This window comes from Peribacillus sp. NPDC097225 (genome assembly GCF_044761955.1).
Lineage (GTDB): Bacteria > Bacillota > Bacilli > Bacillales > DSM-1321 > Peribacillus.
On sequence record NZ_JBIWDJ010000003.1, the window covers coordinates 1 to 115343 of the forward strand.

At 42.0% G+C, this 115343-nt stretch carries 106 protein-coding genes, 17 tRNA genes, 2 rRNA genes and 1 pseudogene (1 of these 126 running past the window's edge); 87 read left to right on the plus strand and 39 right to left on the minus strand.

Annotated elements, in window-relative coordinates:
- The 19 genes from ACIQXH_RS10000 to ACIQXH_RS10090 all read left to right on the plus strand — a co-directional run.
- Nucleotides 1-89 (plus strand): 23S ribosomal RNA (locus ACIQXH_RS10000); the annotation flags it as partial.
- A 123-nt stretch (nt 90-212) separates the two neighbouring features.
- A 5S ribosomal RNA gene (gene rrf, locus ACIQXH_RS10005) occupies nt 213-328 on the plus strand.
- Nucleotides 329-337: 9 nt separating this feature from the next.
- Nucleotides 338-412, plus strand: a tRNA-Asn gene (locus ACIQXH_RS10010).
- A gap of 4 nt (nt 413-416) precedes the next feature.
- Nucleotides 417-508, plus strand: a tRNA-Ser gene (locus ACIQXH_RS10015).
- A gap of 10 nt (nt 509-518) precedes the next feature.
- A tRNA-Glu gene (locus ACIQXH_RS10020) sits at nt 519-593 on the plus strand.
- 15 nt (nt 594-608) lie between these two features.
- Nucleotides 609-684, plus strand: a tRNA-Val gene (locus ACIQXH_RS10025).
- Between the two features lie 85 nt (nt 685-769).
- A tRNA-Met gene (locus ACIQXH_RS10030) sits at nt 770-843 on the plus strand.
- Between the two features lie 5 nt (nt 844-848).
- Nucleotides 849-924, plus strand: a tRNA-Asp gene (locus ACIQXH_RS10035).
- Nucleotides 925-937: 13 nt separating this feature from the next.
- A tRNA-Phe gene (locus ACIQXH_RS10040) sits at nt 938-1013 on the plus strand.
- Nucleotides 1014-1020: 7 nt separating this feature from the next.
- A tRNA-Thr gene (locus ACIQXH_RS10045) sits at nt 1021-1096 on the plus strand.
- A 12-nt stretch (nt 1097-1108) separates the two neighbouring features.
- A tRNA-Tyr gene (locus ACIQXH_RS10050) sits at nt 1109-1192 on the plus strand.
- 6 nt (nt 1193-1198) lie between these two features.
- Nucleotides 1199-1272 (plus strand) — tRNA-Trp (locus ACIQXH_RS10055).
- Between the two features lie 14 nt (nt 1273-1286).
- A tRNA-His gene (locus ACIQXH_RS10060) sits at nt 1287-1362 on the plus strand.
- A gap of 38 nt (nt 1363-1400) precedes the next feature.
- A tRNA-Gln gene (locus tag ACIQXH_RS10065) sits at nt 1401-1475 on the plus strand.
- Nucleotides 1476-1478: 3 nt separating this feature from the next.
- Nucleotides 1479-1553, plus strand: a tRNA-Gly gene (locus ACIQXH_RS10070).
- Between the two features lie 8 nt (nt 1554-1561).
- Nucleotides 1562-1635: transfer RNA gene (locus ACIQXH_RS10075), tRNA-Cys, on the plus strand.
- Nucleotides 1636-1644: 9 nt separating this feature from the next.
- Nucleotides 1645-1725: transfer RNA gene (locus tag ACIQXH_RS10080), tRNA-Leu, on the plus strand.
- Between the two features lie 422 nt (nt 1726-2147).
- A complete protein-coding gene (locus ACIQXH_RS10085; protein ID WP_403123289.1) occupies nt 2148-2972 on the plus strand; it encodes a methyl-accepting chemotaxis protein in 825 nt (274 codons plus the stop codon).
- A gap of 313 nt (nt 2973-3285) precedes the next feature.
- Nucleotides 3286-8241: a S8 family serine peptidase gene (locus ACIQXH_RS10090; protein WP_403123292.1), complete on the plus strand. Its 4956-nt coding sequence runs from the start codon at nt 3286-3288 to the stop codon at nt 8239-8241.
- 147 nt (nt 8242-8388) lie between these two features.
- On the opposite strand, the gene ACIQXH_RS10095 is transcribed toward ACIQXH_RS10090, so the two are convergent.
- Nucleotides 8389-8874 (minus strand): TauD/TfdA dioxygenase family protein, encoded by a 486-nt coding sequence (locus ACIQXH_RS10095; protein WP_403123295.1) that lies wholly within the window; start codon nt 8872-8874, stop codon nt 8389-8391.
- Nucleotides 8875-9486: 612 nt separating this feature from the next.
- On the minus strand, nt 9487-10707 hold the full coding sequence (locus ACIQXH_RS10100) for an ATP-binding protein (RefSeq protein ID WP_403123297.1): 1221 nt from the start codon (nt 10705-10707) through the stop codon (nt 9487-9489).
- A gap of 299 nt (nt 10708-11006) precedes the next feature.
- Here ACIQXH_RS10100 and ACIQXH_RS10105 point away from each other — a divergent pair, with 299 nt between their 5' ends.
- Both ACIQXH_RS10105 and ACIQXH_RS10110 read left to right on the plus strand, forming a co-directional pair.
- Nucleotides 11007-12146, plus strand: a complete 1140-nt coding sequence (locus tag ACIQXH_RS10105) for a zinc-dependent alcohol dehydrogenase (RefSeq protein ID WP_402867468.1) — start codon at nt 11007-11009, stop codon at nt 12144-12146.
- A 299-nt stretch (nt 12147-12445) separates the two neighbouring features.
- Nucleotides 12446-12904, plus strand: coding sequence for a hypothetical protein (locus ACIQXH_RS10110; RefSeq protein WP_402867469.1), 459 nt, complete (start codon nt 12446-12448; stop codon nt 12902-12904).
- A 34-nt stretch (nt 12905-12938) separates the two neighbouring features.
- Here ACIQXH_RS10110 and ACIQXH_RS10115 read toward each other — a convergent pair whose 3' ends face one another.
- A complete protein-coding gene (locus ACIQXH_RS10115; RefSeq protein WP_402955170.1) occupies nt 12939-13712 on the minus strand; it encodes an STAS domain-containing protein in 774 nt (257 codons plus the stop codon).
- A gap of 157 nt (nt 13713-13869) precedes the next feature.
- Nucleotides 13870-14763 carry a PdaC/SigV domain-containing protein gene (locus ACIQXH_RS10120; RefSeq protein ID WP_402867471.1) on the minus strand — a complete coding sequence of 298 codons (894 nt, stop codon included), beginning with the start codon at nt 14761-14763 and terminating at the stop codon, nt 13870-13872.
- Between the two features lie 112 nt (nt 14764-14875).
- Here ACIQXH_RS10120 and ACIQXH_RS10125 point away from each other — a divergent pair, with 112 nt between their 5' ends.
- On the plus strand, nt 14876-15424 hold the full coding sequence (locus tag ACIQXH_RS10125) for a histidine phosphatase family protein (protein ID WP_402867472.1): 549 nt from the start codon (nt 14876-14878) through the stop codon (nt 15422-15424).
- Between the two features lie 202 nt (nt 15425-15626).
- The gene (locus ACIQXH_RS10130) at nt 15627-16415 is read left to right on the plus strand and encodes an HAD family hydrolase (protein ID WP_402867473.1); all 789 of its coding nucleotides are present in this window, start codon (nt 15627-15629) and stop codon (nt 16413-16415) included.
- Between the two features lie 33 nt (nt 16416-16448).
- Here ACIQXH_RS10130 and ACIQXH_RS10135 read toward each other — a convergent pair.
- Nucleotides 16449-16957: pseudogene (locus ACIQXH_RS10135) on the minus strand (DUF3231 family protein).
- A 228-nt stretch (nt 16958-17185) separates the two neighbouring features.
- Between ACIQXH_RS10135 and ACIQXH_RS10140 the strand changes: the two are divergent.
- Entirely contained in the window at nt 17186-17791 is a 606-nt protein-coding gene (locus ACIQXH_RS10140; protein ID WP_403123785.1) for a spore coat protein, read from the plus strand.
- Between the two features lie 57 nt (nt 17792-17848).
- Here the strand turns inward: ACIQXH_RS10140 and ACIQXH_RS10145 are convergent, their stop codons facing one another.
- From ACIQXH_RS10145 to ACIQXH_RS10155, 3 genes are all read right to left on the minus strand, one after another.
- On the minus strand, nt 17849-18214 hold the full coding sequence (locus ACIQXH_RS10145; protein ID WP_403123300.1) for a carboxymuconolactone decarboxylase family protein: 366 nt from the start codon (nt 18212-18214) through the stop codon (nt 17849-17851).
- An 84-nt stretch (nt 18215-18298) separates the two neighbouring features.
- Nucleotides 18299-19075, minus strand: a complete 777-nt coding sequence (locus ACIQXH_RS10150; protein ID WP_402955185.1) for a cytochrome c oxidase assembly protein — start codon at nt 19073-19075, stop codon at nt 18299-18301.
- A 14-nt stretch (nt 19076-19089) separates the two neighbouring features.
- Nucleotides 19090-19605: a DUF2243 domain-containing protein gene (locus ACIQXH_RS10155; RefSeq protein WP_403123303.1), complete on the minus strand. Its 516-nt coding sequence runs from the start codon at nt 19603-19605 to the stop codon at nt 19090-19092.
- A 352-nt stretch (nt 19606-19957) separates the two neighbouring features.
- Between ACIQXH_RS10155 and ACIQXH_RS10160 the strand changes: the two genes are divergently transcribed.
- Both ACIQXH_RS10160 and ACIQXH_RS10165 read left to right on the plus strand, forming a co-directional pair.
- Complete coding sequence (locus ACIQXH_RS10160) at nt 19958-20797, plus strand: manganese catalase (RefSeq protein WP_402867477.1); 840 nt, start codon at nt 19958-19960, stop codon at nt 20795-20797.
- A gap of 177 nt (nt 20798-20974) precedes the next feature.
- A complete protein-coding gene (locus ACIQXH_RS10165) occupies nt 20975-21955 on the plus strand; it encodes an NAD(P)H-quinone oxidoreductase (protein ID WP_402990743.1) in 981 nt (326 codons plus the stop codon).
- Nucleotides 21956-22007: 52 nt separating this feature from the next.
- Here ACIQXH_RS10165 and ACIQXH_RS10170 read toward each other — a convergent pair whose 3' ends face one another.
- Entirely contained in the window at nt 22008-22673 is a 666-nt protein-coding gene (locus tag ACIQXH_RS10170; protein ID WP_403123306.1) for a TetR/AcrR family transcriptional regulator, read from the minus strand.
- Between the two features lie 224 nt (nt 22674-22897).
- Between ACIQXH_RS10170 and ACIQXH_RS10175 the strand changes: the two genes are divergently transcribed.
- Both ACIQXH_RS10175 and ACIQXH_RS10180 read left to right on the plus strand, forming a co-directional pair.
- The gene (locus ACIQXH_RS10175; RefSeq protein ID WP_403123787.1) at nt 22898-24367 is read left to right on the plus strand and encodes an aldehyde dehydrogenase family protein; all 1470 of its coding nucleotides are present in this window, start codon (nt 22898-22900) and stop codon (nt 24365-24367) included.
- 210 nt (nt 24368-24577) lie between these two features.
- On the plus strand, nt 24578-25342 hold the full coding sequence (locus ACIQXH_RS10180) for an arylamine N-acetyltransferase family protein (RefSeq protein ID WP_402867480.1): 765 nt from the start codon (nt 24578-24580) through the stop codon (nt 25340-25342).
- Between the two features lie 36 nt (nt 25343-25378).
- Here the strand turns inward: ACIQXH_RS10180 and ACIQXH_RS10185 are convergent, their stop codons facing one another.
- Nucleotides 25379-25861, minus strand: a complete 483-nt coding sequence (locus tag ACIQXH_RS10185) for a tetratricopeptide repeat protein (RefSeq protein WP_402867481.1) — start codon at nt 25859-25861, stop codon at nt 25379-25381.
- Nucleotides 25862-26054: 193 nt separating this feature from the next.
- Between ACIQXH_RS10185 and ACIQXH_RS10190 the strand changes: the two genes are divergently transcribed.
- The 6 genes from ACIQXH_RS10190 (at nt 26055) to ACIQXH_RS10215 (ending at nt 30619) form a co-directional block, all read left to right on the plus strand.
- Complete coding sequence (locus ACIQXH_RS10190) at nt 26055-26288, plus strand: hypothetical protein (protein ID WP_402867482.1); 234 nt, start codon at nt 26055-26057, stop codon at nt 26286-26288.
- Between the two features lie 373 nt (nt 26289-26661).
- Entirely contained in the window at nt 26662-27459 is a 798-nt protein-coding gene (locus ACIQXH_RS10195; protein ID WP_402867483.1) for a transporter substrate-binding domain-containing protein, read from the plus strand.
- Nucleotides 27460-27515: 56 nt separating this feature from the next.
- Entirely contained in the window at nt 27516-28160 is a 645-nt protein-coding gene (locus ACIQXH_RS10200; RefSeq protein ID WP_402867484.1) for an amino acid ABC transporter permease, read from the plus strand.
- Entirely contained in the window at nt 28157-28891 is a 735-nt protein-coding gene (locus tag ACIQXH_RS10205; protein WP_402867485.1) for an amino acid ABC transporter ATP-binding protein, read from the plus strand. The genes ACIQXH_RS10200 and ACIQXH_RS10205 overlap by 4 nt, the downstream gene beginning before the upstream one ends.
- A gap of 300 nt (nt 28892-29191) precedes the next feature.
- Complete coding sequence (locus ACIQXH_RS10210) at nt 29192-30079, plus strand: YitT family protein (protein WP_402867486.1); 888 nt, start codon at nt 29192-29194, stop codon at nt 30077-30079.
- A gap of 168 nt (nt 30080-30247) precedes the next feature.
- Nucleotides 30248-30619 carry a hypothetical protein gene (locus ACIQXH_RS10215; RefSeq protein WP_402867487.1) on the plus strand — a complete coding sequence of 124 codons (372 nt, stop codon included), beginning with the start codon at nt 30248-30250 and terminating at the stop codon, nt 30617-30619.
- Between the two features lie 141 nt (nt 30620-30760).
- Here ACIQXH_RS10215 and ACIQXH_RS10220 read toward each other — a convergent pair whose 3' ends face one another.
- Entirely contained in the window at nt 30761-31825 is a 1065-nt protein-coding gene (locus ACIQXH_RS10220) for an ATP-binding protein (protein ID WP_402867488.1), read from the minus strand.
- Between the two features lie 271 nt (nt 31826-32096).
- The gene (locus ACIQXH_RS10225; protein ID WP_403123310.1) at nt 32097-33557 is read right to left on the minus strand and encodes an aldehyde dehydrogenase family protein; all 1461 of its coding nucleotides are present in this window, start codon (nt 33555-33557) and stop codon (nt 32097-32099) included.
- 118 nt (nt 33558-33675) lie between these two features.
- Between ACIQXH_RS10225 and ACIQXH_RS10230 the strand changes: the two genes are divergently transcribed.
- The 4 genes from ACIQXH_RS10230 (at nt 33676) to ACIQXH_RS10245 (ending at nt 37097) form a co-directional block, all read left to right on the plus strand.
- Complete coding sequence (locus ACIQXH_RS10230) at nt 33676-34554, plus strand: LysR family transcriptional regulator (RefSeq protein ID WP_402867490.1); 879 nt, start codon at nt 33676-33678, stop codon at nt 34552-34554.
- A 231-nt stretch (nt 34555-34785) separates the two neighbouring features.
- Complete coding sequence (locus ACIQXH_RS10235; RefSeq protein WP_402867491.1) at nt 34786-34878, plus strand: putative holin-like toxin; 93 nt, start codon at nt 34786-34788, stop codon at nt 34876-34878.
- A 149-nt stretch (nt 34879-35027) separates the two neighbouring features.
- On the plus strand, nt 35028-35600 hold the full coding sequence (locus ACIQXH_RS10240; protein ID WP_402867492.1) for a TetR/AcrR family transcriptional regulator: 573 nt from the start codon (nt 35028-35030) through the stop codon (nt 35598-35600).
- A gap of 63 nt (nt 35601-35663) precedes the next feature.
- Nucleotides 35664-37097 (plus strand): DHA2 family efflux MFS transporter permease subunit, encoded by a 1434-nt coding sequence (locus tag ACIQXH_RS10245; RefSeq protein ID WP_403123313.1) that lies wholly within the window; start codon nt 35664-35666, stop codon nt 37095-37097.
- Nucleotides 37098-37162: 65 nt separating this feature from the next.
- Here ACIQXH_RS10245 and ACIQXH_RS10250 read toward each other — a convergent pair whose 3' ends face one another.
- Nucleotides 37163-38374, minus strand: a complete 1212-nt coding sequence (locus tag ACIQXH_RS10250; protein WP_403123315.1) for an MFS transporter — start codon at nt 38372-38374, stop codon at nt 37163-37165.
- 12 nt (nt 38375-38386) lie between these two features.
- A complete protein-coding gene (locus ACIQXH_RS10255) occupies nt 38387-38773 on the minus strand; it encodes a MarR family winged helix-turn-helix transcriptional regulator (RefSeq protein ID WP_402867495.1) in 387 nt (128 codons plus the stop codon).
- Nucleotides 38774-39069: 296 nt separating this feature from the next.
- On the opposite strand from ACIQXH_RS10255, the gene ACIQXH_RS10260 reads away from it, so the two are divergent.
- The 5 genes from ACIQXH_RS10260 to ACIQXH_RS10280 all read left to right on the plus strand — a co-directional run bounded on the left by ACIQXH_RS10260 (nt 39070) and on the right by ACIQXH_RS10280 (nt 43077).
- Nucleotides 39070-40098 (plus strand): NADP-dependent oxidoreductase, encoded by a 1029-nt coding sequence (locus tag ACIQXH_RS10260; protein ID WP_403123318.1) that lies wholly within the window; start codon nt 39070-39072, stop codon nt 40096-40098.
- Nucleotides 40099-40258: 160 nt separating this feature from the next.
- On the plus strand, nt 40259-40672 hold the full coding sequence (locus ACIQXH_RS10265; protein ID WP_403123321.1) for a YbjN domain-containing protein: 414 nt from the start codon (nt 40259-40261) through the stop codon (nt 40670-40672).
- A 177-nt stretch (nt 40673-40849) separates the two neighbouring features.
- Nucleotides 40850-40923, plus strand: a tRNA-Gly gene (locus tag ACIQXH_RS10270).
- Between the two features lie 170 nt (nt 40924-41093).
- Nucleotides 41094-41167, plus strand: a tRNA-Gly gene (locus ACIQXH_RS10275).
- Nucleotides 41168-41346: 179 nt separating this feature from the next.
- Nucleotides 41347-43077, plus strand: coding sequence for an ABC transporter ATP-binding protein (locus ACIQXH_RS10280; RefSeq protein ID WP_403123324.1), 1731 nt, complete (start codon nt 41347-41349; stop codon nt 43075-43077).
- An 87-nt stretch (nt 43078-43164) separates the two neighbouring features.
- Here ACIQXH_RS10280 and ACIQXH_RS10285 read toward each other — a convergent pair whose 3' ends face one another.
- The gene (locus ACIQXH_RS10285; protein ID WP_403123327.1) at nt 43165-43833 is read right to left on the minus strand and encodes a B3/B4 domain-containing protein; all 669 of its coding nucleotides are present in this window, start codon (nt 43831-43833) and stop codon (nt 43165-43167) included.
- Nucleotides 43834-43938: 105 nt separating this feature from the next.
- On the opposite strand from ACIQXH_RS10285, the gene queG reads away from it, so the two are divergent.
- From queG to ACIQXH_RS10320, 7 genes are all read left to right on the plus strand, one after another.
- Nucleotides 43939-45078 (plus strand): tRNA epoxyqueuosine(34) reductase QueG, encoded by a 1140-nt coding sequence (queG, locus tag ACIQXH_RS10290; RefSeq protein WP_402955236.1) that lies wholly within the window; start codon nt 43939-43941, stop codon nt 45076-45078.
- A 242-nt stretch (nt 45079-45320) separates the two neighbouring features.
- Complete coding sequence (locus ACIQXH_RS10295) at nt 45321-46178, plus strand: amidase domain-containing protein (protein ID WP_402867500.1); 858 nt, start codon at nt 45321-45323, stop codon at nt 46176-46178.
- A 64-nt stretch (nt 46179-46242) separates the two neighbouring features.
- The gene (gene trmL / locus ACIQXH_RS10300; protein ID WP_402867501.1) at nt 46243-46731 is read left to right on the plus strand and encodes a tRNA (uridine(34)/cytosine(34)/5-carboxymethylaminomethyluridine(34)-2'-O)-methyltransferase TrmL; all 489 of its coding nucleotides are present in this window, start codon (nt 46243-46245) and stop codon (nt 46729-46731) included.
- Nucleotides 46732-46800: 69 nt separating this feature from the next.
- Nucleotides 46801-47550, plus strand: coding sequence for an oxygen-insensitive NADPH nitroreductase (nfsA, locus tag ACIQXH_RS10305; RefSeq protein WP_403123330.1), 750 nt, complete (start codon nt 46801-46803; stop codon nt 47548-47550).
- A gap of 351 nt (nt 47551-47901) precedes the next feature.
- Nucleotides 47902-48645 (plus strand): hypothetical protein, encoded by a 744-nt coding sequence (locus ACIQXH_RS10310; RefSeq protein WP_402867503.1) that lies wholly within the window; start codon nt 47902-47904, stop codon nt 48643-48645.
- Between the two features lie 469 nt (nt 48646-49114).
- Nucleotides 49115-51010: a PrkA family serine protein kinase gene (locus ACIQXH_RS10315; RefSeq protein WP_402867504.1), complete on the plus strand. Its 1896-nt coding sequence runs from the start codon at nt 49115-49117 to the stop codon at nt 51008-51010.
- Nucleotides 51011-51281: 271 nt separating this feature from the next.
- Nucleotides 51282-51608: an SCP2 sterol-binding domain-containing protein gene (locus tag ACIQXH_RS10320; protein ID WP_402867505.1), complete on the plus strand. Its 327-nt coding sequence runs from the start codon at nt 51282-51284 to the stop codon at nt 51606-51608.
- 58 nt (nt 51609-51666) lie between these two features.
- Here ACIQXH_RS10320 and ACIQXH_RS10325 read toward each other — a convergent pair whose 3' ends face one another.
- Entirely contained in the window at nt 51667-51876 is a 210-nt protein-coding gene (locus tag ACIQXH_RS10325; protein ID WP_402867506.1) for a heavy-metal-associated domain-containing protein, read from the minus strand.
- A 118-nt stretch (nt 51877-51994) separates the two neighbouring features.
- On the opposite strand from ACIQXH_RS10325, the gene ACIQXH_RS10330 reads away from it, so the two are divergent.
- Nucleotides 51995-52174, plus strand: a complete 180-nt coding sequence (locus tag ACIQXH_RS10330) for a hypothetical protein (RefSeq protein ID WP_403123333.1) — start codon at nt 51995-51997, stop codon at nt 52172-52174.
- Between the two features lie 577 nt (nt 52175-52751).
- A complete protein-coding gene (yhbH, locus tag ACIQXH_RS10335) occupies nt 52752-53921 on the plus strand; it encodes a sporulation protein YhbH (protein WP_402867508.1) in 1170 nt (389 codons plus the stop codon).
- A gap of 46 nt (nt 53922-53967) precedes the next feature.
- Here yhbH and ACIQXH_RS10340 read toward each other — a convergent pair whose 3' ends face one another.
- Both ACIQXH_RS10340 and ACIQXH_RS10345 read right to left on the minus strand, forming a co-directional pair.
- Nucleotides 53968-55203 carry an ABC transporter permease gene (locus tag ACIQXH_RS10340; protein WP_402867509.1) on the minus strand — a complete coding sequence of 412 codons (1236 nt, stop codon included), beginning with the start codon at nt 55201-55203 and terminating at the stop codon, nt 53968-53970.
- A 32-nt stretch (nt 55204-55235) separates the two neighbouring features.
- Entirely contained in the window at nt 55236-55709 is a 474-nt protein-coding gene (locus tag ACIQXH_RS10345; protein WP_402867510.1) for a MarR family winged helix-turn-helix transcriptional regulator, read from the minus strand.
- Between the two features lie 329 nt (nt 55710-56038).
- On the opposite strand from ACIQXH_RS10345, the gene ACIQXH_RS10350 reads away from it, so the two are divergent.
- The 4 genes from ACIQXH_RS10350 (at nt 56039) to ACIQXH_RS10365 (ending at nt 61376) form a co-directional block, all read left to right on the plus strand.
- Nucleotides 56039-57745 carry a methyl-accepting chemotaxis protein gene (locus ACIQXH_RS10350; protein WP_403123789.1) on the plus strand — a complete coding sequence of 569 codons (1707 nt, stop codon included), beginning with the start codon at nt 56039-56041 and terminating at the stop codon, nt 57743-57745.
- A 256-nt stretch (nt 57746-58001) separates the two neighbouring features.
- Entirely contained in the window at nt 58002-59138 is a 1137-nt protein-coding gene (locus tag ACIQXH_RS10355; protein ID WP_403123336.1) for an HD domain-containing phosphohydrolase, read from the plus strand.
- Between the two features lie 67 nt (nt 59139-59205).
- Nucleotides 59206-59481 (plus strand): hypothetical protein, encoded by a 276-nt coding sequence (locus ACIQXH_RS10360; protein ID WP_403123338.1) that lies wholly within the window; start codon nt 59206-59208, stop codon nt 59479-59481.
- Nucleotides 59482-59495: 14 nt separating this feature from the next.
- Nucleotides 59496-61376, plus strand: a complete 1881-nt coding sequence (locus ACIQXH_RS10365; RefSeq protein WP_403123341.1) for an adenylate/guanylate cyclase domain-containing protein — start codon at nt 59496-59498, stop codon at nt 61374-61376.
- A 55-nt stretch (nt 61377-61431) separates the two neighbouring features.
- Here ACIQXH_RS10365 and ACIQXH_RS10370 read toward each other — a convergent pair whose 3' ends face one another.
- Together ACIQXH_RS10370 and ACIQXH_RS10375 are read right to left on the minus strand one after the other, a co-directional pair.
- Entirely contained in the window at nt 61432-61977 is a 546-nt protein-coding gene (locus ACIQXH_RS10370; protein ID WP_402867514.1) for an NADPH-dependent FMN reductase, read from the minus strand.
- A 128-nt stretch (nt 61978-62105) separates the two neighbouring features.
- Entirely contained in the window at nt 62106-63062 is a 957-nt protein-coding gene (locus tag ACIQXH_RS10375) for a bile acid:sodium symporter family protein (protein ID WP_403123342.1), read from the minus strand.
- A 167-nt stretch (nt 63063-63229) separates the two neighbouring features.
- Here ACIQXH_RS10375 and lepB point away from each other — a divergent pair, with 167 nt between their 5' ends.
- Both lepB and cobT read left to right on the plus strand, forming a co-directional pair.
- Nucleotides 63230-63745: a signal peptidase I gene (gene lepB / locus ACIQXH_RS10380; RefSeq protein WP_402867516.1), complete on the plus strand. Its 516-nt coding sequence runs from the start codon at nt 63230-63232 to the stop codon at nt 63743-63745.
- A 130-nt stretch (nt 63746-63875) separates the two neighbouring features.
- On the plus strand, nt 63876-64922 hold the full coding sequence (gene cobT, locus ACIQXH_RS10385) for a nicotinate-nucleotide--dimethylbenzimidazole phosphoribosyltransferase (protein WP_403123792.1): 1047 nt from the start codon (nt 63876-63878) through the stop codon (nt 64920-64922).
- Nucleotides 64923-64962: 40 nt separating this feature from the next.
- Here the strand turns inward: cobT and ACIQXH_RS10390 are convergent, their stop codons facing one another.
- From ACIQXH_RS10390 to ACIQXH_RS10405, 4 genes are all read right to left on the minus strand, one after another.
- Entirely contained in the window at nt 64963-65421 is a 459-nt protein-coding gene (locus ACIQXH_RS10390; protein WP_403123795.1) for an HXXEE domain-containing protein, read from the minus strand.
- A gap of 99 nt (nt 65422-65520) precedes the next feature.
- Nucleotides 65521-67419, minus strand: coding sequence for an N-acetylmuramoyl-L-alanine amidase family protein (locus ACIQXH_RS10395; RefSeq protein WP_403123345.1), 1899 nt, complete (start codon nt 67417-67419; stop codon nt 65521-65523).
- Between the two features lie 611 nt (nt 67420-68030).
- Entirely contained in the window at nt 68031-68630 is a 600-nt protein-coding gene (locus tag ACIQXH_RS10400; protein WP_402867519.1) for a DNA-3-methyladenine glycosylase, read from the minus strand.
- 108 nt (nt 68631-68738) lie between these two features.
- A complete protein-coding gene (locus ACIQXH_RS10405) occupies nt 68739-70307 on the minus strand; it encodes an MDR family MFS transporter (protein ID WP_403123348.1) in 1569 nt (522 codons plus the stop codon).
- Nucleotides 70308-70563: 256 nt separating this feature from the next.
- On the opposite strand from ACIQXH_RS10405, the gene proC reads away from it, so the two are divergent.
- Together proC and ACIQXH_RS10415 are read left to right on the plus strand one after the other, a co-directional pair.
- Nucleotides 70564-71370, plus strand: a complete 807-nt coding sequence (gene proC, locus ACIQXH_RS10410) for a pyrroline-5-carboxylate reductase (protein ID WP_403123351.1) — start codon at nt 70564-70566, stop codon at nt 71368-71370.
- 83 nt (nt 71371-71453) lie between these two features.
- A complete protein-coding gene (locus ACIQXH_RS10415; RefSeq protein WP_403123354.1) occupies nt 71454-72821 on the plus strand; it encodes an FAD-binding oxidoreductase in 1368 nt (455 codons plus the stop codon).
- A 106-nt stretch (nt 72822-72927) separates the two neighbouring features.
- Here the strand turns inward: ACIQXH_RS10415 and ald are convergent, their stop codons facing one another.
- The 6 genes from ald to ACIQXH_RS10445 form a co-directional block, all read right to left on the minus strand.
- Nucleotides 72928-74061, minus strand: a complete 1134-nt coding sequence (gene ald / locus ACIQXH_RS10420; protein ID WP_402867523.1) for an alanine dehydrogenase — start codon at nt 74059-74061, stop codon at nt 72928-72930.
- A 195-nt stretch (nt 74062-74256) separates the two neighbouring features.
- Nucleotides 74257-75081 carry an EcsC family protein gene (locus ACIQXH_RS10425; protein WP_403123357.1) on the minus strand — a complete coding sequence of 275 codons (825 nt, stop codon included), beginning with the start codon at nt 75079-75081 and terminating at the stop codon, nt 74257-74259.
- Nucleotides 75082-75130: 49 nt separating this feature from the next.
- Nucleotides 75131-76384 carry a PucR family transcriptional regulator gene (locus ACIQXH_RS10430; RefSeq protein WP_403123360.1) on the minus strand — a complete coding sequence of 418 codons (1254 nt, stop codon included), beginning with the start codon at nt 76382-76384 and terminating at the stop codon, nt 75131-75133.
- A 134-nt stretch (nt 76385-76518) separates the two neighbouring features.
- A complete protein-coding gene (locus ACIQXH_RS10435) occupies nt 76519-77517 on the minus strand; it encodes an inorganic phosphate transporter (protein ID WP_402867526.1) in 999 nt (332 codons plus the stop codon).
- A 15-nt stretch (nt 77518-77532) separates the two neighbouring features.
- Nucleotides 77533-78153: a DUF47 domain-containing protein gene (locus tag ACIQXH_RS10440; RefSeq protein ID WP_402868506.1), complete on the minus strand. Its 621-nt coding sequence runs from the start codon at nt 78151-78153 to the stop codon at nt 77533-77535.
- A gap of 243 nt (nt 78154-78396) precedes the next feature.
- Nucleotides 78397-79395 carry an inorganic phosphate transporter gene (locus ACIQXH_RS10445; protein WP_402867527.1) on the minus strand — a complete coding sequence of 333 codons (999 nt, stop codon included), beginning with the start codon at nt 79393-79395 and terminating at the stop codon, nt 78397-78399.
- Nucleotides 79396-79842: 447 nt separating this feature from the next.
- Here ACIQXH_RS10445 and ACIQXH_RS10450 point away from each other — a divergent pair, with 447 nt between their 5' ends.
- From ACIQXH_RS10450 to ACIQXH_RS10470, 5 genes are all read left to right on the plus strand, one after another.
- On the plus strand, nt 79843-80625 hold the full coding sequence (locus ACIQXH_RS10450) for an aldo/keto reductase (RefSeq protein ID WP_403123798.1): 783 nt from the start codon (nt 79843-79845) through the stop codon (nt 80623-80625).
- Between the two features lie 454 nt (nt 80626-81079).
- Nucleotides 81080-81334, plus strand: a complete 255-nt coding sequence (locus ACIQXH_RS10455) for a GlsB/YeaQ/YmgE family stress response membrane protein (protein WP_402867528.1) — start codon at nt 81080-81082, stop codon at nt 81332-81334.
- A gap of 253 nt (nt 81335-81587) precedes the next feature.
- Nucleotides 81588-82397: a MetQ/NlpA family ABC transporter substrate-binding protein gene (locus tag ACIQXH_RS10460; protein WP_403123364.1), complete on the plus strand. Its 810-nt coding sequence runs from the start codon at nt 81588-81590 to the stop codon at nt 82395-82397.
- 76 nt (nt 82398-82473) lie between these two features.
- Nucleotides 82474-83511 carry a methionine ABC transporter ATP-binding protein gene (locus ACIQXH_RS10465; protein WP_403123367.1) on the plus strand — a complete coding sequence of 346 codons (1038 nt, stop codon included), beginning with the start codon at nt 82474-82476 and terminating at the stop codon, nt 83509-83511.
- The gene (locus tag ACIQXH_RS10470; protein WP_402868510.1) at nt 83511-84173 is read left to right on the plus strand and encodes a methionine ABC transporter permease; all 663 of its coding nucleotides are present in this window, start codon (nt 83511-83513) and stop codon (nt 84171-84173) included. Before ACIQXH_RS10465 ends, ACIQXH_RS10470 begins: the two co-directional genes overlap by 1 nt.
- A 45-nt stretch (nt 84174-84218) precedes the next feature.
- Here the strand turns inward: ACIQXH_RS10470 and ACIQXH_RS10475 are convergent, their stop codons facing one another.
- Entirely contained in the window at nt 84219-85124 is a 906-nt protein-coding gene (locus tag ACIQXH_RS10475) for an RluA family pseudouridine synthase (protein ID WP_403123370.1), read from the minus strand.
- 227 nt (nt 85125-85351) lie between these two features.
- Between ACIQXH_RS10475 and ACIQXH_RS10480 the strand changes: the two genes are divergently transcribed.
- Nucleotides 85352-85774 carry a DUF5365 family protein gene (locus tag ACIQXH_RS10480; protein ID WP_402867532.1) on the plus strand — a complete coding sequence of 141 codons (423 nt, stop codon included), beginning with the start codon at nt 85352-85354 and terminating at the stop codon, nt 85772-85774.
- A gap of 57 nt (nt 85775-85831) precedes the next feature.
- Here the strand turns inward: ACIQXH_RS10480 and ACIQXH_RS10485 are convergent, their stop codons facing one another.
- Nucleotides 85832-86302 carry a thioredoxin family protein gene (locus tag ACIQXH_RS10485; protein ID WP_402867533.1) on the minus strand — a complete coding sequence of 157 codons (471 nt, stop codon included), beginning with the start codon at nt 86300-86302 and terminating at the stop codon, nt 85832-85834.
- A complete protein-coding gene (locus tag ACIQXH_RS10490) occupies nt 86302-86739 on the minus strand; it encodes a disulfide oxidoreductase (protein ID WP_402867534.1) in 438 nt (145 codons plus the stop codon). Before ACIQXH_RS10490 ends, ACIQXH_RS10485 begins: the two co-directional genes overlap by 1 nt.
- A 199-nt stretch (nt 86740-86938) precedes the next feature.
- Between ACIQXH_RS10490 and ACIQXH_RS10495 the strand changes: the two genes are divergently transcribed.
- The 3 genes from ACIQXH_RS10495 (at nt 86939) to ACIQXH_RS10505 (ending at nt 91072) form a co-directional block, all read left to right on the plus strand.
- Nucleotides 86939-88486 (plus strand): GNAT family N-acetyltransferase, encoded by a 1548-nt coding sequence (locus ACIQXH_RS10495; protein ID WP_402867535.1) that lies wholly within the window; start codon nt 86939-86941, stop codon nt 88484-88486.
- Nucleotides 88487-88631: 145 nt separating this feature from the next.
- Entirely contained in the window at nt 88632-90362 is a 1731-nt protein-coding gene (locus ACIQXH_RS10500) for a phospho-sugar mutase (RefSeq protein ID WP_403123373.1), read from the plus strand.
- A 182-nt stretch (nt 90363-90544) separates the two neighbouring features.
- Nucleotides 90545-91072, plus strand: coding sequence for an NADPH-dependent FMN reductase (locus ACIQXH_RS10505; protein ID WP_402867537.1), 528 nt, complete (start codon nt 90545-90547; stop codon nt 91070-91072).
- 117 nt (nt 91073-91189) lie between these two features.
- Here the strand turns inward: ACIQXH_RS10505 and ACIQXH_RS10510 are convergent, their stop codons facing one another.
- Complete coding sequence (locus tag ACIQXH_RS10510; protein ID WP_402867538.1) at nt 91190-91438, minus strand: YhdB family protein; 249 nt, start codon at nt 91436-91438, stop codon at nt 91190-91192.
- A gap of 133 nt (nt 91439-91571) precedes the next feature.
- Here ACIQXH_RS10510 and ACIQXH_RS10515 point away from each other — a divergent pair, with 133 nt between their 5' ends.
- The 16 genes from ACIQXH_RS10515 (at nt 91572) to ACIQXH_RS10590 (ending at nt 106321) form a co-directional block, all read left to right on the plus strand.
- Nucleotides 91572-92540 (plus strand): M14 family zinc carboxypeptidase, encoded by a 969-nt coding sequence (locus tag ACIQXH_RS10515; protein ID WP_403123375.1) that lies wholly within the window; start codon nt 91572-91574, stop codon nt 92538-92540.
- Nucleotides 92541-92591: 51 nt separating this feature from the next.
- Nucleotides 92592-92912, plus strand: a complete 321-nt coding sequence (locus ACIQXH_RS10520) for a DUF3889 domain-containing protein (RefSeq protein WP_402990649.1) — start codon at nt 92592-92594, stop codon at nt 92910-92912.
- Between the two features lie 247 nt (nt 92913-93159).
- The gene (locus ACIQXH_RS10525) at nt 93160-94041 is read left to right on the plus strand and encodes a radical SAM/SPASM domain-containing protein (protein WP_402867542.1); all 882 of its coding nucleotides are present in this window, start codon (nt 93160-93162) and stop codon (nt 94039-94041) included.
- A gap of 198 nt (nt 94042-94239) precedes the next feature.
- Nucleotides 94240-95082, plus strand: a complete 843-nt coding sequence (locus ACIQXH_RS10530; RefSeq protein WP_403123378.1) for a MurR/RpiR family transcriptional regulator — start codon at nt 94240-94242, stop codon at nt 95080-95082.
- Between the two features lie 13 nt (nt 95083-95095).
- Nucleotides 95096-96250 (plus strand): M20 peptidase aminoacylase family protein, encoded by a 1155-nt coding sequence (locus tag ACIQXH_RS10535; RefSeq protein WP_403123381.1) that lies wholly within the window; start codon nt 95096-95098, stop codon nt 96248-96250.
- Nucleotides 96240-97034, plus strand: coding sequence for a GNAT family N-acetyltransferase (locus tag ACIQXH_RS10540; protein ID WP_403123383.1), 795 nt, complete (start codon nt 96240-96242; stop codon nt 97032-97034). The genes ACIQXH_RS10535 and ACIQXH_RS10540 overlap by 11 nt, the downstream gene beginning before the upstream one ends.
- Nucleotides 97035-97049: 15 nt before the next feature.
- Complete coding sequence (gene menC, locus ACIQXH_RS10545) at nt 97050-98159, plus strand: o-succinylbenzoate synthase (protein WP_403123386.1); 1110 nt, start codon at nt 97050-97052, stop codon at nt 98157-98159.
- A gap of 126 nt (nt 98160-98285) precedes the next feature.
- A complete protein-coding gene (locus ACIQXH_RS10550) occupies nt 98286-99362 on the plus strand; it encodes a YkvI family membrane protein (RefSeq protein WP_402867547.1) in 1077 nt (358 codons plus the stop codon).
- A gap of 156 nt (nt 99363-99518) precedes the next feature.
- Nucleotides 99519-100934, plus strand: coding sequence for a SpoVR family protein (locus ACIQXH_RS10555; protein ID WP_402990629.1), 1416 nt, complete (start codon nt 99519-99521; stop codon nt 100932-100934).
- 168 nt (nt 100935-101102) lie between these two features.
- On the plus strand, nt 101103-101420 hold the full coding sequence (locus ACIQXH_RS10560; protein WP_403123389.1) for an ArsR/SmtB family transcription factor: 318 nt from the start codon (nt 101103-101105) through the stop codon (nt 101418-101420).
- A gap of 11 nt (nt 101421-101431) precedes the next feature.
- Nucleotides 101432-102490, plus strand: coding sequence for an ACR3 family arsenite efflux transporter (gene arsB, locus ACIQXH_RS10565; protein ID WP_403123392.1), 1059 nt, complete (start codon nt 101432-101434; stop codon nt 102488-102490).
- Between the two features lie 31 nt (nt 102491-102521).
- Nucleotides 102522-102941 carry an arsenate reductase (thioredoxin) gene (arsC, locus tag ACIQXH_RS10570; protein WP_403123395.1) on the plus strand — a complete coding sequence of 140 codons (420 nt, stop codon included), beginning with the start codon at nt 102522-102524 and terminating at the stop codon, nt 102939-102941.
- Between the two features lie 88 nt (nt 102942-103029).
- The gene (gene arsD / locus ACIQXH_RS10575; protein WP_402867552.1) at nt 103030-103401 is read left to right on the plus strand and encodes an arsenite efflux transporter metallochaperone ArsD; all 372 of its coding nucleotides are present in this window, start codon (nt 103030-103032) and stop codon (nt 103399-103401) included.
- A 1-nt stretch (nt 103402) separates the two neighbouring features.
- Complete coding sequence (gene arsA, locus ACIQXH_RS10580) at nt 103403-105172, plus strand: arsenical pump-driving ATPase (protein ID WP_403123398.1); 1770 nt, start codon at nt 103403-103405, stop codon at nt 105170-105172.
- A 34-nt stretch (nt 105173-105206) separates the two neighbouring features.
- A complete protein-coding gene (locus ACIQXH_RS10585) occupies nt 105207-105491 on the plus strand; it encodes an iron-sulfur cluster biosynthesis family protein (protein WP_403123401.1) in 285 nt (94 codons plus the stop codon).
- Nucleotides 105492-105517: 26 nt separating this feature from the next.
- Complete coding sequence (locus ACIQXH_RS10590; RefSeq protein WP_403123404.1) at nt 105518-106321, plus strand: arsenite methyltransferase; 804 nt, start codon at nt 105518-105520, stop codon at nt 106319-106321.
- Between the two features lie 403 nt (nt 106322-106724).
- Here ACIQXH_RS10590 and ACIQXH_RS10595 read toward each other — a convergent pair whose 3' ends face one another.
- From ACIQXH_RS10595 to ACIQXH_RS10610, 4 genes are all read right to left on the minus strand, one after another.
- Nucleotides 106725-107765, minus strand: coding sequence for an AbrB family transcriptional regulator (locus tag ACIQXH_RS10595; RefSeq protein ID WP_403123801.1), 1041 nt, complete (start codon nt 107763-107765; stop codon nt 106725-106727).
- 90 nt (nt 107766-107855) lie between these two features.
- Nucleotides 107856-108836 carry a VOC family protein gene (locus ACIQXH_RS10600; protein WP_402867557.1) on the minus strand — a complete coding sequence of 327 codons (981 nt, stop codon included), beginning with the start codon at nt 108834-108836 and terminating at the stop codon, nt 107856-107858.
- Between the two features lie 90 nt (nt 108837-108926).
- Nucleotides 108927-110096, minus strand: a complete 1170-nt coding sequence (locus ACIQXH_RS10605) for an acyl-CoA dehydrogenase family protein (RefSeq protein ID WP_402867558.1) — start codon at nt 110094-110096, stop codon at nt 108927-108929.
- A gap of 24 nt (nt 110097-110120) precedes the next feature.
- Complete coding sequence (locus tag ACIQXH_RS10610; protein ID WP_402867559.1) at nt 110121-111017, minus strand: alpha/beta fold hydrolase; 897 nt, start codon at nt 111015-111017, stop codon at nt 110121-110123.
- 177 nt (nt 111018-111194) lie between these two features.
- Between ACIQXH_RS10610 and ACIQXH_RS10615 the strand changes: the two genes are divergently transcribed.
- Nucleotides 111195-113000, plus strand: coding sequence for a V4R domain-containing protein (locus ACIQXH_RS10615; protein WP_402867560.1), 1806 nt, complete (start codon nt 111195-111197; stop codon nt 112998-113000).
- A gap of 142 nt (nt 113001-113142) precedes the next feature.
- Here ACIQXH_RS10615 and ACIQXH_RS10620 read toward each other — a convergent pair whose 3' ends face one another.
- Nucleotides 113143-114438, minus strand: coding sequence for an MFS transporter (locus tag ACIQXH_RS10620; RefSeq protein WP_402867561.1), 1296 nt, complete (start codon nt 114436-114438; stop codon nt 113143-113145).
- Between the two features lie 533 nt (nt 114439-114971).
- Between ACIQXH_RS10620 and ACIQXH_RS10625 the strand changes: the two genes are divergently transcribed.
- On the plus strand, nt 114972-115343 hold the 5' portion of the coding sequence (locus ACIQXH_RS10625) for a flavin reductase family protein (RefSeq protein WP_402990613.1). Its footprint extends 102 nt past the window's final position; 372 of the gene's 474 nt are visible here — the first part of the coding sequence; it begins with the start codon at nt 114972-114974; the stop codon falls past the right edge of the window.

Consider the following 115343-nt stretch of genomic DNA (forward strand, 5'->3'; position numbering starts at 1 on the left):
CCTGAAAGATGATCAGGTTGATAGGTCAGAGGTGGAAGCGTGGCGACATGTGGAGCTGACTGATACTAATAGATCGAGGACTTAACCAACGCTTTAAAAAGATGAACACCTTCTGATATTATCTAGTTTTGAAGGAATGAAAATTTCTTCTTGCATTTTTTAAAAAAGATGATATAATAATAGATGTCTTGAAAAAATGCTAACCAACAATGTTTGGTGACGATAGCGAAGAGGTCACACCCGTTCCCATTCCGAACACGGCAGTTAAGCTCTTCAGCGCCGATGGTAGTTGGGGGTTTCCCCCTGTGAGAGTAGGACGTCGCCAAGCTTGTATTGTTCCGCAGTAGCTCAGTGGTAGAGCATTCGGCTGTTAACCGAACGGTCGTAGGTTCGAGTCCTACCTGCGGAGCCATATTGGAGAGCTGTCCGAGTGGCCGAAGGAGCACGATTGGAAATCGTGTAGACGGGTAACCCTGTCTCAAGGGTTCAAATCCCTTGCTCTCCGCCATTTAATACCTGGCCCGTTGGTCAAGCGGTTAAGACACCGCCCTTTCACGGCGGTAACACGGGTTCGATTCCCGTACGGGTCACCATTTCGATAACTTATTGGAGGATTAGCTCAGCTGGGAGAGCATCTGCCTTACAAGCAGAGGGTCGGCGGTTCGATCCCGTCATCCTCCACCATTTCTTTTAAAAAGCATCAAGTTGTTTCTTTATGAATGGAACACTTAACACGAAAACTTGAGGCATATAGTAACATTATTATTATCGCGGGGTGGAGCAGTCCGGTAGCTCGTCGGGCTCATAACCCGAAGGTCGCAGGTTCAAATCCTGTCCCCGCAATCTATGGTCCCGTGGTGTAGCGGTTAACATGCCTGCCTGTCACGCAGGAGATCGCGGGTTCGATTCCCGTCGGGACCGCCATTTTTAATTGTTTGGCTCAGTAGCTCAGTCGGTAGAGCAAAGGACTGAAAATCCTTGTGTCGGCGGTTCGATTCCGTCCTGAGCCACCATAGTAGTGCCGGTGTAGCTCAACTGGTAGAGCAACTGACTTGTAATCAGTAGGTTGGGGGTTCAAGTCCTCTTGCCGGCACCATGTTTCATCCGTGGAGGGGTAGCGAAGTGGCTAAACGCGGCGGACTGTAAATCCGCTCCTTCGGGTTCGGCAGTTCGAATCTGCCCCCCTCCACCATCTTACAGGGGTATAGTTTAAAGGTAGAACAGAGGTCTCCAAAACCTCCGGTGTGGGTTCGAGTCCTACTACCCCTGCCAATTTTATTGTTATGGCGATTGTGGCGAAGTGGTTAACGCACCTGATTGTGGTTCAGGCATTCGTGGGTTCGATTCCCATCAGTCGCCCCATTTTCAATGAAATGATGGTATAATGAATATAATATTAATGGGCTATAGCCAAGCGGTAAGGCAACGGATTTTGATTCCGTCATGCGAAGGTTCGATCCCTTCTAGCCCAGCCATATGCGAAAGTAGTTCAGTGGTAGAATACAACCTTGCCAAGGTTGGGGTCGCGGGTTCGAATCCCGTCTTTCGCTCCAAAAATGTTGGCGGCATAGCCAAGCGGTAAGGCAGAGGTCTGCAAAACCTTTATCACCGGTTCAATTCCGGTTGCCGCCTCCAACAAATTTTGCCCGAGTGGTGGAATGGCAGACACGCTGCACTCAAAATGCAGTGCCGCAAGGCGTGCCGGTTCGACCCCGGCCTCGGGTATCATACGGTCGAAGATATTAAATACAAAAGGGATCTCAACTTAATTGTTGAGGTCCTTTTTGTATTTAATAAACATGAGATTTAGATTATACGTCAGAAAGGATGTGAAATATGTCCATTCTCAATTCAGGTTATGCAATTCTTTCTTCAAAAACTTAAGACATTCCCCTTACTTGTTATTTACTATGGTGATTGGATTATCAAAAATTCGAACCATAATGTTTTTATATGCGTTTAACAAAGCGTTAAACGCAATGCTCTTAGTGAACGAAACTTATTGAAATAGGTTGAAACGCTAGGTGGTTTGCCCTGGAATTTTCTAATGACATGATTAAATTGAAAAATAAAGAGTTCAGTATAGGCGTTCTTACCCATTATCCTGTAATATTATTACTAAACGTAATAACAGGGGGTTTTTTGATATGAGCATTTCTTTAAGGACTAACATAAGCACTCAAGTATTGGATGAAACATCCGTTTTAGCTGCACTGGAGTCAAATTTAGCAATGATAGAATTCAATCTAAATAGAGAAGTAATATGGGTAAATGAAAACTTTGCAATGACCTTGGGATATACAATTGACGAAATGAAAAATATGCAGCATCATCAATTTTGTACAACGGAATTCAGGAATACCCGAGAATATGAATCATTATGGGTTACCCTCAAAAATGGAAAAAGGTTTCAAGAAAAAATTCAAAGGGTCGGTAAAACCGGGAATCTCCTATGGCTCGAAGCCACCTATATACCCATCCTAAATGAAGAAGGTAAAGTCCATGCTGTTCTTAAAATCGCAACAGATATTACAGAGCGTGAAAACAACACAATAAAAATCATTTCTCAGCTAAAAGATATGCCTAAAAAATTAGTGAATATCGTTGTTGAGAATTCCAATGAGAAAATTCAAGCAGTGGAGTCACTAAAAAAACAAACGGGTTTAATAAGTGATGTATCTAAAATCATACAAACCATCTCTTTCCAAACAAATGTATTGGCCTTAAATGCAGCGATCGAAGCAGCTCGAGTAGGGGAACAAGGTCGAGGTTTTAAAGTTGTTGCAGACGAAGTTAGAAGATTAGCAGGAAATGTTGATAAAGCCATAAAAAATATAAATTCCAATGTAGAAAATATTACTTTAGACGTAGAGAAGGTTAGTGAGATAACAGAAGATTTACAAAAAATAATCATCGACACTCAATCCATATTCAATAAGACAATCGAAAAGTTAGAAGGGATGACTAAATAAATGAGAATGCTAGGTTTCCCTAAACTAAATATTCTTAATTTTTAAAAAAATATGGATAAAGAGAAATCATTACTTGATATCATAATGGAGTTATTGAAAATCTCTACAGATTGGCCCTCTTAGTATAGGGCTTTTTTTGTTTTCCAAGCTATGAGCTATATCAGGGCATGGGGCTGAATATTGAATCTAGGTATTAGGAATGATACTGCTAGATTTTTCGGAAAAATTATTGACAATGATAATCATTCTCGACTATGATGGTTTGGTGTGGTCCACCACATATACGGTAATGAGTAGGGAGAGAGCTTATTTTATGAGACAGAAAAAAACTTGGCTTCAAACGATGGCAGCAATTACGCTTGCCACATCTGCAATTCTACCAGTTGGTTCAATAGCTTCTGCGGAAGAGGAATCCAAAACAGGGACCGATCAATTAATAGTTAAATATAAAACGAATAAAGCCGCCTTATCAAAAAAACAAATGAAAAACATAGGTGTTGAAGATGTAGAAGAGGAAAATCAACTGGGGCTGTATGATGTAAAAGCTGAAGAAGCAAATACTGCCATTACAAAGCTTGAAAAGATGGATAACGTCGAATATGTTGAGAAAAATGTTACATATCAAACCGCTGAAACTATAGATGTAAATGATACATATTATAAAAACCAATGGAACTTAAGTGCCATCGATGCACAGGGCGCATGGGAAAACGTCAAGGATAATAGCAATCTAGTAAAAGTAGCTGTGCTTGACACAGGTGTTCAAGGTACTCATGAAGACTTAGCAGGCCGTTTACTAGAGGGGAAAACATTCGTAGAAGGATATGATGCAGCGTTTCAAGGGGATGACCAAGGTCATGGTACATTCGTATCCGGGATCATTGCCGCGAATGCTAATAATGGAAAAGGGATTTCAGGTATAGCAGGTGAGGAGAATGTCCAAATACTCCCTGTTAAGGTCATGAATAAATCAGGTGTTGGGGATGCCTTCAATATTGCACAAGGTATTGATTATGCAGTTGAGCAAGGTGCTGATGTCATCAATATGAGCATAAGCGGTGAATATAGCGAGACAATAGAAAAGGCCGTAAAGAATGCGGCGGACAAAGGTGTCGTCGTTGTAGCTGCTTCAGGTAACGGTGGCGGCAATGCAGATGCATCCTATCCTGCCGCTCTTCCGAATGTCTTATCGGTTGGTGCCATTGCTACAAAAGATCAAGTGTACGAGCGCTCGAATTATGGGAGCACGTTAGATATCGTGGCACCAGGCGTCAATGTTTTAAGTACATCATTACTTGGTGATTTAGGTACGGATGCAGGCCACTACTCCACTGGTTCTGGTACATCCTATGCTGCCCCGCATGTCGCTGCCGTTGCGGCGCTGTATAAGCTCAACCATCCAGAAGCGACTTCGAGTCAAGTGGAAGAAGCACTAACATCAACGGCAACTGATTTGAACGAAGAGGGCTGGGATGAGAAAACGGGCCATGGTAAGCTAAACGCGAAAGCGGCATTAGCGGATGATGTGGAAACTCCCGCATTAGCATTCGTTTTACCGAAAAAGAATGCGAATGTCGTTGGCACTACGACTGTACAAGTAGCGATTAATGATGCGAATACAAGTAAGACTATTTTCTATACAGATGAAGTAAAAGATGGAAATGTCATTGGGGAGGTAAAGACAGCGAGTCAAAGCTCGGTGCAATTCAAATGGGATACGACTAAGGTGACAGACGGGTCACATCAAGTAACGGCCGTTGCACTCGATTCGAATGGTAAAGAACTATCCCGTACTCAAACATCGGTGAAGGTAATGAATGCCCCGCAATCAGGCTACATGTTCACGGTTACGACACCAAGCGGTACGATTGCAAAAGGTGCATCCGTTAAACTGTATGAAAAAGTGGAACAAGAGGATGACACAAATGCTTATGGCTACAATGAATTGTGGACAGGCACGACAGATACGGAAGGAGCCGTTCGTGTACCGAGCCATGTGGGTACGGATTTGAAAAACTTACAAGTTGTTGTCCAAGGGAAATTCGATACGGCAAAAGGTAACTCGTGGTTCATGTATTCACGTGAGGTGGCTTCATCAGGAACGATTACGTTAAAAAGTGAAAATACCGTTCCAGTCGCATTGAATACGGTGGATGAAGAAGGAAAAGGTTTGCCAGGTGCACAATACTTCATCGCCATGAAAGATGCAAAGGATATGACATTAGGTTCAACGACAATGATTAATGAGGAAGGTGCGAAAGAGGCACCGACTGTCTATTTAGATAAGGGCGCATATAACATTTTCTCCTACCATAAGGCCGAGGGGAAAACGTACTTCCTATCAAATACAGCAGCCCAAGTAGGGAACGATACGAAGACTTTGAATTTTGACAGCCGTGAAGCTGGGGAAGTGGCCATTGATAATCGTGATAAGGGACTGGAAAATGGCGTGTTGTATTTATATAATGATGCCATTTCAGAAGCAATCGGTTCAGACGAAGTCATCACTGGTCAAAAATTCTTTGTCACACCGGGTGACTATGATTATATGGTTGATGCGGAAGTGAAGGATCCGGATGGCGGGGAAAACTGGGTTTACGTACTTGCGAATGATAAAACAAAAGCCGTCATCAAAAAAAATAAAAAGACGGTGATTAAAGCCGGTGGTTCAATCGATATTACAAAATTTGAACCGGATCAAGAATCACTTAAAAATTACTACAAGCAACGGGGCTTAACGTACATTGAACGTCCTTATCCAAATATTGCGTATAAACTAGATAAAGCATTTTACACGAAGCAAACATTTGGTGATGATTACGGCAATAAATTAGCGGGCATGTACCGAGGCTCCCTACATTCAGAAGATGCTTTGTATAAAAAAGATGTGAATACAGGAAAAACCGTGACCACTGTGGATGATGAAGCACAGATCGAAACGATTAACTTTGGTGATATTTATTCGAAGTACAAAGTTATGCGACTATCTGATAATAAAGTGATGCTTGATAGCCATGCGAAAAACGCAACAAACCCAGCCAACCGCCAATATTATTTCTATTCTTTCTGGGTGACGAGCAGTTCGGACGTGACGGAGGGAAAATATGAAATTTCACTGACGTTGGATGAAAATCCTTTAGCAAAAAAGGGCTTATACAAGGCAATCCATATTGACATGCAGGATTCAGGCACGACGATGCAGGTGAAAAATGAAAAAGGAGATAATGTTCCATCATACATTACGATCAATCGTTTAGAGAAAACGGAAGATGGCGATTCGGAATGGGTCCAATCTCTGGGTCAGAATACGGATACGACGAAAAGTTTATCATTACCAAGCAATCTCGAATTAAGCGATGAAGAAAATGGTAACATGGCGATTATTCGTTACATGCAGCCATCAGGTGAATACTCGTATATATTCCGCCAGTTCACCAGTTTAGAAGAATTAAAGAACATCTCCATTCCGGATAATATGCAAAAGGTTGCGGTGACGGCGATGGATGGGGACAAAAAGCTTGATGGTGTCTCTACAAGACTTTGGATGATTAAAAAGCCTGTTACAATAGGTGGTCAAACAACCTATATAACGGCGAATAACTTACAAAATTATAAGTATGATTCAGTTTATCTAGAACCAGGCAACTTCGTCATGGAAGGGAACTATGTTTCATTACCGGATGAAAACAACCAAAAGGCTAACTATTATTTCCTTGAACCAACAGTACAAGTGAAAGATGGTCAAACGAATGCAGTTATTTTCGATAAAGAGAAATTAGCCCGAGTGAAGGTCTCAGCTGACGCAACAGGCTACAGCGATGTACGAGGGGCCATTATTTATCCGTACAACGAATATAGTCAGTCCTTTATCAAAACATTACGCGTTGGTCATACCTTTTATGTACCGTCCAATTTAAAAATGGATTTACAAGTTCAACTAGGTCTTGGCGACAATGAATCAGCCAATATCATTTGGAACTACTTCCTATCAAAAGGTGAACAAACATTCCAAAAAGGGCAGCAAGTCCAGTGGCAGGTTGGAGGCGACTTCAAGGCTAATATTGCCCTCTTAAAAACTAAACTGCTACAGGGAGACAAGCTTTCCGGTCATACTTCCATCAAGGATGCATATGGGAATGCCGTATCATCGGTATTAGTCAATCAGTCGACTGACTTCAGCATAGCCGACGATGCACTCATTGCCTATGAAAAACAAGCGAACGGCCAAATTGTTGAAAAAGCAGTGAAGAGCGACTATACGATTAGTCATGGTGGAACAACGGCTTCAGCATCAAGTGTCAAGCCTGTACTGTGCATTTACGATAAAGCGGATAATAAGGTATTCGAAGACGCCAGTCTGGATTATTACGGACATATCGATGATAAGGATGTATCATTGAAGGACGGTCAATATCGTGCAGAATTGGCACTGGCCGCAAGTCCTAAAGGACCAATCGCATCAGCGAAGAATACGGGTCTATTCCAAATCGGTAAAGATGCGGAGATCGTAGCACCGGTTCCGGGTATCAAAGAGGAAGTAAAGGTACCGACTATCTCACCGGTCACCGACCAAACAACCATGGTAAAAGGAAAAACAACGCCTAAAGCGGTTGTGACCTTAAAAAATGGTAAAAAGAATATCAAATCGGCAAACTCTGATAAAAATGGGCAATACACAATGAAGATTTCCAAGCAAAAAGCGGGTACGAAGTTATCTCTTTCTGCGACACTAAAAGGCTATAAGGCTAGTAAAGTAAAAACGATTACCGTGCTCGACCGCACTGCGCCAACCGTAAAGCCCATTACAGTTACAGATAAAACGAAGGCTATCACAATCGTTACCGAAAAAAATGTGACGATGACATTCACAGCAAAAGGAATGACGTATACTAAGCCTGTTTATAAAAATGGAAAGTATACATTGAAAATCGCTAAACTCCCTGCCAAGACGAAATGGACATTGATCGTCAAGGACAAAGCCGGGAATAAAACGAAGAAAACAGGCGTTGTATTAGACCGCACTGCTCCAAAAGCAGCAACTGTGGAAAAAGTGACAACGACAACTACTGTCGTAAAGGGAAAAGCGGAGAAAAAAGCAACGGTCACCATATATAAAGGAAAAGAAAAAGTAGCATCGGGTAAAGTCAATGCGAAAGGCACATTCTCAATCAAGGTGCCAAAGCAAAAAGCCAATACGACATTGCATGTTGTCGTCCAGGATGCAGCGAAGAATAAGTCAAAAGTGGCGAAAGTTAAAGTTGGGAAATAACTACGAACCAACCTCCGATATAGGAATATCGGAGGTTGGTTTTTTTTAGCTCTAAATGATTTGGGGGTAACAAACAATTCAGGGATAGAAAAATAATCGGATTGAATGTCTTACAATTCAAATGAAGATCTGGAGTCCTATCAACATTTAATCATATTCATTTGTATGAATACCCCATGCTTCATCTGCAAGCTTTTGCAAACCTACCGGAAGGTCTTCATATGCTTGATTCGTATTCGCCCAAACCGTGTCTCCACCCACATTTGGAATGGTGACGCCTCTTAGAATGGAGTATTTGGGAACTTCGGGAACGAACGTGACGTCAGTATGCCAATGGTTGGCTTTGGCACCTTGTTCCGAATCGAGCTCGAAGATATAGTTGGTATTGTCTTTTACGGGTACGGTTGGATGAGCGTAGGGTTCACCCAATAGACTGGAAAATGCTTCTTGGCCTGCATCGTCTAAGTGGTGTTGCCCTCTGAAGAAAACCACTTTATGCTCGTTCAGTGCTTGTTTGATTTCGTTAAAAATAGCCGGGTCCAGGTCTCCGCTTAATTGAACACCTTGAATCTCCGCTCCGATTCTTCCTGCTACTGGTACCACTTTCACTTGTTTTGTCTTAACTTCAGTCATACTATATTCCTCCTCAATTTTTGAAATGAATGTCTCCTTGATATAACCTTATCAAATAAAAATATGGTAAAGTGGGGGACCACTGGAAAAACCCACTACGCTCTATAGCTGCATGATGTTTCAGAAAAATCCACTTTGAAAAATTTCTTTTTTCTTTCCACTAACTAGAAGTCCCATTTTTTAGATGGGTTGATTTTCTAGTGAGGTTTCACTGACATTTACAATACATCCCGCTAATACTAATCGAGAGACCGTACCTTTTTAACTGGTACTATTCCTTCAATAAGTCCCCTCCTTGTTTTAAATTACACTTTACCTACTCGAATAGTCGACTTTTAAGACGTAAGAAACAAAAAAGAGATCCAACAAAGAGTTTCCTCTTGTTGAATCTCTGGTAGACCAGTTGATTCCGAACGTCTAACTATATGGTCTATTCTGGAAAGTGGTTTGTGTATGAATGCATCTTACCAATGATTAGATGAGTTTGTCAATGACTTTTATATTATTCTTATAGTTTTAGTTGGAATAAAAGGCAAAATTGTTTTAACGTCCAATAGAAAAGGATGACCTTATGATAGCGGGTCACCCTTTGTACCTATAGTATCAATACACTCATCCCTTATATACAGGGAAATAAATAATAAAGGAAGTTCCTTTATTCACTTGGCTTTCAACGACGATTTTCCCCTTGTACTTTTGGGCAATGGTATAGCAGACTGTCAGACCGATACCGGTTCCTCTATCTTTCAGTGAATAAAAGGGGGTGCCGATTATTTCAAGCTGTTCTTTGGATAGACCGATGCCTGTGTCGGTTATTTTGATTTTTGCCATGTCTCGTTCCTGACTGGTCTCGACGATGATAAATCCTGGATTGTTCATGGATTCAATGCCATTTTTCATAATGTTGACCAGTAGTTGCTTGAGCTCAATGGGATTGATCTTTATGATTAAATCTTCCTTGAATAGTAGTTGGAATCCTATATTACGATTGTTTGCAAAGCTGGTCAAAAGGTCAGAGGTCTTCTGGATTTCCTGATTCAGCTGGATGACCTCAATATTATCGGTATGGGGTTTTGCCAATGATAGATAGTCATTGATAATGACCTGTGTGAATTCCAGTTCGGTAAGCATCGTTTGTACGTAGAATTTTTCCGTTTTGTTCAATTCCTTTTCTTGATCCAATAGCTGGGCAAATCCCTTTACGACCGTAATTGGGTTTCGAATCTCGTGGGCGATGGTGGCAGCAAGCTGACCGACCGAATCCAATTGCTTGGCTTGTTGTAATTCAGTATGAAAGGCATTTATGGAATTCATCCTGTTGTTTGTACTGATGAACACAAAGGCCAAGATGATCTGGATCGCGATGAAATTCAAGATGTTTCCGAAACTATCAAGCGAGACGTACTTATATGTATATTGTAAATCTGTATGAGAAATAAGATGGATGGAAATTGGACCAAGTATGGCATTTGATGCAGCTACAATGTAAAATCCGATTTTATCAAATAAAAATATGGGGATTAAGGGTGCCATAGCAAAGATGGCCATCATGATGGCGGTATCTGGATACAACCAGAATTTCAGGTAAAGGTAAATCGTCATGAGAAGAATGAAAATCGTTTTCCATTTGTTTTCGTCTTTTTTTATGAAAAAAAACAAAGAGATTATGATGCTGGATATCAGGATAACTTGTATAGACATATCGATAGGGTCATGATTCCAGCTTATTGGCGATACGGAAATGCCTACCACTAGTAATAAAGACAACACAATCATGAAACTCTTAAGAATGAATCGTTGTTGGTTTTGAAAATACTGATGGTTTTTTAACATACATCACCTTATTCTAAAAATTCTATTTAACTAATAGTAATCTTTTCCTGGTTCTTTGTAAATCAGAAAAGATAGGGTGTGTGTTCAGCTTTTGATTTCCTGTCTATTACTAGAGTATGAAAGGCAGGTCTGTAAGGAAGTTGTTAGGCGGCAATAGGAATAGGTAGGAATGTATGCCCTGATTGAATCGTGGAAGTTTATTTTTTTACAAAATTTTCTTTGAAAATTTGCAAATGGGGACATATTAGTAAGATGGACGGGTATAAAAAAAGTAATAAGAATCCATTAGGAGGTTGAATATGAAGGCGGTAACTTTTCAAGGTGCAAAGGATATAAAAGTAAAAGAAGTGGAGGATCCGAAATTACAGCAGAAGGATGATATCATCGTACGGGTGACATCGACGGCGATTTGTGGGTCCGATCTTCATATTTATCAGGGAGCGCTCCCGACACATAAGGATTACGTCATTGGCCATGAGCCGATGGGAATCGTGGAGGAAGTCGGACCGGAAGTCACGAAGGTAAAGAAAGGGGACAGGGTCGTCCTTCCTTTCAATATTTCGTGTGGACATTGTTATTATTGTGAACATGATATGGAAAGCCAATGTGATAATTCGAACCGTAATGAAGAAATCGATACGGGTGGATATTTCGGCTTTACGGAACGTTATGGGAACTATCCAGGCGGACAGGCTGAATATTTGCGGGTACCATACGGAAACTTCATGCCATTCGTGATCCCGGAGTCGTGTGAACTAGAGGATGAGGCGCTTCTGTTCATGTCGGACGTGCTCCCGACCGCTTATTGGAGTGTGGAGAATGCGGGTGTGAAGGAAGGCAGCACGGTCGCCATTCTAGGGTGTGGACCAATCGGTTTGATGGCCCAGAAGTTTGCCTGGATGAAAGGCGCCAAGCGTGTGATTGCCATCGATAACCTTCCCTACAGGCTGAACCGGGCAAAACAGATGAACAAGGTGGAGACGTATAATTTCGATGAGTATAATAATATGGGTGCCTATATTAAGGAAATCACTTCAGGCGGAGTGGATATCGTCATTGACTGCGTCGGAATGGACGGAAAAAAATCAACCATTGAAGCCATCGAGCAAAAACTAAAGCTTCAGGGCGGAACATTAAGTGCCATCGAGATTGCGATGAACTCAGTCAAGAAATTCGGTACGATCCAACTGACCGGTGTATACGGATCCAAATATAATATGTTCCCGCTTGGTAATTTATTCGAACGGAACATTAACCTGAAAATGGGACAAGCCCCGGTCATTCACTACATGCCGATGCTTTTTGATAAGATTACAAAAGGTGAGTTCGATCCGACAGAAATCATCTCACATAAAGTCCCGCTCGACCAAGCGAGTGCTGCTTATCAAATATTTAACGACCATGAAGATGAATGCATCAAAGTCGTGTTAAAACCATAAAAATGCTTCATGCATGCCAAAAGCCAATGCGTCTATCCATTGGCTTTTTTTGTGCAGAGGATGAAAATACGAGTATACGAGGTCCGGTTATTCCAGTATGGTCGATATGGGAAATGGACATTTTGGTATGTTGTCTGGCAGATCGGGGCCAGGTGAGGAAGAGACTATCAATATTCACTTTTATGCTAAAGAGAAAAATGTACTGTTATTAAGAAAGAATCGCTTCGAAGGGAGATTGAATAGACGCGTCAGGGGGAGAAAATGTTATATAATAATAGCAAAAGTAAGGGGGAGAGTGAATGATAGTGAATACTGTAGCAGAATTGTGTGCAGAAGTTGAGAAGGTGTACCAGCCGTTACATGTTACATTAACGATTGACATCCTAGATAAGAGATTCGGTCCTGTAAAGGCGGAAGCGGAGATTACCGTTTGCCCCGTTGAATCCAAGGGGTATTTCGAGATCCTGGTCGAGGAACTTGAATCGGAGCATATCTATGCTGCTGAAAATGGGTCCATTTATGGCAGCTTTGGCATTGACCAAAGTATCCAGGTTTATGATGAGGTATTGAACACGGTTCCATTCGATGCATTAATCGGAACGGGAAACTGGAAAGAAAAGATGGATTCATATTTGGCGGAAGATACATTAAAGAGTCAACTTGAAACCGTGCTGAAGAATTACCAGTTCAGCGATATGAGCGGGAAATATAAATTCAGAAAAATATGCACGATAACGGACTTTCACCTTGAAAAGTGAACAAAATAATAGAGAAGGCGATGTCGCCTTCTCTTTATTCTTTAATTAATTTAAATCCATTGGTATCCAAGATATATTGAATGCCTTGCCTAAAGGAATTGAAGGGACGAAAATCGATATCTATCCGAGTTCGGAGGATCGACTGAGCAAGTTTTGGTCCGATGCCGACCACGACGGGTTCCACACCCATTAAGGACAGGGCCTTGAATATTTTATTGATACCATCCAATTCGAACATATCAAAGTCATGTTTAAACGAAGTGAAATCCAGGATGATATACTCGATTTGGTGATCTCTACAATAGTTCAGGATTTTAGATTGAATCGTTTCTAAACGGTCGGGCGTCATTTTTCCTATGATAGGCACTAAAGCCGTTGAATCGTGGACGGTTGGGATTATCGGCGTATCGATTTCCATAAGCAGTTTTTTGCCTTCCTTGATCGTTTCCTCATATTCCGTTACATCTTGCCATGAGAGGATAAAGCCTGTTCGCTTTCCACTTTCATTCAGTATTTCATCCACCATGATATTGGCACTGAATTTTTTGAAAAGAACGATTTGTGCCGAGTGTGGAAAAGGACCATCCCGAAGAATTTTTTCCTGTCGTTCCCCGTGAAAGGAACTGACGTTTAGTCCAATGAAATCATCGGGATTTGTTATTCTCACATAGGGACCGATGGTTACTAAAAGATCCCTCGCATATTGGTTAAACCAAACAATGGTATGGTCGGAATCCGTTAAAAAGATGTTTTCTTCTATTTTATCCAACAGTTGGTACGTGTTGACGTTATTTAATATATCTGACATGGAGATACCCCTTTATGCGATTTCTTATGATGCTCGCTCGCCAAAAATCGTAACAGATTGAGATGGATCTGTCTATTCTTTATCATATGTTAGCGAGAATGAATAAAGGGTAGTAAAAAGGCATAGGAGTTAAAGCCAATCCCCATGCCAAACTACATCATTTATAAACCGACCCCGGGATTTTTACGGATGGGTTTCCGGAAGAATAGGGAGCTACTTCGTATTCCTGGAATATTAGATAAATTCCGTCTTTAGTGTAATAAAACTGGGAATGTTTGTTTACGGGAACATCACTTTGTTTATCGACAAAAAAGTCTTCATGTTTGCTCATGTATTTGTAAGCGTACTTCTGTACTTTCTTATATTTCTGTTTCGATGTGAGGATGTCGGCAATTTTCATTTGCTTGCCGGAAGATATTTTGAAATTATATGATGTTACAGCGCCGATTCCGTGTGCCCCGCCCTCATATACATAATTGTAGAGCAGGATACTTAGCTTTCCGTCTTGGTTGTACTTCACTTTATATTGGGTCGCATACATATAGTTACACGTTTTCCCATTGCACCACTCTTCATTTTTATCATCCTTATCCGCTTGTTTCACTTTTAAATAGGATGTATAAGCTTCTTTGGCATGTTTAGTGAATGTTCGGTTGATTTTTTCCTGGGCTGTTTTACTTTTTAGTCCGGATACTTGAGGATACGATAAGTCACTGATACTTTTATACTTCTTCTTGGTAATCTTCACGGGGCTGAACGCTAAATATTTAGTAGATACATAGGATTTTTTGTCTTTGTAACGAATTTCCGACCATCCCGATTTGGTTCTGGAATAGACGGTCACTGATTTTCCTTTCTTTAGGGAGCCGACTTTTTTATAGTTGGTCCCAGGACCGCTCCTGACGGTCAAATCACTGTTCTTCGTATTGACCAAGGCATTTTCGGTAGTGGCAGCGGAAGCAGAGTCAGTTGATAGCAGAAAGTATGAAATAGTTGAAAAAGCTAGTATGGTAGCGAGGACGATTTTTGAGAGGTTTTTGATTGGCCACATGCGCATTCCTCCTAGTGCTATATTTTTACAGTTCCATTATATAAGGGTATTGATTAACTAGATAGTGTTATTTACGTATCAATTATATTACACAGATAATGAGGGGAATAGGATGAAAATTGGACTTGTACGACATTTTAAGGTCAATCATGATTTTCCAACCGGAAAGTATGTGACGGCCGATTTCATGGACCAATGGTTCAAGGATTATGATGAAGCGGATATTGTTTATGGGGAAACTCCACTATTGGATGTGGAGTGGAAGGCTTGCTACACAAGCGATATGTCGAGGGCACTGAAGACCGCCGAGCATATTTATCCCGATAAAATCATTCAAATGAAGGAACTGCGTGAAATTCCTTCGCCCCCTCTTAAAGGGAAAGTGAAACTGCCCTTCATTCTATGGGCCATCTGGATTCGGTGCTCCTCATTCTTGAACAAGCAAACGAGACTGGAAATCAAGAAAGCTGAAAAGCGGATCAATCAAGCACTGGATCAAATCTTGGCAAATGGGGAGCAAGATACCCTGATCGTGAGTCATGCGGCTCTCATGGTGTATATAAGGAAAGAGTTGATCCGAAGGGGGTTCTCTGGTCCGAAGTATGCAGTCGCCAGCAATGGGAGGTTATATATGTTCGAAAAGGTCCCCTTTCCTAAATAAGTGGAAAATAGTTTGTAAGGGGCCACAATGATAGTGGTATGGGTGGTTTGTATCCGTGTAAGTAATGCGAAAATCTTTTTATTATTCCAGAAAAAGATGTAGGTAATTTCCCCAATAGTTATTCTTTTTCCAACCGTTGTGGTTTATTATTGTAATAGTGCAATTTTTTCGAATATAACGAATGGAAAAGAGGGTGAACGTCTTGGTGAAAGCTATATTTTTTGATTTGGATGATACATTACTCTGGGATCAGAAAAGTGTGAAAGAAGCTTTTGTAGCAACATGTGAAGTGGCAAAGGCGAAGTATGACGTGAATATTGGCGAGTTTGAGGAAGCGGTGCGCAAGGAAGCACGTGAGCTTTATTCTTCTTATGATACATACGAGTTTACGAAAATGATTGGAATCAATCCTTTCGAAGGGCTTTGGGGAGATTTTCAGGATGACCATGATGAGTTCCGGAAAATGGCCAAGATTGTGCCGACATACCGGAAAGAGGCATGGACCAGAGGGTTGAAGGCCCTAGGTATTGATGATCCGGCATTCGGGGCGGAACTTGCAGAACGCTTTCCGGCTGAGAGACGGAAAAAGCCGTTCATCTATGAAGAGTCCTTCCGCGTGTTGGATGAGTTAAAAGGAAAGTACAAATTGTTATTGCTGACGAATGGTTCACCCCAGCTTCAAAATACGAAGCTTGAAATCACGCCTGAACTTGTCCCATATTTTGATCAGATTGTCATTTCCGGTGCGTTTGGACGCGGAAAACCGGATGCTTCCATTTTTGAGCATGCACTTGAACTCATGAATCTTGATAAGGATGAAGTGCTCATGGTCGGTGATAATTTAATGACGGATATTCTTGGTGCCACACGTGCCGGCATTCAGTCGGTATGGATCAATCGTCATGACAAGGAACGGAATGAAGTCATCCCTTCCTATGAAATCAAACATCTAGAAGAACTATATCCCATTCTTGAGGGGTTAAAAGAATAAAACAGAAATCCCCCTTTATCTGGGGGATTCATTTTATTTCGTTTTATTAAAATGGAGGGGTGGCGCGACCAACCATCCTTTTTTCTTGTTCAAATGAAGGAAATTGGCACCCATAGCTGCATGTTCAGTATGGAATTGTTCGAACATCCCTGCAATGTCCTCCCGTATGGATTGGGCTATCATATTGCTGCAAGCTATTAAACCGGCGGCAATATCCATGGATATGGAAGCGGCGATTTCCGGGTCCTGAAAGCGGGCGCCAACGGGGATTTCTTCAATATCGACTTTTGATCGATCAGGTGGCGTTGGAGGTAATCCGATACCATTTTCCTTTCAATAGTGCCTCCACTTTGGCGATTTCCTGTTTCCCTCTTTCGATTTTTTCTTCAATCAATTTACGCAGATCTTCATCACCAGCATGGTTGAGCAAGGTTTGATGACAAGCGATACAAGCCCTTTGTGGTTGCTAAATAGGTCCACGTTCCAAATACTTCTCCGTAGTGCATCGGTTCTTCTTTTGGATTTCCACTTAATATTCCCATCGTCAACCTCCTTATGAAATAGGCAATCATACTGTAATGTACTCTGTTTCCACACCGTTATTAATCGCAACGAAGAACGATATTTCAATGAGAAATTTGGTCAATGGAAGGGAACAGGCATGAATATTCCCTATCGGTTTACCCATACTAATATTGGTTCCAACATCATACAAGGAGGGGATGTAAGTGCAAAATCAAAATCAACAACAGGGTCAAACACATCAAAATATGCAAACAGGCGCGGTACCTCCGCAAATGAATCATGGTGGTCATGAACTATTTGATGCACACGAAGTGCTAGCGGGGACGATTAGTGTTTTGGATACCTATATGTTGCTCCGTCAACATGTACAGGACCCAGAATTATTGGATATCCTTGATCGTCAATATCAGTTCATCCAACAGGAATATAATACTTCCTTAGAGGCTTTCCAGACGGGGCAAAAACCTTCCGTACCAACCCAAACCTACAATATGAACCAAGGCAATGATTTTATTTATGGCCTAAAGCCATCACACCCGAAGAAACCTATCCAATCCGTGTCAGAGATTAATGACCAAGGGGTATCGGCCTTGATGCTAGGGGCTGTGAAATCCAGTGCAACATTAAAAGCCATGTCCGCACTTGAGATGACAAATCCAGTACTGCGTCGGGTCATCGCTGATTCCGTTCCGAATTGCATAGAGATGGCCTATGAGATTTCGCTTTATCAAAACAAACATCATTATTACCAAGTACCACAGCTTCAACAGCAGGATATGCAACAAATGATAAACTCATTTGCTCCTGCAAGCGGGAATCCAACCAATACCAACAACAATATGACCCATTGATCATAATCATTAAAGAAGGCGAGCATGTAATATGCTCGCCTTTCTTTGTTTCGATTGTTATTGTTTGAGCTGGTTCAAATCATCAATGCACGTTTGGATGAGCGTGACTGCCTGGCTCATCGCTGCACCACCACCAAATGCAACGGTTACGCCTATTGTTTCAAGTATTTCCTGTTCCGAGCAACCTTGATCGAGGCAGCCTTTCGTATGATAGATAATGCAATATTCATCCTGGGAATATAAGCTTATCCCTAAAGCTATCAGTTGTTTCTGCTTCTTCGATAAGATGCCTTCTTTAAAGCATTCTTCCGTTAAAGAATTGAACTTTGTTGCAAGTTTAGGCATCTTTTCCGTAAAAGAGCCGATTCCAGCTTTATATTCATGAAGAGCGGCTTCTGTCGTATTCTTCGTTTCAAATTCCAAGTTTAGTTCAGCTCCATCCTAATATTCTTTTCCTAGAAATTAGTATGAGCCAAATAGGGATGATTAAACATAAAATTATAGAGATTAAAATTCCGTATTTAGCGGCGGACGGGGTCTGGCGGTTTTATACCATTGAAAGCAAAGCAAACCAATGAGTACGAGGTCGATGGCATCCCCGGCATAGTACATGAGGACGGCTCCGGATTCCGCCTGGTGAGACATGACCCCGATTGGAGGGTTTGCATAGATGTATTTGGATAGGATTCCATGACCGGCTAAAGCAAGGACGAAGATAATGCATCGGAATACGAAACTGAACCGGTGCGGGGCCGGATCGATATAAACCATGGAAGCCGTGAAAAGATAGCCGGCAAGGAATACATGGATATGCACCAACAGATAGAGAGAGGCATGTTGATGCATGGCCGCATACAATTCCGTCGTATAAAGCACCCAAAGCCCTCCGATATTCAAGGTGGATGCTGTGATGGGGTTACTCAAAATGCGTACTGGCCAGGTTTTCAACAGACGTGAAAGACGCCTTGCGTGAGGCACTTTTAATGTGCGGAGCAGAAGAGTCATGGGTGCTGCAAGGACCATCAGCAGTGGAGCAAGCATGCCAAGGAGCAAATGGCTGACCATATGTGCGGTGAAACTCATATGACCCCGGTCCGCTATGGGTCCAATCACTGAAGCGGCAGCACAAGTCACTCCGAACACCCAAAAGAACATTCGGTGAAGTGGCCACTTTTTATGCTTTCGGTTGGAAAGGATCATCGCTGCTATATATAGGACCAAAATGATGGCGAGTAGTATCACCAGAGGGATTCCGGTAGAAGGCCCACTCGTGATATGATGCATATGTTCATCCTTCGTCATGATGATTTAGATTCTTTCGCTCTTATTATCGTACTTCGTCTTGTACGATAGATGAGGTAGACACCGACTACAATCAAAGCCGCAGCAATTATGTTCCAAATCAAATCGTACGGGAGGATATCCACATCATAACGAATTTGATGCAGCCTCATCAGCTTATGTTGGATGATCCCGTCATATAATTGGAAGCCACCAGCCCCTAGAAATACACCGCCTTGCCATCTTTTCAACCATAAGGCATTCCGTCTGCGAAGGTCAGCGAACATGAATAAAGAACCGATGGTCGCAAACCAGCTCAAAGCATGAAATAAACCATCAGAAACGAGTCCGATATTGGTCGTCGACTTATCATAAAAATGATGCCAATGCAGGAGTTGATGAAAGACCATTTCATCTATGAATGCGACAAGGCCGATGCCGAATAAGATGCCCGACCAAATATTGCGGGACGAGTAGATATAGCGATTTTCCGACATGGATTTATTTTTATGGTGCCGTGGTCTAACGTCCATATATGTATCCTCCTTCAATGAATCGTAGGTATACTATACCGTGAATCCTCTCAGTTTTTTTGAAACTATAATCCCCCCTACAGTTAAGTATCTTCCATATATTGATAATATCCATTGTTTCTACTATACCACCCAAAGGACAAAATGAACCTCTTATTCAACCAGTATTCACAAATTTTTTTGTGAAGATTTTTGTGGTTTTGGGGCAGGAAATCCGGGTAATAAAATAAACGTGACAGTAATTAGTAACCTTCCATTCGGAAAAAGGAAGGGACGATGTCAACCTAACAGCAAAGAAAGATTCATATAATAGCACGGATGAAAACTCTAGAAAATTAAAGGAGGAATCATTATGTTTCGTCATCAAAAAGAATTGCAATTTGAAGTAAAACCAGATCGTCCGGATCCTATGCTTGCCCGTCAAATCCAAGAGGTATTGGGTGGACAGTTCGGGGAAATGACAGTCATGATGCAATATTTATTCCAAGGCTTTAACTGTCGTGGAGAAGAAAAGTATAAGGACATGTTGATGGACATTGGTACGGAGGAAATTGGACACGTTGAAATGCTTTGTTCCTTGATTAGTCAATTGCTGGATGGAGCTTCACCCGAAGATCAAGCAGAAGCAGCCAAAGACCCGGTAACAGCAGCCATCATGGGCGGCATCAATCCACAGCATCTGCTTGTAAGCGGACTTGGAGGACTGCCAACGAACTCAAATGGTGTTCCTTGGAACGGTTCCTACATCGTAGCAAGTGGTAATTTATTAGCGGACATGCGTTCAAACCTGCATGCTGAGAGTCAAGGACGTCTGCAGGTAGCGCGTTTGTACCATATGACAAAAGATGAGGGTGTACGTGCGACCTTCCGTAAAATGCTTGCACGCGACCGTTATCACCAATATCAATGGATGGCGGCCATTGCAGAGTTAGAAGAGAAAAATGGTGTAGTCGTGCCGGCTTCCTTCCCACCTGAAGCCGAATTGGAATCACAGAAGGAAGCCTATGAATTCTGGAACCTTTCAGAAGGACAAGAATCAGCAGAAGGTCTATGGGCGACAGGAAGCGCTCCGGATGGAACAGGAGATTTTGTCTATGTAGCCGAGCCCGTTGCAAAAGGTCAAATCCCTAATCCAAAGGTTCCCGCTACTCAATTGCATCATGATCTGGATGGTAAGGCCGTATTGAAATAAGACCTTTTAATTATCAGGTTTTGTAACCTGTCCCTTGGGGGGCAGGTTTTTTCTGATTAGGAAGCAAGGGAATCATGCTTATTTTAACGCTTTCCTAGTTTTGACATTCAATGATTTGCCTGATGCTTTTATTTAGAGTAGCATATAGCTCACAAAAAGGACTGGGGGAGATTATAAATGAAAGCAGTGACAGTGAAGCAACCTGGAGGTGCGGATCAATTAGAATTTGAGGAATTTTCCATTCCACGTATAGGTCCTGGTGATTTGTTGATCAAGGTGCAGGCCTCTGCAATCAACAGAACGGATATCATAGCCAGGGAAGGAAAAGCAGGATACATGACCAATCCCATTTTAGGCATCGAAGTGGCCGGTGAAGTAGTGGAAGCAGCACCTGGAACTCGTATCGATTTAGGAACAAGGGTAATGGGACTCGTTAATGGTGGGGGATATGCAGAATACGCCGTCATGCCCGCGGACCGGGCAATGTTGGTACCGGAAAACCTGACATTTGAAGAAGCTGCAGCCATTCCCGAAGTATTTCTGACAGCTTATCAAACTCTGTTCTGGTTAGGACAAATAAAAGATCAGGATACCGTGTTGATTCATGCCGGAGGAAGCGGAGTCGGTACGGCCGCTATCCAATTGGCTAAACAAATGACCCAAGCAAAGATCATCACAACCGCCGGTTCGGAAGAAAAACTGGAGTTTTGCCAATCCCTTGGGGCGGATGTATGCATCAATTATAAAAAACAATCGTTCGACGAAGAAGTACTGAAGGCTACTGATAATAAAGGCGTGGATGTAATTCTTGATTTCGTCGGTGCTTCATACTGGGAGAAAAATCTTAGAAGTATAGCCACGGATGGACGCTGGGTGTTAATCGGCATCCTGGGCGGAACCGTGGTGAATCAAGTGAACCTGATGGATCTGCTGCTTAAGAGGGTCCATTTGAAGGGTACCTTATTGACTCCAAGAAGCGATGCGTATAAAAAAGAGCTGACAGAAGAATTCGTCCAAAAAGCGATGCCGTTATTCAAACAAGGAAAAATCAGGGCGATAGTGGATCGAGCCTTCCCGTTTGAAGGCGTCCAAGAGGCCCACCGACATATGGAACAGAATAAGAATACAGGGAAAATAGTCATGAAGGTACATGAATAGAAGCAAAGGGGCTGACCAGGAGTTTTCTTGGTCAGCCCCTTTTTCATGATCATCAGAATGTCGATGCAAGCTTTTGAAGGATGCGTTCGATCACTTCATGGATCTGTTCATCCACTTCGCCGTCAATTGCCTCAGGTTTTAGCACTTGTACTGTCTTCGCTTGATAATGATCATAAAGGACATGCTTCAAGGAAAGTCCTTCTTTTAATAAAAAGTAGGAGTCCGTCATGACTTTCAGTGCAGCTTCATCCTGAATGATCAGGATTGTGGGATTCAGCTCATGGAAAATTCCATCTGCCATTCCCTGTGAATAGAACGAGTGGACGGTAGCCAGCCGTTCTTTTCTCGCCTCCATCTTTCTTGAATAGAGTGCGGGACAGCCAATCTTTAAGTCACTCATGAATATGTCAGAGGCATAAAGCGCCGATAAGACCGTTTGCTCATACACCTTTTGAAGCCGGATCTGATACGATAAGGACTCATCGGCAATCATCTGATCGGCTTCATGGATGTAGGCAAGGTAGTATTCGATCACTTCTAAAAGGATTTCTTCTTTTGAGGAAAAGTAATTATATAAAGAAGCCCGGCTTATATTCATCAATTTGGCCATATCTGAAATGGTCAGGGATAGGAACCCTTTCGTACGTACCACGTTCATGATTCTTTTTACATAGGATTTTCTCAATAATTGTTTTTCTTCAGGTGCGATTTTTCGCAAAAACGACACCCCCTTCAATACGAAAATTATATCATACTCCCATTTTCCATGCCTTGAGGCGGATAAGTTTACAAAAAGACGTAAGAGGTTTAAAGTATGAATATAAACACTTTAGACACTATCTATCTATTTTGTCTAAAGTGTTGGGCGGTTGCTTAAGCACATGAACAATCCCCTCGAAGTGAATGACACAATAGATACATGTAAAGGAGAAAACATAAATGATGAATATAGATTTTACTCGTATGTATATAGATGGAGAATGGCAAACAGGGAATAGTGACAAGTCGATGACGAACGTCAATCCTTTTACAGGTGAAGAACTTTTCACCATCCAGGCCGCTACAAAAGAAGATCTGAACAGGGCCTATGAAGCAGCAAGCCTTGCACAGGAAAAGTGGGCTAACGAACTTCCGCAAGTTAAACGGGCAGTGTTGGAAAAAGCCATCCTTGTCATGCAGGATAATAGGGACCTGATCACCGATTGGATTATTAAAGAATCAGGAAGTACCTTCATGAAGGCTCAGTCTGAATTCCAAGCTTCCCTCAACATCTTGAAAGAGGCTACCACTTATCCATATCGCATGGAGGGGAAAATCCTTCCTTCACAAGTACCAGGAAAAGAAAATCGTGTGTACCGAAATCCATTAGGCGTAATCGGCATCATTAGCCCATGGAATTTCCCTTTCCATCTGGCGATTCGATCTATAGCCCCGGCACTAGCTACCGGAAATGCGGTCGTCATCAAACCTGCTACAGATACACCGGTCACTGGCGGTTTGATCTTTGCCAGCATTTTTGAAGCGGCAGGCCTTCCAAAAGGCTTGTTGAATGTCATTGTCGGGCGCGGATCTGAAATCGGTGATGATATCGTTACCCATCCGACCCCACGCCTGATTTCCTTTACGGGCTCCACGGAAGTGGGCAGGCATATTGGAGAGCTTGCAGGTCGGGGACTTAAGAAAACAGCATTGGAATTGGGCGGAAATAATGCCTTCATCGTGCTTGATGACGCAAATATCGAGCAAGCCGTCGATTCCGCATTATTCGGGAAATTCTATCACCAAGGACAAATCTGTATGGCAATCAATCGGATTTTTGTCCATAAAGACATTTATGACGAATTTGCTGAACGATTCACCCAACTTGCAGGAAAACTTAAATACGGAAATCCTGCGAATGAGGATACCAATGTAGGACCGCTCATCAACCGAGATCAGGTCGATCGTATCTTAAAAGATATAGAAGGAAGCGTTGAGCAAGGAGCCAAGATTCGCTTGGGCGGACAAGCAAATGGCAATGTTCTTCAGCCGACCGTGATCACTGGAGTGACAAATACGATGCCACTTGCTGAGAACGAAATCTTTGGACCGGTTGCCATCTTGATACCTTTTGAAAATGATGAAGACGTAATCCAAATGGTCAATGCGTATCCATACGGCCTAAGCGGATCCGTTCATTCTTCAAATCTTGAACGTGGCACACAAGTCGCTCATAAAATCCACACGGGCATGATTCATGTTAATGATCAATCCGTTAACGATGAGCCACACATGCCTTTCGGAGGAGAAAAAGACTCAGGTCTTGGCCGCTTCAATGGAGAATGGGTACTTGAAGAATTCACGACGTTAAAATGGCTGTCCGTTCAACATAACAGCCGTAATTATGGTCCATTCATCAATAGATTAAAATGAATGGGATAAACCGAAAACATCCAAAGAGAACGTTCTTTGGATGTTTTTTGCGCGTATACATTTTTAGAATGATTAAAGGAATGAATTTTCCAGCGTTTATAAAAAGTGTGGATATTCATATTTAATATTTTTCGATTTCACGGGGGATATGATAAGGTACAAGACATATACCACATATCTTATCAAAACATTGAATAAGGAGAGTCGAACATGGGACAAATCAATGAATTGTTTCGAAAAAGAATTGGAATCTCGGAAAGTGAAAAAGTAACGTTTGGAAATATTCCCAATATACTTGAGAAAACGGCCAACACGATTCCCTTTGAAAACTCATCGGTCCTTGCCAAACAATCAAGTGATATCTCCGAAGAAAACATTATGGAGAAAGTCTTGATGAGGAATGAGGGGGGCGTTTGCTATGAACTGAATGCGGCCCTCTATTTTTTCTTCCTCGAAAATGGATTGGAGGTCTCCTTGGTTCGCGGAGTGATATACAACCAAGGATGGTCGATAACCGGAAGAACACATGTAGCCATACTATTAATGCATGAAGGGGAACCCTATTTAGTGGATACGGGTTTTGGAGGCAACTTACCATTAAGGCCAGTACCGTTAAACGGGGAAACCGTTCATTCTAACAATGGGGAATTCCGGGTGAAACGGATGGATACCGATCATGGCAATCATATCCTGGAACTGAAGCTGAAGCATAAAGATCCTGAATGGAGAATAGGATATGCCTTTGATACGGCACATCCTGTAGAACATATGAGGGAATTGAATGAGGTACAAACCATCATCAGGCAACATCCGAATTCACCTTTTAACAAAAGCCGACTGATCACACGACTTACCGACAATGGGAGTATCACGTTGACGGAAACCTCCTTTACCCGATGGGCAGACGGGAAAGTAGAAAAAGAGGAAGTCGATGAGAAACGTTTTAAAGAGATACTGAACCAATACTTCGGATAATGATGCAAATGGTGATAGGCTAACATGACCTGCGTATCACCATGTCTGATTTAATTTGTCACTATAAAAAACGATGGCTTCTTTATACTGTAATATGGATTCGTCAGATGTCGTTTCGACTAAAGTGTTTAGAAGGACTGCCATCGCTTTTTCATATTGCTTTAAATTATATAAGGTCATGGAATAAAAAACTTTTATTTGCTCAGAGTCTGGGAATAATAATAGCGCCTCTTCAAAAAGGTTCTGTGCCTCTACATATCTTCCTATTGATCGATAAGTACTTCCCAATCCTAAATAGGCTCCTTCTAAGTCTTTAGGAGGGAGTCCTAATTGAATGGCTTTTTCGTAATGAGGGACTGCCTCAGTTTCCAATCCCAAATTATCGTAGCACCAAGCCATTTGATACTGAAATATGGCATGGTCAGGTTCTTTATTTATTAATGTTTTCATTACGTTTTTAGCATCTTCAAATCTTCTCGCTTTTCGATATGTGAAAACTTTCATCAGTAAATCATTCATAGTAAAAATCCTCCTGCCTCAGGTTGATTTGGTATAAATTGAAATATGATCATTTATATCAAACTCCATAAAAACCCGCAAGAGAAAAAGAGACCAGGAATAAACGTTTTTATTTTTATATTCACCATATAAGCAGGACTATCATGTATCTCTGTCGAATAAAGTACGTTAGGTGAAAAGAGGATGATGAAAAATGAGTAAAGAGAAATATAAGTTTTATTATGTAAATGGAGTAACGGAAGAGTTAGAGGCAAATGAGCCATTAACTGATCATGCGAGCATCATTAACCTTCAGTTAATTCAGAATGCGACGTGGCTTCAAGTCGGCGGCAAACATATAAATTTGGCAAATGTCATTAGTATTGAGTTTGTTGGGGAACAAGATAGACTGAAACAAGACCCAATCCAGTATAGACCCAATAAATAAAGCGCAAATGTTTTTATTATGGAGTGAAAACTTTACGAAAAAGAATAATCCAGGGATGGTCATTTATGATCGTCCTTTTTCTTATGGGGATGAATTTCTGGAAGAAGGGACAAGGCATATAGGTATCTACCCGTCTAGTAGGGGTATCGTACTATTCACAGGTACGAGTGTACTCCTCCCTAGTAAATAAAAACTTTTCATAAGAAATCTAGCCCATCATCGAAAAGATTCTACTGAACCAGTAATGGATGATCCAGCGGATGTTTTATATTTATCCAGACTACAAATATAACATTTTTTTATATTTATGTTATATTATAGGATATAAGTAGTTAGTGAGAAAATACCTAAAAAGGTATATCGGAGGGATTTTATGAAGAAGCTTGGTTTACTTAGTTTGTTTTTCATTCTTACTCTTGTAATCTCAGCATGTGGAACCAATGACACAACAGCTGTAAAAGAGAAAGGGAATGGTACCGGAACAGAAGAGAAAAATGAAAAGGTTTACAAAGTGGGTGTGGATACAACCTACCCACCATTTGAATTTAAAGATGGAAATGATTATAAGGGTATTGATATTGATTTAATCCAGGCGATAGCGAAAGACCAAGGCTTTACGATTGAACTTTCCCCAATGGATTTTGGTGGAATCATCCCGGCACTGCAAGCGAATCAGCTTGACGTGGCCATTGCAGGAATGAGCATCACCGATGAAAGAAAAAAGGTAGTGGATTTCTCGGAGCCATATTTCGATGCCGGATTGACGGTGGTCGTCAATAAGGATAATACGGCCGTTAAATCTGTTGATGACCTTAAAGGAAAAACCGTGGCCGTGAAAAAAGGAACGACGGGTGCCAAATATGCACAAGATAATTCTAAGAAACTAGGAATTAAAGTCGTTCAATTCAATGACAGCCCAGCTATGTTTCAGGAAGTGTCGAACGGAAATGCAGAAGCGCTTATCGAAGATTACCCGGTTATCTCCTATGCAATCACTCAGAAGGACCTAGGCCTACAAATCGTGGGAGATCGTTTGAATGGTGATCAGTATGGCATTGCCGTATTGAAAGGGAAGAATCAGGAGTTGCTGGAACAAATCAATAAAGGGCTTGCCAACCTTAAAGAAGACGGAACATACGATGAGATTTTAAAAACATATCTTGGTGAATAAAGGATGCTTAAGGCGCGCTTAAAGCGCGCCTTCTTTTTTGAAAGGAGATGAAAAGAATGGATATCATTGTTTCGGCGTTACCCTATTTATTACAAGGACTGCAAGTGACGCTATATATATTTGTGATTGCCATCATATTAGGTTTTTTAATCGGTTTAGTCGTGGCCATGCTGCGCCTGGCCCCACTCAAGATATTGAATTGGATAGCGAAGATCTATGTAGACGCGATTCGGGGAACTCCTTTTATCGTTCAATTGTTTTTCATCTACTTCGGGATAAACTCCCTGCAATGGATCTCCCTGAACAATACAACGGCTGGGATCATCACCGTTGCAATCAATGCAGGGGCATACTTTGCCGAGATAATAAGAGCGGGCATACAATCCATTGATAAAGGACAAACGGAAGCGGCGAGATCCATCGGATTCACCAGTCCACAAACGATGCGCTACATCGTTCTTCCGCAAGCTTTCAGGAGAATGCTCCCTACTATCACGAACCAATCGATCATTAGTTTAAAAGACACCTCGCTTCTATCGATCATAGGCATTGCGGATTTGACCCAGCAAGGGCAGATTCAGGCGTCGGCGACATTTGAAGCGTTCAAGATTTGGCTGACTGTCGGTGTAGTCTACTTTATCATCATTTACCTGTTAACCTTGCTTGCTAATTTCATAGAGAGGAGGGTCCAATTAAGATGAGCATGATCACGGTGAAAAATTTGAAGAAATCCTTCGGTCAGGTGGAAGTCCTGAAAGATATCAATGCAGTTGTGCAGGAAAAAGAAGTGATTTGCGTTATTGGTCCTTCGGGTTCTGGAAAGAGTACATTCCTTCGTTGCCTTAACCTCCTTGAGGATGTTACGGGTGGGGAGGTAGTGATTAACGGGCATGAGATAACGAATAAAAAAACGAAAATCAATATAAATAAAGTGAGACAAGAGGTAGGGATGGTTTTTCAGCATTTCAATCTATTCCCGCATAAAACCGTTTTGGAGAACATTACATTGGGGCCCATTAAAATAAAGGATATCGAGAAAGGAAAGGCGGAAGAATTCGCATATGGATTACTGGATAAGGTAGGGCTTAGAGAGAAAGCGAAAAGTTATCCCGGAGAGCTATCAGGCGGCCAAAAACAACGGGTGGCCATTGCGAGGGCACTAGCCATGAATCCAAAAATCATGCTTTTCGATGAACCGACTTCCGCACTTGACCCTGAAATGGTGGGGGATGTTCTAGAAGTCATGAAACAGCTGGCCAAAGAGGGGATGACCATGGTTGTGGTCACCCATGAAATGGGCTTTGCCCGGGAAGTCGGGGACCGTGTCCTATTCATGGACGGTGGGTATATAGTCGAAGAAAACGAACCAAATGAATTATTTGGAAATCCTCGGCATGAGCGCACCCAATCCTTCCTAAGCAAGGTGCTTTAATAGAAAGGGCTTCGTTTAGGGGGCTGATGTCGATGTGTAGCGAAAACGATGCGTTTTAAGGAAGGCAACTTACCCTCAAGGGAAGTTGCCGTTTTTGCGATGGAGAACTTTTTTATGAAGCCTTTTGCATCAACAGATAACCTCTTCTCTACCATGACAAATTCCGAGTTTTTTTGCCTTATTATTTTTGATTTTTATTGATTTACGCTATACTTTATAACAGAACAATAAAAAATGTTATCGTTAAAAGCCACTTGCACCATGGGCTGGAGACTGAAAAATAAGTAGGAACGAAGCGAAATGAAACGGGGAAATCAAATGCATAGTAGAAAGAAAAGAAGTAATAAACTGAAGGTCGTTTCCAAAGTAATCCTTATCATAATCGGTGCGCTTATTGCAGCATACGGATTGGAAGCCGTATTGATCCCGAATAACGTATCGGATGGAGGCGTAACAGGGTTAAGCATCGTTGGTTCCCAATTGTTTGGATTACCGTTAGGCGTTCTGATTGGAATCATTAACATTCCTTTTGTTTGGTTAGGGTATAAGCAAATCGGTAAGAGTTTTGCTTTTTATTCCGTTATCGGCATTGCCTCGTTGGCAGTCGGTACGGTCCTGATGCATCATGTCCCTACAATCATTGAGGGTGATACATTGCTCGTTACCGTTGTCGGAGGGATCATCATCGGTTTTGGTATGGGTCTAGCATTGCGTAATGGTGGGGCATTGGATGGAATCGATATGTTGGCCGTATTGCTTTCTAGAAAATTACCTTTCGGAACAAGTGACCTTATCCTATTCTTGAACACGTTCGTGTTTATTGTCGTTTCCACAGTATTCGGACTACAAGGGGCTATTCTATCGGCAATCGCATACTTTATTGCATCTAAAGTCATTCATATCGTGGAAGAGGGTTTAAGTGGTTCAAAAACTTTCAAAATCATTACGAAACAACCAGAATTAATGGTAGAGACGATTCGCGATCGCTTAGGTCGTGGTGCTACTTATAATGATGCTTATGGCGGTTATTCAAATGAGCTATTCAAGGAAATCACTTGTGTCATTAACCGTTTGGAAGAAAGTAAAATGAAAGAAATCATTTATGAAATCGATAAGAATGCCTTTGTGACCGTATATGACGTAGCTGAAGTCAAAGGCGGCAGTTTCAGGAAGCAAGATATTCATTAAAAGTATCTATACAAGGCAACAAGAAGATGACCTCCGTGCTTTATACGGAGTGTCATCTTTTTTTCTTTCTTATGAATCATGAAGGATTAAGTATATTGCTAGTATTAAAATAATATCTTAGAACATACACTCTTATTAGGATGGAAAGGAAAGAAGGGAAGGGGAAATATGAATTTCGAGATGCAAATGGCGAGAATGCTGGCTGAAAATATAGATGGTTTTGTGAAGTTTGTCCAAGAACAGTACCAAGACGAACGTAATTGCTTTACATTGAATCGGGATAAACTGTATCAGGTGAAGCTTCTAATAGAAGAGTATAAGTTTCAAATATTAGCGGATGAGCTCCAAAGAATAAATCGATTCACTTGGGATGAAACGTACACATATTTATTGGTTGATAGATTTAGGGAAGGAATGGCCATCATCGATGAATATGTTGAAAATAACTATCAAGATTTATTCATCTTAACCGCTAGAATCTATACCTTGACTAACTTCAGCCTATCCATAGGCAGGAAGGAATCATTCAAGGAAAGTTGAAAAGGGCCCTGATAGGCCCTTATGTTATTTATATGATTTCATCTTCCTTTTTGGATTTAATTTTTCCTAATTTCTTTCGTTATGCTAGCCTCTTGAGCTTAATGGAGTCCATATTCATCCTCTGCAGCCTTCGATTTTACCTTATTTAGGTTTAAGGACTTTAGGTAAAGTGATGTTCACTTCCGTTCCTTTCCCTACCTCACTTTTAAAATCAATGATTCCCTGGTGTAGCTCGATAATGCGTCTATCAATCATCAGGCCTAATCCTGTTCCTTTTTCCTTCGTCGTATAAAAAGGTTCAAATAGCCTTTTTAACCTTTCTTTCGTCATGCCTGAGCCCTTATCCGTTATTTGGATTAAATAGTGCTGTTGGTTGATGTCTTTCAATGATACTTCTATGTCCCCACTATTTTCGTTGGTTGCTTCCAAAGCGTTTTGGATAAGATTCTTCAAAACCTTTGCGATGAGGCTTTGATCACATTCTGCTGTAATCATCGTTTGGTTATGAAAGTTGAGCTTAATGCCCTTTATAGCAACCTGACTTTCCAGACTTTTTATAACAGAAGCGATGATAGAGTTAATGGAGCATTCACTAATATTCATAGTTTTATCAGGTTGTGCTATAAACATGAATTTATTGACAATGTCGTCGATTCTATCTAATTCGTTCCTCATGATATCCAGATAATCTTGGATGGAATCATCCTTCACATGTTCTTTAATGACTTGGGTGAACCCGAATAGTGAAGTTAATGGATTTCTGATTTCATGAGCGATTCCCGCTGCCAACTCACTGACTACTGATAGTTTCTCTAATTCTTGTATTTTTGTTTCACTTCTTTTCTGATCTGATATATCGATGGCTGTCCCGATGACCTCCATGACTTGTCCATCCCTCATCATTGGATTTAACGAGGCAACATATTGTACGTCATCGATTTGCCCTTCATATGTAACGCTTTCCCCATTCCACGCCCTTTCATAGTATGTTAGCTTCTCTAAGGCTTGTTTCTGGGGTAAGAAGTCCTCTAAGGTATGACCCACAACCGTGGCAGAAGGGGTTATCGCATCTGTAATGAACGAACCTTCAACGAAAGTATGAACGAAGCGGTTATCTTTTTTTCTGAATTTAAATATAAACCCATTCCTTGGGATGAGTTCGCGGTAGTCAAGCGTATCGAAATTATGTAAGTCTTTATTTTTCATGTTTTTTCATCCTTAAAGGTGTTTTGTAATAAATTCCACATAATTCATAGCAATCCTTCATTAGGGAGAATTTTAATCTAATTGTAACAAACAAGGAAAATAATAGTGAGTAAGGGTGAAACCCTTAAGAGGGATGTGGTGACTTACAATCCGAAAAAATAAAGAGAATTCTTCAGAGTCAGGGTGAGCAGTTGACTGATAGTAAAGTCCCTTTAAACAAAATCCCCTGACAATGTAAAATTGTCAAGGGATTTTATGGTAGAGATTTTAATTAAAAGGGAAATTCACGATAATTTGTTTGAAGGGAAATCCATTTCGTCACAGTGAATTCTTCGACAATCCATGGGTTACCGAACCTTCCTAAGCCACTCATTTTGTTTCCGCCAAATGGTACATTCGTGCCATCATTAACCGTTTGGTCATTGATGTGTGTCATGCCACTGTCGATTTGAAGACCTAACCGTTCCGCTTTCTCCAAATCCGAAGAGAAGATGGCAGAGCTTAGTCCATACTTTGTGTCATTGGCAATCTCGATGGCGTCTTCATCTGTTTCTGCTTCAATGATGGAAACGACAGGAGAGAACAATTCCGTTTGGGCAATGGAATCTGAATTTTTAACATCTCGGAAAATGGTTGGAGTCAATACATTGCCAACGCGTTCTCCTTCTAATGCTACATTCACGCCGGCTGCTTTAGCATCTGCGATGACTTGTTGAACCTTTTCTAATTGGCGTTCGTTCACAAGTGGTCCAATCACGGTTTTAGGATCTAATTGATCACCATATGGAAGAGCTTTTGCCCGCTCTACGAATTTAGTGATGAATTCTTCGTAAAGGTCTTTGTGGACAATCAGGCGGTTGATGGCCATGCAAATTTGCCCTTGGTGAATGTATTTTCCAAAGATCGCAGCATCAACAGCACGATCCACATCCGCATCGGACAAGACGACGAATGGGTTGTTCCCACCAAGTTCTAGTGCAACTCGTTTCAGGTTTTGTCCAGCGATGGCCCCGATATGTTTTCCGACAGGAGTAGAACCTGTAAAACTGATTAGTCTAGGAATCGGATTTGTCAGCATACCGTCACCGATTTCCTCTAAATCCGTAAGAATCATATTGAAGATTCCTTTTGGTAGTCCAGCATATTCGAAGGCTGCGGCAATGAAGATTCCGCCTGCAAATGCAACTTGAACATCGGGTTTATGAACGATTGCGTTTCCTAATGCAATCGCTGGAGCAATGGTTCTCATTGATAAATTCATAGGGAAGTTAAATGGTGAAATAGAAGAAATAACTCCCAAAGGCAAACGATGTATATGATTGACCTTTCCATCGATGGCTGATGGCACTTCATGCATTTGATGAATTTCATCGACCATATTGACCGAAGCTTCTACTATTTCTGCAGTCAATTGAAACTCTACAGTCGCTTTGATAAGTGATCCACCCGTTTCGCGAGCGATCATCTCGATGATTTCTTCACGATTTTCCTGTAGGTATTCCCCGACTTTCATCATAACCTGGCGACGTGTGTCTGCAGAAGCTTTTGCCCAGTCTTTTTGAGCTTGTTTCGCTATTTCAAAAGTATCTTCCAGTTGCTTTGCTGTAGCCAAGCTAACGTTCGAGATTACTGAATTGTCATATGGGTTTAAGATATCATATCTACGTGAACTTAATCCTTCTACCCATTCTCCATTAATGAAGCTTTTGTTTAAATCTTTGATAGTTTTCATTCCATCCACCCCTTTTTTATTGAAACGTAATGAGTTTATCATGGTTTGCAACTAATTAAAAATACCTATATTATTACTTTTATATATGTTTGTCATATATAAAAATTCGAGGTGAAATATGGATATTAGACAGTTACGCTATTTTCTTGCCCTTTCGGAGGAGGGGCAAGTTTCTCGTGCGGCCAAAAGATTGAATATGTCTCAGCCACCGTTAAGCCAGCAACTTAATCTTATGGAAGAAGAACTGGGCGTGACGTTGCTTGATCGGAAAAGAAATGGAAAAAGGATGGAGTTAACCGAGGCTGGAAGAGCGCTATATGAGAAGTCTAAGGTGCTGTTGGAATTATTCGATGACTCCATGCTCGAAGTGAAGGAGACAGGTGAGGGGATACAAGGTACTTTAGCCATTGGGGCAGTACTTGCTTATATGTCTTACTTACCAAGCAAAGTCAAACAATTTAACGATAAATATCCTTCTGTTACTTTTAAATTATTTGCAGGAGATCCCTATGAGATCAACAATTATATGGAGAATCAGGATATCGAGCTCGCAATTGTTTATTTACCTGTGGATAGTAATCAAGTTTTCATCAAGAATATAGGGGAGGTACCGAACGTTTTTGTTGTTCCTGAAGAATGGGAGGACTTTCATTTTAAGGATAAAATTTCGTTGAACGATTTGGAAAATACGCCTTTGCTATTAGTACATAGGGAAAAAGGGTTGGGGATCTATGAAGAGATTATTGAGGAGTTTAAGAAAAATGAATTGAAGCCCAATATTCTGTGCGAGTGCCATGATGTAAATGTACTGCTTTCTTTGGTTTCAGCGGGTATCGGCGCAAGCATCGTCCCGAAATCTGCCGTCTCACCACACGGTATAAAAGGCGTAAGGATGCTTGAAATTATCGATTCGGCGATTCAATCGAAAATCGCATTGATCTGGCGGAAAGACCGCTACCTTTCTAAGACGGCTAAACACTTCATTGATTTGTTTTAATTATAGAGTAAAAGGCATTCACCCGATCGTTACTTGCAATACCCGCAAATTTAATCTTCGAAGTATCTTCAATAGGGCATATTCCCTGGCATCGATTTGATTGAAGGACTTATTAAGTGAATGGTTAGGATCCTTACGAAAGCAGACTCCAAATGGGTTTGCTTTTTTTCTTTATTTTGTATAGGACAATCTTATATCCGTAAATGCTGAAAGAAAGGAGGCGATGAAGGAATGGGCACTTTTGAAGTTCTGTCTCTCATGCTTGGTTTTGGGATGTTTGTCATTGCGATTCTTGATTTTAAAAATCATGATAAGAATTCTTGAATGGGTGGCTATAGATCATGGGCCCTGTGTGATAGGCTTGGCCATGGATTCTTTATATAACGGCACCTCACTCTGGATTGACAAAGCACAGGGCTACCCTTATTGTACTAGTAGACCGGTTGTTATAATTTTCAAGGAGTGATTCAGTATTGTCTGAAAAACCAACTTCCAAAGACATCCTTATTGAAGCGGCTTCTCGTCTTTTCAGAATCCGGGGTTATTATGGTGTAGGGCTAAAGGAAATCATTGAGGAAAGCAGTATTCCCAAGGGTTCACTTTATCATTATTTTCCAAAGGGGAAAGAAGAACTGGCTATTGAAGCGATTAACCATGCTAAGGATCTTGTCTTACGGGAGATAAAACATGTATTCGACAGCAATGATGATCCTGTTAAAGCACTTCAAGATCATGTTTATGAATTATCGAAGTTATTCGGTGAGAATGGGGATCTCGTTGGCTTGCCGATAGGTACGATAGCGGGCGAGACATATTCCACGAGTGAGCCAATAAGATTGGCCTGTCAAGATGCGTTTACACAGTGGCAATCCATTTATGTGAATGAGTTTCTGGATGCGGGATATAGTAGAGAGCGGTCGAAGGAGCTAAGTTTTGCCATTAACGCTTTGATCGAAGGGGGCATCCTGTTATCGTTAACAGCGAAAAGCGCAGAACCCCTACAAGCAATTTCCAAGCTTATTCCGTCATTATTCATGAACAAGTAAGAGATACAGAAAAACTATGATTAGCTAGGTCTATTCAGTTAGTAATTGGAGGGAATTATTTTTATGTCAGATGCAACACAGCAACAAAATTCGACACCCGTCATTAGAACGACCCCTATTTTGATCGCTTTCCTAATAGCGGGATTCATCGGATTATTTAGTGAAACAGCTTTAAATATGGCATTGGGCGATTTAATACAAGAATTCAGTGTCAGCCCTTCCACGATCCAGTGGTTAACGACAGGCTATCTGTTGACCCTTGGAATATTAGTTCCGGTTTCAGGGCTTTTGATCCAGTGGTTCAGTACTCGCCAATTATTCTTTGCTTCATTGGTGTTCTCCATCATTGGAACGCTCATCGCCGCATTAGCGCCAGGTTTTGGTCTTTTGCTACTAGCCCGTGTGATTCAGGCAATTGGAACAGCGCTGTTATTGCCTCTTATGTTCAATACGATATTATTGATATTCCCAGTTCATAAACGGGGAGCAACGATGGGTCTAATGGGGCTCGTCATAATGTTCGCACCAGCGATCGGACCAACGGTTTCTGGCTTGATTCTTGAACATCTTACTTGGAATTGGATTTTCTGGATTTCGTTACCTTTCCTTGTGTTCGCATTATTATTTGGCTTGATATATATGCAAAATGTCTCTCCAATCACTAAACCAAAAATTGACGTGCCATCGATTATTTTATCGACGATTGGTTTTGGCGGAATCGTATATGGCTTCAGTATGGCCGGGGACAAAGGATGGGGTAGTGCCATCGTCTTGATTACACTCATTGTCGGATTGATTGGCCTGCTCTTATTCTCCTTAAGACAATTGAAAATGGAAAAGCCGATGATCGATTTAAGCGTGATGAAATACCCTATGTTCACGTTAGGGCTCATTACCGTTTTCCTTGCTTTCATGGTCATCCTATCTTCCATGATTCTTTTACCGATGTACTTGCAAACGGGTATGGCATTGGCTGCATTCACGGCGGGTCTTGTACTCTTGCCTGGTGGTGTCTTGAACGGGATCATGTCGCCAATAACGGGACGTATCTTTGATAAGTATGGTCCTAGAGGGTTGGTCACTCCAGGATTCATCATCATGATTATCGTGTTATGGTTCTTATCGAACGTCACGACAGAAACGACGATCACCATGATCATCATCCTGCATTCTTTATTGATGGTAGGGGTTTCCCTAGTCATGATGCCAGCACAGACGAATGGTCTTAATCAACTTCCGAAAGAACTGTACCCTGATGGAACGGCTCTAATGAATACATTACAGCAAGTGTCGGGTGCAATTGGTACGACAGTGGCGATCACCATCATGTCTGCTTCCCAAAAATCTTATATGATGAAATTGGAAAATCCATTAGACCCAGCTGCCATAGGAGCTTCATTGACAGCAGGTGTTCAAGATGCTTTCATTTTCGGTCTGCTTCTTGCGGTCGCCGGACTGGTTGTTTCCCTCTTCATTAAAAACGCACGTGAAAAGTAAATAAAAAAAATTAGCCAGAGAGAGAGTGATTCTCCTCTGGCTAATTTTTTTTATATCGGTAGTAATCAAGCTAGCTTGGATTTCTTAAGTTCTTCCATGGCGGCATGTTCTTTTTTACCATGTAAGAAGTAGTATAGGACGGTAGTGACAAGGACGGTAATACCCAGGATGACGTACAATGTACTGTATCCCGTTTTTGGAATGATGTATCCAAGAAGGTAAGGCCCAAATCCGAGCCCTGCATCAAGTGCAATGAAGAACGTTGATGTGGCTAACCCCATCCGGTGAGGCGGTGTCAGTTTGACTGCAATGGCCTGTGTGCTTGATTGCATGTTCCCAAATCCGAGTCCAATCAAGATACCGGACAATAGTAATGTAAAGCTATTTGTTGCTGTACTTAGGAGTAACATTCCCCCGGCAAAAATGATGAATGTCGGATACATAATGTAGTTTGCACCTTTGGAGTCCATCAATCGGCCTGTGAAAGGACGCGATACCAATACGGCAACAGCGTAGACAAGGAAGAAGAAGCTGGCTGTGCTGACCAGGTCGATTTCAATCGCATAGAAGTTAATATAAGAAAGGACGCTGGAATAACAGAATGCCACTAACAAAGTGATGATTGCAACTGGGACGGCATTCGGTTCAATAAAGCTAGAAAGCTTAAAGCCTTTCACCTCAGCTGTTTTAGTTGAGATCTCTAATTTCGGTACATATATGAAAAGAGCCGTCAGTACCCCGATGATGCCCAAGGCTACACAGAAAATCAATATCACTTGGAAGCTTGTATGCTGACTTAAAGATAGCCCGATGAAAGGTCCGATTGCTGTGGCTAATGTTGCACTCATGCTGAAATAGCCGATTCCCTCCGCTTTACGCGTAATCGGTATGATTTGGGCGACGATCGTTCCAGATGCAGTTCCGGCCATCCCCATTGTAAAACCATGAATTAAGCGGTTGGCGAGGAGGAAAGGAACCCCGAAATCCACAAAGTATAAAAGGGTAGCCAAGGTGAAGAAGACTAATCCGATCAATAATGTATTCTTCCGGCCAATGGCGTTGATGAAGCGACCGATCAAAAGCCGTCCAATCAATGAACCGATGATGAAAATTCCGGTAATGAGTCCTGCCTGGCTCGTGGTGGCACCATATTCTTCTACGGCATAGACCCCGATCGTGACCATTAATAAATAAAAGATTAACGTAATGAAAAAGTTGACGGAAGAAACGATGATAAAATCTTTCGTCCATAATTTTGGTTTAGCAGCTTGTTGCAATTTTTTGTCTCCTCACTTTATAAGTTTATTTCTTATGCTTTCCATGACGCGTATAGCTTCTTGTTGCTCAGCCTCCGAAACGCCTATCAGGATATCCTGTTCGAATCGGTCAATCGTTACACGCACTTCCAGATAAACGGTTCTCCCCAGCTCAGTAAGATGCATGATTTTTTCACGCTTATCCTTACCAGGAATCTGTTCAACGTACCCGAGTTCTTCTAAGCGGTTAATCGTCCTTGTGACGGTCGGTTTTTCCACACCTTGATAATTGGATAACTCTACAAGCGTCGAAGGTCCGTCATTAAATAGGCGATATAAGATTGTCCATTGGGCCCTGTATAGATGGTGTTTACCAAGCTGTATATTGAGGTTGTTTTCAAAGGGTCTATATAACAACATTAGTTGATGGAAGAATTTACGATATGTCTCGATTTTTATTGCCTCCTCACCGATAATAGTTACCCTTGGTAACTATAGTAGTGTACCAGATATGGTAATGGTCTGTATAGTGCTATTTTTCTTGTTTTGTGGATTGGGAAATTCATTTGATGCAAAATAAGAAAGTTTAAGATTTACAAATAGGGCTACATATAGAATAGTATTGGAAAAAGTAAGCAGAAACTTTGACCGTTAATCTGCATCAATGCTACGCTAACTTTTCTATAGTATGTAATAAAAATCAAGGAGGAACATGCATGACACAATCAACGCAACAAACGATCACACTGGCAAACCGTCCAAAAGGGATGCCTTCCAAAGAAGATTTCAAATTTGTGGAGAGTGAAGTTCCCTCACCGAAAGAAAATCAGATTTTAGTACGGACGCTTTATTTATCCGTTGATCCTTATATGCGTGGAAGAATGCAAGATACTAAATCCTATATTGCCCCATTTGAGTTGAATAAAGTCATCACTGGTGGCGTCGTGGCTGAAGTGGTGGAATCCAAATCGTCCAGCTTCAAGCAAGGCGATGTCGTTGTGGGAAATATCGATTGGGCCGAATATACGGTCGTGAATGAAAAGCAAGTCAGGGTGATTGATCCTAAAGTGGCACCAATCACGACTCATTTAGGCATACTGGGCATGACGGGATTGACTGCATACTTTGGGTTACTGGATATCGGTAAACCGCAAGAAGGCGAAACGGTCGTCGTTTCCGGAGCGGCTGGAGCCGTCGGTTCTGTCGTTGGACAGATCGCAAAAATCAAAGTTGCCAAGGTAGTGGGGATTGCCGGTTCTGATGAGAAAATAGAGTATTTAACAAAAGAACTGGGCTTTGACGGAGCTGTTAATTATAAGAAGGAAAGTTTTGAAACGGATTTGAAGAATGCAGTCCCTGATGGAGTCGATGTGTATTACGATAATGTTGGCGGCCAAGTAACGGATGCCGTTTTCAAACTGTTAAATATGAATGCGCGTATCCCATTATGTGGTGCAATCTCTTCTTATAATGCAGAAGGTAAAGATTTTGGGCCACGCCTGCAATCGGCCATGATCAAAACAAGCGCACTTATGAAAGGCTTCACGGTCGGGAATTATGCAGATCGTTTCCAAGAAGGAGCTTCAGATTTGGGGCAGTGGCTGCAACAAGGTAAACTGAAGTACGAAGAAACCATTGTGGAAGGGTTCGAAAACACCCCTGAGGCATTCTTGGACTTATTTAAAGGAAAGAACCTAGGGAAGCAGCTTGTCAAAGTTGCCGATCCGGAATACGCAGTTCTTTAAGTTTTTATACTGGGCATAGTGGAGGGAGACCTTTACTATGCTTTTTTTATGGTCCATGAAAGGGAACGCGTTAACTATTTTATAGGGAATGCACGAAATATGTGTAAAAATGCCATATTTCGTTATAAAATGTACATACAGACAGAAAGGGTGATGAATGATGTCAAATGTTGTGAAATTTCGAGATTTTTTAATGCGTGAAAAAATCCATATGAATGAGTTCAAAGAGGAAGATATCACCTTTTTCAGAGTGGAACAGAAGTTGAAGGATGGATGGAAGGTCCTGTTAGTCTTTTCATTTAATCAAGATGAAAAAGTGGCGGATTTATTTTGTTTTAATGTAACAGAGCTAAAGAATCCCGATAAGAAGGCAGCCGTTCATACGTTATTGAATGAATATAATGCTCAATTCCGATTTTCAAAGTTATATGAGGAAAATGGGACGATTTCGATTCGCTATTCGTATTCCCTTGATGGTGAATTTTTACCGGACTTGGCATTCCGAAAGCTGATCATGTTGCTTGAAACAGCGGAACAAGTTTATCCAAGGCTTATGGAAGTGATCTGGTCATAATGTTTGGAAGAATCCTTTTGCCGGGAACTTTTTAACATCTTTATTGGGTCGAAACATATACTAATTCTATCTCCAGGAATTATTATTATTTTTTTCGAAAAGACTATTGCACTTTTGTGAAATTAGCTATATAATTATTTTTGTTGTTAGTAATTCGACAAAATTCTACAAGGATATGCGGGTGTAGTTTAGTGGTAAAACCTCAGCCTTCCAAGCTGATGATGAGGGTTCGATTCCCTTCACCCGCTCCAACTATACATACTCATAACGCAGGGTTTCGTTACCTGGAGAACGAAGCTTTGCGTTTTTTATTTTCAAACAACAAGCGGGTATGAAAAAATTTCATTTAACGGTTGCATATTTTTCTATTAAGCTATATAATTATTTTATTAGTTGATTCGACAAAATTCTACAAGGATATGCGGGTGTAGTTTAGTGGTAAAACCTCAGCCTTCCAAGCTGATGATGAGGGTTCGATTCCCTTCACCCGCTCCAATCATACATACTCATAACGCAGGGTTTCGTTACTTGGAGAACGAAGCTTTGCGTTTTTTATATTTTCGAACAGAAATCCTACTGATTACAGCAGGATTTCTTTTTATTGTACAAATTTGTAAGTATCTGTTCTCTTGCCTATAATTTAGGTAAGCGAAAATGGAGGAATGAGGTTGTACATGGATAAGAAGCTGAATGTGAAATCATTTTTTTCCTTGTTAAGATCGGAAAAACTGCCAATGGGAATGGTGTTATTTGTCGTAGTGTTAAGTTTGGTGGAAACGGTGGCGAGTCTCGTCGTCCCGTTGGTTACGAAGAATCTGGTCGATATGATATCTGGAAGCGGGATCGAGCGAACAACGATATTCCTTTTGCTAGGGGCTTTTATTGTCCAGACCGTTGCAGGAGGTTTTTCCTTCTACTTTCTGAGCTATATCGGTGAAAATGTTGTAGCTGGAATCCGTCGGAAATTATGGGATCATATTTTACAATTGCCCGTATCGTTTTTTGATAACCACCAGTCCGGTGAAACGCTTAGCCGGATCACTCAGGATACGAATACGATTAAGACGATCATCACGAATCATTTCGTGACATTCATTTCAGGGATCATATCGATCATCGGGTCAATCATCATCTTATTCCTGTTGGACTGGCGGATGACGGTCATCATGATCAGCATCGTACCATTATCCATGCTGATCCTGATTCCGCTTGGGCGGAAGATGTATAAAGTCTCTAAGCAGACGCAGGATGAAATGGCCACCTTCAGCGGAAATCTAGGGAGGGTCCTAGGCGAGGTCCGTCTAGTGAAGTCGCATAATGGCGAAGAGTTGGAACGTGAAAAAGGCAATCGTGGCGTTAGGGAGCTCTTTCGTTTTGGATTGAAGGAGGCTAGGATCCAAGCCATCATTTCCCCCTTCATGACGACAATCATGATGGTGATTCTCGTAATCCTTATTGGATATGGGGGAGTTCGGGTGGCTTCTGGTGCACTGACAGCGGGGACACTTGTTGCCATCATTATTTATATGATCCAAATCATCGTGCCCTTTAGTCAGATGGCCTCATTTTTTACGGCATTTCAAAAGGCGATGGGAGCGACGGAACGAATCCAGGGCGTCCTTTCGATACCTGGTGAAACCTATGAAGGGAAGCATGACACATTGGTCACAGCTGATTTGACGTTTAAGGATGTATCATTTTCCTATCAAGCGTCTAAGCCCATTTTGAATGATTTATCGTTTACGGTTCCTGCCAATAAGACGGTCGCCCTGGTGGGACCAAGCGGTGGTGGGAAGACGACGATATTTTCGTTGATTGAACGTTTTTATGAACCCACGAATGGGATGGTCTCGTTGGGAACGGTGCCAATTAAGGATATTGAACTTTCCATATGGCGGTCGCAAATTGGGTATGTGTCACAAGAAAGTCCAATCATGACGGGGACGATAAAAGAAAATATAGCGTACGGGCTAGGCCGTCAAGTTGAAATGGATGAAATCATCGACGCAGCAAAGATGGCAAATGCCAACCAGTTTATCGAAAGGCTTCCGGATGGCTTTGATACGGAGGTAGGGGAAAGAGGCGTGAAGTTATCGGGTGGTCAACGGCAGCGGATTGCCATTGCCCGGGCTGTGTTGCGCAATCCGAAAATCCTGCTATTGGACGAAGCGACATCCAATCTCGATAGTGAATCGGAACTTCTTGTTCAGCATGCTATCAAGAACCTGATGGCAGGCAGGACGACCCTGATCATTGCCCATCGGCTGTCGACGGTCATTGATGCGGATCGATTACTGGTTGTGGAAGAAGGACGGATTACTGGGGCGGGGACACATGAAGAATTGCTTGCAAGTCATGGCTTGTATCGAAAGCTCGCCACGCAGCAATTGCAACTGCAGAATTGAGCACTTCAGGGGAGTAGCCTCCGAATCTGTTAAAAAATACACAAAAAAAACATGAGCCATTATCTCGATATGACTCATGTTTTTGCATTATCCTTCTAGGACGGAAAAAGATCCTTCTCCGCCGTGAATCTCGAGGAACATATCCATCAATGACTTTGTGAGCTGTTCGGCTTCTTTGATGGGTGTCTTTGCTTGTAAATAGATGATCTGGATGGCATGTTTGGTGTCTTCGGTGACCTTCGTCCGTTCCGAATCGACGTAGGGACTCCCGAATGCGCCGTCACCATCAGCTGAAACGATCATGTTTTCCATCGAGTTCACCCGCCCATTCAATCCAGGATATTGGTCCGGACTTCCACCAATTTTAATGGAGAGATCACCTGATAATGCATCTGCATCATAGATGCCAATCGGGACCTCGTATAAAAGCGAGAAGAAGTTATTCAAGTCGATGGCTGAATGGATAGGGGATAAGTAATTCTGCTTTTTGACTCGGCGGTATAGGGCCTCGACGGAAGGGCGATAGCGTGAAGGGTTCGTCCCGGTCATTTTGAAAATCTCCCGCCATTCTTTGATACCCGGAAAATCCGTGAGTTCCTTTTCTTCAAGATCAAAAAATAAAGCTTCTTGAAATAATTGAAGTCTCCCTTTTACCATTTGCGGCGAGGGGCCGACTTCGATGTTTTCGTATGTAATGAAACCAATCTTGAAATCGGGAACTTTGCTTGCGAGATTAGAGGAAATCTTAATTTCCAAGTGATACACCTCCAAAAATGATTGAAATTAGTTTATCATAGATACCAATGGTTTGATATGTTACAAGCATCATTGGGTAGAATGAAGAGAACGAAGGTGATAGAAATGGATATGCATGCACTCAAGCAAGAAGTGATTTTATATAGTAAGGAAATAGGCATCGATAAAATCGGTTTTACGTCAGCCACGACGTTCACGGAGTTGAAAAGCAGGCTGATCCGACAGCAGGAGCTGGATTATCAGTCCGGCTTTGAAGAAAAGGATATCGAAAAAAGGGTCAGGCCCGAATTGATCTTCGATAAACCGCAATCGATCATATCAATTGCGCTTGCCTACCCTTCGAAATTGAAGGATGCCCCTCAAAGCAAGAAAGGAGAGCGCCGCGGGATTTTTTGCCGGGCCTCCTGGGGAACGGATTACCATACCGTGCTCCGTAATAAACTGCAACTACTTGAAGATTTTATAAAAGGGAAAGTCCCTGGAGCCATGGCGAAATCAATGGTGGATACGGGCGAACTTTCGGACCGGGCCGTTGCAGAGCGGGCAGGAATCGGATGGAGCGCTAAAAACAGCATGATCATCACTCCGGAATTTGGTTCGTATGTGTATTTGGGTGACATGATTACCAACTTGCCGTTCGAGCCGGATCAGCCGATGGAGGATCAGTGCGGCACATGCAATAAGTGTGTGGATGTATGCCCAACAGGTGCCCTTGTGCAAGGTGGACAGTTGAATGCCAAACGCTGTATTGCATTTTTGACGCAGACGAAAGATTTCCTTCCAGATGAATTCAGGACGAAAATAGGCAACCGGTTATATGGATGTGATACGTGTCAGACTGTCTGTCCAAAAAATAAAGGGATGGATTTTCATTTTCATGAAGAGATGGAGCCGGATCCCGAGCTTGCCAAACCGCTGCTAAAGCCATTGCTCACCATCTCCAATCGTGATTTTAAAGAGACATACGGACATGTATCTGGATCATGGCGTGGCAAAAAGCCGATTCAGCGGAATGCCATCTTGGCATTGGCTCACTTTAAGGATGAAACCGCCATGCCCGAACTGATCCAAATCATGCAAGAAGACCCGCGCCCCGTTTTGCGTGGCACGGCTGCCTGGGCGATCGGGAAAATCGGTCGGGAACGGTCGACCTCCATTTTGGAAGAAGCCAGGTTGAAGGAAAAAGACGAAGAAGTGCTCGCGGAAATTGAAAAAGGATTACAGTTCACTTACCATAATGAATAAAAAGGAAGGCCCCGAATGCAACCATTCGGGGCCTTTCCATTTTTAGCAGTTTGACCGATAAATAGTGTGATTTGACCGATAAAAGTGGCAAAACGACCGATAAAAAGCCGAATTGACTGATAAAACCACCCCATCGACCGATAATTGCTCCTCAGTTGAGCAATGGACCGAATGAAGTTGTGTTTTTAACCAAGCCCTCCTTCATACACATTAGAAGAGGCGCTATGAAGGAGGGCTTGATTTTGAGGGAACAGTTGAAACGGCTTTTACAGGAAAGGGTTGAACTTTACACTTCCAATGAGCATGTACGGGGAGAGGGTAAGATCTATCTGAAAAAGGAAGCACTGAAGAAGCATGATACGGAAATTGTCCGTGTGAATGCTGCTGGAAAGGTTGACTCGGAACGGCAGGAAGGGGATTTGAAAATCCTGACCTATCAAGTGCATCTGCAGTATTTAATGAAGCAGGAGGATGGCTTCTATATAGAAGAGGAGATGGAAGAGAGGGAGGCGCGGTTTCGGGATGAATACTTAATAGAAGAACGGGAGCTTGAACCTGATTTAGAACCTGACGAGGATCCGGAAAATTGGGAAGTGGGTTTGGATCGGCTTTCTTATAAGTATGACCGGATGAAGGCGGTTCAGTATGCGGAGCGATGGTGGAATGAGTTCAATCCACAGTATTATAAATTCACGGATGACTGCACCAACTTTATTTCCCAGTGCTTGCATGCCGGGAACATCCCGATGTGGGGCGAGCCGAACAAGAATAAAGGGTGGTGGATCAGAGGAAAGAATTGGAGCTATACCTGGACGACAGCTCATTCTTTGTATCATCTGCTTAAGGGAGGGAAAGGGATCAGGACAAAAGAAGTGGAGACGGCACAGGAATTGAACCTGGGTGACATCCTGTGCATTGACTTTGAAGGTGACGGGCGGTTCGATCATAACTTGATTGTGACGGCAAAGGACCAAAAAGGCATGCCCCTTGTGAATGCCCATACGATGAATAGTCGCCATCGATATTGGACGTATGAGGATTCGACTCGATATACACCGAACATCGTCTATAAATTTTTCGTGATATTAGATGGAGTGTGATTGTTTTTAGTCTGTTTGTTTAATGCTATAATTAGTTGAAGTTTAAACTAGAGGTGAAAATGAAGTGGCAATACATGTAGTTTTATATCAACCACAGATTCCAGCAAATACAGGAAATATCGCAAGAACATGCGCAGGAACGGATTCACACCTGCACCTTATCCGTCCGCTTGGTTTTTCAACGGATGATAAACAGCTTAAACGGGCTGGGCTCGATTATTGGGAACATGTGAAGATTCATTATTATGATTCATTGGAAGAGTTTTTTGAGAAGAATGCCGGCGGTGCATTTTATTACTTAACCAAATTTGGTGAACAGCCGCATACAACCTTCGATTACAGTGATCAAGAAAGTGAAATTTATTTTATTTTCGGACGCGAAACGACAGGACTGCCAAAAGAGTTGATCAAAGAGAATATGGACAGATGTCTCCGTATTCCAATGACGGATAAAATCCGGTCACTGAACCTTTCCAATACGGCCGCCATCTTGATTTATGAGGCGTTAAGACAACAGGATTACCGTGACTTGGAATTAAAAAGAGAATATTAAGGAGTTATTCGTCAGCGGGGTGGGGATGCTTTGCTGACGAATGCTTATACATAATTAGGGGGTAAAGCAATGAATAACATCATCGAGAAAATTCTGGACCACCGTTCCGTCCGTTCTTTTGAGGACAAGCTATTGTCTGCGGAACAAATTTCCACGATTGTTGAGTGTGCACAGGCTGCATCAACTTCAAGCTATATCCAGGCCTATTCGATCATCGGGGTGACCGACCCGGAAAAGAAAGCCAAGCTTGCTGAATTGGCTGGACCTCAATCATATGTAGAGAATAATGGACATTTATTCGTGTTTTGTGCCGATTTACATCGTATGGACATAGTAGCCGAGATGGAAAACGAAGATCTTACTGTACCAATTGAAAGTACGGAAAAATTCATGGTGGCCTGCATCGATGCCGCACTCGCTGCTCAAAATGCGGCGCTTGCTGCTGAATCAATGGACCTCGGCATTTGCTATATTGGTGGTATTCGTAATGACCTTCAACAAGTTTCGGAAATCCTGGACATCCCACATCGTGTCGTTCCTCTATTCGGCCTTGTTGTCGGGTATCCAAAAAAACATTCAGACAAAAAGCCAAGGCTTCCTCAAGCCAATGTATATCATGAAAATGGCTATCAAACGGATAAACAGACCTTCATCGGTCAGCTAGAAGCATACAATGAAACGATTTCCGACTATTATGAGCAACGGACCAAAGGAAAACGGAAAGAAACCTGGACGCAACAAATGGCTGACATGGCCGGCAAGAAAAGCCGGATGTATATGAAGGACTTTGTGGAAAAACAAGGATTGAAAAAACAATAATTATAGGTGGATGATTCTCTACTTCATGTTCGAGCATCCATTTAAAAGGATTACATCCCATTAATTATATAGAGCTTAAAAATAAGAGCCTGACACTAAGTGTTGGGCTCTTATTTCTTGTATAAATTAAAATAATGCAGATATTCTTTTTCTGATAGGATGTAAAAAAAATTTCCGATGAATTATTTCGAAGGTTCAAGGAGGCATGTCATAAATCAAGTAAAAGGAGATTATCCGCTTTTTAACAAAGTAAATATTAACAAAGGCAATAGTGAGAAAACTTCACAGCCTAATTAAGTATATAATAAACATTTGTACTGATAACTTCATAATAAGAAAGGAAGTAACAATTTGCAGGTATTAGGTGGTATTTTATTTTTTTGTAGCTTCATATCTATCTTTGTATTTATCATTTTAGGTATAGTAGCACTACTCAAAAAGAACGGAAAGGCAAAATCACGTTTTATTGGAGTGGGTGGTTCATTTATTGTAGCCATCATTTCATTTATTATTATAGGAGCAAGCGGGGAATCTGAAGAAACCACAACAGATAAAGAGAAGCCAGCTCAAGAACAGAAAACAGAAAAGGCAGAAACACCTGAAGAGAAAGCAGAGAGAGAGGCCAAGGAGAAGGCCATTGTTGAGGAGAAAGCGAAACAGGCTGCTGAAGAAAAAGCTAAGGATGAAGCAGAGGCTAAGAAGAAGGCTGAAGCTGAGAAGAAAGCTAAAGAAGAAGCTGAAAAGAAAGCTAAAGAAGAAGCGGCTGCTAAAAAAGCAAATGCAAAACCTATTGAATATAATAGGTTGAAGAAAAATCCAGATAAAATGATTGGTGAGTATACGAAATATACTGGTGAGGTTATTCAGATCCAGGAAGAAGAGGACTTTACGGCCATCCGTTTAGCTGTTACAAAAACATCATATGGATATGATCCTAATGACATTATAATGGTCATGTATGCAGGTACGACCGATTATATAGAAGATGATGTTATTACTGTGTACGGAACTATTTCTGGCGAATACAGCTACACTTCCCAAGCCGGTTGGGAAATCTCTATTCCAAGCATGCTTGCTGAAGAGTTTGAAAAGTAAAAGGAAAGTCACTCTTAGTGGAGGCACTTATTTGGTGTCTCTTTTTTATATGCTTTTCTTCCAAAAAAAAGGGGCTTCCCCCACAAGTCATTTTCATGACTTGTGGGATAGCTCCCTTTTTCGTATGCTCTTATTTATTTTTCACACCTGGTTTGTCGGCATATCCACCAGTGAAGATGGCAGCTAAAAACGCAATTGTTACGGCAATGACAATAACTGTTCCCATGATGTAACCTCCCTTTACCCATATTGTCCCACTTAAGTATAGGCTTAGTATACCCCAATTTTTAGTAGATGTGCACGTAAATTTTCTTGCCTCGTGATTTGTCACCAAATATTCAAGACTTTAAAGGAAAACCTTGGATTGGGCAGCCGGACAAGATGAACCTCTTTGGAAAGTCTGACATGTTTGTCAAACTCGGCGCATAGATTTAAGTATTCTCTGAAAGTGATAGGGGGAGGTTCCTAGATGGATATTTTAAAGAAAATCGAAAAATTTAGAGAAGATGAACAGAAGCTGAAGTGGGAAGGCACCTTCGCAGAATACTTAGAGATACTGAAAGAAAAGCCATTAGTTGCACAATCTGCTCATTCGCGTGTATACAACATGATCAGAGATGCTGGGATAGAGGAAGTAGATGGAACGAAGAAGTACAACTTTTTCAGTGGTCAGCTGTTTGGACTTGAGGATTCATTGGAGAGGCTCATCGAGGAGTATTTTCATCCCGCCGCTAAGCGGTTGGATGTCCGAAAGAGGATTTTGCTTTTGATGGGACCGGTATCAGGCGGGAAGTCTACATTGGTTTCACTCCTTAAGAGGGGGCTTGAAAGTTATTCGTTAAATGACTCAGGGGCGATCTATGCGATAAAAGGATGTCCGATGCATGAAGATCCACTGCATCTCATTCCTCAAAACTTGCGGCAGGATTTCTTTGAGGAGTATGGCATCCGGATTGAGGGGAATCTGTCACCGCTGAATGTGATGAGATTGGAACAGGAATATGGCAGCCGGATTGAAGACGTGATGGTTGAGCGTATCTTCCTTTCAGAAGACAAACGTGTGGGGATTGGTACATTCAGTCCGTCCGACCCTAAATCACAGGATATTGCCGACTTGACCGGAAGCATCGACTTTTCGACGATCGCCGAATTTGGATCTGAATCAGATCCGCGAGCCTATCGCTTTGATGGTGAGCTCAATAAGGCAAATCGCGGAATGATGGAGTTCCAGGAAATGCTGAAATGTGATGAGAAGTTTTTATGGCATTTGCTCTCACTGACCCAGGAGGGGAATTTCAAAGCAGGAAGGTTCGCATTAATCAGTGCAGATGAACTGATCGTTGCCCATACGAATGAAACGGAGTACAAGGCATTCATATCCAACAAAAAAAATGAAGCCCTACATTCCCGGATTATCGTCATGCCGATCCCGTATAACTTAAAGGTGAGCGAAGAAGAGAAGATTTATGAAAAAATGATCCATGAAAGCGATGTTTCCGATGTCCACATTGCTCCGCATACCTTGCGGGTGGCAGCCATTTTCAGTATCATGACCCGTTTAAAGGATCCGAAAAAAGGTGATATCGATTTATTGAAAAAGATGAGACTGTACGATGGGGAAAATGTTGAAGGATTCAACTCCGCGGACATCAATGAGCTGAAGAAGGAATACCAAGATGAAGGCATGAGCGGGATAGATCCACGGTATGTCATTAACCGGATATCCTCCACTATCATTCGGAAGGAAAACCCGTCTATCAACGCACTTGACGTATTGATGTCGTTGAAGGCAGGCCTTGACCAGCATCCGTCGATAACGAACGAGCTAAGGGAACGATATTTGAACTTCATTTCGCTTGCACGTAAGGAATATGATTCGATTGCCAAAAATGAAGTGCAAAAAGCGTTTGTGTATTCCTATGAAGAGTCGGCGAAGATCCTTATGGACAATTACCTAGATAACGTCGAAGCATACTGCAATAAATCAAGACTGCGCGATCCACTGACTGGGGAGGAAATCAATCCAGACGAGAAATTGATGCGCTCGATTGAAGAACAAATCGGCATTTCTGAAAATGCCAAAAAAGCCTTCCGTGAAGAAATCCTGATCCGTATCTCGGCCTATGCAAGGAAAGGAAAACGATTTGATTATAATTCCCATGACCGCCTACGTGAAGCCATTCAGAAAAAGCTGTTTGCTGATTTGAAGGATGTTGTCAAAATCACGACTTCAACCAAGACACCGGATGAAAGACAACTGAAGAAAGTGAATGAAGTCATCAAGAGACTTATTGACGAACATGGGTATAACTCGACTTCCGCCAATGACTTACTTCGCTACGTAGGAAGCTTGTTAAACCGCTAAAAACAAGAAGACCCCTGCCTTAAAAGGTGGGGGTATTTATTGAAAGAAAATATTGTAAAAAATACCAATTCGTGATATCTTTTAGCTGAAGCAGTTATTCTCCGATGTTAATAATACAACCTATTAAAATCCTCTGAAATACTTCGCGCTTCGGATATTTTCACATGATCGTCCAACATGTACATGAAGAAACGTTGTCGTTGTCATGGATCAGTAAGGTTTTTTCTGTTTTGTAAGCGTAATCATAAAAAGGTTGATGGAGGGATTTCAAATGAGTGTAATCGCTGAATTGAATGAATTGGCTGGTAAAATCAACAGTAATCCGGAGCATATCCAAAACGAGGAAAATCGTGTGTATCAATTCAACATTGAAGAGATTGGACCGGTTCAGCTGTTGATTAATAATGGACAAGTTGAAGTGATCGAAGGTACGACAAATGATCCAGAAGTGACATTGAAATTATCAGAGAAGAATTTCTCCAAGTTATTAAAGGACGATTTAAATACAACGGTCGCTTTCATGACAGGTGGCCTAAAGGTAGATGGAAACATCGCTTTGGCATTGAAACTGCAGGAAATTGTAAAACGTTATAAATGAAAATACCGAACTCTGCCGTTCTTGGGAGAGTTCGGTATTTTTTGTGTTGTGGGTTCTTTTATTCAGTGACATTTAATCCGTATTGTTCGATGAGTGTGACGAGCTGGCTTGGTGATAATTTGTCTTCGCTGTATTCGATTTTGATTTCGCCGTCATCCACATCGATGATGGCACGCTCGACGCCTTCCGTACTCAATAGGATGGACTCTAGATTTAAAATCGGGCCCTCGGTTGTCGCTTCCCTCACATAGAGTGTAGTGGTTTCCATGCTCCATTCACCTCCTGGATTTTTTCCATATAGATTATCTATACCCTTTACCCGTTGGACATATGTACGGTTTGGAAATTGGAAATATAGGGTATCAATAGGGTAGAGGTGATATAAAATGAGTAAAGAAGAATTGAAAAGAGAACATGTTCCAGAGAACAGTTCGATGGCGAAAGACTTAGATGAGATGAAAGAACTTGGTAAGCAAATGGAACGGCAGAGAACGAATAAAGAACTGAAGGAATGGGATAAACGACCAGGTACCGTCCAACATGAAGTCGAGGAAAAAAAAGAGTGAAAAGGCGTGCCATTGAAATCGTTTCATCCATGTAAAAAAGGGTATCCAAGGAAATTACAGGATGCCCTTTTATTTGTGTCAATGCCTATCGAAAAACCGCATTGATCGGGATGGGAGACCGACATCCCCTGCAACTCCTCCTTTTATAGATCCTTCAAATCTTAATAACCCGTAACGTAATTACTTCATTCTCTTTGTTTTCTCTCTAAAACAACGATTCCGCCCGCTTATATCATTTCATTAGCACCGGTCACTCACTGAGGATATTCCACGCAGTGAGTTTCTTGATGTTCAGGTTATCCTTCACTGTCGGCCTGGGCCAGCCGCAAAGCATGTCCAATTTATTTTATCGCGTAGGAACCCGTCTTATTTTTTGGGCAAAACAACCATTAATGAATTTTTGTGTAAATTATCCTTCGCCGCTGCATAGGATAGAGTAATACTTTTATTTTTATCCGATTTTTCTCGAATTGTATATTTGAATAGCTAAACCTGTGTTGCTGTGGGCTTTCTCACACTAATTTATTATATGAAGGAATGATGAAAAGCGTGCAAACATTTTTAAGGGGGGAAGAGAATGTCAGAAGAGAATAATAAACAATACGTGATCTCAGAGGAAAACTGGTCCCTCCATCGGAAAGGCTATGATGATCAACAACGCCATCAGGAAAAGGTGCAAGAGGCTATCAAGAATAATCTGCCTGATTTGATTTCTGAAGAAAGCATCGTGATGTCCAATGGTAAGGATGTTATCAAAATCCCGATTCGCTCCTTGGATGAATATAAAATCCGCTATAACTATGATAAAAACAAACATGTCGGTCAGGGGGACGGGGATAGTAAAGTCGGGGATGTCATTGCAAGAGATGGATCGCCATCGAATGCCGGTTCCGGAAAAGGGCAAGGTGCTGGGGACAAGGCGGGCGAGGATTATTATGAAGCCGAAGTGTCGATGATGGAGTTGGAGGAAGCATTGTTTAGCCAATTGGAGCTGCCGAACCTTCAGAAAAAGGAACATGCGGAGCATACGCTTGAGCATATTGAATTCAATGATATCCGGAAAACCGGCTTGATGGGGAATATCGACAAAAAGAAAACGATGATATCGGCCTTCAAAAGGAATGCCTTAAGCGGCGATCCAGGCTTTCATCCCATTTATAAGGAAGACTTCAAATTCAAGACATGGAATGAGGTCGAAAAGCCGGATTCCAAAGCAGTCGTGCTGGCGATGATGGATACATCAGGAAGCATGGGTCTGTGGGAAAAATATATGGCAAGGAGCTTTTTCTTTTGGATGAACCGCTTTTTACGGACAAAATATGAAACCGTCGAGATAGAATTCATTGCCCATCACACTGAAGCGAAAGTTGTGCCTGAGGAGGATTTCTTTTCAAAAGGGGAAAGCGGTGGAACGATTTGTTCATCCGTCTACCGTAAAGCATTAGAACTTATCGATCATAAATATGACCCTGTGAAATTCAATATCTACCCGTTCCATTTTTCCGATGGTGACAACCTCACATCCGATAATGCCAGGTGCGTCAAGCTCGTGGAAGAACTCATGAAGGTCTCCAATATGTTCGGTTACGGCGAAGTCAACCAGTATAACCGCCATTCCACCCTCATGACTGCCTATAAGAACATTGACAATGAAAAATTCAGGCATTATATCCTTAAGCAAAAGGCCGATGTATTCCATGCGATGAAGAGCTTTTTCAAGGAAGAAGAAAGTAAGAAATACGCATAAAACAAAGAAAAAGAAGCCTGTGATGGCTTCTTTTTCTTTGTTGGCTTTAGGCCTCTACGAGAGAGGGTTCCAGTTTAGCTTTTGAAGAATCTTTCTTATGGGTGGTAAGTGTTACAACTAAACAAATGCCTAGGAATACAACAAACAAGCTGGAGATGACCCATAATGCCGTACCAAGGCTGGCTTGCATATTACCACCATAGTAAAGCAACGACCTCATTCCATCGACCATGTACCTTGTTGGAAGGAAGATGCTTGCGATACGGTGGAAATCCGGTAGGTTTGCGATAGGAACCGCCCCACCACTGCCGAAAATACCCATGATGTTGAGCGGGAACATTATAAGCATTCCCCATTTGCCGAAGAATAGGCTGATTACTTTAAACATGAGGAACATCGTCATACTGCTTAACAAGGTAAACCAGAATATTGGCCATATGCCAATGGAATGCACACTCCCGAAAAATCCGAACACCGCGAGTTGAAGCATGGCTGAAACCAGTAGTGTTACGATTAAACCGAAGAGCAATTCTGTAATGAGAATCTTTGTGTTGCTGATCGTGTGTCCCTTTGAGTTAAGAGTTTCACTGATTTTATTAATATAGCCATTTATCATTTGTACACCCAGCAGTCCTGTTATTGATGTAATCAGCACAATCATGAAGGGGGTCATCCCTTTATTTAAATTGGCTGGCAATCCAAGGACATTGGTTGATGTATAGTGGATGGGTTGATCTAATACAGAAGTTGAAAGTGGAGATACTTGCATATTTTTTGAAACCAATGCGGATTTAATTTGGCCGCTTAGGCCATCGGATGCTGATGATGCCATCGTTTGTAGCACATTAGAAGCAACTGCAGTAGCCATCTGACCACCAGCTTCATTGATCAAGATTTCCACTTCGGCCGCTTTTCCATCCGTCTCCCCTGAAATGAAGCCACCCTTCAATTCGTTAATGGAAGCTGAGAAGTTTTCAGGTATAACGATGGCTCCATAAGCATTATCATCCTTAATTTGATCGATTGCTTTTTCTTTGCTTGTCACCACAGACCATTGTAAGGAATGCCCGTCTACTTCTTTGGAAAGGTTACTTAGCAGACTTTTACCGAATTCTGAAGAGGTGAACTGTTCATCTTCATTCACGATGATTAACGGAAAGTTGGACAATTTTGGATCGGCTCCACTGAATACGGGCAAATAGATGCAAATCATGCTTAGCATTAGCAAGGGTACCGCCCAGATGGGAAACCAGGTCATTTTAATTTTTAATAATTTCTTCAAATCAATCATTCTCCTCAAACTAGTGAAACGGGTCAGTCATCAAGTCGGTCATTTGATTCTGCCTTTGAAAATACCTTTTTATTCATGATTTTTACCATTAAGTACAGCACTTCCCTGTCTTCCTGATCCATTTCCTCAAATATCTTAGAAGCATGGGAGTTATCTACAGAGTAAGAAACGACGCTATATCCAGCATCCGTTAATTGGATGAGTTGACTCCTTTTATCCAAAGGGTTTTCCACCCGTATAACCAATTCTTTTTTCTCAAGAGAATCGACTAAATAAGTGATCGATGCTGCTTTTAAGTTTAAATGCTGTGCCAATTGAATCGATAAGCAAGCGTTCTTCCGTTCGATATAGCTTAATATGGAATATTGATTGAGCGTCAACTCTTGTTTCCTCAAATGGCTGGCGAATGCCTTTAACCGATTGTTTGCCATTTTCTTGGCCAAATCATTATAAACACTTATTAACATGTCGACTGTAATCCCTTTATTCTCCTCCAAAAAAACACAACTCCTTAAAAGCGATAAAGTCAATAATACTTTAAATATTCTAAGTTGTAAAGGAGTTAAATCCGCTGATAATAAGGAAAATATTATAAAGTGCTTTGAATCATCAAAGTTTATTGTGTGAGCGTTCACAAACTCTCCTAAGAAATGATGGGTAATGGTCTTTTCCTAGGAGCAGTTATAAATAAAATTATAATGTGAGTGTGCTGGTTGCATTAACTAATTTCTTGAAGTGCCGATATAAGAAGAGAATGAAGGACTTTATACCTAAAAGGGGAGAGCTTTAAGAATAAAAATAGTATACGGAGGGAAATAAAGTGAAGATGTATAGGAACTTGAAGATAAAAGTAAAATTGATTGTGGCATTTTTGTTAATGAGCATGATTCTAGGAGCTGTCGGAATATACGGATTAACGAATCTAAGTCATTCTAACGATGATCTTGAATCCATGTATCATGACCAGCTTGTGCCCCAGCAATATCTTAATGAAATCGAGGTTGGGTATCAAGATATTCGAATCGGTGTCCGTAATTTGGCATTTGTCGCAAAAACGCCTGCAGAAAAAGAAGCGGGTGAGCAGGTAATCCTTGAAAAGATGGACGAAATTGATGCATTAACGAAGAAATTTGAAAGCAGTAATATGAATGCTTCTGAAAGAAGCCTTGTTGAAGAATACAAGATAGCCCTGGCGGATTTTTATGTCCTGACGGAAAAAAATATGGCATTAGGGAAGGCGAATGATATAGAAGGATTCCTCCGAACATTAAAAGAAAACAAAGGGAAGGGCGACCAATTGGAAATAAAGATTGAGGAGCTAAATATCATGACGGATGAATTGGCCCGTGATGCTTATAAAAGCGCCAATGATTCCTTCACCCATACTAAGAGCACTACATATATCCTTATCATTTTTTCAGTATTGCTTAGTATTGCTTTAGGCTATTTTATTTCTCAGGTGATATCGAAACCGTTGAATAAGGTCATGCAATTGGTCGTGGATATCTCAAAAGGAGATTTAACCCAAACATCGGATATTGATACGAAAGATGAAGTGGGGGTTCTTGCCAAATCGATGAATGAAATGGTAAGCAATCTTAGAAATATGATGAAGGGGGCATTCCAAACATCCGATCAGGTGGCTGCCTCGTCAGAAGAGCTGACAGCAAGTGCTGAACAAACAAGTAAGGCAACGGCGGATATCTCCAGTGCCATCCAAATGATAGCGGATGGAGCCGGCAGCTCTGCAGCAAGCCTTGAGGAAAGTTCGACGGAGTTAGGGGAAGTATCGCTTTCCATTCATCATATGGCAGAAAGTTCCCATGCCATTGCGAAGTCTGGATTACATGTCGCTGAGCAAGCGAAATTGGGTGGCGAATTCGTTGATAAAACGGCGCTACAGATTCAGACGATTTCCCAATCAGTTGATAAAAGTGGAGAAGCGATTCAATCACTGGATAAAAGGTCTCAGGAAATAGGCGAAATAACAAAAGCGATTACAGAGATAGCGAATCAGACGAACCTGTTAGCATTGAATGCGGCCATCGAAGCAGCTAGGGCAGGAGAACACGGGAAAGGGTTTGCCGTGGTCGCTGATGAGGTCCGTAAGCTGGCTGAACAGTCTCAGCACTCTTCGACTCAAATCGCTGAACTTATTAAAGAAATTCAAGAAGACATGATGAAATCCAATCAATCCATCAACCAAGTCAAATTGGACGTGAAAGAGGGACTTGGTATCGTCTCGAAAACAGAGGAAAGTTTCAAAGTCATCTTGGATTCGATTAAGGATTCGAGTGATCAAATCGAAGAAATGGTCGCAACTTCCGAGCAAATGTCAGATAGTGCTCAAGAGGTTTTAACCAATTTAACGAGCATCACGACCATTGCAAGAAATGCAACAGGTCATAGTCAAAACGTTGCAGCTGCCACGGAAGAACAATTGGCATCCATGGAAGAAATAGCTTCTGCCTCCAATAATCTTTCGAGGATGGCCAGTGATTTACAGGAACTATTAGGAACGTTCAAACTATAAAAACGTTCAGCTCCGCCATCCCTACACTTCATAGGGATGGCATTTCTATTAGCGGTTTGTTTTCAAGTACGAAGCTCGGCAGGGAATAGATAAATAAAAACAATAAACAGCCGATATTATGGAATAAATTGATAACGAATGGACCTTGGGATGAAGAATGTCATTGAGAAAATCACGGAAAGAATCATAGATATAGAGGTGAAATCCACTCTTTTAATATATGTAATGAAAATTCGGCCAGATGAAAGGATCAAAAATGAGTGAAGAAACTAGGTATATGGAAAATGAATTATTAAATCTTTTAGATGCTTTCAAGGAGTTGAATTCAGATTTAGATGTGAAGGTTGTCTTTCAGAATATCATTCTCCAGATGGCCAAGCTTTTGGATGCAGAAGCAGGTACGTTATGGGTGACAGATCCCGATCGTGATGTGATAAAGGCCACTGCCGTATATGGGCCGACTTCCTCTAACATTCTCAAAGTAGAATTGAAAATGGATGAGGGAATCGTCGGAAAAGTGATCTGTTCAGGAAAACTACAGTTGATTTCTGATGTATCAACAGATCCGGCTTGGGCACCGAGAGTGGACAAGGATAGCGGTTTTACCACCAAGTCCATGCTTACGGTTCCGTTAATTGCAAAAGGGAAAGCGATTGGTGCCATGCAGCTTCTTAATAAAAAGAACGGCCAAAATTTCACTAGGAAAGATGCCCAAATGGCCCTCGTCTTAGCCAACCAGTCAGCATTGGCACTGTACAATAGCCAAATGTTCGAGGAAATTCAAAATATTAATCTAAGCATGATCCGCACGCTTGCCAAAACCCTGGATAAGAGAGACCCATATACTGCCGGTCACTCGGAAAGGGTGGCCACTTATTCTAAATGGATGGCTCTAAAAATCGGCTTGGATACCAAAACATGTGAGGAATTGTATAAAGCGGCCTTGCTTCATGACATTGGGAAAATCGGTATCCCCGATGAAATTCTACGAAAGCCTACTGAACTGTCGTATGAAGAATACGAGATCATAAAAAAGCATCCTGAAATCGGCGCGGATATTTTGTCGACCATGGAGCCAAAAAGAACAATCTTGAATGCGGTGGAAACGGCAAGATACCATCATGAAAGGCTGAATGGAAGTGGATACCCTGATCAATTGGCAGGAAAGGAAATCCCTCTCTTTGCGAAAATCGTCGGAATTGCCGATACATTCGATGCGATGACGACGGATCGACCATATAACAAGGGACTTAGTTACCATGAAGCGGCAAAAGAGCTGATGACATGCAAGGATACACATTTCGATGAAGCATTGGTTATTGCTTTTCTGAACGCCTTGGAAGAGCGGAAATACATAACGATAGAAGAGGGACATGCATTGGAGGGAAGGTAAATGAATCCATTTGATTTCATGCTGATTGGGCATTTCGTGGGGGACTTTCTGTTTTTAGACCCGGTGGATGGCTAGCAACAAAGCCACAAAGTGGATTCTTCTATTCACGCATGTGACTGTCTATACTTCATCGTTTTTTTATTCGGTCTATTGGCAGGAGGAATCTTACTTTGGTGGCTCACAGTCATCTATTTCGGACATATCGTATTGGATCGGCAAACCTTCGTCTCTTTCTGGGGGAGGAATATCCAAATGGCCGATGAAGATCCAGGGGTGGTTATCGATCATGGTCGATGAAATCTTCCATATCATTCTACTGGCCATAGCGATTTATCTTTCATAAAGGGGGAACAGGGAATGGAACGTTTTATAAGAAAATATAGCATCGAAAAAGATTTTCCTTTATCTAGATCCTTCGTTTGGAAGGTGTTGGGGGACAATGATCGCTTAAACCGGTTCATTGGTTTATTCCCTGTCGAATTCGGTAAAGTGGAAAACAAGCAAGGTGGGATTTTTTATCGAGATGCAATAGCAAAGGTAGCTGGATTCGTCGATATCTTGTGGAAGGAATATCCCTTTCAGTGGGTGAAAAATGAACAATATACCTTTGAACGCATATACGAAAAAGGTCCTTTTACTAAGTTGGTAACCACTTTTGAATTTTTGGAATCAATGATATACGAAAATGGATGCAAGGTCTCAATCAAGAGTGAATTTACTCCTCGTAATCTATTGGGGTTGGCGGCAATCCCCCTCATAGGAATCAAATCAATGAAAAACACGATCCGGTATGTGGACGAGCAGATGCTAGTGGCCAACGGTACCATTGAAAAAATCCACTATCAGAAAAAAACAGTAGGACAAGTAAATCTTGAGGAATTGAATCGCTTAGAAACGCTGCTTGATGAAGCACCCGTTAACCCGGATTATAGGATAAAGTTGCATGGATTATTGAGGGATGGCGAAAGCAATGATGTAGTCAAGATGAATCCTTATAAAGTTGCAAGCGAATGGGGAGCGGAGCCACTAGAGGTCTTGCGTCTTTTTCTCTACGCAACAAAAGCGGGCCTCTTAAATTTAAGCTGGAACCTGATTTGCCCGAATTGCCGTGTCTCCAAGGTGGAATATACGACTTTATCAAAGCTGAAAGGTCAATTTCATTGTGATTTATGCGGAATTGACTATAACGCGGACTTCGGTAAATATGTGGAACTGAATTTTTCCGTGCATCCATCCATAAGGAAAGCATATGACCAGGTTTTTTGTGTAGGCGGGCCGATGATCACCCCGCATGTACACATGCAAAGGGTAATACAAAAGGGGAATTCCTTTGCCTTCCCTCTTCCCGATGGTTTTGTGAAAATGAGGATACGCGTGTTGCAGGCGAATCATATTGTTACATTCGATGAATGGCCGGAAGATAAAAATATTAAGGGGATGGCCTATACATATGAGGACAACGGTTGGCATAGAAGCGGAGAACAATATAATCTAAAGAACGATGAAATGATGATATCCAATGAAAGTTCGTCGGATATCGTCGTTGTCATGGAAAAAGCCGAATGGAACCAAGAAGTCGTAACAGCTGCTTGGGTCACCTCTTTGCAGGAATTCCGGGACCTGTTTTCGTCTGAAGTATTATCCCCCGGGCAGCAGGTTGGCATCGAGAGCGTGACCATTTTATTTAGCGACCTTCAAGGATCGACATCCTTATACGAAAGCATAGGGGATGCAGACGCCTACGGGCAGGTTCGCAGGCATTTCGAATTTCTGAGCCATTGGATTTCAAAGAATTCCGGTGGTGTCGTCAAGACGATTGGAGATGCCGTGATGGCGGTATTTCATCTGCCGGAGGATGCCCTGAAAGCCGCCATTCAAATACAAGAACATGTGTCAGAGTTCAATGCCACGGTAGGTGATCCCATTGTCTTGAAACTAGGTTTATATAGTGGCCCAGCGATTGCCGTGAATTCGAATGATCGATTGGATTACTTCGGAAGGACTGTGAATATGGCTGCACGCGTACAAGGTCAAAGTGCCGGTCATGATTTAGTGCTTAGTGAAGATGCCCTTCAAAATGAAAAAATGCAAGCAATCATCATGGGGCTCGAAAGGTTTGAGATAATTTCATTCAAGGCTTCTCTAAAAGGAATCAATGATGATGTGGCGTTAATTCAGCTAAAAAAAAGAGTACCAGGCTCCCTTATCGTACAGAATGAAGAAGTGAGTGATATATAACAAATACAAAAAAATCCCAGTAAAATGAAGACTACTGGGATTTTCAGGCTGAGTATTACCGATTATGATGGTTAAACCAAGTAATGAAATTTTCGACGACCATATCCAAAAACTGTACAGTCGGTTCATGGGTCAGGTTGCCTTCTTGATCGACTTTTTCATGCACGGCCCCTACATACACTTCATTTCCAGGAAGAAGCGGAGACGAGACGCCTGCGGCAAATAAGATATCCCGTAAATGCAATTGGGCCTTAACCGTCCCCAAATTCCCCATGGAAGCCCCGACGATCCACGATGGTTTACCAATCAAGACTTTATCCACACGAGACATCCAATCAATCGCATTGACTAACACGCCTGGCACTGTCCCGTTGTATTCAGGGGTCACCCACAAGACCGCATCCGCATGGGCCACTTTGTTTTTAAACTCTTTCACAACGACTGGCGGGTCGTTTTCGATATCCTGGTCGAAAAATGGTAGATCCCGAATGTTCAAGATTTCAAGTTCGAATTTATCTTGATACCGCTTTTGAATGTATTTAGCGAGTTTCAGGTTATAAGATTCCTTTCGAATGCTTCCAACGATGGCAACAACTTTCATCATAAAACCTCCTATTATTTATTTGCACGAGCTGATTCTTCATTAATAGTATAATTGTTATTTTATTGAAAGGGAAAAGAGACGCTCATATGCTTTGCTCGAATGTCTCCATTCAAGAGATAAAAAATCTATGCCTCGTTTACCCTTCGATGGTAATACTTATCAAGGAAATAGCCGAAAACGGATGCAAGCATTTGTTGAAAGAGCATCCCGAGAATCACGGGCACGGCAACGGCTGCAGGGAAATAGGTGGTGGCAAGGACTGCACCGGCACTGATATTGCGCATCCCCCCGGTAAAGGTCAAGGTAATGACGTCTTCTTTTTCCCAGTGTAGTAGTTTACCAATCCACCAGGAAAATGCATAGCCTGAAGCGGCGATGAAGAGTACCAAGAGTGCCATGACCAGTAGTTTCTCGTTGAAATGGGTCAGGTAGGGTGCGATTTTTGAACTGTTCAAGATTACGACAATCCCTACGCTTAGTTTGGAAAAAGGAGCCAGACGGGGGGCAAGCCCCTCTTTTATTTTCCCTTTTGTGGCCTGGTTCAAGAACATCGCAAGCATCGAAGGTATAACGATCATCCCGATCAGGCCTTTCACCATGGGCCATATCTCCATTTCAATCGTGCCTCCCCCAAAAAGTGAAACGCTATAAGGCACAATGAAGGGGGAAAGAAGGGTGTCGATAAGGATAATCGTCAAAGCAAGCGCGGCATTCCCTTTATAAATGGTGATCCAGATGATGCTGGTGACTCCGGTTGGAATGACGACACCAAGGACCAATCCGGTAATCGTGAAAGCGTCCCCTTGAAACACCAGGTGCCCGAGGGCCCAGGCCCAAATCGGCATGATGATATGCAGGATCATTAATACTATGAAAATGGGTAAAGGATGATAGATTGCTCGTTTCAAGGATTTGAAATTGGAGCCTAGGCTACCTGTAAAGGTAATGAAAGCAAAAATCCATGGAACCAAAAATGTATAATCGGTTAGCCGTTCGGCCAACAAGACACCGATGACAACGCTTATCGGTGTGATGAATGGCATGGCTCTATTTAAATATGTATTGATTGACTGCAGCGACATCCATCCACTTCCTACCGTTTAATTTCTTCGTTTTTAAGTGTACCATATTCCAAACAATGAATATCGGAACAAAAATCCTTAGCTTATCACACTTGTGTATATACAAAAATAAACCAGTTTAGTAAAATATTTTTAATGACTAATATTTTGGAGAGAAAGGGGATTTCATGAAAAAAGAACTTTTTTCTTGGGTAAAATCGGTACTTATTGCATTAATCGTCGTTTTCATTTGTCGTCAGTTTTTATTTGTTCCAGTGACTGTAAAAGGTGAGTCCATGGAGCCCACTTACGAAAATAATGACCGGATTGTCGTTACGAAAGTCGGAAACATCGAGCATTTTGATATGGTTGTATTTCACGCTCCGGATGCAGAAAAAGATTATATTAAAAGAGTCATCGGACTTGCGGGCGATAGTGTGGAAATGAAGGATGACGTGCTTTACATAAATGGGAAACAATATAAGGAACCATATGTGGAATCAAAAAAAGAGGAAATCCAATCTGATGAAAACTTGACTGAGAATTTCGACGTGAAAGTTCCAAAAGGGACTTTATTCGTAATGGGAGATAATCGCAGGCATAGTTGGGATAGCAGAAGGTTCGGTGTCATCCGCGAAGATTCACTTGTAGGGAAAGTGGAGTTTCGTTTCTTCCCTTTGAATGAACTGGGTGCCCCTCAATGACATGATATTTTGTTGGTTAAAAAGAATCCTATTGATAGTATAGACTAATTCGAACTTTTAGAAGATGATAGGTAAAGGGCTTTTCCATTGGGTAAGGTCTTTTATTTGATATGTGGAGGTTTTTTGAATGATGAAGAATGGGCTAGCCACTCTATCCATCCCAGAGTTGGATGAAGAGATGGGAAGGCAAGTGAAAGGGTACGTGGATTCGCTGACTGTTCCGCAGGGAAGTTTGGGAAGGCTTGAGGAATTGGTTATCGAACTGGCGAAGATGACAGGCGAGGCCTTTCCGGAGGTGTCTAAACCTGGCGTGATCGTGTTTGCGGCAGATCATGGGATTACGGATGAAGGGGTATCCGCTTATCCAAAAGAAGTGACCGAACAAATGGCGCTCAATTTCCTTAATAACGGAGCGGCAATCAATGTATTCAGCCGTGCGATATCCGCTTACTTTGACATTGTTGATATCGGGATTGATGCGGATATTGAAGCCCCTGAATTGACGTCAAGGAAAGTTCGTCGCGGAACTCGAAACTTTTATAAAGAGGACGCGATGACGCTAGAAGAAGTAAACCAAGCGCTTGAAGTAGGGTATGAACGGGCAGAGGCCATGATCGAGCAAGGTGCGAAATGTCTGATCCTTGGCGAAATGGGAATTGGCAATACGACGGCGAGTTCTGCCATCATCTCGGTCGTTAGTGGAAAAAGCGTGGAATCGCTAGTGGGTCAGGGGACCGGCCTGAAAAGTGAAGGAATCATACATAAACAAAGAATCATTGAAGAGGCCATTTCGTTAAGAAATCCTAATCCGAAAGATCCAATCGATATTTTAATGAAAATCGGTGGACTCGAGATTGCCGGTATGGCAGGGGCGATGCTTGCAGCAGCCAACAAACGAATACCGATTTTGCTTGATGGGTTCATTACGACAACGGCTGGTGTGATTGCAAACTTGATTTCGAATCGTTGCGCTGATTATATGTTCGTTGGCCATCAATCGGCAGAACCCGGCCACAGAACGGCCATAGAATGGCTTGGTAAAGAGTCGATTCTCCAATTGGACATGAGAATTGGGGAAGGAACCGGTGCTGCGGTTGCATTTCCCATTCTTCAGGCAGCGACGTTGGTCGTAAAAGAAATGGCAACATTTGAATCAGCAGGGGTATCCAATAAATAATGAAAACAAAGAGGCCTTCTTGATGGGGGCCTCTTATTTTTCATGTGAAAAATCCAGCTAAACGAAGCATAAGCCAGATGATCAGGGGGTAGGAAAGTAGGCTTCCAGTAAGCGTTATACACAAACTCCATACTCGGCCTACCTTATTTTTTAATACGTGTGCAAGCAGAATCATAGAAAAGAGACAGATGAAAAAGGCTGTAATAGCTCCTGGATTATACGAGCCAAAGTAAAAGAATAAAGCAAGATGTTGTACCGCATTGAAGAAAATGGCACCCTGTGTGAAGATGACCCAATGAATGGATGATAAGACCTGAATCTGATAAAGACAAATGATGAGGAAAACTAGAACAGTCAAGATAGAAGCGGCAAGGATGAATTGAGATTGACTGATAAAAGGTATATGAAAGTGTTTTGTTAAGTATTCGGTCATACTTAATGATTCTTCCGAGTTGTGGAGGAGAAATAATAAAGGAATGAGCCATAACGTTTTGTTAATAGAAACACCTCCTTTAGGATGGGGAAGAAAATAAAATGGTTAGAAAGAAACCCGGACGATGAACATGTGAATGTCCATGAGTCCGGGCGGGTTGATCATCTACAGATTATAAGCGTCTACGTTGAATCCTTTTGCTTTGTAATAATCAAGTGTACCTTGATAGATCGCTTTGGCAGCCTGTTGTTTGTAATAAGTTTGTTTCAGTTTGGCTGCATCGCTTGCATTATCGATGAATCCTGCTTCCACAAGCGTTGCTGGCATGGAATTATATTTGAGAACATAGAAGTTAGCTTCTTTTGTCCCTCTATTTTTAAAGTCCATATAATCTATCAATCTTGCTTGTATTTTTTGGGCTAGAAGTTTGCTATCGGCATTGTATGGATTGACCGTAGCCCTGCTATACGAACTATAATAGTACGTTTCGCCGCCAGTGCCACCGCCGGCATTAATATGGACGCTGACAAAGACATCATCGTCTGACTTCTTGTTCGCTGAAGCAAAGTCCATGCGTTTTTGCAGGGATTGGCTGGTTGTTATTTTGTTGTCATTTGCCGTAACGCTACTTGTCTTTGCAGTTCTGGTCATGATTGTTTGGATGGGCGTTTTATCAAATAATTTTTGAGCTCTCTCACTTATATCTAGAGTGAGTTCGGCTTCTTTCAGACCATTACCCACTGCACCGGGGTCCGTACCGCCATGACCAGGATCGATAATGATGGTAAGCCCACCTAATTGGGAGATGGAGGAGAGGGCTTCATCCTCAACCCAGCCTTGAAGATTACCAGCCTGGATGTAGGTCCATCCATTTTTCTTTCCAAAGTAGGTCACAGTCGACCCTTTTGGTATGGAACCAATCGACCCCAAAGATGTTGTTGCAGAGATGTAGACATCTACCTTAGATGTTGTTTGAGAAATGCCTTCTGATTTGGATGAGATTTTCATCGTCTCATTCAGGTATTTCTCTTCGATCCAACCAGTTGTACTGCTGCTTTGTATGGAACGCCAGCCATTACTCTGTTCTGAAATGGCTACCATTTTATTTTTTGCAAGGGCTGAACCAGTTGTACCACTGCTCTTGTTAGCCGATTTATAGATTTTGGTTGAACTGATTCCAGTGATTTTTGCAGTGGAAGTAGTATCTACGAGAAAGTCGGTCCAAATCCATCCTTCCTTGGATACCGTCTGTACATATGTCCAATTCCCCATTGTCGCTAATGAAACAACAGATGTGCCGTTATTGATTTTTGCCTTAGCTCCAGAGCTTTTGGCTGGTCCTTTGTATAGGTTGGCATAACTTTTCGCAATGACGCCTTCTTGAGAAACGGTGTCATAATCGGTATTAGTTAAATGTGCGTTCCAAATCCAATAGCTCTTTCCATTTAGAAACACATGACGCCAACTATTTTTCACTTCTGCATAAGCGACAACACTACCGTTGCTCAGTTTTCCAGAGGTACCGTATTTCTTGCCGGCTCCATTATATAGATTGACATAACTAGCTTTGACCTTTCCTACACCGTATGTAGGCTGAATGTATTTCTCAGCTACCCATGCTTCCTGACCATTAACGTAAATATGACGCCAAGATCCGGACTTCTCGAATAGGATCGCGGTAGTGCCCGCTAAAGCGGAACCGCCTTTTCCATAGCTCTTGGCTGGTCCTTTATATAGATTATAAGACGCTTTTCCGTTTGTCAGAACAGCTTCGCCAAAAGAAGACTGTACATATTTGGACGCAATCCAGCCAAAATCATCGTTGCTTTGAAAGTATGTCCAGGCGCCTGAGGTTTTTATGATGGTAACCATTTCACCCTTTAGCACTTTTCCGCCAGTTGTCCCATAAGCCTTACCAGGCCCTTTATAGACATTGGCACTTTTTATTGTATGGATTATTCCCGTGTCATTGGATTCTGCAGCATTGACCTTAAGCGAAGGGCTGAGTGAAGTGGTCGTTATGAAGAATACGGCCATTGTAAGTAGTAGGATTTTTTTAAACATAATGGGTGACCTCCTTAGTTATAAGGACGCACAAAGAAAATGACTAATAATAACAGTCAGTTATGGATTGATCGTTATTATAAAAATGGCAACAAAGATTATGATTGTTCGAAAGGCACCTCCATTTATTTCAGCCGATATTTTTTCCATTTAAAGCACGTCTCGACATAATATAACATATTTAAGAGGTTTTGTTCAAAAAAATGTTAAATTGTGAGTTCTAAAGTTTCATGGATTTTAAGAATTGCTAGTCTAAAAGACTGGTTGCCTTACAAACATTTCCTTGAGACAGTGAAAACCGGTCAATTGAACGCATCGGGAATAAAAAAGGGAGGTGAATGGGTGGATGGGGATATAAATGGTAAAGGAGGAGGGAAGAGGAAGGGATTAGCCAATGTACTTTTAGCAGGTAGACACTGGCTTTGCTTGAGAATGTCTCTTTCAATAAAGAATGACTGCTATTTAATGGGTAAGAGAGGCAAAAAAAGCGTGGGGAAGCCAGCAGGCGAAAAGAAATGTGTGCCGTACCGTTTTTTGTGCTAATCGGGACATTTCAAGTTTTTAAAAGCTTAGCTTTCACCCGCAATTTCTCTGCATTCGCTTTTGACATGCTAGCGTGAAATAAAAGGACTGCCGGTCACCCAAAAGCGCCAAGGATAGTCTTTTGCTTCACCCGAGTTCCCGATGCCGATACGGGGTCCGCTTGAAATGTGATCGGGTCGTTTGCCGGAAGCAAGATAAAGTGGGGGTTCTGTAAACATATGTCCGTAATCTGACATCGTGATGCCAAGTGCCTTGGATAACTTCCCGGGTCCGTTCGTCAGTTTGCGGACATCAGGAAGACCACGCCTTTCATGCATTAATTCCACTCCCACATAGGGCTCCACTGCCCGAATCAAGATGGCTTCCGGAATTTCGGGACCGCCACTCACGACATTCACAAGGGTATGGGTATGCATGGAATATGTATAAATCATGCCGGACTCACCGAACATGACTTCCGTCCGCTTCGTCCTTCTATTGCCAAAGCTATGAGCTGCCCTGTCTATGGCCCCCATATAGGCTTCGGTTTCGACGATAAAACCAGCAGCCGTTCCTTCCGGGGTCTCTTTCACAAGCAGGCAACCCAAAAGGGATTGGGCCAGCTCAATCGTCGGCTGGTTGTAAAATTCCGGTGGCAAAATGGATGGGATGGTAGGTTCTTTTTGCATCGTATCACTCCAATAAGTAGGTTACAGTTAAAATTCCCTTATCGAAGAAAAAGAAACCTCAGGATACAAAATGAAAAAATCGACTACGCATGCAGCCGATCCATTAGCTTATAGGCTCCTATCGCTTTGCATTTCCTGATCCCGCTTGATTTTACCCGGCCCCACGGAAAGAGCGACCAATATTCCGGCAAAAATAAAAAAGACACCGGTAATGAAGACACTGGAAAAGGCATCGATCCAAGCATGTTCAATCGTCTTGATCAGGACTTGGCGGGCTTCTTCCGGCAGTTTCAGGTTTTCAGGATAAAGCATGATATTGAATAGCTTATCTGTCTGATTGGCTAGCCCTTTCAAGGCTTCATGCAGTACAAGGTTCTTTTCGCTCAGCACGGCATCATCCATATTTTGTTGAAGATGATGGTTCATGACGGCATTCAAGATCGTAATCCCCATCGTTCCGCCAATGGAACGAAAGAAGGTAGAGGCTGCGGTGACCGAACCAAGCTGCGACTTTGGGAATTCATTCTGAACGGCAATCATCAACGTCGGCATGACTAGCCCCATTCCCACTCCAAGGACTGCCATGAAAATAAAGGCGGTCAGGATATTGGTTTCACCATCCATCGTACTCATGAGGATGAATCCAAGCGTTGCAAAAAACATTCCGGAGGTAAGCACCGTACGAAAGCGGAAGGTTAACAGCAGCCGGCCCCCGACGATACTGGCGAGAATAATGCCGATCATCATCGGGGTCATGGTCGAACCCGCTTTAGTCGGTGACACGCCAAGCACGCCCTGCATGAAAAGCGGAACGAACATGATGGCCCCGAACATGCCAAGGCCCAGTAGAAACCCTAAAATATTCGTGGTGGCAAATACCCTATTTTTAAATAGGGATAAATCAAGGATCGGTTCAACGGCCCTTCTTTCAAACACCACAAAAAGGGCAAGGAAAACTAGGGTGCTCCCAAAGATGGAAATAGAGTCGATCGACATCCACTCGAACTTATCACCCCCGAAGGTCAAGCCCAACAATAGCAACACGATGCCAGGGATTAAGGTGAAAATCCCTAGATAATCGATGTGAACGTTCTCTTTTTTCATGATGGTTTCATGCTTTAATCCGACGTAAATCATTCCTGCTGATAATAAACCGGTTGGTACATTGATGAGGAAAATCCAATGCCAGCTAATATGGTCTACAATCAGTCCACCCAAAAATGGACCGATAACGGCGCTTAATCCAAAAATGGCCCCGAAAACACCTTGCCATTTAGCTCTCTGTTCAGCTGTGAAAATGTCTCCGATAATGGTCTGGGATAAGGGCATGATCATCCCGCCCCCGATTCCTTGAAGGCCACGGTAAATGATGAGCTGCTCCATTGAAGTGGCGGTGGCGCATAAAAAGGAGCCAATCGTAAAGATAATCGTTCCCAGCAGGTAAAGGGAACGCCTGCCATATAAATCCGATAATTTCCCGACGATAGGAACGACGGTGGTGGAGGCAATTAAATAGGCGGTCGTCACCCAAGCGAAGATGGTGAAGCCATTCAATTCCCCGATGATCGTCGGCATTGCTGTACCGACAATCGTTTGCTCCAATGAGCTGAAAAACATCCCGATGATCAATCCGGTCAAGACAAGCTTGGTATTGATTGACTTTTTCTCCATGTCCATTTCGCGTCTCCATTCTTGTAAAGTTCAATCTACATTGTAAGATATTGACTAAGTGGCCAAAATTATAAACTTTTTCTGACTATATAGTCAATCCATATTTTTCGCTAAAAAAATCACTTGATTGGGATGGAATCTTAAAGGAATGGATCCCGTGATATTTTTCTTTTACACACACTAGGAAGTCTTGGGCATGTTTCTCATTTCTGAATCCGTTATAATAAGATACTAAATGAAGTTATGATTGGAAGTGGGAAATATGAATAAAAAAATTGGATTCATTGGATGCGGTAAAATGGGAGAGGCGATGCTGGGAGGCATGCTTCGTTCTGGCGTCGTATCTTCAGAAATGATCATGGTCAGTACGGCAAGTGTAGGGACCTTGACTAAAGTCACTTCAAAATATGGAGTGCAAGGGTGTTTGGACAATAAGGAAGTGGCAGGATTTGCCGATATGCTTTTCCTTGCTATTCCACCGTCCATGCACGAGCGGGTGCTATCTGAAGTGAAGGATTATATAAAAGAAGATGTTGTGATCGTTACGATGGCCGCTGGAATCAACACGTCACAAATCGAAGAGGGCATCGGAAAACGGGTGAAGGTCGCAAGGACGATGCCCAACACTCCATCACTAGTAGGGGAAGGCATGACAGTAATCAGTATGAATGATGAAATCGATACTGCCGACATAAGGGAAGTCACAACACTATTGAACAGCTTTGGAAAAACGGAGCTCATCCAAGAACATCTGATGGATGCGGTGCCGGCAATCAGTGGATCTTCACCCGCCTATGTATACATGTTCATCGAAGCCATCGCGGATGGCGGTGTACGTGATGGTATCCCGAGGAAGCAAGCTTATCGGATGGCTGCCCAAGCTGTTTTAGGCGCGGCTAAAATGGTACTTGAAACGGAGAAGCATCCTGGAGCGTTGAAGGATGATGTGTGTACCCCGGGTGGTTCAACGATTGCGGCCGTTGCCACTTTGGAAGAGAATCGGTTCAGGGCAAGCGTTTTGGAGGCGATGAAGGCCTGCACGGATAAAACAAAGGGAATCAATCACTGAGAGAAGGGAATTTGCCTGACAAATGGGTAATTTCCCCGGGAACTTTAATCAGAATATTTCGTTAAAAAACAGGGGGAAAAGACATGAAGGAACATATTGAACAATTAAGAAGCATTTTACCGGCAGGACAAATATCCGTGAATGAAACGATACTGGAACAACATAGTCATGATGAATCGTATCATGCGCCAAGGTTACCGGATGTGGTCGTTTATCCGAGAAATGCCTTAGAAACGAGTGCTGTCGTACGGTACGCCAATGAGCAAGGGATCCCAATCATTCCTTTTGGTTTGGGGTCGAGTTTGGAAGGGCATGTAGTCCCTGTAAACGGAGGGATCTCACTTGATTTTTCCTTGATGAATAAGGTGCTTGAAATCAGCGCAGGCGATTTTTTAGTGAAGGTCCAACCGGGAGTAACACGGACACAATTGAATAAAGAACTGAAAAAATACGGGCTCTTTTTCTCGGTTGACCCAGGTGCCGACGCAACATTAGGTGGGATGGCGGCAACGAATGCAAGTGGGACGACTTCTGTTAAATACGGGATCATGAGGGATCAGGTTAGGGATTTGGAAGTGGTGCTTGCGAATGGGGAAATCATACATACCGGAAGTTCAGCGGCAAAATCTTCATCCGGGATTCACTTGAATGGTTTATTTGTCGGTTCGGAAGGCACGCTAGGGGTATTTACCGAATTAACGTTAAAGGTCTACGGGATCCCGGAAGTGACGATGGCGGGGAGGGCCTCATTTCCAACCGTCGAAGCTGCGGTGACAGCCGTGAATGGCATCATGGTTGCCGGCATTCCCATCGCACGAATCGAGCTAGTGGACTCGGAATCTATGAAAAAGGTAAATCAGTTCTTGGATAAGTCCTATGATGTAAAACCTACATTATTCTTGGAGTTTCACGGGAATGCAGCCGGGCTTGAGCAGGATGTGACATTCGCAAAGGAAATTGTCCGGGATTTAGGGTGTGAAGATATCCAGTTTGAAACGGATTCGAAAGCGCGTAACGAATTGTGGGAAGCCCGCCATAATCTTGCTTATGCATTCATCCATAGTGCACCAGGCAAAAAATTGATGGTGACTGATGTAAGCGTGCCTTTGAACGAATTGTCTCATGCCATTTTGGATTCGAGGGAAAAGATCGAACAATCGAAAGTGGAAGGTGCGATCGTCGGTCACGTGGGTGATGGGAATTATCATGTCTTGTTCATGGTGGACCTTAGTAACCCAGAGGAAGTGGTGGAAGCAAAGCGGATAAATGAGGAGATTGTCGAATACGCACTAACTAAAGGCGGTACGTGTACGGGGGAACATGGAGTAGGACTTGGGAAAAGAAAATATCAGCGGAGAGAGCATGGCACTGCATACGAAGTGATGAAAACGATCAAGCAGGCTTTGGACCCGAAAGGCATCATGAATCCTGGCAAAGTATTTGAAGACTGATTACACATAACGGTGGGTCGAAAATGATCATGTTCTTGTGCGTGTAGAAAAATACAAATACAAAAAAGGCTCCAGGACGTCATGAACGTCACTGGAGCTTATCATTTTAGGCATTAATATTATTTTGATCCAAGGCACTTACTACATTGACGTAATTATATCCAAGGTCCGTCGCAACAGCCTCAAACGTGATTTCGCCGTTGGCCACGTTTACCCCTTTTGCAAGGGCTTCATTTTCAAGAATGGCTTTAACAGCCCCCTTATTGGCAATTTGCAATGCGTAAGGAACGGTTACGTTCGTCAACGCTGTGGTCGATGTTTGAGGGACCGCACCAGGCATGTTCGCCACTGCATAGTGGACAACTCCGTGTTTTACGTAAGTAGGGTTGTCATGTGTTGTGATATGGTCAACCGTTTCAAAGATACCACCTTGGTCAATGGCTACATCGACAATGACTGAACCCGGCGACATGGATTTGACCATTTCTTCCGTGACAAGTTTTGGAGCTTTTGCACCTGGAATCAGGACAGCCCCGATGACTAGGTCCGCATCTTTAACGGCTTCCGCTACATTGAATGGATTGGAAATGAGAGTGGTCAACTGATTTCCAAAAATATCATCCAGTTGGCGCAGACGGTCGGGACTTAAGTCAAGGATGGTTACATCCGCTCCCAGACCGATGGCGATTTTGGCTGCATTCGTTCCAACCATACCACCCCCGATGACCGCTACTTTACCGCGTTTGACACCAGGTACACCGCTTAGGAGGATACCTTTACCCCCGTTGTTTTTCTCAAGGAATTGAGCCCCGATTTGTGAGGCCATGCGTCCAGCGACTTCGCTCATTGGCGTTAATAATGGAAGTGTGCGATTTACGGAAACGGTTTCATAGGCAATGGCCAGTACACCATTTTCCTTTAATGCTTTTGCCAATTCCGGTTCGGCGGCAAGGTGAAGATATGTGAAAAGAATCAAGTCTTTACGGAAATATTTATATTCAGATGGGATAGGTTCTTTTACCTTCATGATCATGTCCGTGCTTTCCCAAACGCTTGCAGCATCTTCGACCATGATGGCGCCGGCTTCCTGGTAGGATTCATTGGTGAAACTGCTTCCTAAGCCTGCGTTTACTTCTATAAAAACTTCATGTCCGGCATTGGCTAATGCCATAACACCAGCGGGAGTGATAGCTACACGGTTTTCGTTGTTCTTGATTTCTTTCGGAATGCCTATTCTCATCTAAAATACCTCCAATGGTTTCTTTTAAGTATTACCTAAAGTATAAACGCGATTGGAAAAGGTTAGTATGTGGAAATCAGAAAAGTGGAAAAGAGGCCTTTGTGGAATTCCACAAAGGCAGAGTCAAAAGGTATGGGTAACTATTGGATACGAGCCTGGATGACCAAGGTGTACGTAAGAAAATCTGACATGGAACTAATCAGTGGAACCGATTTCCTTCATTCGTTCTATAATTCTTCTTTTCTTATAAAGCATCATGCCTGTATCGGCCATATCGGAGATCATGGAACGATTGGTGAATGCACCAAAGATGATGCCTGCGACGGGAACCATCTGCAAAAGTTTCTTCCAACCGAATTGATCGCGATATGTATAGACCACTTCCCGCCAGCCTTGAAGCTCGGAAGCAATTTCTCTTTTAGATTCGGACCCAGGAAGGACCATGTTCTCCATTTCCTTTAAAAGCGTCTTTTTCCCGATGACATCAGATGTAGTGAACTGTAGGCATTTGACGATGAAAACCCGTTCCTGCTTGTCCCGTGGATTGTAACCATAGGCTACGGCCATGTCTTGCAGGGTTTTAATGGACATGCCAAGGAGGAGGGGGATATCGATGGCTAAAGTGAAAACCCCGCCTATTCCTGTACTGGCCCCCTGGACCGTCGCTAAATGACTACCCGATTTTTTAATATCTTGACCAACTTTGTCCATCACTTGGAGTGGCACATCCCTGGAGATATCTTCGATGGTAGTGATGTTCAAATTTGGGCTATGAACCTCCACCTTTCTGATGATGGCCGATTCCTTCGTTAGGTATTTGCCGCCTGTTTGTATGTAGCTACCTATTTCATCGAGCAGGGCACCCAACCTTTTTTGAATGAAGGACGGGGTCACTTTGTCGAGTATCTTAAAGGGGAGGCGACCGATCCGGTCCCAAAACCATAGACCTTTCTGTTCCTTTTCCCACTTATTTATGATTTGCAATTCTTTCTCAAGTTCTTCTCTTGGTTCCAGATTCATGGTGGTCATTCTCCTTTCCGTCTTCCTATCTTTACCCGTAATGTAAGATTCATCGTGCTTTTTTTAGAAATTCTTTATATTGTTCGATCTTGATGTCTAGAAAGAGGGACATCTTTTGAATCGGGTCCTTTAGGCGGATATTCCCGATTTCACTTATCCGTTTTAATCGGTAGTTCAACGTATTCACATGGATATGGAGAGTCCTTGAAGCTTCATTGGGATTGCCGTCTTTTTCGAGATAGACGGTCAGTGTGTGCAATAATTCGGTCTGATTTTTCATATCGTATGCTTTGAGCTTTAAAACAGAAGGATGGACCGTTCGCTGTTTGTTGTTTGCAAAGACATCAAGCATTTGAAACATGCCGAGCTCTTCATAATGCAGGATGTGATTCATATCGTTTGGAAAAATCGACTTCATTTTCAGGGTATATAGCGCTTCCTCATAACTTGATTTCACGTCGGTCAGGTTTTTATACAAGTTCCCGGATGTTCCAAGGATATGTTCGACACCAAACCGTCGTTGCATTTCCAATATGAAGTAAGGGATGAATTCATAAGTGGAGAAGGCAGATTCATTCTCCTGATTGAATCCAGTAAAAAGGATGAGCCTATTCTGGTCTATGGCAAAAAGGAAACTATGAATCTTTTGGGTGGTCGTTAGCATATAGGAAATGAAACGTTCGACTTCACGGTTGATTTCGTTTGGGAATTCAAATACCAATATGGAAAAGACGACTGGGACATGGATGGAAAACTTAGTGAAATGCTCGAGTATTTCCGATTCTTCCTGATAGTGTCCCGTCAACATGCGCCAAAGAAACTCCTGGTGTCCCGCTTCTTTCCTTTTCTTTTTCAATTGCAGTTGTTGTAGTTGATTTTTGGCTTCCTTGGCAGAGAAGTGGAGAAAGTCCATATCCTCTTCAGAGAAAGGTTCGTTTACTTCCAATGCCCAGATGAAGCCCAGGACTTCATTGTTTTTCCGGATGGAAACCGCTGCCCGATTGCCAAGCCCGACGTCATGCTTGGCATCTATTTTTATCGGCATCCCATCTTTCAACAAGGAAGGGATGATGCCGTCTTTCCATAAGCTATTGATGACTTTTTCGGGTACCCGTCTGCCAATAATGGTCATGATCCGGGCTTGGTCTGTTGTATCATCATGGGTACTATAGGCAAGGAGACGATGGTTTCCGTCTTCTATTGTAATCGGACAACCTAAAACGGAACTGATTCTATCAGCAAACTCCATCATATCCCCATAAAGGTCTTTAAAAATATCTCTATTTTTCGTAAATTCCTTCATACTGCTAAGGCACCTCGCTTAAAAAATTCCTTCTTATACAAATTTTAAACGATTATCCTTATTTAACATAGTGATAGGATAGAAGAATTCCAGAAAATGAAAAAACCTGCTGAATCAGCAGGTTTTTGGAAACGTTAGAAAAAGAAATTAATAACCATGTAAATCAACCCTGCTAATGTAGCAGAAATAGGCAAGGTAATGAACCAAGTGATTAGCATTCTTTTTGCCGTTCCCCATTTAACACCCTTAACCCGGTGGGATGCACCGACTCCTAGGATGGAAGATGAAATAACATGAGTCGTACTTACTGGCATATGAATCAAAGTGGCACCGAAGATGATGAAGGCACCCGTTAAATCAGCGGCAACCCCATTGATAGGGCGAATCTTCATGATCTTACCACCGACGGTCTTGATGATTTTCCATCCACCGATCGATGTTCCAAGACCCATTGCCAAGGCACAACTGAATTGAACCCATAAAGCGATATCCGTGCTTGATGCATATCCATTGGCGATCAGGGCCAGTGTAATGATCCCCATCGCCTTTTGAGCATCATTCGTTCCATGTGTATACGATTGAAGGGCTGCTGTAGCAATCTGGATCGTACGGAACCTTTGATTCGTTTTCGTCAGGTTGTTGTTTTTGAAAACAACTTTAAAGATGCTATAAACGATATACCCTATCACGAAAGCGATGATAGGAGAGAAAATCAACGCTTCGAGAATTTTCAAGAACCCTTCCCACTTAATGGAGGAGAATCCGGCTGCTGCAATTGCGGCACCTGCAATCGAACCTATCAATGCATGGGAGGAACTGCTTGGTATTCCGTAATACCAAGTAAGAAGATTCCATATGATGGCCGAAAGTAGGGCAGCCATGATTACATAAGAACCATTCGGGAGGGTGAACGGATCCACAATATCCTTCGTGATCGTCTTCGCCACGCCTGTGAAAGTCATGGCTCCAACAAAATTCATGATAGCTGCTAAGATGATAGCATGCCTTGGTTTTAACGCTTTTGTTGAAACAGATGTAGCAATGGCATTCGCTGTATCATGGAAACCATTGATGAAGTCGAATGCAAGTGCTAGGAAAACAATGATAATCGTTAAAATCAATAAAGTATCCATTTTTGGGGGTACTCCTTAGGCGTTTTTCATTATGATTGTTTCAAGTGTATTGGCAACGGCTTGACAGTTGTCGGCAATTTCTTCAAGGCTCTCGTAAATCTCTTTATATTGGATGATTCTGATTGGATCTTTCTCAACCGTAAACAGGTTTTTGATGGATTGGCGTTGGATGCCATCACAAACAGATTCAAGTTCTTTAATCTTAATCGCGTTTTCACGGATCATTGGTAATTTTTTAGTAGATAGCGTATCGACAGCTGTTTCGATTTCATAGGTGCATTCTTTAATGGCATCGACGAATTTAAGCATGTACTCATCGGCATTAACGATAGAATACATTTCGAATAGAGCGGAACAATGTTCCAAACCGTCTATGACATCATCCATTCTCATGGTTAATTCAAGAATATCTTCACGCTCTATAGGAGTAATGAAGGCGTTGTTTAATTCTTTAATGATGGTGTGAACCATTTCATCGCCCTTGTGCTCATAATCTTTCATCGTATCTGAAAAAACTTTTAAGTCGCTGATATTTTTAAGCTTATAATCTGCGAAATAGTCCGCACTTTCTTTGATGTTTTGAGCAATATTTAATAACATCACTGCAAATTTGTCTTTTTTAGATTTAAAAGCCATGGTTAATGCCTCCCAATTAGTCAAGCGTAATTTTACGTATAGATGTGTACGCTTTAGTATTAACAACTTGATTGTAACGAATTCATCTAGCAATAGGGAAGGTTTTTCGACGAAAATTTACAAAATCTTAATAAAACTTTACAAAAAGATAAAGGAAAAGTGAAATTTGGGAATATCTACAATGATGAAGAGAGAAAAGAGAAGAAAAAAACCTTTCCGGATTGGAAAGGTTCAAGTGTTGGATTATAAAAATAATGAAATAATATAGTATATGGTTGCAGCCAATCCTGCGGAAATTGGTAACGTGATGAACCATGTCACCAGCATGCTTTTGGCGGTTGTCCATTTTACCCCTTTGATTCGGTGAGCTGAGCCTACACCAAGTATTGAAGAGGAGATGACATGGGTTGTACTTACAGGCATATGAATGAAGGTAGCCCCTAAGATGATGGCGGCACCCGACATATCAGCGGCCACTCCGTTTATCGGACGGATCTTCATGATTTTCCCACCGACCGTCTTGATGATTTTCCATCCGCCGATTGAAGTACCTAAGGCCATGGCAATCGCACAGGAAAGTTGTACCCAGAATGGGATGTCGGAGCTATGAGCAAATCCATTAGCCATTAAAGCCAATGTGATGATCCCCATCGACTTTTGCGCATCATTTGTTCCGTGTGTATAGGATTGAATCGCAGCCGTAAGAATTTGAATCCTCCGGAAACGTTTATTGGTCTTGCCTAAGTTATTATTTTTAAAGATGATCTTGAAGATGCTATACACGATAAAACCGACTGCAAATGCAATGATAGGAGATAAGATCAAGGCTTGGACGATCTTAGAAAACCCACTCCACTTGATGGAATCGAAACCACCTGATATTATGGCAGCTCCAGCAATGGATCCGATGATGGCATGGGAAGAACTGCTTGGAATGCCAACGTACCAGGTGACCAAATTCCAAATAATTGCAGATAGTAGGGCAGCAAGAATGACATAAGAACCATTATTTAAGGTAAATGGATCAACAATGTCCTTTGTTATGGTTTGGGCTACCCCTGTAAAGGTCAATGCTCCCAATAAGTTCATGATCGCAGCCATGATGATGGCGTGCCGAGGTTGTAGTGCCTTAGTTGAAACAGCGGTAGCGATTGCATTGGCCGTATCATGGAACCCATTGATAAAGTCAAAAACTAAAGCAAAGAAGATAATTGCAGCTGTTAAAATGAATAGACTACTCATGCATGTAAGACTCCCTTAATGTTCAAGTATGTAAATATAAAACCTAGTTTGCGGATACAAAGTGGACGAGAGATTAGTCTTGAAACTCCTACTATTTAGAATGGGAGTTATATCGATTGATTATACTTTTGAAAAGGTGGCACCTACTTTTAACATTTTTTTGCCCAACTATTCAATTGTAACGAATTTCTTATCTATAAGGATAGATGTTTCGTCATTTTTTTACAAAATATTTTATTCATTCGATGAAAAATTACCTATTCATTCTTTTTTTAAATAATAATGGATAGTTTACCAAAGGATTTGGTGGATTGAAAGCTGAAAATTCCGAGGTGAATGGTTAGAAATGCAAGGTATCTGATGCTATAATTGGAAAATAAAACTAAGGGGGAATGTCACGTGATTTCAAGTGTTGGTGAGAAGATAACTTTACATAATGGAGTGCAAATGCCGCAGCTGGGCTTCGGTGTCTTTAAGGTGAAAAACGGTAAGGAAACGGTTGAATCAGTCAAGAAGGCGATTGAGGTAGGTTACCGTGCAATCGATACGGCCGCCATCTACGAAAATGAAGAAGGTGTGGGGCAGGCGATTCGGGAAAGTGGCATCCCACGTGAAGAACTGTTCATTACGTCGAAAGTATGGAATACGGAACAAGGATATGAAACGACCCTTCAAGCTTTCGAGGATAGCATGGAACGTCTAGGTTTGGAGTATTTGGACTTATATTTGATCCATTGGCCAGGTCAGGATAAATACCTGGAAACATGGAAGGCACTTGAGAAACTTTATCATGATGGAAAAGTGAAAGCGATCGGCGTAAGTAATTTCCATGTTCACCATCTGGAAAACTTATTGGCAAACAGTGAGGTTAAGCCTGTCGTCAATCAAATTGAATTACATCCATTGTTAACTCAAACCGAAATTCGTGATTACTGCAAAAAACATGATATCAAGGTAGAGGCGTGGAGTCCGCTTGGACGCGGGCATTTAATCGATGAACCTACAATCAACCATATTGCGAAAAAGCATGGGAAAAGCGCTGCACAGGTATTGATCAGATGGCACCTACAACATGATATCGTAGTTATTCCAAAGTCGATTACACCTTCGCGTATCGTAGAAAATGCTCAAGTGTTCGACTTTTCATTGAGCCTTAATGAGATGAACCAAATCGACGCCTTGAATAAAAATGAACGATTCGGTAGCAACCCGGATGAACTGATTTTTTAACCAGTTTCACGAACCCTAAAAAGAGTGCCCAGAGAAATTCTGGACACTCTTTTTTTTAACATATTATAGATGGAAACTGTCTATACTAACAGTGGAAGACGAAATGAAAAATAGTATATACCCCTTTCTCTACATCGATAATCTCTTTTTCGGTTCCAAAAAAATTAAAATAAAATAAGGTTTTAGATTTAGAATAAGGGGAAAATACTTAGTACAACAGCAAACAAGAAGAAAACACACACAGACATTAAGCGGTGTCCAATCAACTTCATTTTAAAATGACAATTACCTTTTTAAATAACCAAAAACATTCGCATTATTAAGATATGCGTACCAGGCATTATACCTTTTGAGTGTAAAGGTTATGGTGTTGATCGGACACGAATAATGAAAGTGATGAGTATTTCTTCAAGTCTGTTGAATAAAATTCATTTACTCAAGGAGGAAATATATTATGGGATTCTTATGGTCATTAATTATCGGTGGTATTATCGGTTGGTTAGCAGGTATGATTATCGGACGTGACGTACCATTCGGTATCGTTGGTAACATCATTGCAGGTTTTGTTGGTGCATGGTTAGGTTCATTAATTCTTGGAACTTGGGGACCCTCAGTAGCAGATTTCGCTATCATTCCAGCATTAATCGGTGCTATCGTATTTGTCTTCATCTTAAGCTTAATCTTAAGAGGAACAAGAAAAGCTTCATAAATAAAGAAAATGTAGCTGGCCTAAACGGCCAGCTTATTTTTTTGGGGGAATTTCAAGGCAATCGCTTTTAGCAGTTGCCTTATTTCCGTTAATTAGTATGGAAAAAAGTAATATTTGCTATTTAAATATATAAAAATTATTGTCATTTACTTAAGAAAAAGGATAAATAATCAATATATAGGATGAATGTAAAATTATGATGTTTTTAAAATAATAATAATTGTATACTGAAAAATGGGGAGGGAGAATGAGAATGATGAAAATGATGGGGATGCTTCTTGCAGTCACGGGCTTATTATTAGTGGCTGGCTGCGGTAGTGAAGAGAAAGTTCAAGAACAGACGATTAAAGTGGGCGTTTCCGCGGGCCCTTTTGAAGAGGTGGCCAAAAAGGTGAAAGAGGTGGCCAAGGAAGAGGGAATCAAAATGGAGATTGTCCCATTCAATGATTTCGTCACGCCTAACCGCGCTCTTGAAAATGGGAACTTGGATGTAAATGTATTCCAAACCAAACCATATTTAGAACAATATAACGAGAATCACAAAGCCAATATCGCAACTGTGGGGAAGGTTTTCACCACGAATATGGCTTTTTATTCGAAAAAATACAAAACGATCGAGGAAATTCCTGAAGGGGCCACTCTAGGAATCATGAATGATCCTCTTAATCTGTGGCGTGGTCTTTTGTTATATGAAGAAGCGGGTTTAATTAAATTGAAGCCGGGTCTTGAAAACTACGCAACCATCCAGGACATCGCAGAAAATCCAAAAAAATTGAAATTCAAGGAGTTAGAAGGCGGCATGCTTGCTCCAGCGATGAATAGCCTGGACGTAGCGATTATCCCTAGTAATTTTGCAATCCAGAATGGATACGACCCGAAGGAAGATCCATTATATATCGAACAAGGGGACAAGTTCCCGATTTACTTGGCAACCGCAGAAGAAAATAAAGATAATGAAGACTATAAAAAATTAACTGAATTATATAGTTCCAAAGAAGTGAAAGCATTCATTAAAGAAAAGTACGATGGTGTGTTCAAAACGGTCGATCATCCTTTTGAATAAAAGGAGAGAAAGGCACAGTAAAGAAGGCTCTTTGCTGGTCCAAACCTGGAAATGAAGGATAAGTAGGGGGGCTAGAATGATCCAGCTGACTGATATACACAAAACATATGTAGAGGGAAAAAAAAGCATTCATGCCTTAAAGGGTGTATCCCTTTCCATGAATAGGGGAGAGATTTTCGGTGTGATTGGTTTTAGCGGAGCCGGAAAGAGTACGTTGCTTCGTACGGTCAATCTACTGGAAAAGCCGACTAGCGGAAAAGTCATGGTGAATGGAGTCGATTTACTGCAATTGAGTGAACGGGAATTGCGGTCATCCCGAAAGAAAATAGGGATGATCTTTCAGCATTTTAATTTGCTGGATTCCTATAATGTGTTTGATAATGTCGCAGAAATCTTAAGAATGAATAAGATGTCCAAACGAGAAATCAAGCAAAAAGTTGACGGTTTGCTTTCGTTAGTGGGCTTGCAGGATAAAGCGGGGGAATATCCTGCTCAGCTGTCAGGAGGACAAAAGCAAAGGGTGGGGATCGCTCGAGCCTTGGCGATGGACCCCGAACTTCTTTTATGTGATGAGGCCACCTCCGCGTTAGATCCACAAACCACGGAATCCATTCTTGAACTTTTGCTTGATATTAATGAAAAGATGGGGTTGACGATCATGCTGATCACCCATGAGATGGATGTCATTAAAAAAATCTGTGATCGGGTGGCTGTCATGGAGCAGGGGGAAATCATCGAACAGGGGTCAGTTCATGATATTTTCAGTACACCTCAAGCCCCGACGACGAAAAACTTCATCCGAACCGTTTTTGATGATACGGTTCCAAAAGACTTGTTGAATAAAATGCAGGGAAGTTCGTCCTATAAAGTTGTCAGGATCTCATTCAGGGGAGACGATGCACTTAATCCTGTGCTACATTCCCTTGCCATACGGTTTTCCGTGGTCACCAATGTGCTAAGCGGTTCGATGATTTCAGTGAAAGGAATGCCACTTGGGATGATGGTGCTACATATTTCAGGTAAGGAAGAATCGATTTTACAGGCCATCGATTTTCTCAAACAGGCGGTTCATCATGTGGAAATAAAACAGGATCCCGAGGTGATGATGTCATGATGGAGAGATTGGTAGAGATGTCGCCGTTATTTACACAGTCGCTTTACGAAACATTAATGATGGTTGGGGTCGCTCTTTTCGTTGCCACCATCATTGGCATTCCGCTTGGGGTGTTATTGGTGATAACAAGAAAAGATCATCTTGCACCTAATAAAATGGTCTTTCTTATATTGAATATACTTGTTAACATCATCCGGTCCGTGCCGTTCATCATCTTGATCGTGGCCATCATCCCTTTCACTGAATGGGTGGCAGGCACGGCGATAGGCGTTAAGGGTGCGATTGTCCCGCTGATCGTATTTACCGCCCCGTATATCGCACGATTGATAGAAACGGCTTTGCTTGAAGTGGACCGCGGCATCATTGAAGCCTACTTGGCCATGGGAGCGACACGGACACAAATCATCTTTCGAATCATGTTACGTGAAGCTAGACCGGGGATCGTCCTTTGTTTGACGATTGCAACGATAGGGTTGATCGGAGCAACAGCAATGGCCGGGGCTGTGGGAGCGGGGGGACTCGGTGATCTGGCACTACGGTATGGGTACCAACAATGGGATCTTCCTGTCATGTTCCTGACGGTCCTCCTATTGATCTGCCTCGTTCAGCTAATCCAATCTTTTGGGAATTGGGCGGCCGCTACATTAAAAAAAGGATCATAATCAAAAAAAGCTGGCTCAAAGACGATGAGCCAGCTTTTTTATGGTTTATAACGTATCAAAGATACTGGGCTTATCCAGGAAAGGCGCTTCGATGGCGATTTTTTCTTCGGAGATAGGATGGATGAATTCCATTTTCCTGGCATGAAGGGCCTGACGTGGAAAGGACCTCTTTCCGCCATACAGAGTATCCCCGGCCAATGGATGATTCAAGTGGCTGAAGTGCACCCGGATTTGGTGGGTCCTGCCACTTTCTAATGTGCAGCTGACAAGTGTCCGATTTTCTTTAGGGTACCGTTCAAGGACTTGATAATGAGTGATGGCTGTCTGTCCGGATGGAGATACTCTTCGTCTCGTCGCATGATGCCGGTCCCGCCCAATCTTTTCTTCGATTTTTCCTGCGTTTTTTTGAAGGATCCCTTCCACTAAAGCATAATAGGTTCTCTTGATGTTCCGTTCTTCAAGCATTCTATCGAGCATGGAGCCGGTCAGTCGCTCTTTAGCAAAAAGGACGGCGCCGGTGGTATCTTTATCGAGTCTATGAATATGTTTTATCATGCAGGTTTGGCCGGTTACCTGAAGGTGGTGGGCCACCCCGTTGATCAGCGAATTCCTATCACCGGAATGAGAGGGGTGGGTATCCATTCCTGCCGGTTTGTTTGCGATCAATAACAAATCATCTTCATATAAGATGGTGATTCCCAAATCTGTAGCGGGTACTCGATCATCATCAACGTGAAGCAACGGAATCCGGATCGTATCCCCTTCAGAAATTTGACTTGTCCAAGGAGTGATGACATCATTCACTTTTACTTCCTTACTCATTCTCCATTCATGAACAAGTTTCTTTGGAGCCTTCCAATGGTCTCTAAAAAGACCTTCTAATGTAAAACCATCCAATTGTTTATGTACAGTGATGAATAATTCATCGTTTTTTACTGTGAAATGTTTCAAATTTATTCCTACTTTCGTTGGATTAGATTGTATTTTTAAGAAAAAAATATATAATAATTACAATGAACTGTGAAAAAAGAATCATTAGACCTATTGAAAATGAGTCGGTGGGTTAAATTACCACATTATTTTTACAGTTTTTATGTTATTCTATAAAAAAAAGGATGATCCTCTAAGATTAAGCAAACAAAGATAGGACCAAAGTATTTGAAAAAGGTGGTTTTGTTGTGAAGGTTGTCTCTCCATCAACGGAAGAACAAGAGCAAGAAATTGCTGATCTTGTTGAACGTTTCTACGAATCTGTATTTCCGAGTTACTTCACAAAAGATGAAATCCTTCATTTTAAAGAAATAGGCGTTTTACAGCCTAATAAAGACCGTTTCACCTACAATGGTACACTTAGGGAAGCGTATCAGGTGATGACATGCCTTCAAGTCCTCCTAACCATTATGGACAAGGAGGAGAAGGTGGATTCAAAGGCAACTGAACGTAAATCAGATGAATTGTTCAAGCGCAACATTACACTTTTGAATGAATGCGGGATATTCTTCCCCTTCGATTCTAATCATTTTAACCGAATGAGCGAACATGTGGGAATGGAAGGTTTGTCCATGTACAATGTTCAAGTGGCGAATTCATACTTAGTATAAGGCAAATAAAAAGAACCGGCTATAACGGACTGTTCCCGTTATAGCCGGTTCTTTTTATTAATTGATGTCGTTTTCCTCGAACCATTCTTTAAAGTCTGACTTTTCATGGTAGCCAACTAACCGGGCTTTTTCTTTTCCATCAACATAATGGACAATGGTCGGCGTGCTCTCTATCCCATAATCGCTCCATCCTTGCTCGAATTCCAATAAATTGTATTGAACAAGGTCAATGCCCATCTCTTCGGCCAGGGGTGCGACGACTGGGGTGGTTTTTTGGCAATGCACGCATGTAGGGCTATAATAGTAAACCGTCACTGCTTCTTTTTCCTGCAGGTCATTCTCTAACTCGGCGGGGAGAATCAGATTTTGATAATTGGGATCATCCAATTGATCGACGGTGGCGGATTTAAGACTATCTTTTCCGTAAGGATTGCCCTTTGCCTTTTCTTCTTTTTTCATATTGGTCACAACGCCCAATACGATAAATAGGGCGACGATTATTACTAAGAATATCGCAATCTTTTTCATTAAGCTGAAGCCTCCTTGGATCTTGTCCATACGATGTAGCTGCATAGGAATATAATGATGAATGCAACGAGAGCTAAGGCAGGGATCGTAATAAATCCAAACCAGTTAATATATTGACCTGTACATGGGACCCTTCCGCACGCAAGGGAATGGTCGGAAAATAATGAAACCTTTTGAATCAAATAGTGATAGGTTGAAATGAGTGCACCGATACCGGACAATATCATGGTATAAAAGCTGATCCAATGGTCCTTACGAATGATGGCTATACCTAAAATGACTGTAAAAGGATACATGATGATCCGTTGATACCAGCAAAGGGTACAAGGTTCGTATTGCTTAATTTCAGAAAAATATAAGCTTCCAAACATGGCAATGATGGAAGCAGCCCATGCAATAAATAGCCAGTTTTCTTTACTGTCTTTTGTCTTGTTCATCGCTTCCCTACTCCACCTTCTTTTTCTTTAATAAAAGTATAGTCTGTATCGATGGCGTCTGTAAAATATATGTTCTTAAAATATGCTTCAGACGGGGTTTTTTCCAGGTACATAACAAGGGAATTAGGAGTTTCAAGTGTTATATTTTTAAAATTAGGGGTATAATCTTCGATGAAGAGAATAAAGGAGCCTGAGAAAAATGCCTAATTTAGACCTGCATAAATTTGAGAAAATCATGGAAATACGAAATATGAAGCTAGGGGACATAGACGAAATCATTGCTATGCAAGCGTCTTGTTTTCCAGGGATGGATCCATGGAAACGAGATCAGCTCGAGAGCCATTTGGAAATCTTTCCGGAGGGCCAATTCGTAGCTGAGTACGATGGCAGAGTGATTGGTTCTTGTTCAAGCCTCATTATCAATTTTGACGAATATGATGATCGCCATACTTGGGATGATGTAACGGATAATGGCTACATCACGAATCACAATCCAGACGGTTATAATCTATATGGAATTGAAGTCATGGTTCATCCAAAATTCCGCAGGATGAAAATAGGACAACGACTATATGATTCAAGAAAAGAACTAGCTGCACAAATGAACCTGAAAAGTATCATTATCGGCGGCAGAATTCCAAACTACCATAAGTATGCGGATGAATTGCTACCGAGAGAATATGTCAAGGAAGTGCAACTGCATAAAATATATGATCCAGTCTTATCGTTCCAGCTTTTAAATGGGTTCACCCTTATGAGGATCAATCCCAACTATTTGCCTGATGATCTGGCTTCCAATAAATACGCGACACTCATGGAATGGAATAATTGGGATTACCAACCGAAATCGAAGCGTTATTACAAGACGTCCGAACCTGTTCGGATATGCGTCGTGCAATACATGCTCCGTCGTATCGAATCATTTGAAGATTTCGCGAACCAAGTGGAGTATTTTACGGATGTAGCGTCCGACGCCAATGCTGATTTCGCTGTATTCCCAGAGCTGTTCACAACCCAGTTGATGTCGTTCTTAAATGAACGGTCTCCAAGTCTGGCAGTCAGGAAGCTTTCGGAATTCACGGAACAGTACATTGAATTGTTCACGAAGCTTGCAGTAAGATATAACGTCAATATCATCGGTGGTTCTCATTTCGTTAAAGAGGAAGATGACAATATTTATAATATTGCCTACTTGTTCCGTCGCGACGGAACCATTGAGAAACAATATAAAATTCATATTACACCAAATGAAAGAAAATGGTGGGGGATTAATGCGGGAGACCGCGTACGTGTCTTTGATACGGATTGCGGAAAGATCGCCATTCAAATCTGTTATGACATCGAATTCCCGGAACTTGCTCGTATAGCGACAGATATGGGTGCCAAGATCATTTTCACACCTTTCTGTACGGAAGATCGACAAGGTTATCTGAGGGTTCGCTATTGTGCCCAGGCACGTGCTGTGGAGAATCAGGTCTACACAGTCATCTCCGGAACTGTCGGGAACTTGCCACAAACGGAAAACATGGATATCCAATATGCACAGTCTGGAATTTTTGCCCCTTCAGACTTCGAGTTTGCCCGTGATGGTATCGTAGGGGAAACGAGCCCTAACCTTGAGATGGTGCTTATCGGCGATGTCGATCTGGAAATCTTACGACGGGAGCGTCAATCCGGTACGGTAAGACAATTAAAAGATCGTCGCCATGACATTTACAAATTGCAATACCAAAAAGGAGATAAATAAGGATTTACATGTGCTCGTGACGAAAAAGCAACAGTTGCTTTTTCGTCACGAGCCTTTACTTCATTTATGGGGAAAAATATGTTAATTTTATAATAGGGTTAATACATAAAATTCAAAATATGGGCGTTGAGAGGAGATGTTGGAGATGGAATGGAAATCTTTCTACACCGCTTGGGCAGGTTACCAGAATTTAAATGGGGAATTACGTGTCCTGCTCGAGGAAATGCAACGGGATGAAGCAAAACTCGAAGATGCCTTTTATAAGAACTTGGAATTTGGGACAGGTGGCATGCGTGGGGAAATTGGAGCTGGAACGAACCGGATGAACCTGTATACGGTTCGAAAGGCAACGGTGGGACTGGCACAATATATTTCATCATTCGGGGAAGAGGCAAAAAGTAGAGGGACGGTCATCGCCTATGATTCGAGGCACAAGTCACCGGAATTCGCACTGGAAGCGGCTAAAACATTGGCGACTTTCGGTGTGAAAGCCTACTTATTCGATGAGCTGCGACCAACGCCTGAATTATCGTTTGCCGTCCGGGAGCTGAATGCCTTTGCTGGAATCGTGATTACAGCAAGCCATAACCCTCCTGAATATAACGGATACAAAGTTTACGGGCCGGATGGTGCACAGTTGCCTCCAAAAGCCGCTGACCAGGTCATTCAGTACGTGAATGCCATTGAAAGTGAACTTGATATACAAATTAAAGAAGTGGAAGCGTTAAAAGAGAAGGGGCTTATCGAGATCATTGGGGAAGAGTTGGATATCGCTTATAATCAACAGCTTTTGACGGTTCCTGAGAATCCGCAATTAGCCGAAGAAATGGATGTGTCACTTGTCTTCACCCCTCTTCATGGAACAGCCAATAAATCGGTTAGGCGCGCACTTAAGGACCTGGGGTATCACAATGTCCATGTCGTCAAGGAACAGGAATTGCCCGATCCGGACTTTTCGACGGTGAAATCTCCTAATCCTGAGGAGTCAGCCGCATTTGAAATGGCCATCGAACTTGGCAATCAGGTGGAAGCCGATCTATTGATTGCAACGGACCCTGATGCCGACCGGTTAGGGATTGCCGTGAAAAACGAAGCGAATCAATATGTCGTTTTAACTGGTAATCAAACGGGAGCCTTGTTCTTGGATTACTTATTGAGTCAGCAAAAGGAAAAAGGGACGATTCCTCAGAATGGAGTGGTCTTGAAAACAATTGTGACTTCGGAAATCGGGAGGACGATTGCAAAGTCCTACGGGTTGGAGACGGTGGATGTTCTGACTGGCTTCAAGTTCATTGCCGAGAAAATAAATGAGTATCAGAAAACCGGGGCACATAGCTTCGTTTTCGGGTATGAAGAAAGTTACGGCTATCTAATCAAGGATTTCGCCCGTGATAAAGATGCCATCCAAGCAGCGGTTCTTGCTGTTGAAGTATGTGCTTATTACAAAAAGCAGGGCTTGACCCTTTACCAAGGCTTGATGAATGTCTTTGAAAAATACGGATTCTATTTGGAAGGGCTACGTTCATTAACCCTAAAAGGAATGGAAGGGGCAAAACAGATCCAAGGAATATTGGATCGATTCAGGCAAAACCCACCTACCCAAATAGGGGGTATCCCCGTAGTCATCGCCGAAGATTATCAGAACGGTAAAAAGTACGATTTGAGAACGACTGTTGAGGAAGTGATTGAACTTCCGACATCCAACGTTTTAAAATATTTCCTCGATGATGGAACGTGGGTATGCCTCCGTCCTTCAGGTACCGAACCGAAAATTAAATTCTATTTCGGGGTCCAAGGAAGTTCCCTGCAGGAATCGGAAGATAAGCTTTCCGCCGTCATTAACGATTTCATGAGTGAAATAGAAGCTTTGGTGTAATAAATAAAGGGAGAGCGAAGGCAAGTTCTTCGCTCTTTGTTCCGAAATAGGATAGAAATGGAATGTCTCAAATTCAAGGAAATTACGCATGGACTTTGGTATACTGATTGAGGATAATGGGATATTTTGATGAAATATATTTCAGACCTATCATTTCAAACTTACCAAGGAGGGGAATATCCATGAAATTAGTCATCATTAATGGTTCACCACGTAAACAAGGACGTACAGGGATTGCTTCACGCTTCATATCTAAACAATACGGAGCAGAATTAATCGATTTAAGCAATAGTGAAATTCCTTTATATACCGGGGAAGGCGAGCAATACCAATTGAAAGTGATTCAAGATCTTCGCACAAGCATCGAAGAAGCGGATGGTGTCATTTTAACGACGCCGGAATATCACGGTTCTATGAGTGGTGCTTTGAAAAATGCGTTGGATTTCCTAAGCAGCGATCAATTCACACATAAACCAGTCGCGCTTCTTGCCGTTTCAGGCGGAGGTAAAGGTGGAATCAACGCGTTGAATTCCGTGAGAACGGTAGGCCGCAGCCTTTATGCGAACGTGATTCCAAAACAACTAGTACTTGATCCGCACTGCTTCGATTACGAAAATGACGGATTGAATGAAGAATCCGCATTGCTTGTCGACGCTTTGATGGATGAATTGAAAATGTATGCAAGTGCATATGCGACAATAAAGAAATAATGGAAAAAGGGGTCAGGTATTTTCATACCTGACCCTTCCTTGTTTCCATTAGGGTTTCACCAGCCATAGTTTAATCCCTGATAAGCAACTTGCATAATATTTCCCATTTTGTACAAACTATTGTTGAACTTCCGTTACATATTCATATTCACTCGTCTGTTCAGCAGCATGATCGAGATAACGAAATAGGGCATACAGCTGAGATTGAACGATTTGGTAATCATGCTCAAACCGATATGCGTGTAAAAAATGCTCAATTTTCTTCGAAAGAATGTGATCTTTCGTTCGTACCATCAAAACTAAAAGGCTGTCCCAATCCGATCGGTGAGTATGAAACAACGCCTGATCATAATCCGCTATCCTCATCATCATTCTCCTCCTTACTAAGGAGCTATTTGTATTTTGTACAGAATGGGCAGAAGCTCTCCTTACAATAAGTGGTGATATAGAAAAACCGCGTTTGTTGTTTTTTACCTGAATAATAATCAAAGGTGAGTTCATGAAAAAAATCATTTTGCTTTGGTGGATCTGTTTTCTGCTTTATCCTTCATCCGCATTCTCTGAACAGCTATATTCACCCGAAACAATGGAAAAAGATCTTCTGGAAATGGAAAAAAAGTATCAACTAAAAACGGTAACAATCGGTGAAACTGAAAAAGGAAAACCGATAAAGGCCGTTAAACTTGGTAGGGGGCAGAATTCGATTTTAATGGTCGGTGCCCATCATGGACGGGAATGGCTTAGTACGATGATTCTGATGAAGATGCTACAAGATTATGCCTCCGCCTATCAAACGGGTAAGCCAATCGGTGAAATCCCCTCGGATTTATTGGATGAGGTCAGCATCTGGTTCATCCCGATGTTAAATCCTGACGGGGTCAGGATCCAGCAGGGTGATTTCTCTCACTTAAATGTATGGGAGCGAGTGGCGGTCTGGAAAATGAATGACTATAGCACAGAGTGGTCCCGGTGGAAAGCCAATGCGAATGGCATCGATTTAAACAGGCAATATCCAAGTGGTTGGGATGACATAATCAATGAAGCGAAACAACCCACGTATCAGTTTTATAAAGGAAAACGTCCACTGATGGCATCGGAGGCAAAAGCACTTGTGTCCTTCACGAAGAAGCTCGACCCCCTTATTGCTGTTTCCTACCATACGTCTGGACGGGAAATATTTTGGCACTATCACAATAAACCTAAGAACATGGCAAGGGATTACGGCATAGCGAAGAAAACGGCAGAGCTAACCGGTTATGAACTGACCATCCCGGAAAAGGAAGCAATAGGCAGTGGATTTACGGATTGGTTCATTACCGAATTCGAACGGCCGGCGCTGACCATTGAACTTAGTTATTTAGTGGAGGAAACGAATCCACCCTTGTCCGTATTTCCCGAAGAATGGGACCGGAACCGTCAAGTGGGGATGATGCTTGTTCAAGAAGCGAATCGATTGAATAACTATTGAGATGTTATACATAATAAGACTAATAAGTGAGAAATGGTGGGAGGTAAAGGGATGAAAAAACTTCTGATGCTGGTCATGGGGCTCATGATACTAACGCAAATGGCTCCAAGTGCACCACTTGCTGCAACCCCGGATTATGAGAAATACGGGAAGATTGCCATCACTGTCGTTCAGGCAGATTATCCTGGAGACGATGTGACCGACTATCAATATAAAGGCCGTAAAAATTTGGGCAATAAACAAGTGGAAGACGACTTTGTATTCGTAGTGGTGGAAAATGGCAAGGAATTCAACGTCATCGTTACCGTCCAGCATGATCTGGAGAATAAAAAGCTTTTGAGCTTGAAGGTCATGGAACAGAAAAGAAAATGAATGCAAAGGAATCAGCACCTTCTTTTTAAACATTACCGAAACGAAATGACATTCATTTCTGAGCATAGGAAGGAATGGACGTAAATCCTGGTCCTCTAAAGGGACATAATGGAAGAAAGAAGGGAACTTCTAAATGTGGAAGTTCCCTTCATTTTGTTCGGAAATCCATTTTTCCATTGCATTTATAAGGAAGGAACAAGTATAGTTAATAACAGATTAAATACAGCAAGATTTTAGGGGAATTATAATGAGAAAGTTTAAAAAAGTATATGTCGAAATAACGAACATATGTAATCTGAAGTGTAATTTTTGTCCGAGTTCTAGCTTGCAAAGGACATTGAAATTTATGAATCCAGAAGGTTTTACGCACGTGATTGAAAAGATAAAACCACATACGGACCATATATATTTCCATCTAATGGGTGAACCATTTTTGAATAAAGATTTGGGCACGTTCCTGGATATTAGCGCCGAGAATGATTTGAAAGTGAATATTACGACAAACGGCACACTGATCCAAAAGGTGAAGGATAAGCTTCTGTCCAAAAAAGCGCTTCGTCAGGTGAATATTTCCCTTCATAGTTTTGAAGCGAATGATACGAGCAATAGCCTGGAAAGTTACGTAAGTAATATAACGGATTTCATTAATGAGGCAAATGCAACGAGTGAAGTGATCTGTGCCATACGACTATGGAATATGGATTCAGATGAACTTAAAGCGAGTAATGGGTTGAATGATGATATTCTTTCGATGTTGGAAGAGAAGCTTTCACTGGACATTCGTTTAAGTGAAGCCCTTCAGGAAAAGAATAATATCAAACTGAAGGATCGGGTTTACATCAATATGGCGGAAAAATTCGAGTGGCCGGAACTTGACCGCGATATCATTGATGAAAATATTTTCTGCTATGCATTGAGAGATCAACTCGGAATCTTGGTGGATGGAACGGTGGTCCCTTGTTGCTTGGATAGTGAAGGGAAGATACCACTTGGGAATATATTCGATTCATCCCTAGAAGAAATCCTGGATGGCGAACGGGCGAAGAATATGTATGATGGCTTCTCGAGAAGATGCGCCGTTGAAGAACTCTGTAAACGATGTGGCTACGCAAAGCGCCACAAAAAATAAAAGATGGATGTAACCCACGGAGATACTCTTCGTGGTTTTTTTTGAATTCATTTTGATTATTTTATTAAAATATTCAGAATATTATTGATTTATGGAAAGGCTGGTGTTAGAATGTTCTCTATTATCAGTGAAGTTAAAACTTCAAATCTATTTAAAAAAAGTATACGATTCATTTTTGTTACTGAAGGGAAGGATTTTATGGATGTTCAGCAAAAAGCAAAAGAGATATTCCCGGCATTAACGACTGGGCAAAAAAAAGTGGCCAAGTACTTGTTGACTCATGCCCATACATTTGCCGTCAGTTCAGCTCAAGCGTTAGGGAAAGAAATTGGCGTGAGTGAGACCACGATCATTCGCTTTTGTTATTCGCTAGGGCTAAGTGGTTTTGCTGAACTTCAAAAACTGATTCGCAATCAGCTGATTTTCGAGAGCAGTAGCTTGAATGAATACCATACTTCTAAACTCGAAGTCGCAAACGAGCCAAACTTCATGGCACAAGTGATGGAACAAGATATCGAGAGCATCAAAAAGACCATACATAATCTATCAAATGACGATTTCACAAAAGCGGTGGACAAAATTACGTCAGCCGATAGTATTTTAATTTCCGGACATCGTTTATCCTTTTCGGCCGCACATTGGCTGACGTTCACACTAAGGCTTGTGAAGGAGGATGTTCATTTATACCGGCCGGATACAGACGATATCTTTTTACAATTGGATAAAATGACGGAACGTTCCGTTTTCATAGCGATATCCTTTCACCGTTATGTGAAAGAAACGGTGAAAATTACGGAGATGGCTAAACAGGCAGGGGCCTTTGTGATCGGGATTACCGACTCCGAACTTGCCCCTCTTGCAGATTTCGCGGATGTATTATTACCGGTATCAACGCCGAAGACTTCGACCATCGATACAGCACCTGTTTTATTTTCCTTATTGAATAGTTTAGTAGCGGGTGTCTCAATAAAAGACGAACAAGGATTCAAAGATAGAAAGTCTAAATACGACACATTTAAACAGGATGATTTTTTCTTCTGAAGGGGAGTTGGAAATGGATATAACACAATCGCTTGTAAAGTTAAGACCACGGATCATCGAGATATTTGACCATCTGCACGCTCATCCAGAAACGAGTTGGAATGAAGTGAAGACAACAGACTTCATTGCGGACATTTTAACGGAAAACCAATGTACCGTGACAAGATTTTCCGACTGTACCGGCGTGATTGGTGAGATGGGGGAAGGCCGGTTCACGGTGGGCCTACGATCGGATATCGATGCATTATGGCAAGAAGTGAATGACACATTCCAGGCCAACCATTCATGTGGCCACGATGGGCATATGACTCTGGCTCTTGGCGTTTTCCTTGTATTGAAGGAAATGAACTTTCAACCAAAAGGGAAACTCAAATTCCTTTTTCAGCCTGCAGAAGAAAAAGGAACGGGTGCCTTGAAGATGATTGAGGAAAAAGTCGTCGATGATATAGATTTTCTGTATGGCGTGCATGTAAGGCCTGCGGAGGAAGTGAGCGATGGCCAGGCGGCACCAGCCATCGTTCATGGTTCAGCACAGTTCATAAAGGGCGAAATCCTAGGAACGGATGCACATGGTGCAAGGCCCCATCAAGGTCAAAATGCAATCGAGATCGGGGCCTCTTTCATCACATTGTTGAACAGCATCCATCTTAATCCTTCCATCCCTTATTCCGTGAAAATGACGCAGTTTTCTGCAGGCGGGGAAAGTTCGAATATCATTCCAGGGAAGGCTACTTTTTCGCTGGACTTGCGCGCCCAGGATAATGATGTCATGAAGGAATTGACCATGAAGGTGAAGAAAATCGCACAAGCTCTGGCCATTGCCAATGGCGTTGAAATTACCCTTGAACCAAGTGCATATGTAGCCGCTGCACATGTTGACGAACAAGCCCAAGCCATCATGGCAGAAGCCATAACAGATACACTCGGTAAAGAAAATTTGGTGCCTCCCGTCATTACGACTGGTGGAGAGGATTTTCATTTTTATACGTTGAAGAAACCGACCATTAAAGCGACGATGCTTGGATTGGGTTGTGGCTTAACGCCAGGCCTGCATCATCCACTTATGACCTTTAATAAAGAAGCGCTGCTTTCGGGGATCGAGATTCTGACGAAAGCCATCCTTCTTACTTTCGATAAATATGGAGAAGGGGATCGCCATGACTCATGAATTACACATCAAATCATTATCGACATTAGAAGAGTTACAAGAGGTGCAACAATTGGAGACGCTTGTATGGGGGATGGATTCCATACCAACCCACCAGACGCTGACGGCAGTTAAAAACGGGGGGCTTGTCATAGGCGGTTACCTCGATGAGCAGTTAGTGGGCTTTCAATACAGCTTCCCTGGTTTTAAGGATGGAAAGGTCTTTCTTTGCTCACACTTGTTGGCGATCCATCCGGAACATCAAAAGAAGGGATACGGAAGATTGCTTAAATTGGCACAAAAAGAAGAAGCACTGAAAAAGGGCTACGACTTGATTTGCTGGACATACGATCCATTGGAAAGCGTGAATGCGAATTTAAATATCGGAAAACTTAAAGCAGTTTGCCGTACCTATATGGAAGATTGCTACGGAAAGCTTGAAGGCTCACTTAATGAAGGGCTGTCGACGGATCGCTTCATGGTGGAATGGACGATCAATCAAGATTTGCAGGCAGATGCGAATCTCCCTAGTGAAGCGGCACAACTAGTGACGGTAGAAAAGGATGAACAAGGTTTTCCAGTCATCACGGAATATAGGCTGGATACATATGCAGACATCATTGCCATTCCGATACCAACGGAGATACAAAAAATGAAGAAGGAAAATCTTTCGTTGGCGATTGATTGGCGTTCGAAAACAAGAGAGATATTCAAAAACCTCTTTGCCCAGGGATATGCTGTAGTGGGAATTGAACGGATCAAAGAGGACAACATTCAACATTACATCTTACAAAAACAGAAATAAGTGGGGGAATTAAACATGAAAATAAAAGAAGTGCGTTTACGTCATCTGAATATGGATTTGATTGCTCCATTCACAACTAGCTTTGGTACATTCGTGGATAAAGAGTTTATTTTAGTAGAGGTGAAAAATGAAGCGGGATTATCAGGATGGGCTGAATCTGTAGCTTTTGCCGCGCCATGGTATAACGAAGAAACCATCAAAACGAACTGGACGATGCTGGAGGATTTCCTGATTCCGCTCGTGCTTGATAAAGAAATAGAGCACCCAGGTGAAGTAGCGGAACTGTTCGCTCATATTAGGAAAAATAATATGGCGAAATCGGCAATCGAAGGAGCTATTTGGGATCTGTACGCGAAAGAAAAGAACATTCCACTGAGCACGGCACTAGGTGGAGAGCTGGATAAAATCGATGTCGGCATCAGTATCGGTATCCAAAAAACCGTTCCAGATTTATTGAAAAAAATCGAGAATGGACTGAAAGATGGTTATAAACGAATCAAGATAAAGATTCAGCCGGGCTGGGACGTCGATGTTATCAGGGAAGTACGTAATCGTTATCCGGATGTACCGATCATGGCGGATGCTAACTCGGCTTACCGTTTGAAGGATATCGAATTATTGAAACAGCTGGATCAATTCGATTTAATGATGATCGAGCAGCCTTTGTCATCGGATGATATTGTCGATCATGCGACATTGCAAGCGAGCATCACAACACCGATTTGCTTGGATGAAAGCATCCATTCCGTCGAAGATGCCAGAAAGGCGCTGGATTTGGGAAGCTGTAAAATAATCAATATCAAGATTGGTAGAGTGGGTGGCTTAACGGAAGCTAAGAAAATTCATGATTTATGTAAAGAGCGAAACGTGCCAGTATGGTGCGGTGGCATGTTGGAATCTGGGGTCGGTCGTGCACATAATATCGCATTGACCACACTTGATAATTTTACAATGCCTGGTGATACGGCCGCTTCTGCGAATTATTGGCATAAAGACATCATTAAACCGGAAGTGACGGTGGAAGATGGGGTCATCACCGTGCCAAAGACGGCAGGTATTGGATACGAAGTAGATACGACCATTGTCGATGAATTTACCTCCTATAGTAAACGATACAAAAATTGAGCAGGTTGAGTCCGCCAAGCTTTGGTATTTTCTTACTGAAGATTGGCGGAGCTTTAAACGTGAGGTAGCCAAAAGCTACCCATGCACAAAATTGTCAGAATTATCTTTAAAATGGGGTGGATTTCCATGAAGAACAGTATCAATCTAGCAGGTGCATATATCGGAATCATCATAGGGGCAGGTTTTGCTTCAGGACAAGAAGTATTGCAGTTTTTCACGAGCTTTGGAATCTACAGTGTATTGGGAATTGTCGTGGCGACTGCATTATTCGCTTTCCTTGGAATGCAAGTTACGGAGTTAGGGAGCTCGCTTCAAACACGCTCACATAAAAGCATAATCGATCACCTTTGTGGTCGTCATCTAGGCAGGGTTGTCGATGTGATCATTACCTTTTTCTTATTCGGCGTAACGGTGATCATGATTGCAGGTTCCGGATCCATTTTCGAAGAACAATTTGGCATTCCAAGTATCGTGGGTGCCGCGATCATGACGATCCTCACCATTGGAACGCTTTTGCTTAAAGTCGATAAAATCATGTCGATTATTAGTGCCGTAACGCCATTCTTATTCATCATCATGATTGTCATTGCGGGTTATTCATTCTTTACATCAAATCTTAGCTTCAGTGAAATCATTGCCTCATCCAGTAAAGAAACGGCCGCAACGGGAAATTGGCTAATGGGTTCATTGCTATATGTTTCTTATAATATGACGGCTGGAATCGCGATGCTGGCCGTAATGGGAGGTACAATGAAAAGCAAGAAAGAAGCAGGAATGGGAGGCATTTTAGGCGGGATAGGTTTAGGGGTTTTATTACTTCTAATCAATATGGGGATGATGTCCGACCTTAAATCGATTGAGGGAGTAAGCATGCCCACTCTTTATTTAGCAAATGAAATCTCGCCTTGGTTGGGAAATATTCTGTCCGTAGTGCTGTTAGGCATGATTTATAATACGTCAGTTGGTATGCTGTACGCATTTACTGCTAGACTTGTACCTTCCGAAACAAAGAATTTTAAAATCTCGGTCATCGTCGTAGGGATGTTAGCTTTCCTTGCCAGCTTTGTTGGCTTCATTAAATTGGTTGGTACGGTATATCCTCTTACAGGATATTTAGGTTTTGTCATCATTGCAGCTCTTATCATTTCGTGGGTTCGCTCAAAAACGAAAAAACGGGCATTACATGCAGAAATAGCCAAGTAATAGTAAGAAAGAGTGCCTGTTCTACTGATTCCTGACATCTTCCCTTTTGGAGGATGTCTTTTTTCTATGTACGATTGCCCTTTAAGAAGGAACAAAGCATTTTTCCGCCCTTTTTTCATACATTAGACTAAAGACAAAAGACTAGGGGGATATAAGATGAATGGATCGGAGCAGAAGGCTCTGGAATATGCCATCAGTGAAATCACAGAAATAGCCACTGGATTCGGATTGGATTTTTACCCGATGCGTTATGAAATTTGTCCATCGGAAATCATTTATACATTTGGTGCGTATGGAATGCCGACCCGCTTTTCACATTGGAGCTTCGGGAAACAATTTCATAAAATGAAGCTGCAATATGATTTCGGATTAAGCAAAATCTATGAATTGGTCATTAACTCTGACCCATGTTATGCGTTCTTGCTGGATTCCAATTCACTTGTGCAAAACAAATTGATTGTGGCGCATGTTTTGGCGCATTGTGATTTCTTCAAGAATAATGTCCGTTTCCGGAACACCAAGAGGGATATGGTAGAAAGCATGTCGGCCACGGCAGAAAGAATCCGGGAATACGAAGTGTTGCATGGCAAGCGGGAAGTGGAAACATTCCTTGATGCCCTTCTTGCCATCGAGGAACATATCGACCCATCACTGATGAGGCCGAAGCTTGCCTGGACGATGGAGGATGAGGAAGAGGAGGAGGAAATCAAGCCGGCAGCGACGGAGTATGATGATTTATGGAATCTCGAAGACAGAGATGTGAAGAAGCATCCGACCGCTAAAAGGCGTAAGAAGTTCCCGCCACGTCCTGAAAAAGATATCATGCTATTCATTGAACAATACAGCAGGGATTTAACCGATTGGCAAAGAGATATCATGACCATGATCCGAGAGGAAATGCTCTATTTCTGGCCGCAGCTCGAAACGAAAATCATGAACGAAGGCTGGGCATCGTACTGGCATCAAAGGATCATGCGTGAACTGGATTTGACCTCTGGCGAATCGATTGAATTTGCAAAACTGAATGCCGGAGTCGTGCAGCCATCACGAACGAGCATCAATCCTTATTATCTAGGGCTGAAGGTGTTTGAAGATATCGAAGAACGCTATGATAACCCGACAGAGGAAATGCTCAAGCTCGGCATCAAGCCAGGAACGGGCCGGGAAAAAATGTTCGAAGTCAGGGAAATAGAATCGGATATTTCCTTCCTCCGTAACTATTTGACCAAAGATCTTGTCATGCGTGAGGATATGTATTTATTCCAAAAGCAAGGCAAAGACTACAAAATCGTTGATAAGGCATGGGAACAGGTGCGCGATCAGCTCGTCAGCATGCGGGTGAATGGCGGGTTCCCGTATATCACGGTCAATGACGGCGACTATATGCGAAATGGCGAGCTGTATTTGAAACACTGGTACGAAGATATTGAACTCGACCTGAAATACCTTGAAAAAGTCATGCCCTATATCCACCAGCTCTGGGGACGTCCCGTGCACATGGAATCGGTCATGGAAGGCAAAGAAGTCATGTTTTCTTATGACGGAAAAGGGATTCACCGCAAGTATTTATAAGGAATGGAGGCTGCCGGGAGATCGGCAGTCTTTTTTTATGAAGGCAATTCGAGAAGTACTCTGATAAAATCTCTCCAAGCCAAAACCCTTGCAACGGCCAAACCAATCGTGATAACATAAGTAATATATTATATAAGCATTTAGTTATGTATGATAGGAGGACACTAGATGAACCAAATCGAGGAGATGTCTCGTCAATTAAAGGCTGTGAGCGACCCGAACCGGTTAAAGTTGCTGGCATGTCTGAAACAAGGTGAAGTTTGTGTATGTGATTTTGTGGATATCCTGCAGATTTCCCAGCCAGCAGTCAGTCAACAAGTGAAAAAATTAAAAGATGCAGGAATCATTTTAGAAAGAAAAAAGGGAACATGGAAACATTTTCGATTGAATGAGGTTCAACAGCCCTATATTCAAGCCATCATCGATTCTTTAGAACATGTTCAGGCTCCATGTTGTTCAACGGAATGTAATTCTTCATCATGTTAGGGGAGAAGCGGATGGAAAATAAAAGTGTAACAAAGCGATTATCCTTCTTGGATCGCTATCTTACTCTATGGATATTTGTGGCGATGTTCGTCGGAGTCATGATTGCGGTATGGGTACCCGATTTCAAAAATGTATTAGATACCTTTTCGGTAGGGACTACTTCAATACCAATCGCAATTGGGTTAATCGTCATGATGTATCCACCGCTTGCAAAAGTGAAATACGAAGAAATGTGGCGCGTGTTCAAAGATTGGATAGTGCTTCTGCTCTCCTTGTTTCAAAACTGGCTGTTAGGGCCGGTTTTAATGTTTTTCCTTGCAATTATCTTTTTACACGATTATCCGGAGTATATGGCCGGGTTGATTATGATTGGCTTGGCCCGTTGCATTGCGATGGTCATTGTATGGAATGATCTGGCTCGGGGAGATAGGGAGTATGTCGCGGGACTCGTGGCGTTCAACTCGATATTCCAGATCCTATTCTATTCCGTATTCGCCTACTTTTTCTTGAATGTGTTGCCTGGCGTATTCGGCATGGAAAACCTATCTGTCGTGATATCAATGTGGGAAATCACGAAAAGCGTCATGATATATCTTGGTATTCCATTCGTAGCAGGGATGTTGACTCGATTCATTGGGTTGAAAATTAAGGGGAATGAGTGGTATGAAAATAAGTTCTTACCCAAGATTTCGCCGTTAACTTTGTTTGCTTTATTGTTTACGATCGTCATGATGTTCTCTTTAAAAGGGGACACCATCATTGCCTTGCCCCTTGATGCAGTGCGGATTGCGATACCGCTTTTCATCTATTTTTTAATCATGTTTGCCGTATCGTTTTTTGCATCAAGAAAGGCGGGTGCATCCTATCCGGTTACCGCTTCCCTTTCCTTTACGGCAGCAAGCAATAACTTTGAACTGGCGATTGCCGTGGCTGTTTCCGTATTCGGAATCAACAGCGGTGCGGCGTTTGCGGCGGTCATTGGACCACTCGTGGAAGTGCCGGTACTGATTGCTCTCGTCCATGTCGCTCTACGTTGGGATAAGAAATATTTCCGGACCATTAAATTATAACTGTTTGTTTTCAATACAGGAGGAAACCTTCATGACACATAGAAAAACCATCTACTTCTTATGCACAGGCAATTCATGCCGCAGCCAAATGGCGGAAGGCTGGGCGAAAAGGCTCTTACCGGATTGGATTGTGAAAAGCGCAGGCCTTGAAGCTCACGGATTGAATCCCAATGCTGTTAAGGCGATGAGGGAAGTAAACATCGATATTTCCGATCAAACATCGGATGTGATTGATAGGGGAACCTTGAATCATGCAGATTTAGTGGTTACATTGTGTGGGCATGCAGACGAGCATTGCCCAATCACGCCTCCACAAGTAAAGCGAGTCCACTGGGGTTTTGATGATCCAGCCAAAGCGGAAGGAACCGATGAGGAAAAGTGGTCCTTCTTCCAACGCGTGCGTGATGAAATTGGCGAACGGATCGAAGAATTCGCTGAAATGGGAGAATGAGCCCGCAAATAGCCAAGGAAAATTACTTGGCTATTGATTTATCCGTAATATAGGCATCTGCTTATTTATATAAAAAGGAGTGACTTCAATGAAAGAAATACAGATTTTTGACCCTGCCATGTGTTGCCCTACAGGTGTATGCGGTCCTTCAATCGACCCTGAGCTATTAAGGATGTCTTTTGTGACAAGTAATCTGAAGAAAAAGGATTATCCGATCGAACGATATAATTTAACCAATGATACCGAACAGTTCATGCAACATGAACAAGTGAGTGCGTTATTGAACGAAAAGGGTCCGGATGTCTTACCGATTGTTTTCGTTGATGGAAACGTGGTACGAACAGGGAGCTATCCAAGTAATGAGGAGTTGGGAAGGTGGACGGGGTTCTCTGTTGAGGAACTGATCCAAAAGCCGAAAGTGCGATTGTCACTGAAGACGCAAAAAGATGGGGAGAGCTGACATGAAGTTATTCACTGATGAATTCTTCCCACAAACGCGATTTATATTTTTCACAGGCAAAGGTGGAGTGGGGAAAACATCCGTGGCAAGTTCGCTTTCCCTTTCTTTATCGAAGCAAGGACAAAAAGTTCTGTTGATCAGTACAGATCCCGCTTCGAACTTACAAGATGTATTCGGGCAACCGTTAACCAATCATCCCCAATTGATCAAGGGCACATCGAACCTGTATGCCCTGAACTTGGACCCTGTCCAAGCGGCAACCGAATACAAGGAACGGATGGTTGCCCCGTATAGAGGAAAGTTACCAGATGCGGTGCTTGCCACGATGGAAGAGCAAATGTCAGGGGCTTGCACCGTAGAAATTGCGGCATTCAACCAATTCTCGACCCTTTTGACGAATTCAACAATTACGGAGGAATATGACCGGATTGTATTTGATACCGCACCAACTGGTCATACGCTGAGGTTATTGCAACTACCAACTGCATGGTCCGGTTTTTTAGATGTAAATACAAACGGGGCATCTTGCCTGGGTCCGTTAGCGGGATTGGAAAGTCAGAAGCAGATGTATCAGAAGGCCGTCAAGGTGTTGGCGGACAAAGGGCAGACTACACTAGTCCTTGTGAGCCGACCTGAAGAGGGGCCATTGAGGGAAGCGGCACGTGCCTCGGATGAGTTGAAGGAAATCGGGATTGCCAATCAACTCTTGATCGTGAACGGTGTCTTCGAACAGACGGATCGAGGTGATCGTTATGCAAATGCCTTGCATGACCGACAACAGCGGGCATTGGAAGACATTCCGAATCCATTGAAAAAACATCCGACTTTTTATTTGCCTCTTGTTTCATTTGCCATCACAGGAATCAATCACATGGAGAAATGGTTCACTCAAACATATGGGGAGTCTGAAAACTTATTAGATGAAATAGAAACGATCCCTCATCACTCTATTAAAGATTTGGTGGATTATTATGAATCAAACTCCCATCGGGTCATCCTTACGATGGGAAAAGGCGGGGTAGGAAAAACGACAGTAGCGTCACTTGTCGCCTTGGGACTCGCCGAAAAAGGGAAAAAGGTCCACTTAACGACCACGGATCCAGCCGCTCACATTGCTTGGACTTTTGATGATAACACCTTATATGACAATCTAACGATAAGCAGCATCGATCCGAAGAAAGTCGTGGAAGAGTATAAAGATGAAGTGCTTTCCAAAGCAAGTGAAACGATGGATGAAGAAGGCTTGGCCTTCATAAAAGAAGACTTGGAATCTCCTTGTACCGAGGAAATCGCCGTTTTCCGGGCACTCGCCAATGTTGTGGCGCAGTCCAAAGATAGCATGGTCGTAATTGATACGGCACCAACAGGTCATACCCTTCTATTATTGGATGCATCTGAAGCCTATCATAAAGAAATTTCCCGTTCTTCTGGTGATATACCAGAGCCGGTACGCGATTTGTTGCCAAAATTAAGAGACGGGTCCTATACGAGCATCATCATTACGACACTTCCTGAGATGACACCTGTTTTGGAAGCAAAACGATTGGCAGCAGATTTGAAACGGGCGAATATATCCATCCATTGGTGGCTCATCAACCAAAGTTTTTTCGTCACGGATACAATGGAACCGATGCTTACCAGGAAAGCAAAGGGAGAGAAGAAATGGATCGAGAAAGTGAAAGAGCTATCCGGCAACCAAACTGTCATTCTCCCTTGGAGCCGGGAAGAGCCAAAGGGAATCAAGCAATTGCATCAAATTCTGGACATGTAAAAATGACATGCGAAACCTATTGGAGGAATAGAACATGAAAATGACCAATCAAGCAAAAGAGTATTTACAAGAAGCGATGAAGGCAAATGACGTATCCACTCTACGATTTTATGGAATTGCAGGGTGTTGCGGAATGAACCTTGGCGTTGCCTTACAAGAAGCAGAAACAAATGATAGGGTGGTAGAAGTGAATGGGGTGAACATTGCCATTCAATCTGAGATGAAGGAACAGTTATCAGATGTAACCATAGATGTAGAAGAGGAAAATGGTGAAATGGGCATAGTGCTTACAGGATATAATGAAAACTCTTGCTGCTAAATATGAATGGGAAGGATATGGAGAGAATGAGTGAAATGAAAAAAGATGAAATTCGCGAAAGCGTACGAAGCAATTATAAAAAAATCGCCCTTAAAGTCGTGAACTCTGACAGCTGTTGTGCGCCAAGCTGCTGTACACCCGAAGAAAACCAAAATATTTCCGTCGAAGAGATTTCTAAAAAGATGGGATATACCACAGCAGAGCTTCAAAATATCCCGAATGGCGCAAACATGGGATTAGGCTGTGGAAATCCTCAGGCGATCGCGGACTTAAAAGAGGGGGAGACCGTCCTTGACCTTGGGAGCGGGGGAGGGTTCGATGCTTTCTTGGCTTCTCCTAAAGTGGGGGAAAAAGGAAAAGTCATAGGCGTTGACATGACACCGGAAATGATTAGCAAAGCTCGGAGCAATGCCGAAAAAAATCAATTCGTAAATGTCGAATTTCGTTTAGGGGAAATCGAACATCTGCCTGTTGCGGATCAATTCGTTGATGTGATTATGTCGAATTGCGTCATCAACCTATCCCCGGATAAAGGAAGAGTCTTTCAGGAAGCCTATCGTGTTCTGAAAAAAGGCGGGAGATTAGCGATTTCCGATATCGTGTTGACTGCGAATCTGCCTGAAGCATTGCAAACGGATATGAACCTCTACTCCGGATGCATCGCCGGGGCATCTTCAATTGAAGAATTGTCCGAGACGATGAAACAAGCTGGATTTAAGAACATCTCCATTATCCCTAAAGATGAATCCAAAGAATTCATCAAGGAATGGGCACCGGAACATAAGGTAGAAGAATATATTGTCTCAGCGATTATCCAGGCGGAGAAGTAGAGTGGCTGAATACTAGAAGTTAGTTATATGTAAGCAGTTAAGAAGAACATGACCAACTGCATATAGTCTATTATTGTCGAGGAAGGAACTGATATGCAGTTCCTTGGGCGTGAGTTCGGTATTGTACCGGGCTCATGCCTTTTATTTTTCCCGGTTCGTTCAAGAAATGGTATTCTATCTATTTGAATCTCTAATATCCGTAACCTCATCGCATTTGTAGCAATCTAGCCCACAGACTTCCATGTAGATACTTGGTTTTTTTGAACGCGTTTCTACTATTATATGGTAATTGATTTCACCGATTCATCAGATTCGAAAAACGCCCCACTGAATGAATTTCAATCATCGGAGCGTCTTATCCATAGGTATATAGATTTTAACATGAACCATGATCGGTACTTTACTACATGGCTCTTTTGATGCTAGGCAATTTCTTTTTTCCTTGCCAACGATAATACATTTTCATCAAAGGCATAATTAAAATAAAAATGAACAGGAGCCTGAACGTTTGGAACATTGAAACAAGCGAGACATCTGCATGCACTGCATTCGCTAATAACACCATTTGATCTAAGCCCCCTGGGGCGGTGCTTAGGAAACTTGTAGCGAAGGTTGTATCCAACGCAAATGACATGAAAAAGCTTGATCCAAATGTTAGCGCGATCAGTGCGAAGGCACTGAAAATGCCCCCTATAAGTACACGTACCGGCAGTTTGATCATATGCGGCTTGAGCATGAGTCCGATATGGGCACCGATTAGTAACTGAGCGATATCCATGATTATGCCAGGTATTTGAGGCATTGCCAGTGGTGTTGTGAGTTGCAATGTAATGAATAAAAGAATGGGTGTAATGAAAAATGCGACCGGCAAATGGATGCGTTTCATTAAATGAGAGCAACCCCAAGCAAGTGCAATTAGTAGTACTAAACTGATTGTTAGCTTAGCGTCAGTTGGTGGCTTGCTCATTACTTGGCCAGCGACGATAAATGGTACGAAAACAACGACCAGTAAAAGTCGAATTACTTGAAAATAAGAAATAACGCCGATTTCTTTAACTTTTTCTTCCTCGGCAAAGACGACAATTTGTCCTAAACCGCCTGGGATGGCGCCTAATATGGCAGCTTTCACCGGGATTTTTGTCCATTTGCTCGTTAAGTAGGCGATGCCGATTGAACCGCCGATCAAAATGACGTTTAGGGTTATCATGTAAAGTAAAATGGAGCTCATCATGCCGAATAAATCGGTGTTGAATTGTACACCAATCGCGGTCCCGACCATGACGACACCTAAATCACGCATTTGGCTGGACCATCTAAGCGGTCCTTTATAAACAAATTGAGCTAACATGACGACAACAATTGGGCCAAGCATCCAGGGAATAGGGATGTGCAGCAAGCTAAAAATATAACCGCCAATGAAAGATAAGATTAACACTTTTAACATTGCCTTCAATAGAGACACCCCTTCCTATATAACATTCATCGCATAAGAACCACCAGCATCCTTCATCATGAATGGCTGGTGGTCAATTTATTATGAATTCGCTAATTCCTTAACTTGTGCTTCACGATCTACGTCATCGCGGCGACGGTCGCCCCAGTAGGCAGATCCGTTTTTCAAGTATTCTTCATACGTCCATTTCACTGGCTCCCAGTCTGGCTCGAAGATTAAATAGCTGTTTGTAAAGATTTCAAGACGTAAGCCACTTCCTGGATCTTTTACGTAAATGTACATGGCTTGAGAAATACCGTGTTTACCAGGGCCTACGAATTGTACATCAGCTTCGCATAAAATATCAGCAGCACGTAGTAAGTCTTGGGAGTTGTCTAACCAATAAGCGATATGATGCATTTCGTTTGGTTCTTTTGAACGGGATGTAGACATGATTGCCACGTCATGAACTAAGTTTGTTACGGATAACCAGCTTGCGACTTGTACATCGTCTGGATTTACGAAATATTCACGTAGCTTGAAGCCTAATGCTTGTTGTAAGTAATTTACGATCACAGCGTTATCTTGTGAAGTTTGTAAGTTAACATGGTCGATGCGACGTGGTGATACACCTTTGGCCCAAGATTTATACGTTTGGTTTTTAAGCACTGATTTACGAGATTCATCAGCAGGTGTTTTTTCCATATCGTAATACAGTTCAAAGCGGTGACCACTTGGTAATTCGAAGCGGACTGCTTCCCCTTGGGCTACTTCTTCGCCTGCTTCTATCCAACGTACTTCTGTACCAGCATCTTCTAATAATTTAGCGAAAGTTGCTACGTCCTCACGACGTTTTGTACGCCAGCCAATGTGATCGATGTAAGAAGTTTCACCAGCTGTAATGGATAATGTATGGTGTTCGAAATCGCCCCAAGCGCGCAAGTAATGTACACCATCTATCACTTCGGTTTCTTCTAACCCGATTGTGTCGCGGAAGAACCATAAAGATTTTTCAAGATCTGCTGATACTAAAGCTACGTGTCCTAATTTTGCAATTTCCGGTGCGTAAAGAAATTTTTCCATTTATATTCACCTCATAGTCATGTTTTTTTAATAAGAGGACAAGGAAAATATGATTTCAATCTTTATCCATCATACTTTCCGATGCTGAAATTACCCTTGAATGTTTGTTTGAACGCCGAATAAATTTCTACCGTATCCTAATATGCCGTCTTCATATAAAGAAGTAATGTGTGTGGCGATTGCCATCAGGTCACGAGTGTGCATTTCTACCGGATGACCTTTTAATAATGCGTGCCCACCTAAAGTCAGTAGGGCCTTAACACCGATTTGTGTACACTTATCGATGATTTTTGCACGAATCGCTTTATATTTTGCTCCTTCGTATGGACCACCTTTATCTTCTTCCATCATCCGGATGTATTCGTTCAATAAGCTTTTTGCAGAAATCATTTCTAGCTTTAACTCCGAAAGCACGCGTTGGCTTGTGGGAGAATCCTTTTCGTTTATGCCAGAGAAGCGGACGCGGCCGGCTGTATGCTTTTCGAACTCGTCAACTACACGTTCTGCACCACCAACAGCCATTGCGGCGAACCCTACATAGAAGCCAGGATAGAATGGTGTATTGTAATATAAATAGTCTTGATCGAAATCTTCATATGGCGGTTGGCTCTTTTCGATTATTTTGCTGAAGCGTAAAATGGCATCAGGCTTAACGAAAACATTATCAATGATCAATGTATTACTGCCTGATCCACGAAGACCAAGGGAATCCCAAGTTTTTACCACTTCCAAGTCAGAAACCTTCAATAAAATGCCGACACGTTCGGGCTTGTCATTGTCTTCGAATTTCATCATGGCGCCAACGCCAACCCAATCACAGTAATTGATACCGCTTACAAAATTGTACTTTCCGGAAACGACATAGCCATCTTCAACTGGTTCCACTTTACCGATGGGAGCAAATACGTCAGCTACAAAGCCACCTTGGTTAATGACTTCATCACGAATGTGCTTAGGATAGTAGCAAACCCAAGAGTTATGCACGGAGAAGAAGTAGGTTAACCATGAAGCTGATAAGTTATGGTAACCAACTGTGCTTACCATATCAACGAATGTATGCCAATCGAGTTGTGGATAACCAAACTCTTTCGGTAAAATCAAACGGTGAATGCCTTCCTCACGAATAATTTCCGCGATGCGTGGGGACACGGTCGAATTTCGATCAGCTTCGATTGCTTCTAACTCTGCGGCTTCACCGATGCGCTTTGCCTTTTGCATAATTTCTTCATACAGCCCTTTACTTTCAACTACTGTTACCATTTGATCATTCCTTTCAAAAATAGTTTATTGTGCTGTAACGGCTTGATCTTTTTCCACTGCCAAAAAGTCAATGACAAGTTTGTTCACGATTTCCGGTTGGTCCGTTTGAGCTTGATGACCGCAGTTTTCTATATATTCAAATGATATGTTCGGTAATAGTTTCTCGAGTTTATAACCTGTCTCCACTGGTGCAACGGCGTCTTGCTTACCCCAAATGAATAGGCCTGGAATTTTCAATTTTGGTAAGGTATCTTTCATGCAGTAACGATCCCAAAGCTTAGGCTCTTCGTTCATTCTCGCTAAGTAGGCATCGAACGCCTGATTGGATTCTTTAACGCCTGGGCGGGTTGCCGCTTGATGACGTAGTTGAATCAGTTCTTCAGGAATGACCGTGTCTTCGCTTGAATTACGGTACATGAATTTACGTAAGGATTCTTCTGTATAGTCATAACCAATCACTTCTAAGAATGACCGCAGCTTTCTCTCAGGTACTTCATGCATCGCTTGATAGATGGTATTACTACCGATGTAAACAATTTTATTTACTTTTTCTGGGTGGTCTATGGCATATTTAGCTGCAACGTAAGCACCTTGTGAATTGCCGACAAGTGATACTTCGTCGAGGCATAATGCTTCAATGAAATCATGTACATGATCCACTAGGCTTTGATGACCATTTACAGGCCATGCGTGAGGGCGGGCGTCGGTAAAGCCCATTGAAAGTTGGTCTACTGCATATGCTCGGAAGCCAGCTTTAGCTAATGCAGGTAACATAAAACGCCAACCTGCTGCGCCGCATGCTCCAGGTCCTGCACCGTGCAGTAAAATTACAGCTGGTCCTTCTGTTCCAGCCCAGGAATAATGTGTACGTACACCGTTTGCCAATATGTAACTATTATGAAACCCTTCAAGAATTGTCATCGCTTTGCCTCCTCATACTGATGTGCTTTTATTTTCTGTTTTGAGTATACCTGTTAATAATTTCAAACGTTATACTGATTTTTATTGAAAGAATAGTGTTAATCTTTAAAATTTATTGAAAAATCAATTTCGCTTTTGTAATATGAGGAATAGATAGTCAAAGGGGATGTGATTTTAATGAGCGAAATTGCATTTGATTCCAGCGAAACGAAAAATATTTTAATGTCGGCAAATGCCTTCCATACATTAAAGAACAGCTTGTTTAACAACATTGGTTCTCATAAAACAAAAGGCTTTTTATTTCGATTTGGGAAAGAGTTCGGGATGGAATCAGCAAGAAAGATGCTTCAAAATAAAGACTCGATAGATCCAGTCGGTAAGAGACATTCACGCTTAGGTCACGTGAAGGATGTAATTTTCATGGGGGAAATTGTGCGACATCCAGATGGCACGGTTGAATGCATCGATACGTGGGGACAATGGGTAGAATCATTCGAAGCCGCGTTACACCTAAAAAATTATGGTGTAGCAAACGAATGTGTTTGTCATATGTTATGTGGGTTTGCAAGTGGTGCATTGACCTATGAGTATGGTGAATCCATTATTGCCGTTGAGTACAAGTGCGTCGCAAAAGGTGATCCGTGCTGTGAGTTTAAAGTGCGCTTGGAGAGCGATTGGCTCGAAGATGAGGAAGAGCTTATCCACCTTTATCAAAACGACAACATTTTATCTGAACTTGAAATGACTTATGATGCACTTTTACACCATAAGCAAGTGCTCGAGAAAATTTCATTGTTTAATAGTCAGCTCACACAAAAAGTAACAGATAAACATTCGATGGATGAAATTGTTCAGGTTGCGTCCGAGCTGTTGAACATCTCGATTTTGATTGAGGATATCCATGGCAATGCGTTAAGCCATTTTGGTTTAACGGAAGAACAGCAACTAGCAATAAAAAAAGATAAGGTGAAATTATCGCATTTCGACGATACGCATAACGTTTCGCATTACAAAGGCGAAACATTCAGGAAGTTGACGGCACCTGTTCTTATTAACAAAAGGAATTATGCCACTTGTTCATTTTTCTACTTTGATGAAAAGGATATGGATGAAAACGACCACTTATTTTTAGAGCGGATTTCTACGGTCGTGGCCTTATGTATTTTATATGAGGAGGCGCAGTTTGAAGAGCAACAAAGGATGCGTAGCTCACTATTGGAGCGCTTAATTCATAATCGGAAAATTAAAGATATCGAATCTTACTATAAATTTTTACCATTTAAATTTCAGCCGCCGTTCTCTACAGGTATTATCAGTGTCAAAAAGAAAAAGAAAAATAAAGAAATCATCGACATTCATGACCAGTTGACACAGCTGTCCAAGTTGGCAAAAGAGTGGGATTTGCCTTGTATTTTTGCAGTGCTTGGTGAGGAAATTGCGCTCCTCAATTCGCTAAATAGTGATAAGCAAGGCTGGAATAAGAAAATCACGAAAATTTTTCAAAAGATGGAGAAGCAAAATGCCAATTATAAATATTCAATCGGGCTTAGCGGAACATTTAGTAACTTCAAAGATTTCGAGCGTTCGCTACAAGAGGCTCGTGTTGCACAGCGCTTTCCCAACGATAAGCTGCTAACGGATTACGAAGATTTAGGAATGCTTGGGGATATCGTAAAGAACATGAGCATGGAGCATCTTCACGAAATGGCGAAGAAGACGTTAAAAGACTTATACAATTTTGATGATCCCCGTAAAAAGGAATTATTGCATACGCTTTACGTCTATTTATTAAATAGTCAGCGCTTGAAGGAAACGATGGACGAGTTGACGTTATCTATCGGCGGTATCCAATATCGTATCAAGCAAATCGAAGAGCAACTACAAATTTCACTGAAAGACGCATCGACTGCAGCGTATACCTTATTAGTCATTCAGGTACTGATCTTGTCGGATAGCTTAAGCTTCGAGGAATTTGCAAGATAAGAGCGGAGTCTATCAACCATTAGGCTCGAGATGGATGGAAGAGTTACGTAAACCGCTTTTATAAACAAAACAGACTGAAGACAAACTCATTCTTTGAGTTTGTCTTCAGTCTGTTTACATGTGATGAACCCATGGTTGAGTATTATCGCCCTGGGGCGATGTCAAGGTTTATCTGCTCTTCTTCTGTAGCACGACGAGCATCTTCTTTTTCAGTTGCGGTGATTTTCAATTTACGTGTGGCTACTAACACGATGGCCGTAACAACATATAAACTAACGATGACCAACACACCTAAGTTGAAGCCTGACCGCACGTTATCGCCTGCTTGTGTAATCAAGTACCCGGTAATCCATGGCCCGATTACTCCAGCCATACTTGAAATGGATAATGAGACACCCGTTACGCTACCTACTAGATTTTTCGGAATGATCAATGTTTTAATCGCTGTATTTAACGGTAATAAGCAAGTGTTTATGATTAAGCCCATCCCTAGGAACAAACAGGCTAGAACCGGTGAAGCGACAATCGTGGTCATCGCATAAGAAGCAGCGCCGACCAGCAATACTGTAATTAATACACGATCATAAGATTTGATAAGGCTTTTATTTTTCTTGAATAAGTAGTCTGTGAATTTACCTATACAAATTGCGAACACTGTTCCTGAAATGCCCATTGCAGCGAAGATTAAGCCCATACGCTGTGGCTCAAGACCCACGATTTGTGTTAGGTAAGTTGGTGCCCATGTAAGGACCCAAGTTGTAATCCACATGGATACGAAACCTACAACTAAAATCGATAATACATAAGGGTTGATGAATACTTTAAAGATATGTTTGAACGGTACTTCCTTGTTGGAGGCTAAACTTTTTACGTCTTCGATGAGGGGTTGCTTTGGCTCGTCTCTCATGAAGAAGAAGAGGATCGCCCATGCAAAGCTTGCTATCCCTAATAATGCGAAAGTGTGCTGCCAACCAAAATTCGTGATGCCTTTAACTAAAAGTGGTGCAGCCAAGTACGTTCCAACTGTTGTACCAGAAGTCATGATAGCTGCAGCGACACCACGTTGTGAGCTAGTGAACCATCGTGCTAAGTGCACGATGCACAGACCGAGCGTACCACCTTCGAAGAAACCTAAGACAACACGCAGTAAAATTAAGTGTGTTAACGTTTCTACAAAATAAGCGCTTGCTAATGAAATGGTCCATCCAGTAGCAATCATCATTAATAAGTATTTTGTGTTGAAGCGATACGTTAAGGTACCTAAAACGATACTTCCGACAGCGTAAGCAGCGAAGAAACTACTTCCTACTAAACCAAACTGATCATAAGATAGATTCAGTTCAGTCATGATTGGTTCTGCGGCTAATCCTAAAACCGATTTATCCGTATAATTTAAAACAGATAGTAAGAATAGAAAAGCTAATACAACCCAACGCATGAAAATCCCCCTTGTATTACCGTATTTTCCCCATCCACAATTGTTTTTCAAAAAAGTATTGGTGGTCTGATACTTCTGTCTTTTTCTGAAAAGTAGTGATAGCGCTTTCAATTTGGCATTGGAATCATCAAACACCTCCATTATTGTAAGTAAAGGCACACATTTCACCATTATTTTCACTTTTCTCTACAAGAATAATAGTGAATGGTGGGAAAATTCGGAAATTTTTCTTCCATGAACAGAATTCTATTTGAAAAAAAAGAGATTTACAAGCAAAAAAATAAGGATACTAATTTGTGTTTTGAAAGAGAACAAAAATGAAAAAGAAAAATTTCCGATTTACAATGTGGAATTTTTAATGGAAGGATATATGATACAGCTGATTTTTTGTAAAAATAATTCACAAAGAATTCAAATTTATTTTCATGTGCAATTTTATTGTTTTTATCTGAATTTTCAATAAAAAATACAATGATAATTTTAAATGGACTGATTTATGATTGAATTATTCAGTTACGAATGGAGGAATTAGGATGGATGATCGTTTATTTAGAGATGCAATGGGAAAGTTTGCGACAGGTGTAACCGTTCTTTTAACAGAAAACGAAGGTGAAACACATGGAATGACGGCAAATGGTTTCGTGTCAATATCATTGGATCCTAAGCTTGTCTTAATTTCCGTTGGACATAAAGCAAAATTCTTAGAGAAAGTTTCACAATCCAAAAAATACACAGTTAATATTTTAGCCGAAGACCAAGAGCATTATTCACGTCATTTCGCTGGGAGACCTGGTGATGCAGTAGAATTCGAAGCATTGGCTGAACAACCTGTATTAAAAGGGGCCATCGCCCAAATTGCATGTGAAGTCGTATCGGAACATGTAGAAGGTGACCATACATTATTC

Bases quoted from the DNA above. Each gene is read 5' to 3' on its own strand.
- ACIQXH_RS10505 (WP_402867537.1), top strand. From the start codon at position 90,545: ATGAAATTAGTCATCATTAATGGTTCACCACGTAAACAAGGACGTACA.
- ACIQXH_RS10490 (WP_402867534.1), bottom strand. From the start codon at position 86,739: ATGAACAAGACAAAAGACAGTAAAGAAAACTGGCTATTTATTGCATGG.
- ACIQXH_RS10260 (WP_403123318.1), top strand. From the start codon at position 39,070: ATGACACAATCAACGCAACAAACGATCACACTGGCAAACCGTCCAAAA.
- ACIQXH_RS10105 (WP_402867468.1), top strand. From the start codon at position 11,007: ATGAAGGCGGTAACTTTTCAAGGTGCAAAGGATATAAAAGTAAAAGAA.
- ACIQXH_RS10120 (WP_402867471.1), bottom strand. From the start codon at position 14,763: ATGTGGCCAATCAAAAACCTCTCAAAAATCGTCCTCGCTACCATACTA.
- ACIQXH_RS10405 (WP_403123348.1), bottom strand. From the start codon at position 70,307: ATGGACATGGAGAAAAAGTCAATCAATACCAAGCTTGTCTTGACCGGA.
- ACIQXH_RS10155 (WP_403123303.1), bottom strand. From the start codon at position 19,605: ATGGACGTTAGACCACGGCACCATAAAAATAAATCCATGTCGGAAAAT.
- ACIQXH_RS10445 (WP_402867527.1), bottom strand. From the start codon at position 79,395: ATGAGTAGTCTATTCATTTTAACAGCTGCAATTATCTTCTTTGCTTTA.
- ACIQXH_RS10485 (WP_402867533.1), bottom strand. From the start codon at position 86,302: ATGAAAAAGATTGCGATATTCTTAGTAATAATCGTCGCCCTATTTATC.
- ACIQXH_RS10595 (WP_403123801.1), bottom strand. From the start codon at position 107,765: ATGTTAAAAGTGTTAATCTTATCTTTCATTGGCGGTTATATTTTTAGC.
- ACIQXH_RS10315 (WP_402867504.1), top strand. From the start codon at position 49,115: ATGGATATTTTAAAGAAAATCGAAAAATTTAGAGAAGATGAACAGAAG.
- ACIQXH_RS10430 (WP_403123360.1), bottom strand. From the start codon at position 76,384: ATGAAGGAATTTACGAAAAATAGAGATATTTTTAAAGACCTTTATGGG.
- ACIQXH_RS10085 (WP_403123289.1), top strand. From the start codon at position 2,148: ATGAGCATTTCTTTAAGGACTAACATAAGCACTCAAGTATTGGATGAA.
- ACIQXH_RS10560 (WP_403123389.1), top strand. From the start codon at position 101,103: ATGAACCAAATCGAGGAGATGTCTCGTCAATTAAAGGCTGTGAGCGAC.
- ACIQXH_RS10540 (WP_403123383.1), top strand. From the start codon at position 96,240: ATGACTCATGAATTACACATCAAATCATTATCGACATTAGAAGAGTTA.
- ACIQXH_RS10535 (WP_403123381.1), top strand. From the start codon at position 95,096: ATGGATATAACACAATCGCTTGTAAAGTTAAGACCACGGATCATCGAG.
- ACIQXH_RS10365 (WP_403123341.1), top strand. From the start codon at position 59,496: ATGGAACGTTTTATAAGAAAATATAGCATCGAAAAAGATTTTCCTTTA.
- ACIQXH_RS10360 (WP_403123338.1), top strand. From the start codon at position 59,206: ATGGCTAGCAACAAAGCCACAAAGTGGATTCTTCTATTCACGCATGTG.
- ACIQXH_RS10355 (WP_403123336.1), top strand. From the start codon at position 58,002: ATGAGTGAAGAAACTAGGTATATGGAAAATGAATTATTAAATCTTTTA.
- ACIQXH_RS10590 (WP_403123404.1), top strand. From the start codon at position 105,518: ATGAGTGAAATGAAAAAAGATGAAATTCGCGAAAGCGTACGAAGCAAT.
- ACIQXH_RS10210 (WP_402867486.1), top strand. From the start codon at position 29,192: ATGAAACGGGGAAATCAAATGCATAGTAGAAAGAAAAGAAGTAATAAA.
- ACIQXH_RS10140 (WP_403123785.1), top strand. From the start codon at position 17,186: ATGCAAACAGGCGCGGTACCTCCGCAAATGAATCATGGTGGTCATGAA.
- ACIQXH_RS10160 (WP_402867477.1), top strand. From the start codon at position 19,958: ATGTTTCGTCATCAAAAAGAATTGCAATTTGAAGTAAAACCAGATCGT.
- arsB (WP_403123392.1), top strand. From the start codon at position 101,432: ATGGAAAATAAAAGTGTAACAAAGCGATTATCCTTCTTGGATCGCTAT.
- ACIQXH_RS10325 (WP_402867506.1), bottom strand. From the start codon at position 51,876: ATGGAAACCACTACACTCTATGTGAGGGAAGCGACAACCGAGGGCCCG.
- ACIQXH_RS10520 (WP_402990649.1), top strand. From the start codon at position 92,592: ATGAAAAAACTTCTGATGCTGGTCATGGGGCTCATGATACTAACGCAA.
- ACIQXH_RS10265 (WP_403123321.1), top strand. From the start codon at position 40,259: ATGTCAAATGTTGTGAAATTTCGAGATTTTTTAATGCGTGAAAAAATC.
- nfsA (WP_403123330.1), top strand. From the start codon at position 46,801: ATGAATAACATCATCGAGAAAATTCTGGACCACCGTTCCGTCCGTTCT.
- ACIQXH_RS10185 (WP_402867481.1), bottom strand. From the start codon at position 25,861: ATGAATGATTTACTGATGAAAGTTTTCACATATCGAAAAGCGAGAAGA.
- ACIQXH_RS10220 (WP_402867488.1), bottom strand. From the start codon at position 31,825: ATGAAAAATAAAGACTTACATAATTTCGATACGCTTGACTACCGCGAA.
- ACIQXH_RS10090 (WP_403123292.1), top strand. From the start codon at position 3,286: ATGAGACAGAAAAAAACTTGGCTTCAAACGATGGCAGCAATTACGCTT.
- ACIQXH_RS10370 (WP_402867514.1), bottom strand. From the start codon at position 61,977: ATGAAAGTTGTTGCCATCGTTGGAAGCATTCGAAAGGAATCTTATAAC.
- ACIQXH_RS10395 (WP_403123345.1), bottom strand. From the start codon at position 67,419: ATGTTTAAAAAAATCCTACTACTTACAATGGCCGTATTCTTCATAACG.
- ACIQXH_RS10190 (WP_402867482.1), top strand. From the start codon at position 26,055: ATGAGTAAAGAGAAATATAAGTTTTATTATGTAAATGGAGTAACGGAA.
- ACIQXH_RS10115 (WP_402955170.1), bottom strand. From the start codon at position 13,712: ATGTCAGATATATTAAATAACGTCAACACGTACCAACTGTTGGATAAA.
- yhbH (WP_402867508.1), top strand. From the start codon at position 52,752: ATGTCAGAAGAGAATAATAAACAATACGTGATCTCAGAGGAAAACTGG.
- ACIQXH_RS10225 (WP_403123310.1), bottom strand. From the start codon at position 33,557: ATGAAAACTATCAAAGATTTAAACAAAAGCTTCATTAATGGAGAATGG.
- arsD (WP_402867552.1), top strand. From the start codon at position 103,030: ATGAAAGAAATACAGATTTTTGACCCTGCCATGTGTTGCCCTACAGGT.
- ald (WP_402867523.1), bottom strand. From the start codon at position 74,061: ATGAGAATAGGCATTCCGAAAGAAATCAAGAACAACGAAAACCGTGTA.
- ACIQXH_RS10510 (WP_402867538.1), bottom strand. From the start codon at position 91,438: ATGAGGATAGCGGATTATGATCAGGCGTTGTTTCATACTCACCGATCG.
- ACIQXH_RS10100 (WP_403123297.1), bottom strand. From the start codon at position 10,707: ATGTTAAAAAACCATCAGTATTTTCAAAACCAACAACGATTCATTCTT.
- arsA (WP_403123398.1), top strand. From the start codon at position 103,403: ATGAAGTTATTCACTGATGAATTCTTCCCACAAACGCGATTTATATTT.
- arsC (WP_403123395.1), top strand. From the start codon at position 102,522: ATGACACATAGAAAAACCATCTACTTCTTATGCACAGGCAATTCATGC.
- ACIQXH_RS10460 (WP_403123364.1), top strand. From the start codon at position 81,588: ATGATGAAAATGATGGGGATGCTTCTTGCAGTCACGGGCTTATTATTA.
- ACIQXH_RS10195 (WP_402867483.1), top strand. From the start codon at position 26,662: ATGAAGAAGCTTGGTTTACTTAGTTTGTTTTTCATTCTTACTCTTGTA.
- ACIQXH_RS10450 (WP_403123798.1), top strand. From the start codon at position 79,843: ATGCCGCAGCTGGGCTTCGGTGTCTTTAAGGTGAAAAACGGTAAGGAA.
- ACIQXH_RS10255 (WP_402867495.1), bottom strand. From the start codon at position 38,773: ATGTTGTTATATAGACCCTTTGAAAACAACCTCAATATACAGCTTGGT.
- cobT (WP_403123792.1), top strand. From the start codon at position 63,876: ATGAAGAATGGGCTAGCCACTCTATCCATCCCAGAGTTGGATGAAGAG.
- ACIQXH_RS10205 (WP_402867485.1), top strand. From the start codon at position 28,157: ATGAGCATGATCACGGTGAAAAATTTGAAGAAATCCTTCGGTCAGGTG.
- ACIQXH_RS10465 (WP_403123367.1), top strand. From the start codon at position 82,474: ATGATCCAGCTGACTGATATACACAAAACATATGTAGAGGGAAAAAAA.
- ACIQXH_RS10425 (WP_403123357.1), bottom strand. From the start codon at position 75,081: ATGAATCTGGAACCAAGAGAAGAACTTGAGAAAGAATTGCAAATCATA.
- ACIQXH_RS10200 (WP_402867484.1), top strand. From the start codon at position 27,516: ATGGATATCATTGTTTCGGCGTTACCCTATTTATTACAAGGACTGCAA.
- proC (WP_403123351.1), top strand. From the start codon at position 70,564: ATGAATAAAAAAATTGGATTCATTGGATGCGGTAAAATGGGAGAGGCG.
- ACIQXH_RS10615 (WP_402867560.1), top strand. From the start codon at position 111,195: ATGAGCGAAATTGCATTTGATTCCAGCGAAACGAAAAATATTTTAATG.
- ACIQXH_RS10550 (WP_402867547.1), top strand. From the start codon at position 98,286: ATGAAGAACAGTATCAATCTAGCAGGTGCATATATCGGAATCATCATA.
- ACIQXH_RS10440 (WP_402868506.1), bottom strand. From the start codon at position 78,153: ATGGCTTTTAAATCTAAAAAAGACAAATTTGCAGTGATGTTATTAAAT.
- ACIQXH_RS10610 (WP_402867559.1), bottom strand. From the start codon at position 111,017: ATGACAATTCTTGAAGGGTTTCATAATAGTTACATATTGGCAAACGGT.
- ACIQXH_RS10095 (WP_403123295.1), bottom strand. From the start codon at position 8,874: ATGACTGAAGTTAAGACAAAACAAGTGAAAGTGGTACCAGTAGCAGGA.
- ACIQXH_RS10180 (WP_402867480.1), top strand. From the start codon at position 24,578: ATGGGACAAATCAATGAATTGTTTCGAAAAAGAATTGGAATCTCGGAA.
- ACIQXH_RS10125 (WP_402867472.1), top strand. From the start codon at position 14,876: ATGAAAATTGGACTTGTACGACATTTTAAGGTCAATCATGATTTTCCA.
- ACIQXH_RS10375 (WP_403123342.1), bottom strand. From the start codon at position 63,062: ATGTCGCTGCAGTCAATCAATACATATTTAAATAGAGCCATGCCATTC.
- ACIQXH_RS10500 (WP_403123373.1), top strand. From the start codon at position 88,632: ATGGAATGGAAATCTTTCTACACCGCTTGGGCAGGTTACCAGAATTTA.
- ACIQXH_RS10585 (WP_403123401.1), top strand. From the start codon at position 105,207: ATGAAAATGACCAATCAAGCAAAAGAGTATTTACAAGAAGCGATGAAG.
- ACIQXH_RS10245 (WP_403123313.1), top strand. From the start codon at position 35,664: ATGTCAGATGCAACACAGCAACAAAATTCGACACCCGTCATTAGAACG.
- ACIQXH_RS10600 (WP_402867557.1), bottom strand. From the start codon at position 108,836: ATGGAAAAATTTCTTTACGCACCGGAAATTGCAAAATTAGGACACGTA.
- ACIQXH_RS10330 (WP_403123333.1), top strand. From the start codon at position 51,995: ATGAGTAAAGAAGAATTGAAAAGAGAACATGTTCCAGAGAACAGTTCG.
- lepB (WP_402867516.1), top strand. From the start codon at position 63,230: ATGAAAAAAGAACTTTTTTCTTGGGTAAAATCGGTACTTATTGCATTA.
- ACIQXH_RS10165 (WP_402990743.1), top strand. From the start codon at position 20,975: ATGAAAGCAGTGACAGTGAAGCAACCTGGAGGTGCGGATCAATTAGAA.
- ACIQXH_RS10620 (WP_402867561.1), bottom strand. From the start codon at position 114,438: ATGCGTTGGGTTGTATTAGCTTTTCTATTCTTACTATCTGTTTTAAAT.
- ACIQXH_RS10470 (WP_402868510.1), top strand. From the start codon at position 83,511: ATGGAGAGATTGGTAGAGATGTCGCCGTTATTTACACAGTCGCTTTAC.
- ACIQXH_RS10495 (WP_402867535.1), top strand. From the start codon at position 86,939: ATGCCTAATTTAGACCTGCATAAATTTGAGAAAATCATGGAAATACGA.
- ACIQXH_RS10230 (WP_402867490.1), top strand. From the start codon at position 33,676: ATGGATATTAGACAGTTACGCTATTTTCTTGCCCTTTCGGAGGAGGGG.
- ACIQXH_RS10515 (WP_403123375.1), top strand. From the start codon at position 91,572: ATGAAAAAAATCATTTTGCTTTGGTGGATCTGTTTTCTGCTTTATCCT.
- queG (WP_402955236.1), top strand. From the start codon at position 43,939: ATGGATATGCATGCACTCAAGCAAGAAGTGATTTTATATAGTAAGGAA.
- ACIQXH_RS10350 (WP_403123789.1), top strand. From the start codon at position 56,039: ATGTATAGGAACTTGAAGATAAAAGTAAAATTGATTGTGGCATTTTTG.
- ACIQXH_RS10175 (WP_403123787.1), top strand. From the start codon at position 22,898: ATGAATATAGATTTTACTCGTATGTATATAGATGGAGAATGGCAAACA.
- ACIQXH_RS10280 (WP_403123324.1), top strand. From the start codon at position 41,347: ATGGATAAGAAGCTGAATGTGAAATCATTTTTTTCCTTGTTAAGATCG.
- ACIQXH_RS10235 (WP_402867491.1), top strand. From the start codon at position 34,786: ATGGGCACTTTTGAAGTTCTGTCTCTCATGCTTGGTTTTGGGATGTTT.
- ACIQXH_RS10320 (WP_402867505.1), top strand. From the start codon at position 51,282: ATGAGTGTAATCGCTGAATTGAATGAATTGGCTGGTAAAATCAACAGT.
- ACIQXH_RS10400 (WP_402867519.1), bottom strand. From the start codon at position 68,630: ATGCAAAAAGAACCTACCATCCCATCCATTTTGCCACCGGAATTTTAC.
- ACIQXH_RS10435 (WP_402867526.1), bottom strand. From the start codon at position 77,517: ATGGATACTTTATTGATTTTAACGATTATCATTGTTTTCCTAGCACTT.
- ACIQXH_RS10605 (WP_402867558.1), bottom strand. From the start codon at position 110,096: ATGGTAACAGTAGTTGAAAGTAAAGGGCTGTATGAAGAAATTATGCAA.
- ACIQXH_RS10415 (WP_403123354.1), top strand. From the start codon at position 71,454: ATGAAGGAACATATTGAACAATTAAGAAGCATTTTACCGGCAGGACAA.
- ACIQXH_RS10215 (WP_402867487.1), top strand. From the start codon at position 30,248: ATGAATTTCGAGATGCAAATGGCGAGAATGCTGGCTGAAAATATAGAT.
- ACIQXH_RS10555 (WP_402990629.1), top strand. From the start codon at position 99,519: ATGAATGGATCGGAGCAGAAGGCTCTGGAATATGCCATCAGTGAAATC.
- ACIQXH_RS10150 (WP_402955185.1), bottom strand. From the start codon at position 19,075: ATGCATCATATCACGAGTGGGCCTTCTACCGGAATCCCTCTGGTGATA.
- ACIQXH_RS10455 (WP_402867528.1), top strand. From the start codon at position 81,080: ATGGGATTCTTATGGTCATTAATTATCGGTGGTATTATCGGTTGGTTA.
- ACIQXH_RS10530 (WP_403123378.1), top strand. From the start codon at position 94,240: ATGGATGTTCAGCAAAAAGCAAAAGAGATATTCCCGGCATTAACGACT.
- ACIQXH_RS10110 (WP_402867469.1), top strand. From the start codon at position 12,446: ATGATAGTGAATACTGTAGCAGAATTGTGTGCAGAAGTTGAGAAGGTG.
- ACIQXH_RS10525 (WP_402867542.1), top strand. From the start codon at position 93,160: ATGAGAAAGTTTAAAAAAGTATATGTCGAAATAACGAACATATGTAAT.
- menC (WP_403123386.1), top strand. From the start codon at position 97,050: ATGAAAATAAAAGAAGTGCGTTTACGTCATCTGAATATGGATTTGATT.